Source organism: Paraburkholderia ginsengisoli NBRC 100965 (genome assembly GCF_000739735.1).
Taxonomy (GTDB): Bacteria; Pseudomonadota; Gammaproteobacteria; order Burkholderiales; family Burkholderiaceae; genus Paraburkholderia; species Paraburkholderia ginsengisoli.
Genome location: NZ_BBJF01000006.1, coordinates 171,679 through 287,021, shown reverse-complemented (window position 1 = coordinate 287,021; position 115,343 = coordinate 171,679). Strand labels below are relative to the sequence as shown.

The window sequence follows — 115,343 nt, the reverse complement described above, 5'->3', positions numbered from 1 at the left end:
ATCCACAAGGCTTTCGAGGAGCATCACGCGTCAGGTCGCCGTACCACGACATGCCTGGCCGCCGTGCGAGCGGTGGCGCACGACCGACAGCCGCCCGCATGCTGTTGGATGCCGGGCGACACTCGCGCGCCGCGTCGGCGCGCGGCGGCGCGGGCCAATCCTGGTTTGCGAAAGCGCGGACCGGGAGCTAGTATCGAAGCGGCACATGTAACCGGTTACGACAAGTCTTCTATCAGCCTGAGTGGCTTCGGTCGCGTGCGATCCGGCCCAACGGCAGCGGCGGCGCTTCGCACAAATGGCTAGCCTTGCGCATGTGATTCACGACTTCCAGAGCGGCGCACTGTCGCGTGACGAGTTCGTCGCTCAGCTCGACAGCACGTTGACGACCGAAGGACTCGGTCCCACGCAGCTGCTGGAGATGCTTGGCGCGGCGCATCGCAAGGCCCCGTTACCCGACGATCTCTACCTCGAAGTGCGGCGGCGCATCGAACAGTTGCGCGTGTCGAACGTGGCGGCGGGCGGCGATGAAACCGGCATCCAGACGACGGTGGAGATTCCGTCGGTAAGTTCGGCAAGCGCCGGCAGTGCGGGCCAGGCCAACGCGCAAAGCCCGCCGGGACACGACCAGATCAAAGGCACCGGCGACACGCTGAACAATCGCTTCGTGCTGGAGGAGTGTCTGGGCGTCGGCGGCATGGGCACGGTGTACAAGGCGCTCGATCTGCGCAAGCTCGAAGCGTCGGACCGCAAGCCGTATCTCGCGATCAAGGTGCTCAACGTCCAGTTTCGCGGCAATCCGAATTCGCTCGTCGCGTTGCAGCGCGAGGCGCGCAAGGCGCAGGTGCTCGCGCATCGCAACATCATCACGGTGTATGACTTCGACCGCGACGGGCCGATCGTTTATCTAACGATGGAGTACCTGAGCGGCAAACCGCTCAGTCAGTTGCTGCGCACGCCCGGTTATCAGGGCATGCCAGTGCGCGCGGCGGTGCCGATCGTGCGCGGCATGTGTGCCGCGCTCGCATACGCACATGAACGCGGCTTCGTCCATTGCGACTTCAAACCGGCCAACGTGTTTCTGACCACCAATGCCGAAGTGAAAGTGATCGACTTCGGCATTGCGCGCGTGTTTCAGCGGCCGGAGGAAGAGAGCGACGCGACTGTGTTCGATCCTGGCAGCCTCGGCGCGTTGACGCCCGCGTATGCGAGCCCGGAGATGATCGAGCATCGCGAGCCGGACCCGCGCGACGACATCTATGCGCTCGGCTGCATCACCTACGAGTTGCTGACCGGCCATCATCCGTTCGATCGTTTGTCGGCGACCCAGGCGCGCAATGCCGATTTCAAACCGCAGCGTCCGCCGAATCTCGACTCGCGGCAATGGCGCGCATTGCGCGCCGCGTTGTCGTTCGAGCGCGGCGCGCGCATGCCAAGTGTGGTGCGCTTCATCGGCGAGTTCGACAACGAGGCGCGCGCGGAGAAGTCGGGCACGTTGGCGAAAGTCGGGCTCGCGAGTTTCGCCGTGGTGTGCGCGACGGCGGTCGGCGTGTTCGCGCTGCGTTCGGGGCCGAGCAGGCAAGGTAGCGCGCAAACGGATGTGGAGGCTTCGCAGCCGGTGGCGGAAAGCGCGAGCGCGGCGTCGGAGGGAGCGGCGTCTGAAGCGACTGCGGGACCGGTTCTGCCGTCGACGGTGACTGCGTCCAGCGCGCCATCCTCGGCGCCTTCTGCCGCGACGAGCGCAGCGGCACCGGCATCGTCGACGCCCCTCGCCACGGCGCCGGCGCCCAGACCCGCGCTGACCCTCGCCGCGATCGCGCCCGCACTGGCGCAAGTGCCCTGCTCGGCGCTATCCGCCGCTGTGCAGGACCACTCGCTGACGGTGCGCGGTTTCGTCTCGCAACGCTACGGTGCGGGACGCCTGAAGGATACGTTGGCGGCGCTGCCGGGCGTCAATACGCTGACGCTCGATGTCCAGCCGCTCGCCGACGACAAATGCGACACAGTCGGCGCGCTCGCACCGTACTGGGTTCGCAACTGGCAGGCAGGCCGCGTGGCGGCTTTGCATGTGCGGCCACCGAGCGGTCAGTTGAGCGACGGCGACCCGCTGGTGGTCGACGTGACGACGCCGGGCTTCGACTCGTACGTGAATCTCGACTACTACCAGCTCGACGGCAGCGTCGTGCACATGGTGCCGAGTCCGCGCGCGAAGGACAATCAGGCGCCCCCGCACTATGCGGCGACGATCGGCAGCGGTGGCGACTGGATCATTTCGAAGCCGTTCGGCGCGGAGATGGTGGTGTTGCTGATTACGCCCGCGCCGCTATTCGACAAGCCGCGTCCGGAAAGCGAATCGCGCGCCGACTATCTGCGCGCGCTCGATACGCGGCTCAAGCAGCTCGGCGGCAAATACGGCCAGGACCATATCGTTGCCGACTTCGCGCCGATCACGACGAAGCCGCGTGCGCCCTGAGCGCCCTGAATGTGTGTGCAGGGCCCGCATCACTTGAGATCTTTGACGACCCGCATGCCATCCTGCGATTGACGCACGCCCGCGCTGTATTTGAAGCGCGTCGCGCTGAGCATGTAGCCGCCGCCTTCGCGCCAGGAGCCGCCGCGAATCACGCGCATGTCGCAACCGGGGCTGTCCCACGCGTGACCGTCGACGGGCGCGCTCTGGTAGTTGTTGTGCCAGCAGTCGGCGGTCCATTCCCATACGCTGCCGTTCATGTCGTAGAGGCCGAGCGGATTCGGCGCGAACGAACCGACCGGCTCCGGTCCTTCCTTGTGCCACGGATCGCCGCAGTCCTTGCAATTGGCGTTGCCCTTGCGCATCTGATCGCCCCACCAGTAGGCGGTCGTCGTGCCGCCTCGGTCCGCGTATTCCCATTCCGCTTCGGTGGGCAAACGGTAGGGCTTGCCGGTGACTTTGCTGAGCCATTTCACGTACTGCTGCGCGTCGTCCCAGCTCAGGTCGCGCGCGGGTGCGGCCTTGTTCGTATTGCTGTCGGGCGTTGCCTTCTGACACGCGTTGGCGGCGACGCACGCGTTCCATTGCTCGACCGTCACCTCGTATTTGCCGATCGCGAACGGCGCACCGATGTTCACGTGATGGACCGGCTTCTCCGACGGATCGTCGGTGCTGCTGCCCATCGCGAACGAGCCGGCCGGCACGGGGACCATGATCGGGCAGGCGGCGCAGTCGCGGCTCTCGCCGGCGACGGCTGGGCGCGAGATGGCTTTTTGTGCGGTCGCTGGCGCGGTTGGGGCAGCGGCGCTTGAGGTCGGAGCTGGCGTTGCATGCGGACGCTCCTGCGCCGGGGCGCTCGCGGGCACAGCGGGTCGCGCGGCTTGCGGGGCAGGTGCGGGTGCAACCGCCGCCGCTGCGGGCGGTGCAGCCGCCGGCGCACTCGCCGCCGCAGCGGCGCGCAAGCGATCGATGCGCGCATGAGCCAGCGTCGCGAAGCGGCCGTTCGGATAGGCCTTCAAATAGGCCTCGTAATCGGCGGGGTAGTTGCTGTCCTTGATCGAATTCCAGAACGTGATTTCGTATTGCTCGCTGCTGTCTTTCGGAAGGATGCCCCGGCTGTGCAGCGTGACGACCGGGGCGTCGTCGACGGCCCACGCGAGCGATGTGCTCGCGTCGCGCGAGCCACCGTTTGCGCTATGCACAGGTAAGGACAGCGTAAGTGTGGTGGCTGTCCACGGCCTCTGTTCATTGGCCGTTGCCTCGCGTACTTGCGCGGCCACATGTTGAAGCAGACTGCCGAGCGTTTGCGACCGAGCGCGCTTCAACTCGCGCAGCAGCGCGTTCGTGTACACGCCATGACGCGGGCCGTCCGCGGCAAAGCCGCCGGGCGCGGTGGCGTAGGCGACCACGGTGTCGGCTGGAAGCGCCGGTGCATCGCGTGCCGTGTCCGCTGCGAACGGATTGTTCAGGCACGTGTCGAGGACGACGACGTTGAGTCGACCGGCACGCGGTGCGGACATCGCGCGTAACACGCCATTCAGATCGATGCCGTCTTTCACCAGCGACGCCGGCGAGCGCGCGTCGAGTCCGGCGGGCATCAGCAGAGTCTGCCGGCCGACCTGCATGCCATGTCCCGCGAAATAGAAGAGGCCGACGCCGCCGCCTTGCAAACGCCGATGGAATTCGCCGATGGCCTGCTGCATGTCTCGCGGCGTTGCATTCGTGCGCATGATGACGTCGAAGCCGAGCGTAGCGAGCGTGTCGCGCATCGCTTCGGCGTCGCGCGGTGCGTTCGTGCGGAGAGCGTCCGCGAGATCGCCGTATGCGCCATTGCCGATTACGAGTGCAATGCGTGGCGACAGCGGAGAAAGTGGGTTTGCCCGCGATGGCGAGAAAGGCGCGATGGCCGGGACCGGCGTGGACGGCGAGAACACCGCATCGCCCATAGCCGGGATATCAATCCCCATTGCACCGGGCGCGGGAGTTGCAGTACTTGCAGAGGTCGCGGGAGCGGCATGCGCCACGCCCCACTGCGCATGGATTGCTCCGGCCATGCACACCAGCAGGAATATTCGCCACATCTTCACATCCTGTTTGTACCGGACAGAACTTAGGCATTCGAGGACCGCATTGCTCGCAGCATTCGCAGCAGTACCTCGGGCGAAGCATCGATGCCGCTCTCGACAACCATCCGTCTGCAACCTGCTAATAACGATAGCACGCGCTTTGCGCGTCACAACTGTCGTGAGTCCTCAATGCGTCATACGGTTAACGAGTGTGGCGTATCTTTTTGGCAAGTTACGACCTAAGCTAATTCACAAAGTAACGCCGCACAGTCGTTTTATCTTGGCGGCCGTCCCGTCACTCGCACCCGCGATATCCAGCCGGAACGATCGGCCTGCCTTGCGCAGCCGATGCAGCCATGTCCCCTCTTCGGGAGAGTGCGCTATGCGAAGAAGAATCCTCACCCCCGTTGTTTCCGGCAGGCGTCATCGAGTGAAAGCGTGCTTCAGCGCGTGGCGCGCGAGCGCGTGCGCGACACTGTTCGTCGCGCTCGGCAGCGTGGCGGCTTCCGGCTACGCGCTGGCCGGGCAGACGGCGTCGCCGCCGAACGCCGAGGAATACATCATCTGGCCATCGGACGGCGCGGTGATTCACGGGGGCAAGCTATGGGTGCGCATGGGCCTGCGCAACATGGGCGTGTGCCCGAAGGGCGTCACATTTCCGAACTGCGGGCATCATCATCTGCTGATCGACACCGACCTGCCGCCGCTCGATCAGGAAATTCCGTCGGATCGCAATCACCTGCACTTCGGCGCGGGCGAGACGGACGCGCGCATCGAATTGCCGCCGGGCAAGCACACGCTGCAACTGATTCTCGGCGATCAGAACCACGTGCCGCACGTGCCGCCCGTATATTCGAAGAAGATCACCATTACCGTGCAGAAAGACTAGCGCGATCCGTTCGTTCAACACACGGGTCAGTCAGGACGGAGAGACCTCATGTACAAGATCATCGCGGTCGCGGCGCTCGTGACGTCGGCGGCATTGGCCTTGCCGGATTTCGCCATCGCCGGCACGACACCGGCGCCGCCCGGCGCGTACGCGTATATCGGCTATCCGAACGATGGCCAGGTGGTGCCCGCTAACAAGCCCTTCCGTGTGTGGTTCGGCTTGCGCTTCATGGGTGTGGCACCGAAGGGCGTCAAGTATCCGAATACCGGCCACCATCATCTGTTGATCGATACCGACCTGCCGCCGATGGACCAGGAAATTCCGTCGGACCGCAACCATCTGCATTTCGGCGCGGGCGAAACGGAAACCATGATTCAACTGCCGCCGGGCAAGCACACCTTGCAGTTGCTGATGGGCGACGACATGCATGTCCCGCACAATCCGCCGGTGTACTCGAAGAAGATCACGGTCATCGCGCGCTGAATCTTCTCGCCGCCCGCGTCGCGCCGCTCTGTGTCAAGAAGCAGCCAACGACTTCGCACCGTCTGTTGGCTGCAATCCACCATCCTCAGGTCAACGTTTCCCATCGCTCACGTCGTGCCGGCTCGCGGATCAACCGTGGAGCCCTTTATCTAAGGCCTTTCTGGATATTTCTTAGGATCGGAAAGCAATCCTGGCACAGCCCCTGCATTAGTGACACCCGAGCAGACAAATTGCTCGAACCCGAACGCAACACTGTGCAGCTTCCCTTTCCAGGAGATTTACCATGAACACGCTGATGATCAAAGACCTGTCCATCACCGAACAACTCGACAGCAAAGCAATGAGCGCCGTGCGCGGCGGCTTCGGCTATGGATATCCGTCTTCGTCGTACTTCAGCTATACGCCGGTGTATGCGCCGAACAACAGCAAGACCGTCGACGCCACCCAACTGATCAGCACGACGATGAACATCCAGAGCGCGAACGGCAACAACGATGCGTTCGTCGCGGGCGCCTCGACCACGATCAACCCGCACGTGACCTCGAGCAACAACATCTTCGTGTCCTGAGCGACGCAGACCTCGCGGAGGCCTGCGGGCCTCCGCGGGCTCCGCCCCGCATTGGACGCATACTGGTCGCGTGTCGGCCGTCAGTGGGCCAGGCACTCAAAAAGATTTCCAATTCAATCGTTCTTTTTTCACGCACCCCCTCGCGCCACCGCCCGATCCCCCACCCACCTTCCTGCTCGCTTCGATGCCGAAGCCGCAACGGAGATGCTTTGACCTGAAGGGATCTTCCCGTCGTTGAGCGCATGCAGCGAAGCGGGCGTCATCGGAGACAATCGTGTCAGCGTTGCTCGATTCATCGGTCTGTCAGCGCTTCTTCTCCGCGACATCGTCGCGGCCTCGCGTTGGCGCCGCGTTGCGCGGCGCGTGTGCGGCAACGGCGTGTGCACTGTTGCTCGGCGCGTGTGTCGACTTCAGCATGCCCGACTACAAGCGCCCCGACACGCCCGCCAAAGCTTCGTGGTCGAATCAGAAGGCGGCTCCCGTGTCGGCCGCCGCGACCATCGAGCCCGACTGGTGGAAAGGCTTCCACGATCCGTATCTGGACACGTTGATCGACAAGGCGATTGCCGGCAACTTCGACATTCGCGTGCTGGCCGCGCGTATCGATGTCGCCAGCACGCAGATCGCCGAGGCCAAAGCGGGCGCATTGCCGACCATGGACCTCGGCGTCGGCGCCGATTTCGAAAAGACCACCGGGCAGACCTTCGCGAAGCAGTACAACGTGGCCGCCCAGGTGAACTGGGACATCGACATCTGGGGCAAGGTCGAGAAAGGCGTGCAGGCGCAGAAGGCTGAATTCCATGCTAGCGAAGCGGATTGGCGCGCGGGATATCTCGAACTGGTGGCGAACGTCGCCAGCACCTACTTCCAGATCCTGCAATTCGACGACCAGATCGACCAGCAGCAAAAAACGCTCGTCACGAACAAACAGATTCTCACGATCTACGACGGCCAGCGGCGCAGCGGTCTCGTGCCGCAAACCCAGGTGCTGCGCCAGCAGGCGGAAATCAACCGGCTGACCAACGAGTTGCTCGAACTGCGCCGCTCACGCGCCGTCGCCAACAATGCGCTTTGCACGCTGATCGGCGTACCGGCGGGCGAGTTTCAATTGCCCCAAGGCCATTTGCAGCAACGCGTCCAATTGCCCGCGGTGCCGGACGGCTTGCCCGCGCAACTTCTCGCGCGGCGTCCCGACGTGGTGGCGGCCGAGTTCAGAGTGCTGGAAGCCTATGACCTCGTCGGCCAGGCGAAGCTCGCTCAATTGCCGACCATCGGTCTGACAGCGCACGGCGGCACGGCGAGTGCCGCGCTGAACAACCTGCTCAAATCGTTCACGTTCGGCTTGATGCCGAGCATCAACATCCCGTTGCTCGATCCGGGTACGCGGGCTCACGTAAAGACGACGCAAGCGCAATCGACGGTGGCCGAGCAGCAGTATCGCGTGGCGGTGATGGGCGCGTTCGAGGAAGTGGAGAACGCGCTGGTCAATCTGAATTCACACAAGGCGCAACGCGAAGAGCTGCAACAGCAAGTGTCGCGCCTGCAAATCGTCGCCGATCAGATTCAGTCGCAATTGCGCCTTGGGGTGGTGTCGCAACTGGAGGTCTTCGAAACCGAACGGACTCTGCTCCAGGCGCAACAGGATCTTCTTTCCAACCATCAACTGATTCTGTCGGACACGGTGCTGCTCTACAAGGCGCTTGGCGGTGGCTGGCCGAGTGTGGATGTGCAGGCGCAAGTAGAAGCCAAGTAAAGGAACACTGAGCTAATCGCACAATGGCGCGCGGCGCGGCTATTCCGTCCGATGATGGTGCGTTGCCTCTCTTCACAACTGATGATCTGAAAATTGACACTCTCCATGCGTGACTTACAATCATTGAGGGGCCTGATTTTAAGCGGCTCATCACAACAAAATCGTTCCGCCGTTGTCCTTCGTCCCGTTTCCGTTGCGCTCTCGCCGCAACGGGTAAACGCTTAGTGATCCAGATAAAATGGCCGCCGGCGAAGCTCCGATTGCTGAAATGCGCGCGACAGTGGACGCTGCCTTCGACGTGGTGCTGTCACCGGTTGCGTCCGCGCAACGTCCCGCGCTCGACGCAATCCGGATCGTCGACAACCTGTTCGCGATTGGCCGCAGCGAAGCGCCCTTCACCGACTATCCGCCGGATCGAATCTCCCGACTCTCGCGCCGTCACGCGCGCATTTTCACCGAGCACGGCGCGGTGTATGTCGCCGATCTCGCCAGTAAAAACGGCACCACGTTAAACGGCGCCGCGGTTCGGCAGACTCCGGCGCGCGTGCGGCCGGGCGACGAATTGTGCTTTGGCGGCGAGTTGTGCTACCGGGTGGGCATCGAGCCGCGCGCACGCATCGTGGCCGCAACCGGTGCGCCGCCTGCGCCGGGTTTGCTGCTCGTGCCTCAGCGCGACGACCTCGGTTTGCAGCCGATCGAGGTGCAGGCGTTTCCGTTTCTCATCAGCAAGGCGGACGACGTGTTCGCGCGCTACAAGGAGCGCTATCCGCATCAGGTCAATTACATTTCGCGACGTCACGCGCACATCTTTCTGAAGGGTGCGGACCTCTACGTCGAGGATCTCGGCAGCACCAACGGCACCTTCGTTGGCGGAAAGCGCCTGGACGAATCCGCGCTGCCGCTCGCGGACGGCGACGTCGTTGCATTTGGCGGCGACCACTTCGTCTACAGGGTGTCGCTGCAGAAATCCCCTGACGTCGAGCCCACTGTGACCCAGCTATTCGTCAATCCAGCCGTCGACGATGCGGCCGATACCGACAAGACCACGTTCGTTGGCGCCGCGCATTCGTTCCTCGATATCTTTTGCGTCGACCCGGCGCTACAACGCGAAGACGAAGTCAACGAAGCGGCCTCTCACGCTGCGGCGCAGTCGAAGCGCGACGCGGCGGGCGGCGCGAAAGCGGCGAACGGTACGCATGGTGCCGGCAATGCCGGCGCAAACGGTGCTGGCGCCGCGCCCGCCGCAAAGGGCAAGCCGCGCCGCTGGCGCCTGATCGTGAGCGAACTCGGCAAGGCTTTCGCGGACGGCGACCGTCCGAACATCAAGCGCATCGCGGGTTGGGGCGGCGGGAGTGTAGCCGTTGTCGCGGCGATCGCTGTGGCGCTGTACCTGCATGGCTCATCGGAGCGCGAGTTGAAGAACCTGCTGGCGAGCGGCGATTACACCAGCGCGGTCACGGCGGCCAAGGGCTATCTGGCGAGTCATCCGACCGACACGAAGGTCAGCGCGCTCGCCAGCGAAGCGTTGCTGAAAGCGGAACTCCCCGGCTGGTTGAACGCGCTGCAGAAGGCGCAGTTCGAGCAGGCCGACGCGCAGCTCAAGGAGATGAGCGCATTGAGCGCGAATAACGCGGACGCCGCGTCGCTGGTCGGCGAATTGCAGTGGGTGGGCGACCTGGAGCGCTTCGTTGCGGCGCGTGGCGGCGTGGATGCGCCGATTCGCATGTACGCGGACGAGTCGACGATCAACAATCTGCTGGAACGCTGGGAAGACGACGCGAGGAGCCATCAACGCGCGCTCGACCGGATCGCGTCGTACGTGCCGGTATTCGCCGAGCCGTACGCGCTGGCAATGAGTCATCTGCGCAAACTGGAAAGCGACGATTCGGTGTATGTCGCTGCGATCGACCGGTTGAATGACGTGATCCGCACCGAGCTCGCGCGCGACAAACCCGATGCGCTGCCCCGCGTGCTCGACGATTACGCGCAGCGTTATCCGCGTCTCGCCGGCCTCGATCGGGTGCGTGAGGATTTGCGTCAGTACACGGCGTTGCTGAACGCCGCCTTGAGCCGTGAACTGACGCCATTGCTCGCGATGCTGAAATCGGTGCGCTTCAGCACGCCGCCGTTTCAGGAGCAGTTCCAGCGTCTCGCGTCGAGCCGTTTGCCGTCGACGGACGTGATTCAGCGTCACGACGCGGTGAACGCGGCGTGGCAGCGCGGCGATGCACAGCAGGCGCTGGCCGGTTTGCAGGCGATGCCTGCCGGCCCGTGGTCGGACGTGCTTGCGACCGAAGCGGCACACAAGAAGGCGTTGCTCGACCAGTACAGCGATCTACAGAAGACGCGTGGCGGCAAGGATTATGACCAGCGTCTGCTGTCGTTCTACGCGAGTCTCGATCCGCAGGCGGATGCCTGGTTCGCGCAATCGATCCAGAAGGACGTCGCCGCGCTGCACGACAAGGCGCTGGCGCGTGCGCAAGACCTCATGCTGCGCGCGCAGAGCCTGTGGAAACAGTATCGCGCGAGCGGTTCGATCGGCGGCACGCAACGGCTCGAAGCGGGCATTTCGTCGGGCTTTCGCAGCGAGGCGCGTTTGCTGTCCGACGCGCAGACGGCCGCGCAACAAGGCATGCGCATCTACACGCAACTGAATGCCGATCATCCGGCGGAGTTCGACCGCCTGCTCGCGGACATCGAAGCCGAAACGAATTTGCAGCGCCGCTCGCTCACCGAGTTGCGCATGGTGCTGGACCCCGGACTGTTGAAGGCGAAGCTGGCGTTGATCGGAGGCGAGCAGAGTGAAGCGCGACAATCACCCTAGGCCGTTGTCGGAGGCGCTGGAAGATCACAGCGTCGAAGGCATCGCGATTCTGACCGCCGAGCCGGTGCGGATCGCGCGCGCGCTGATCTGGGCGATGGTCGCGCTGGTGGTGGCCGGCTTGCTGTGGTCATTCGTTGGCCGCGCGGATGTGATCGTCAGCGCGCAAGGGACCTTGTCGCCGGAATCGGAAGTGCGCCGCATCTACGCGCCGATCGACGGCGAACTGGCGGACCTCTATATCGCCGAGGGACAGCCGGTGTCGAAGGGCGACGTGCTCGCGCGGCTGAATGCGCGCGGCGCGATCGAGGCGGCGAGCAATGCGCTGCAAGCGCAACTCAAGCTCGAAGACGCGGAGCGGGACTGGCAACAGTTTCCACAGAAGAAGGCGTTGATGGAGCGTAAGGCCGCCGCGCTGAAGACGCAGATGGAAGTGGAGTCGCGTCTTCACGAAAATCGCGTGTCGGAGGGCACGTCCAAGCTCGCCGAAGGACAGAAAGCGGAACTTGACGAAGCGCGCAGCATTCTCGACAACGCCCGCCGCACGCGCGAGGCGGCACGCCAGGAATTGGACCGCTATTCGAAGCTGTTCGCGCAGCCAGGCGGTGGCGGCATCGCCGAATTGCAGGTCGAGCAGAAGCGGACCGCCGCGATGGAGGCGGACAACGCGTACCGCGTCGCGCAATCGAAGCTCGCGGAATTGGACTTTCGCCTGAGTCATGAATACGCGCAGGCGAATGCGCAACTCGAAACCAGCGGACAGCAGACCACCGACCTGCAACTCCAGTACGATTCGGCGGTGCGCGATATCACCGACACGGAAGACAAGGTGCGTCTGCAGTTGCAAAGCGCCCGCCTCGTGTCCGAAGCCGCTGCGCGCATCCGCTTCGAGAACATCGACAAGGACAACTTCCTGCTGATTCTCGCGCCGGTCTCCGGTGTGATTACCGACGTAACCTCGACGCAGCGCGGCGACAAGATTCAGGCGAACGCGCCGCTCGGCGGCATCGCGCCGAAAGACGCGCGGCCGGTGCTGAAAATCGAAATCGCCGAACACGACCGTGCCTTTTTGCATGAAGGTTTGCCGGTCAAGCTGAAATTCAACGCGTTTCCGTATCAACGCTATGGACTGATCAGCGGCACGCTCGCCTACATTTCGCCGGCGACCAAGCCGTCGGCGCAGGACAAGCAACCGGTCTACGAAGGCCGCGTCACGCTCGACAGGAACTACTACCAGATCGCCGACACCCGTTACCCGTTGCGCTACGGCATGACCGCCAGCGCCGAGATCGTGGTGCGCGAGCGCCGCCTGATCGATCTCGGTCTCGACCCGTTCAGGCAGGTGGCGGGTTGAGCGCACTGATCACACATCCATTAAGGAGCGAATGAAATGACCGCGATAGTGCGTATCGATGACGAAGTCGTAGACGTGGCCGAGTTCATTCGTCTGCTGAAGTTGACCGGCCAGTTCGAGAGCCTGATCGAGCAGATCGTGCGCGACAAGCTCACGGTGCACGCGGCGAAGAAGCAGGGCATCACCGTGACCGCCGACGAAATCCAGCAGCGCGCCGATCAATTCCGCCGCGTGCGCGGTCTGCATCGCGCGACCGATATGAACCAGTACCTCGACGTGCTGCACGTGAGTCTCGACGAGTTCGAAGCGTTCATTACCGACGGGCTGTATCAGGAGAAGATGCTCGACCACGTCGGCAACGAAGCGGCGATCCGTGATTACTTCGCGCTGAATTCGCCGAAGTTCGACGCGATCGAGGTGAGCCATATCGTGCTCGACAGCGAGGGCAAGGCGAAGGAAATGATTTCGTATCTGCACGACGATCCCGACAGTTTCGCCGACATGGCGCGCGAGCATTCGATTGCCGACACGCGCGAGGCGGGCGGCGTGATCGGCAAGGTGCTGCGCGGTTCGTTGAAGCCGGACATCGAAGCGAAGATTTTCAACGCGGCGGTGGGCGATCTGCTGGGGCCGTTTGCATCGGCGGATCGCTCGTGCTTCGAGATTTTCGCGGTGACGGCCAAGTACCCGGCGACGCTCGACGCGGACGTCGCCGCCGAAGTGAGGCGCCTGCTACGCGAGAGCTGGCTGATCGCGCGCGCCCAGGAGCATGTGATCGAAGCGCGCTAAGCGACCCCACGCAACGAAGTCAGCCGAACAGAGGTCCGCAAGCACATGGACGCACCCCAGACCGCGCCTTCCGCCGCCGAGTTTCTCGCCTCGGTGGAAATTCTCTCGCCTTTCTCGCGCGATGAGATCGAGCGTCTTGCCGATTACGCGCAAGCACGCTTCTACTCGTTCGGCGAAACGGTCTGCTCCACGGGCGAGGTGGCCGACGGTCTCTACGTGGTGCGCTCGGGCTCGGTGCGTATCTTCACCGAGGAGCATGGCAAGGAAACCAGCATGGGCGTGCGCAAGTCGGGCGAGATCTTCGCCGACATCGCAATGCTGCGCGCGTATGTGCACGAGGCGTCGGTGCGGGCGTCGGCGAAAACCGAGTTGCTGTTCATTCCACGTGCCGCGATCGAACCGGTGATGGCCGGCAACCCCGCGGCGTTGGCGTTCGTTGCGAGTTACGTCGCGATCAATTCGGCGGGCGGCTTCGTCGCGCAGCTGTTCGACCTGCGCGGCAAACTGAACAAGCAGGAACTCGAGGAGTACGTGCGCAGCGTCGGCGTCAAACGGGTCGCGGCGGGCAAGGAGATTCTCAGGCAGGACGGACGCGACGACCGGCGGCTCTACGTGGTGCGGCAAGGGTCGGTGCGTATCGTGCGGCACGAGGAGGGCCACGACTACACGCTCGCGACGCTCGGCGAAGGCGAGATATTCGGCGAGAAAGCGTGCCTGATGCGCCAGGAGCAGATGGCGTCTGTCGTCGCGACGACCGATACGCGGCTGCTGGTGATTCCGGAGCGCACGGTTCATTTCATACTCGAACGCAATCCGAAACTGCGCGAAGTCCTCGACGAGCGCATTCGTTACGGCGACCGCGAATTGCAGCGGCAAAAGCGGGTCGAACAGCGCCGCAAATTGCCGCTAATGCTCGACTTGCAGAGCAAGCCGGAGTTCGGCGAGAAAGTCATCAAGCGTTTCGCGCTGGTCGAACAGGCCGAGGAGATGGACTGCGGCGCCGCGTGCCTCGCGATGGTGTGCCGCCACTACAGCATTCCGATGACGCTCGGCAAATTGCGCGAACTCGCCAACGTCACGACCCAGGGCGCGACGCTCGACAGCCTCGCGCGCGCCGGCGAGTCGCTCGGCTTCACGGCGCGCGGCGTGCAATGCACGTTCGATTCGCTGCGCGGTTTCGATCTACCGTTCATCGTGCACTGGGAGGGCTATCACTACGTCGTGGTGTACGGGCTCTCGAAGGATTACGTGTGGGTTGCGGACCCGGCGCTCGGCTTCCGGAAATTGACCGTCGAGGATTTCGAGCGCGGCTGGAGCGGCACCTGCCTGTTGTTCACCGGCGGTCCGCAACTGGTGCAGATCTCGGCGGCGCGTTCGCCGTGGATACGTTTTGTCGGTTATCTGAAGCCGTACAAGAAGATACTCGGCCACCTGTTTCTCGCCACCTTCGTGATTCAGGTGCTCGGCGTGATTCCGCCGCTGATCATCCAGAACATTCTCGACGGCGTGATCGTGCATCAGAACGTCAGCCTGCTGCATCTGCTGATAGCCGGGCTGATCATCGCGAACGTGTTCTCGCAATTGATGTCGACGATTCGCGCGTATCTCGCCAATTTCATGGTGCGCAACATGGACTTCGCGATGATGTCGCAATTTTTCAAGCACACCATGTCGCTGCCGTTCTCGTTCTTCGCGAAGCGCAAGACCGGCGACATCTTTGCGCGCTTCCAGGAGAACCAGACGATCCGCGCGTTCCTCACGGAATCCACCGTCACCACCACGCTGAACCTGCTGATGGTGTTCATCTACTTCACGATCATGTTCGTCTACAACGTGAAGATGACGCTCGTGCTGATCGCGTTCGTGGTTCCGATCATGGGGTTGACCATACTGGCTACGCCGAAGATCAAGGGCTACGCGCGCGAAGTGTTCACCGCGTCGACCGATTCGAAGTCGTTTCTGATGGAAGCGCTCGCCGGCGTGGAGACCATCAAGGGCATGGGCATCGAGCGGCCGGTGCGGTTGCGTTGGGAGAAGAAGTACGCGAAGGCGCTCGAAGTGCAGTATCGCGCGCACGCGTTCAGCATTCTGGTCGGACTGGGCAGTCAGTTGCTGAACGCCGCGACGACGATTGCGATTCTGTGGGTCGGCGCGAACCTGGTGCTGGCGCGCGAAATGACGATCGGTCAGCTGATCGCGTTCAATGCGTTCATGGGCAGCGTGATGGGGCCGCTGATGGGGCTGGTCGGCTTATGGAGCATGTTGAACGACGCGGGCGTCGCGATGGAGCGCCTCGGCGACGTGCTCGACATCGAGCCCGAACAGAAGCCGCAGGATTTGCCGTCGCGCGTGATGCTGCCCGAGCTGCAAGGCGAGATCAGTCTCAGCGGCGTCTATTTCCGTTATGGCGAGAACGACTCGGCCTACGTGCTCGAGAACATCAGCTTCGATATCAAGCCCGGCGAACTGGTGGCCATCGTCGGGCGCAGCGGGTCGGGCAAGACCACGCTCGCGAAGCTGCTGGTGGGTTTCTACACGCCGACCGAAGGGAAGATGAGCATCGACGGCTACGATCTCGGCGTGGTCGACAAGGCGTATTACCGCGCGCAGATCGGCTATGTGATGCAGAGCAATCTGCTGTTCTCCGGCACGATTGCGGAGAACATTGCGAGCGGCGACGATTCGCCGGACCGCCGCCGCATCGAAGAGGTCGCGAAGATGGCCGACGCGCATGCGTTCATCAGCAAGATGCCGCTCGGCTATGAGCAGATTGTCGGCGAACGCGGGATCGGTTTGTCGGGCGGGCAGATCCAGCGGCTGTGCATCGCGCGTGCGCTGTATCACGACCCGCGTCTGCTCGTATTCGACGAAGCGACCTCGGCGCTCGATTCGCAGTCGGAAAGCAATATTCTCGGCAATATGCACGACATTCTGAAGGGCCGCACGGCGGTGATCATCGCGCATCGGCTCAGCACCATCATGCGCGCGGACAAGATTCTCGTGTTGTATGAAGGCGCGATTGTCGAACAGGGCCGTCACGATGAACTGATCCAGCGCGGCGGAATGTATTACCAGCTGGTTCAGAAACAGTTGAGCGCGTGATGATGAAGATACTCGACCAGATTGAAGAGGCCAGCCCCGCGATTTCCTACGCGGGCCTGATCGAGCGGATCGAGATTTTGCGCTCGACGTTGCGCTGGTCGTCGCGCCTCGAACGCGCGGATATCGACAAGCTGCTCCGGCAGGCCACGTCGCTGCGCGACGAGGTGATGCAGCTTTCGCACAAGGAGCGCTTCGTGCAGGCGGCGGTGGCCGCCGAGCCGCAGGAACCTGTCGATCAGTCGCGCGGCGCGCGCAGAAAGGCGCTGCTCGAACGCAGCTTCATTTTCGAAGGGACGTTCGGCGACAACGCGCGTTTGCTGGAGTCGCTCGAAATCGCCGAGAAAGCCGCACCGACCGATCTGCCGGTGCTGATCGACGGCGAAAGCGGCACCGGCAAGGAACTGATGGCGAAGGTGATTCACGCCAACGGTTCGCGCGCGGACAAGCCGTTTATCTCCGTGAACTGCGGCGCGATTCCGGACAATCTGCTGGAGTCCGAATTGTTCGGGCATCGCAAGGGCGCATTCACCGGGGCGTCGAATGATCGGAAGGGGAAATTCGAAAGCGCGCATACGGGCACGATCTTTCTCGACGAGATCGGCGAGTTGCCGCTCGCCGGCCAGGTGAAACTGCTGCGCGTGCTCGAAGCACACGAGATTCAACGCGTGGGCTCCGACGAAACGATCGCGGTCGACACGCGCATCGTTGCGGCGACCAATCGCAATCTGCGGCAACTGAGCGAAGAGGGCAAGTTTCGCGAGGACCTGTTCTATCGGCTCAGCGTGATTCACGTGACGCTGCCGCCGTTGCGCGAACGCCGCGATGAAATACCGCTGTTGATCGCGTGGTTCGGCGACGAAGCGGCCGGCACGTTGAAGCGCAGGCCCGTCAGATTGACGCCGCGTTTGCGGGACTTTCTGCTGAACTACGCGTATCCCGGCAACATCCGGGAGTTGCGCAACGTGATGTATCGGGTGTCGTGTCTCGCCGGCGAGATGGCGGACATCGATCATCTGCCGCTGGATATGCGGCCCGCCGCGCCGGGATCGGCGGCTGCGTTGAACGGTGCGGGTGCGAGCGGTCAGGAGCCGATCAGCGTCGCGAACCTGATGTCGTTGAGCGACGCGAAGCGGGCCGCCAGCGACGATGCGGAGAAGGCCTTCCTTGAGCGTGGCCTGCGTGAAGTGAGCGGCACCGTCGCCGAACTCGCGCGGCGTATCGACATGAACCGCTCGCATCTGCAGATGCTGCTGAAAAAGCACGGTCTGCATTCGAAGGACTTCCGCAACCGCAATACGCAGGCTGCCGCGAGCAGGAACGGTACGGAGGACGAACGCGAGCGCGACGAAGAAGGCGGCGAAGGCTGAGTCCTCGAGCTCGTCATCGAGAAGCTGAAGAAGCTCAAGAAGCTCAAGGCGACGGATTCAGCAAGGTCTTGTCCGAAGCATTCGGATCTTCCGCCTGCACGACCACTGCGGTGATGTTGTCGCGGCCGCCTCGCGCGAGCGCCAGTTCGACCAGTTCCTCGGACGCGTTCTCGCGTTGCGCCGAGGTCAGCACCGCGACGATGTCGTCGTCGCTCAACTCGTTGCTCAGGCCGTCGCTGCAGAGCAGGAAGACGTCGCCGTCGGCGACTTCGATCGCGTCGTCATCGAGCTGCAGCAGATCCGTCGCGCCGACCGCGCGCGTGATCATGTGCTGCGCCGGATGATGGCGCGCCTCTTCGTCGGTGAGCACGCCGAGCGACTTGAGTTCTTCCACCTGGCTGTGATCGCGCGTGAGTTGCCGCAACTGTCCCGCGCGGTACAGATAGATGCGGCTGTCGCCCGCCCACAGATAGCCGCAAAAGCGATCGCACGCGAGCAGCGCGACGACGGTGCTGCCGATGCGCTGCACCTGGCGGCGCGCGGCCTCGTCGCGGAGTTGACGGTTGGCGGTTTGCAGCCGCAAGCGCGCGTCGGCGATCAGCGTTTTCATGCTGACGGGCGCGGCCAGCCGGCTCAACGCATCGATCACGAGGCGGCTTGCGAGGTCGCCGACCGCGTGCCCGCCCATGCCATCGGCGACGGCCCAGCGCCCGGGGTCGGGCTGGTCGAGGCAGGCATCTTCGTTGATCTCGCGGACACGTCCGGCGTCGGAACGCGCGGACGACGTCCAGCGAAATTGGCTCGCACAGGTCACAACGGCTACACCGTATCGTTTCTGCTGCGTGCGTCGGGAGCGACTGCGATGTTCGAGTTCGCGCCGGTGTTGTACACGTCGACCGACTGGAACTGGTTGATCATCTGGTTAGCATAGAAGTTGTTCTGCACTTCGTACAGGTTGACGACGGGCCCCATGCTCGGCGTGTTGCGCACATACGGTTGAATCCAGCCATACACCCAGGGCGCGCCGCCGCCGCCGCGAATTGCCGCCATCGCTTTACGGTCGAGCGCGAGGTTCAGCGTGAGGTCGTGAATGTTGATACAAGCCATGACGTTCTCCGGTTTGGCCGCGTGTGCAACGCGCGCGGTGTACAAGAATCTGGACGAGATGGTGCAAGTGCCATGCCACTTTGCGGTGCGGCTTGTGGTTATGTCGTAACGCGTTGATTGCGCGGCGATTCTGCGCGTTTGCGTACGCAGCGACTGGTCGTGCTCATGTCGATAGGTCGGCTGACGGCCAACAAGCCCGCGCGCGGACCGGTGCGGGACCCAACACATTAAGAAGCTTTCCTGACTTTCGTCGACGTGCGAGAAAGGCGCTCGCGAGAGCCGATTGAGCGTCGCACGCCAACACATCGCCGCGGATTCTGTCGGCTCATGGCTGACACACGCGCTGTCCAATGTCCCCATGTCGAACACGAAAGCCCTGTAAATAAAGGCTTTTCCGCGCATGGCCCGGTTGATGCAAAAGACCTCGCAACAGTGTTGGAAATCGAACGAGGCCAGCCATGAACACCTACTCTCTCCCGGCGAACAGCGAAGGCAACGCAGCGCGCGGAGCCGCCACGTCCACCATCGACCTGCCGATCGGCGCGCATCTCGTCACGCAACGGCGCGGCTACGAACATCACGGCATCTACGTCGGCAATGGCCGCGTGGTTCATTACGCCGGCTTCGCCAGTTCGGCGCAACGCGGCCCGGTCGAGGAAGTCGAGTTGGCGCGCTTCGCCGCCGGCCAGCCGCTGTCGATCCGCTCCACCCCGAGCGCCCGCTATGCCGGCGACGAAGCCGTGCGCCGCGCCCGTTCGCGTCTCGGCGAAAACCGCTACCGCCTGCTGACCAACAACTGCGAACACTTCTGCGCATGGTGCCTGCTCGGCGAAAGCCGTAGCGAACAGGTGCATGGCTGCCTGCGCCATCCGCGTGCCGGCATGCTCGCGCTGGTGTGTCTGGTGAAGGCTTTCGTCGAGAGCGGTGCGAGGGGCAACGAGGCAGCCGCGCAACTGGCGTGAACCCGCCGTCCCGCATTTCAAACGATTCAATGACGCAGCGATTCAACGATTCAAACCCGACAGGACTCAAGGAGAGCATCATGGTTGCCGCAGAAAAGACCTTGCACTGGGCCGTCGACAAATGGCTCGCCCCTACCCCGTCGATGCCCGCGCGCGTCGTGCAGTTTTGCCATCGTGCGTCGCATCAACGCTATGTGTGCGTCGAAGCGTTGCGGCCAGGCGGTCTGCTGTCGATCTTTTTCTTCCGTCACGACGACGGCTCGTGGAACGTGTTTCCGCCGCAAGCCGAACGGCCCGCGATGAACGGTCATCGCCGCACGGCCACGGCGCTGTGCTAGTCCGGCGCGCGCTGTGCCGCCTCGTCGACGATCCATTGACTGAACAGCTGCATCGCCGGCGTCATCGGCTTGCCCTTCACGCAGGTCAGCCAGTAGCTGCCCGCGTGGACCTCCACATCGAACGGGCGCACGAGGCGTCCCGTGTTGATCTCGTGATCGAACATCAGCGCGGGCGCTAGCGCGATCCCCGCGCCTTGCATCGCCGCTTCCACCATCAGCCGCGACGAATCGAACACCGGCCCGCGAACCGGTCGCGGCGGAATGCCGGCTGCGCTGAACCAGTTCATCCAGTCGTCCGCGCGGTATGAACGCAGCAGCGTCTGGTCGGCGAGATCGGCGGGCTTCGACAGATGCGCGGCGATTTCCGGCGTGCATAGCAGTGCGAGCGGCGCGTCGAGCAGCCGCGTGGCGAGCGAGCCCGGCCAGGTGCCGTCGCCGAAGCGGATCGCAAAGTCGAGCCCTTCGGTGGCGAGGTCGACGAGGTTGTTGTTCGTCAGCAGCCGCAGTTCGACGAACGGATGCGCGTCGCGAAACGATTTGAGCCGCGGCATCAGCCAGCCCACCGCGAACGTGCCGACCACGCCGACCGTCAGCACCTCGTGAAAATGCCCGCCTTCGAATTGTTTGAGCACCGCTTCGATTCGATCGAACGCGTCGCTCAGAACCGGACGCAGCGCGAGGCCTTCGTCGGTCATCGCGAGGCCGCGCGGCAGGCGTTTGAAAAGCGCGGTGCCCAGCCGCTCTTCGAGCGAGCGCACCTGCTGGCTGACGGCCGCCTGAGTGACGTTCAGTTCGAGCGCGGCGCGCGTGAAGCTCAGGTGTCGCGCGGACGATTCGAACGCGCGCAGCGCGTTCAGCGGAAGATGCGGTCTCATGGCGCAAGCATAAGATTTTCTTGTGAGTCGGCTAACTTATCATCGTTTGTCAGCGTTCGGTGGAAAACCGATAGTGGCGGCTTCACACAAGGAGCGGCGATGATCACAAGACGGAAGTTCGCGAGCGCGATGCTGGGCGTTTCGATAGCTGGCGTTGCGCTTGGCAGCGGCGGCGCGTTGGGCAAGACAACGAAGACTGGCGCGTCGGCGCGCGGGAGTGAGCGGGGCGATGCCCATGCCGATGCCGAGGCGATTCGCGCGCGACTCGCGCAGATCGAAGCGACAAGCGGCGGGCGGCTCGGCGTATCGATCATGGATACGACCTCCGGTCTGCGCGCCGGTTTGCGCGGGGACGAGCGCTTTCCGATGTGCAGCACCTTCAAGCTGCTGGCGGCGGGCGCGGTGCTGACACGGGTGGATCGCGGTCAGGAGGACCTGCAGCGGCGCATGGTGTTCTCCGCGAGCGACCTCGTGCCCAACTCGCCGGGCACCAGCCGGCATACCCGCGAGCTCACCGGCGGCGCGGGCATGAGCGTCGCCGAATTGTGCAAAGCCGCGTTGACGCTCAGCGACAACACGGCGGCCAATCTGCTGCTGGCGAGCTTCGGCGGTCCGGCGGCGGTGACCGCGTTCGCGCGCAGTCTTGGCGACGGCGTCACGCGGCTGGACCGTATCGAGCCGGAGCTGAACGAAGCGATTCCCGGCGATCCGCGCGACACGACCACGCCCAACGCGATGCTCGGCAATCTGCGCGAACTCGTGCTCGGCGACCATCTGTCGAAGGGCTCGCGCGCGCAACTGCTGGCGTGGCTCGCGGCCAACGAAACCGGCGCCGCACGCTTGCGCGCGAAGCTGCCGAAGGACTGGGGCGTCGGCGACAAAACCGGCACCGGCGAGCGCGGCACCGCGAACGACATCGCGATTCTGTGGCCGCCCGGACGCGGCCCGGTGCTGGTGACGGTCTATCTGACCGAAACGGACGGCGACGCGACGCGCAGCAATGCGGCGATCGCCAGCGTCGGTGCGCTGGTGGTGTCGTCGGTCTGAAGACCGCGCTTGACCCGGTACGCATGAATCGAAACGGACTGATGCTGGTGGCGCTGGTCGCCTGCATTGCGCCAGTCGAATTGTGCGACACTAGGGCCACACCGAAAGGGGGCAACCCCGGGGGGCAACCGCACCGGGAATTGCGGATCGCCTCGATGGATGCGGTGAGAAGTTGACTGTCCAGGTGAAATGCTCGACACATTCTGCCGACGTTCGTCCAGGTAAGCCGTCGGCTTGTCCAACGTGCATCATTGCCCTCATTCGGAGTCCACTATGTCCGTGTACGTCCTGGCCTTGCTCATCGGCATCGTCGCCGGCCTTCGGGCGATGACCGCTCCCGCCGCCGTCAGCTGGGCGGCGCATCTCGGCTGGTTGCCGCTGCAAGGCACGCCGCTCGCGTTTCTCGGCTTCACCGCCACGCCGTACATCTTCACACTGCTCGCGGTCGTCGAGCTGATTACCGATCAACTGCCCGAAACGCCGAGCCGCAAAGTGCCGCTGCAATTCGGCGCGCGCATCGTGGCGGGCGCGTTGAGCGGCGCGGCGATCAGTGGAGCGCACGGCGGCCTGGCTGGAGGCTGGATCGTCGGCGTGCTCGGCGCGGTGGTCGGTGCGGCGGGCGCGGTGATCGGCACGCTGGGCGGGGCGAAGGTGCGCAGCGCGATGGCCCGCACGTTTGGACGCGATGCGCCGGCAGCGCTGATCGAAGACGTGGTGGCGGTGGTCGGCGCGGCGTTGATCGTGGTGTCGCTGCATGGGTTCTGAGGGCGGCGCGTTGAAGCGCTGAAGCGTGAAGGCGCTCACGTCGATGTTGATGCGATACGGCGAGACGCGTGATGCGCGTCGCCGTTTGCGTCATGCTCGACCGGCCTGAGCACCACGCGAATCGGTTTGCGCCTGCGTCGCGGGCGCCACCGGTGTCGCAGCGGCGGGAAGCAACTTGCCTCGCACCAGCAAGCCCAGTGTCTTCACCACCAGAATGCCGATGATCAGATTCGCCGCGACGAACAGAACCGGCGCAGCCCATTCGACCGGACCCGTGGCGCCGCGTTCGAGCATCCGCAGAACCATCGTCGGCAGGGCGGCCACGCCGAAGCTGAAGGCCCAGTAGCCCGGCACGAACGCTTGCCGGCGAATCCACGGCAACAGGCGCAACAGCAGCAACGCCTGGTACAGCCCATAACCGAGCAGGGCCATCGCGAACAGGTCCGGTGTGCCGTTGCTCAGGCTCAGGTACGTCACGCCACCGACGACGGGCGGCGCGAGCTGCACGCCAAGGAGCGGGCGCAGCGCTTCGGGCAGAGGTTCATGGACGGCGGCGCGATGCAGGATCAGCGATTCGAGCGCGAGCCACGACAGCACCCCGGCGCCGAACAACAGCTCGCCCAGTTGATGAAACCCAAACGCGGCCGCCGCAGTGCCGGCCACGAAACTCGGCGCGACGGTCGGCAGATAAATGGCCGGCGTGATCAGTTCAGGCTTGCGGCCGCCCTGCCAGAGCCGTCCATGCAGATACACGCCGAGCGCCAGTTGCGCAAGCCCGGCCGCGCCGAACAGCGCGAGCGCCAGCGTATGCGCATACGGCTCCAGCAATTTCGCGGCAAGCAGGCTCGACACCGGCCCGAGCGCCGCAAACGACGATTGCACCGGATGCTGCATTTCCGCGCGGGCGTCGTCGGCGTGGGTCAGCCACTTATGCCCGTACGCGAGCAGCACGATGAGCCAGACGGCGAGGGCCGCGATCGTCAACAGGGTTCCGACCACGGCGGGCAGGTGCCACACCCTGATCGCCACACGCCACAGATTGGCGAACGCCAGCACGCCCACCGCGATCCCGAAGAAAGCTGCTGGTACCGCACCACGATTGCCGTTCATCACCGAGCCTCCGAAAGTTGCGTCGCGCTCCGATGTTCTGGCGTTGCGCGATCGATGACCCACTGTAAAAGGCGGCAGGCCGTTGGTGAACGCGGCAAAGGCTCGACAAATGGCGCGATCGTCTCAACGTGCGGAAGCGAGCCGTGGAGAGCGAGCGGTTCGCGCGCGGTGTTCGTCGAAGAAGAGGGTGGTGAAGAGCCGCACGCGGCGGGCATAGGCCGCCCACCGCGTGTCCGGATGACGGCCGTCAGGCCAACATGCGTTCGAGCATCGCCAGCAGCGTGTCGAAAGAAAGCGGCTTGCGCGCGTAGGCAATGGTGGGATTCGGCTGCGCCGGAATGTCCGCGGCCGCGCTGCACAGGAGGATCGGAATATCGCGCAATACGGGGTCGGCGTATAGCGCCGCGCACAATTGCAGCCCCGACATGACCGGCATCATGCAGTCCGACACGATGATGTCGGGCCGGGCCCGGCGTATCTGTTCGAGCGCGGCGGCGCCGTTCGACGCCGTCATCACGGTATAGCCGTGCCGCTCCAGCAGAAGCCCCCAGACCGTGAGGATGTCGAACTCGTCGTCCACGACCAGAATGGTTTTCATGGGCGGCTACGTGTTGCGCCGCGGGTGCAGCGTGGCCAGCAGCCCCGGCGTCGAAGACGCGCCGCCGCCATTCGGCGGACCATCGTTCACGTCGAGGCCGTCGGAGGTAATCACGAGTTCGCGCAGCGACGTGTCATGCGCGCTCTCGCGCTGCTTGACCACCGAGATCATGCGGCGCAGTCCGCTCTCCGTCTCCGCGTAGCGCAGCAGCACGAGGTTCTCTGTCAACGCGGACACCCGCACGCTCCTCGCGTAGCCGGGGTCGGCGTAAAGCGGCAGTTCTTCGGTCAATAGCGTGGTGACCGCGGATTCGCGCAGCTGATGCAGCATCGCGTTCAGGAACAGGCCGAAGCGCTCGGTGCGCAACGCCGAATCGCGGAAGCCTTCCACACCGTCGATCACGATGCGCGACGCGCCGATCCGCTTGACCGTGGCGAGCGCGTTGGCCGCGAGTTCGTCGACGGCCAGTTCGATGGCCGGTTGCCATTGGATAACGAGGCGGCCGTCTTCGTACGCGTCGGTCAATGCGATCGACACTGCCTCGGCTTTGCCGATCAGCCGTTGCGGTCCTTCGTAAAAGCCGAGGTACACACAGCGTTCTCCGCGCGCGACGCCGGCTGCGAGGAACTGCAGACAAAGCATGGTCTTGCCGACGCCCGACGGTCCGATCAACGTGGTCGTCGAGCCTTGCGCGAACCCGCCGCCGAGCAGATTGTCCAGATGGGGCAAGCCGAAGCCGAGGCGCGTCTTCAGATCCACCGGACCTTGCGGCACCGCGCTTTGCGCTTCGAGACGCGGGAACATCAGCAGCCCGCTTTCGGCGATGCGGAAGAAGTGCTTGCCCATCAGATGATTGCGCGCGCGCATCTTATGCACTTCGATTTCGCGCGCGCGGCGCATGCCGTCGTTGTAACGGTTCAGTTCGATCAGACCGTCGACCAGCGTGTGCTCCGGATGCGGCTCGTTGCCCGAGAGCGGTGCAAGCAGCAAGGTGGTGCAATCCATTGCCGCGACCAGCGCGTTCAGTTCGTGAATGAACTTCGACAGCGACAACTCGGTTTCGCTGAATTCCCGTGCGCTGCGAAAGCCGTCGATGATCATCAGGCTCGGCCGGTAGTCGTAGATGCTCGACGCAATCAGCTTGAGGAAGCCGTCGAGGCCATCCTGCATCAGCTCGTGATAGCCGGACACGAACAGCATCTGCTGCGCGACCGCGGTGTCGTCGAAGAAACTCAGGCCTCGGAGATGACCCAGCAGCTTGTCGTGCGATTCGGCGATCAAGGTCATGTACAGCACCTTCTCGCCCTGGCTTACACGATGAAAACCGATCTGGCTCGACAGGATCGTCTTGCCCGCGCCGGCCATCCCTTCGAGCAGATAGACGCCGCCGCGCACCAGACCGCCGCCCAGGATTTCGTCGAGACCCGGCACACCCGTTTCCACGTTGGAACGCGTCGGCACGGACCGGATCGCGGTGGACAGGGAAGACGTCTGAGATTCTTGGGTAGTCATTGTCGGTGTGTCATTCAGAGTGCGGAAAAGCGACGACGTGTTGATGAACGTCCACTGCTCAAACCTGGTGTGCGAGCAAGCGGCGTTCCCGCTCGCCGACGGGAACGCGCGCCGGCATTAGATGCCGGAATTCTATCCGGCCGCGAGGCGCTTGGCCAATGACCGTTCGACGGCCGTCGCAATGTGAGAGGCGGGAGGCTGAGGCGCAGTCAGGTAGCTGTTATCTGCGCCGGGCGGGCGAGTTGGTTTCGGCCCGATGTAATGAAGGGAAGTGGTGGTGCCTCGCGCATGATAAAAACACACGATGCGCGAGGCAAATGCGCTGACCGCGCGCCCGGCGACGCGCCGTGCCGAAGCCCGGCCGGTGCGGGCGCGCTGCGCTTTCGACTCAGCTACACACGAAGCTGCTGGCGGCGTTGATGTCACCGCGTTGGTAGCGGGCCACTTTCGGATACGGGCAGAGCGGCCGCGTGCGTCCCGCGCCCCAATCGGCGGGAACGTCCGCGTTCGGGATGACGTTGCTCGCGTCGCGTGCCGTCGCCACCACGCTGTCCGGCGCGTTGCCCTGTTCGACCCACGCGATCATCGGCGTGAGCATGTCGAACTGGTCGGTACTCGGGCCGCCGCTGCAATGGTTCATACCGGCGACCGTGTAGAGGCGCGCGAAGTTCGACGCGTCGCCGCCGTTGGCCGCGCTCACGCGCTGGTACCAGTCGGTCGTGTCGTTCGACGAAAATACCGGGTCGCTCGTGCCGTGATAAACGATCAGCTTGGCGCCGCGCTGTTTCAATGCGCTCAGATTGGCTTCGTCGGGCGGCGTCATGAACGACCAGGCCGACTCGCCATACACGCCGCTCGTGGCAAAGATCTTCGGCGCGTCGCTGTCCATGTTGAAGTTCAGCGCGTAAGCCGCCAACTGGCTCAACACGGAGGCACTTTGCGGCGGTGTCGTGAACGTGAAGGCGGCCGCTCCGGGATCGAGCGTAATCGAGTTGGACTGCTTCCATGCCGACCAGCCCGCGCCGAGTCCCGCGTCGTACGGGAAGCTCGCGTACAGCGCGGTGCCCGCGCTGTTGCGCGCGCCGGAGAACACGTTGCCGATAGCGTCTTTCTGCGCACTCGTCAGACAGCTTCCGTCGCGGACGTTGCTCGTGCAGGTGGGGACGTCGTTGGCCAGGCTGAAATTTGCCTGGCATGCCTTGATATCCTGGATGAGGCCGTCGGTCGCGCCGTCGAGCGCATCGCATTTGCTCAGTATCTTCGACGCGACCATCTGACGTTCGGCGGCGGTGAAGCCGGTCGTGATGTCGGGCAAGCCATTCGCGGTCGTCGCGGTCGACACCCTGGCGAACTGCTGCGCGCTCCACATTTCGCCGATCGCCGCTTTCGGCAGATGCACGCCGGGATCGCCTGCAATGATGCCGTCGTACTCGGCCGACGAGCGCGCGGCCGCCACCAGCGCATGCCGGCCGCCGTTCGAGCAGCCTTCGAAGTAGCTACGATCCGGGCCCTTGCCGTAGGCCAGTTTGATCACCCGCTTGGCCATCGGCGTGAGTGTGGCGACCGCGTTGTAACCATAATCGAGGCGCGCCTGCGGGTCCAAACCGAACAGCGGATTCTGCGTCGATGAGTGGCCGGCATCCGAGCTGATGACGGCGAAGCCCATGTTCAGCGCAGCGTTGGTGGGGGCGCCGCCGCTGATGACACCGCTGGCGGTCACAACGTTGCCGTCCAGGCCGCCGTTGGCCTGATAGAAGAAGCGCCCGTTCCACGCAATCGGCAAACGCATTTCAAAGCCGATCGCATAGGTCTTGCCGTCGACGCTGCTGACCCGCTGATTCATGTTGCCCTGGATCAGGCAGTGTTCGGCAATCGGTTTGCCGGCCACGTTCAGTGTGCCGGCCGCGACGTCCGTCACCGAGGTGAACACCGTGTTGGCGAACGTCAGCTTCGCGGCGAGCGCCGCGCAATTGCCCGCGAGCGTGCCGGGCGTCGCCGCGCCCAGTCGCGGCAGCGCGCCGGCGTCGGTGCTGCCGGCGCTGCCGACATCATTGCCGCCGCACGCGGTGAGTGCGAGCATCGCTGCCGCTGCGAGCGCGATCGAAGTGGTTTTCATGTGGTGTCTCCTAGAACGAATGACGAATGCCGACCATCACGCCGGTCTGGCCGGTGCCTGCCGTGGGCGTCGTGCCGCCGCCACCGCCGCTGACCGAGTAGCGCGCCTTCGCGCTGTTGCCGAGATACGAGCCTTGCGCGTAGACCGCCGTGCGCTTGGACAGCAGGTAGGTGGTGCGCAGCGTACCCATCGTGGCGCGCGTGTCGTGCTCGTCATTGCTGATGTGATAGATCTCGCCGTCGACGATAAACGCGGGCGTCACGAAGTACGACGCGGCGACGAAGAACAGATTTGAGCGCACGGCAGCGAGCGCAGGCGACGACGGATCGACACGACGGTTCAGCCAGCCCACGCCGAGCTTCGCCTTGCCGAGGTTGGCGTACGCGCTGACGTGCGCGCGAATGTCCTTGTCGGCGGCGTTGATGAGCGGGGTCGGCGCCACGCCGTCGAAGAAGTTCGCCGCGGCGGTGCTGCCGCCGCGCTGCTCCTCGTAGGACGCCGCGACGCCGAACAACGGTGCGTCGTATTTCAGCATCACCGACCATTCGCGGCACTCGGTCGCGTGACCGGGCACGGAACCGGTGCACGTGCCCTGGCCCGGCGAGTTGCCGGTGCCCGCCGCGTCGCGGCCGAACGAGTAGTTCGCGCCGAGCGTCACGCCCGCATAGTTGCCGAGGTAGGTCACGGAGTTGTCGGCGCGCGCGTTCGGCACGTACGCGTCGAGCGAGCCCAGTCCGTAGATGTCCGGACCGATCAGGTCCGCGCCCATGAGCGCGAGGTACGTCATCGTGTACTGGCGTCCGAACGTGAGCGTGCCGTACGGACTTTTGATGCCGACGAATGCCTGGCGCCCGAACAGCCTGCCGCCCTGGCCGAGGTCGCCCGCGCGCACGTTGAAGCCGCTTTCCAGCGTGAACACCGCGCTATAGCCGCCGCCCAGCTCTTCGTTGCCGCGCAGACCCCAGCGCGAGGGCAGTTCGCCGGTGACGGCCGGCATGCGAAACACACTCTTGCCGGTGGCATTCGCGTGCGAAACATATTCGATGCCGGTGTCGACGATGCCGTAGAGCGTGACGCTCGATTGAGCTGCTGCTGCGCCGCTGACGGCGCACAGCGCGCCGCAGAGTAGAAGGCGTGCGGATGCTTGCATGAAGGGTTTCTCCAAACCGTTGATTGGTGTGTGTTGTTGTCGTTGTTGTTGCCGAGGCTTCTTGTGTGAGTGTGCTCAGTCGTCGGCGCGCGGGCGGCGCAGCAACAGCAACGCTGCCGCCGCGGCGATCACGGTGACGGGAATGCTCGCGCCGATCACGGTCGACGAACTGCGGCCCATCGCCAGCAATTGCCCAGCGGCCAGCGGGCCGACCACCGAGCCGATGCGCCCGACGGCGACCGCAGCACCGACGCCCGTGCCGCGCATGGCCGTCGGATAGAACGCCGCCGACAGCGCATACAGCACCGATTGCCCGCCGATCACGAACATCCCCGCAAAGAACGCGGCGGCGGCGAGCGCGCCGAAGCCGGGCGCCATCGAGAGCGCCGCGAGCGACGCGATGATGCCGACGTACATGCCGGCCACCACCACCCCCGAGCGCAGACGATCCATCAACATGCCGATGCACAACGCGCCGATCCCGCCGCCCACGTTGAAAAAGATCTGAACGTAGCCGACCTGCGCGCGCGACAGACCGCTTGCGGCCATCAGCGAAGGCAGCCAGTTGAGCAGGAAGTAGAGGACGATCAGCGTGCAGAAATAGCTGACCCAGATCTGCAACGTGGAGAGACCGCGCGTGCCGCCGAACAGGACCTCACCGACCGGCGCTGGCTTGCCGCGTGCGTCGTGCGAGGCCTTGGCGAATGCCTTCGAATCCGCGAGGAACGCGATCAGCAACGGCACCAGCAACAACGGTCCCACGCCGCCGACATAGAAGATGTGACGCCAGTCGGCGTCGCCCGCGCTCATCACGCCGATCACCGACGCGATCACGCCGCCGAACGGAATGCCGCAATACATCACGCTGACGGCAGTGCTGCGCGAACGCGGCTCGACCGCTTCCGACGACATCGCGATCAGGTTCGGCAGCGCGCCGCCCAGGCCGATGCCTGTCAATATCCGCACGACCACGAGGGTGTGAAAGTCACTCACCAACGCCGTCATGATCGACAGCAGGCCGAACAGGCACGCGGAAATCACCAGCACCCGCTTGCGGCCGATCCGGTCGGCAAGCCGTCCGCCGAACATCGCGCCCGGCAGCAGGCCGAAGGTGCCGGCGCTGAACGCGAGACCCATCTGTGCGACCGACAGGCCGAACTCGCGCGCCATGCGCGGCGCGGCCACACCGACCGACTGCAGGTCGAGCCCTTCGAGCAGCGCGATCGCAAAACATAAGCCGAGGGTGACGGCGGCGTTCGTGTGGCCAGTGGCCGACGCGGCGGTGCTTTGATGCGAGGTCATTATTCCGGCTCTCTTCACGTTAGTGATCCTTATTAAAATGCGTGGCTTTCCGGTTTCGATGAAGTGCGGCAGCTGCCGGCCCGGCGCGAGCGCGCGTGCCGGCGCCGAGGTGTCCCGGGAATGCGGACGGCCTCGGGCAAAGCGGGATTCAGATCAGCATCACGGCCGTGATGAGACGCATGGCAACAGCACCGCGCACGGCGCATCGTGTCGATGTCCGCGTGTGTGAGCGTTTGCCTCGAAGCGATGCAGCGCGTCTCCTCGCACTGCATCGTGGAGTGGATTTAATATCAGGTAGGCTGATAAAACAAGCGCAAATCCTTCGGTGAAAACACCTAGCGCCCTGGCGGCGCGGAGAATTCAGCCGCGCAGGTTCCGGACAAAAGTTTCGAGGTGAGTTTGAAGCGCGCTGGCTGTTTCGTGTTCGATGCCGTTCATCATCTGCTTCTCGATGGTCTTGACGGCCAGTTCGCATTCGCGCAGCACGGCGCGGCCTTCGTCCGTCAGTTGCAGCAGCACGATGCGGCCGTGCGTCGGGTCCGGCTCGCGGCTCACCCAGTTGCGGCTCGCCATCGCGTTCATGACTTCATTGGCCGATTGCGGCGTGATGAACGAGCGCTCGGCGACTTGCGCATTGGACGCCTGCCCCTTCGCTTCGAGCACGGAAAGCGCGGTGAATTGCGCGAGCGTCAGGCCGAGCGGCGCGAGCGCTTCGCTCATGCGGCGCCGCAGGATGCGATCGAGGCTGCCGATCACATAGGTCAAGCGCAGGCTGGAACGGCGGGTGCGTGCGGCAGTGGACTCGACGGCCGGTTTTTGATTTTTGGTCATGATGGACAGGAGATTCGGTCTATCCCGCATCTTAGCGCGCCGCGCCGTCGATACCGCCGCTAGGGGTTTGCACCGAGCCCGCGAATTTTCGCTTTACATATCAGGAAGCCTGATATTAAATGCGTTCATCGGGCCGCGCTCGCGGTCGACGTTCACGGAGAAAGCAGATGAGTTATGAAGGCCGTTGGAAGACCGTCAAGGTCGATGTCGTCGAGGGAGTCGCGTGGGTCACGTTCAATCGTCCCGACAAGCGCAACGCGATGAGCCCGACGCTGAACAAGGAAATGATCGAGGTGCTCGAAGCGGTCGAGCTCGACGCCGAAGCACAGGTTCTGGTGCTGACCGGCGAAGGCGATGCGTGGACCGCCGGCATGGATCTGAAGGAATATTTCCGCGAAGTCGACGCGGGCCCGGAAATTCTGCAGGAAAAGATTCGCCGCGACGCGTCGCGCTGGCAATGGCAACTGCTGCGCATGTACGCGAAGCCGACCATCGCGATGGTCAACGGCTGGTGTTTCGGCGGCGGTTTCTCGCCGCTGGTGGCGTGCGATCTCGCGATCGCCGCGGACGAAGCGGTGTTCGGCCTCTCCGAAATCAACTGGGGCATTCCGCCGGGCAACCTCGTGAGCAAGGCGATGGCCGACACCGTCGGGCACCGTCAGGCGCTGTACTACATCATGACCGGCGAGACGTTCAACGGGCAGCAGGCGGCGCAAATGGGCCTCGTCAACCGTAGCGTGCCGCGCGCCGAACTGCGGGAAGTGACGCGTGCACTCGCCGGCAAACTCCTCGAAAAGAACCCGGTGGTGTTGCGCGCCGCGAAGCACGGCTTCAAGCGCAGCCGTGAATTGACGTGGGAGCAGAACGAAGACTATCTGTATGCGAAGCTCGACCAGGCGCAGCTTCGCGATCCCGAGCATGGTCGCGAACAGGGTCTGAAGCAGTTCCTCGACGACAAGGCGATCAAGCCGGGCCTGCAAACCTACAAGCGCTGATCGCTCGCGCACGGACGCAATCGATAGAGACAGGCGAGGAGACGACGGACATGCATGAAGTGACTTTGTTGATCGGCGGCGAGAGCCGCGGCGCGTCGGACGGCAGGACCTTCGAGCGGATCAATCCCGCAAGCGGCCACGCCGTTTCGCGCGCGGCCGCCGCGACGCTGGCCGACGCCGACGCGGCAGTCGAAGCGGCAGCGCGCGCGTTTCCGGCATGGTCGGCGCTGGCGCCGACGGAGCGCCGCAAGCGCCTGCTGGCAGCGGCCGATCTGATGGATGCGCGCACCGCGCAGTTCATCGAAACCGGCGTGGCCGAAACCGGCGCCATGCCGAACTGGTACGGCTTCAACGTGATGCTGGCGGCCAACATGCTGCGCGAGGCCGCCGCGATGACCACGCAGATCGACGGCGACGTAATTCCGTCCGACGTGCCGGGCAGTCTCGCGATGGCGGTGCGCCAGCCGTGCGGCGTGGTGCTCGGCATGGCGCCCTGGAACGCGCCGGTGATTCTCGGCACGCGGGCGCTCGCGATGCCGCTCGCTTGTGGCAACACGGTCGTGTTCAAGGCGTCCGAGGGTTGTCCGGGCGTGCATCGTCTGATCGGCAGCGTGCTGCACGAAGCCGGCCTCGGCGATGGCGTGGTGAACGTCATCACTCATAGCGCTGAAGACGCCCCGGCGATTGTCGAACGGTTGATCGCGCATCCGGCGGTACGGCGTGTCAATTTCACCGGCTCGACGCGTGTGGGACGCATCGTCGCGCAGCACGCGGCGCAGCATCTGAAACCGGCCTTGCTGGAACTCGGCGGCAAGGCGCCCGTGCTCGTGCTCGACGACGCCGATCTGGATGCGGCCGTTGCCGCGATCGCGTTCGGCGCGTTCTTCAATCAGGGGCAAATCTGCATGTCGACGGAGCGAGTGATCGTCGACCGCAAGATCGCCGACGCGCTGGTGCAAAAGCTCGCCGCCAAGGCGCGAACCCTGAAGGCGGGCGACCCCACGGCGGCGGACTCGGTGCTCGGCGTGCTCGAAAGCGAGGCGGCGGCGCAGCGCATCAGGACGCTGATCGACGACGCGCGGGAGAAGGGCGCGCAGTTGCCGGTCGGCTGCACGATCGAGGGCGCGGTGATGCAAGCGGTGATCGTCGACGGCATCACGCCTGCAATGAAACTGTATGCGGACGAATCGTTCGGCCCGGTGGTGACGGTGCAACGCGTGGACGGCGACGAAGAGGCGATTCGGATAGCTAACGATAGCGAGTACGGTCTCTCCGCCGCGGTGTTCAGCCGGGACGTGTCGCGGGCGCTGAACGTGGCGAAGCGGATCGAATCGGGCATCTGCCACATCAACGGCCCGACCGTGCACGACGAAGCGCAGATGCCGTTCGGCGGCGTGAAGAAGAGCGGCTATGGACGCTTCGGCAGCAAGGCGTCGATTGCCGAATTCACGGACCTGCGCTGGATCACGATTCAGACCGGACCGCGCCACTATCCGATCTGAGCGGCCCGCGCTTCGCACGCCAGAGCGAAGCGGTAGAGAAGGTGAGTCCGCCAGTTCGAGCGGAGCGCCCGACGCCGTCGCCAGACGGCGCGGGCACCTTTCCGGCAACTATCTTGCATGGGACCGGAGTCGGCGCTCAAGCGCCGGCTCCGATCGACAAGGAGACAGGCTTTGCATTCCGAGCCGACACAATCGAACACCCCCGCCGCGCCGACGCAGTATCGCGCGACGACGATCGGCGCTTCGTCGCTGCATGTGCGGCGACATGGCGACACGTGGTATCTGCACGCGCTTGAGGCGCTCGGCGAGCATCCGCAGCGGATGACGGAGCGGCTCGAAAGCGGCGCACACGAGCATCCCGAGCGCTGGCTCGCGGCGCGTCGCGGCAGCGACGGTCAATGGATCGGCCTGAGCTACGCGGATGCGTTGCGAAGCGCACGCGCGATTGGCCAGGCGCTGCTCGCGCGCAATCTGTCCGCCGAGCGCCCAATCGCGATTCTGTCGGGCAACGATCTCGAGCATCTGCAACTCGCGCTCGGTGCAATGTGGGCCGGCATTCCGTACGCGCCGATCTCGCCGGCCTATGCGCTCGCGTCCGGTGATTACGGCAGGCTGCGCCACACGATCGACGTGTTGACGCCGGGGCTCGTGTTCGCTAGTTGCTACGACACGTTCGCCACCGCGATCGACGCAGTCGTGCCGGCCGATGTCGAAGTCGTGTGCGCGACGTCGCCGCGTGATTCGAAAAACGCGCGCCAACTCACCGCGTTCAGCGAACTGCTGCGTACCACGCCGACCACGGTCGATGCCGTGCACGCGGCGGTGAGTCCGGACGCGATCGCCAAATTCCTGTTCACGTCGGGGTCGACCAAACTGCCGAAGGCGGTGCCGACCACGCACCGCATGCTGTGCAGCAACCAGCAGATGCTGCTCGAAACCTTCCCCGAGTTCGCGCAGGAGCCGCCGGTTCTGGTCGACTGGCTGCCCTGGAACCACACGTTCGGCGGCAGTCATAACGTGGGCATCGCGCTTTATAACGGCGGCACGCTTTATATCGACGACGGCAAACCGGTCAACGGCAAGTTCGGCACAACGCTGCACAACCTGCGCGAAATCGCGCCGACCATCTACTTCAACGTGCCGAAGGGCTGGGAAGAACTGACGATCGCGCTGGAGCAGGACGAGCAGTTGCGCGCGACGTTTTTCTCGCGTGTGAAGGTGTATTTCTTCTCGGGCGCGGGGCTTTCGCAAGCGGCGTGGGACCGGCTCGAACGCGTCACCGAACGCTACTGCGGCGAGCGCATCCGCATCATGGCCGGACTCGGGATGACGGAGACTTCGCCTTCGTGCCTCTTCACCACCGGGCCGGTCATGCGCGCGGGCTACGTGGGCTTGCCCGCGCACGGCTGCGAGGTCAAGCTCGCGCCGGTCGGCGACAAGCTCGAAGCGCGCTATCGCGGTCCGCACGTGATGGCCGGCTACTGGCGCGCAAACGCAGCGGAGTCGAACGGCGCGTTCGACGAGGAAGGCTACTTTTGCAGCGGTGACGCATTGCGCTTCGTCGACCCGTCACGGCCCGAGTTGGGGCTGCTGTTCGACGGCCGCATCGCGGAGGACTTCAAGCTGAGTTCGGGCACCTTCGTGAGCGTCGGGCCGATGCGCGCGCGCGTGATTTCCGAAGGCGCGCCTTATGTGCAGGACGTGGTGGTTGCCGGCATGAATCGCGACGACGTGAGCCTGCTGGTGTTTCCACGGCTCGACGATTGCAGGCGCCTCGCGGGCCTGTCCGCGTCGGCGAGCGCGCGCGAGGTTGTCGATGCGCCCGCCGTGAGAGCGCATTTCGCCGCGCTGCTCGACACGCTCAATCGCAGCGCGACGGGCGACGCAACCACCATCGCGCGCTTGCGGCTGATGGACGTCGCGCCTTCGCTCGACCTCGGCGAAGTCACCGACAAAGGCTCGATCAATCAGCGTGCGGTGTTGACGCATCGCACCGCGCTCGTCGAAGCGATGTACGACGTGGCGCGGCGCGATCCCGCAGTGATCGTCGCGAGCGCATGTGGCGCGCTGTAACTCGCGAGCCCGCGCTCTGTGAACACCAACAGGAAGCCGTAGATGAACCTCGACCCACTCGTCGCGATCGACACGCACGTTCACGCGGAAGTCTCGTGTTGCCAGCCACCGGATCTGTTCGGCAAGGAATTCGACGACGCCGCCGACAAGTACTTCGGCACCGTGCTGAAGCTCGGCAGACGGCCGACGATCCCCGAGACCATCGCGCACTATCGCGAGCGGAACATCGGCTTCGTGATGTTCACCGTCGACTGCGAGGCGAACCTCGGCCGCCGGCGCATTCCGAACGAGGAGATCGCTGAATTCGCGCAGAAGAACAGCGACATCATGATCGCCTTCGCCAGCATCGATCCGCACAAGGGCAAGATGGGCGTGCGCGAGGCGCGCAAACTGATCGAAGAATACGGCGTGCGCGGCTTCAAGTTTCATCCGACGATGCAGGCGTTTTTCGCCAATGACCGCCTCGCGTATCCGCTCTACGAACTGATTGCCGAATACCGGCTCACGGCCGTCTTTCATAGCGGCCATTCCGGCATGGGGTCGGGCATGCGCGGCGGCGGCGGGTTGCGGCTGAAGTACTCGGAGCCGATCCATCTCGACGATGTCGCCGCCGATTTCCCCGATATGAACATCGTGATCGCGCATCCGTCATGGCCGTGGCAGGAGCAGGCGTTGTCGATCGCATTGCATAAGCCCAATGTCTACATCGATCTGTCCGGGTGGTCGCCGAAGTACTTTTCGCCGGAGTTGATCCGTCACGCCAACACGGTGCTGAAGCGGAAAATGCTGTTCGGCTCCGACTTCCCGTTGATTCAGCCCGACCGCTGGCTGGACGATTTCAGGCAGGTCGGTTTCAGGGAGGAGGTGCAACCGCTGATCCTCAAACAGAACGCGATCGGCCTGCTGGGGCTGGGCGCTCAAGCGTGAGCGCAAGCCGCTGACCGACGCCGGTGTGGAGCGAGCGCGCAAACGCTCCCGCATGGCAAAGGCGCTTGCCGTATACAATTCGGCAGCGCCGGCTTTTTGCCCGCTTTTTGCCCCATACCGACCAGATCCCATTCATGCCGAATCCGACCCGGGCCTTCCTTCTCGGCCCGCTCCTGAAAGGCGTTTCACGCTCCTTCTATCTCACGCTGCGCGTGCTGCCCGCCGGGATGCGCGATCCGATCGGCCTCGCGTACCTGTTGGCGCGCGCCGCCGACACGATTGCCGACACGTCGCTGATTTCGCCCGAGCAACGCCTCGCGCTGCTGCTGTCGCTGCGCGAGCAGGTGAACGGCGCAACGGACGACGGCACACTGCTGCGGCGCACGGCCGATGAAGTAGCGGGTCAGCAAATCCAGTCGGATGAGAAGGTGCTGCTCGAATCGCTCGGCCCCGCGCTCGACGTGTTGCGGCAATTGAGCGAAGCGGATCGTGAGGCCGTGCGCGGCATCGTGTCGACGTTGACCGAAGGCATGGAGTTCGATCTGCGCACGTTCCCTGACGAGCGCTCCGGTCAGATCGCGGCGCTCGCCGAGTACGACGATCTCGACCGCTATACCTATCTGGTGGCGGGCTGCGTGGGCGAATTCTGGACCACGATGACCTATGCGCACATGCCGGGGACGCTGAAAGAGCGGCCCGACACGATGGCGCGCCGTGGCGTGCGGTTCGGCAAGGCGCTGCAGATGACCAACGTGCTGCGCGATTGCGGCAAGGACTTGCGGATCGGCCGCTGCTATCTGCCGCAGGGCATGCTGGATCGCCACCGGCTTGATGCGCAAGACCTGCTGCTGCCGGCTAATTCGCTGCGCGCGCGGCCGCTGCTGGTCGAGCTTCTGCGCAAGACGCTCGATCATTTCCGTGAGGCTTTGGCTTACACGCTGGCGATTCCTGCGTTTTCGGTGCGCTTGCGTCTCGCATGTTTGTGGCCGATTCTGATCGGCCTGGAGACGCTGTTGCTGCTGGTGGATAACGACGCGTGGCTCGATCCGCAGAAAGTGTCCAAGGTTCGGCGCAACACGGTGTATCGGATCATTGCGTCGTCGCTCCTGCTGGTGCCGTCGAACGCCCTCGTGCGCAACGCGGTCGAAAAGCGGATCGCGCGGATCGAAGCGCGGCTTTGAATCTTACCGGGGACGTCGCCGGCTATACGTCCGCGCGGCATACGCGCTGTTCGAGCAGAACGGCACGCGGACGCCACGCAGGCTCCAACAGTGCAGCCTCCTGCGCGCAAAAGCCGCATCGGCGTCCCACATGGCAGTACTACCCGATTTAATCTGCATCATTGAATAGCGACCAATCGGGAAACCCCTAGGACCGTGCGTCTCCGGTTCGCGTTAGTCTCTTCCAAAAGAGGAGGCGACCCATGAGACAAGCGTTCAATATTGCCGTGGTGCTGTTGCTCGGATATCTGATGGCGGATAGGGCCTTGATGCGTGCGCAAGCCGGCGAGGTCGGGACGATCACGTGTCACCAAGGTGCCCAGCTGGTCAAATCGAACGCGTTGAAGAAGGGGTTTGGAGACGTCGGGGCCAGCAGTCAGGGCGAAAATTTCCTGTCCAGCTGTCTCGTCACGGGCCGTGGTCAAGTGGGTGATCTGGTCGCGCGCGATTGATTGATGCATTCGCCCGCGTTGCCGATTGAGCGACGGCACAGAAAAAGCGCCCAGACCTTGAAGGTCCGGGCGAAGTCATCGGGAGCCGATGACGGAGGTAACGAATACAGAACTGGCCCGCGCTCGGGGACACCCGGTCGCGGGCCAGTTCATTTGAATCGGGAGCGCGTTGGATCAACGCGCTGAGCGGCGGGTCGGCGTACTGCGGCATCGTGTCCGTGGATCATGCCGCCGATAATCGAGCGCCGCTGATCGACTGCTTAGTGCCCGCTTGCGAGGCCTTATTGGCTTCTTACCAGCCTATTACTGGCCGAAGTAGATCGACTTCTGGCCGTTCGTCGTTACCGCACGACCCGATTGCGACGAGCCATTTGCCGCACCGCCGAAGCCGCTGGTTGCCGCTTGCGCGGTACCGTTTTGCGCATCGACACGAGCTTGCGCGGCTTGAATGTCAGCCGGATAGTGCGGGTCGGCGTGACCCGGGTGATAACCGGCGTTTTCGAGTTGGATCAGTTCGGCGCGCACCTGGGCGCGGGTTGCCGGCTGGTTGGACTGCGCAAACGAAGCGACAGGAGCGGCCAGCACGGCGGCGATAACAACAGCTTGAATGAGCGATTTCATGATGAACTACCTCCAGTTCGGATTTTGTCTTGCTGCGAACGTTGTTGTTCGAAGTCAGTGATTACATTGTAGTTTTGCGATCTGGAGAGAGTAATGCCCGTCTCAGCTATTGTTTGTTGTTGGATTTGAGACAAATAGCGGGAACTTCGTCGACGCATCTTCTTTAACCGGCAAGACCCAAAGCACGCAGTGAGCTGTCATCTCCCTGCGCGCTTTGCGTAAGCGACAGACGGTTTGTCAGCTGCCCGAATAGATCGGACCCTGTCCGCCAGGCGTGAACGCCTGGAGTACGTCGTGAGTCGACGGAGCCGGCGCGACTTGCCCACGTGCCGCCGATGCCGAGGCGGGTTCACGCAGCGTGAGCGAGCTATCCGGCGTGATGGGCACGCTGGGCTTGGCGAGCAGTTCGGTTTTCCGCATCGATCCAACCGATGTGCCGAAGTAGTAGCCGATGATGCTGATCCACGCGGTGCCCAGCGCGCCGACAATCACGTTGACGAGGTCCTTGTTGGGCCCCGGCAACGGCTGGAACGCCATCAGCATCAGGATGCCGAAGAAGCCCGTGGTGACCGCCATCGCGAGAACTTTGGGCACCCAGTCGCGATTGGTGGTGCCCATCGCGCGCGCGTTGGCCCGATCGTCGGCTTCGATACGCGCCATATCGGTTTCGTGCGCGAGTCGCGCTTGCGCCGCTGTCACGACCAGTTGCTGCAATTGCAGCGAGTTCGCGCTCTCGGCCTGCCGGATTTTTTCGAGCGCGCCGGGGTCGTTCAACGCCGGTTCGACGAAGGCCGGATCGCTCGGCGTGCCGAGCGCATGCGAAATGATCGACGCGGCCGCCGTCACGCCCAGTCCCACCGGGCCGCCTACGAGCCCGGCGAGAAGCGGGGCGGTGCTGCCAATGTTCGATGCTACTTTTGACCAGTCCATCATGCTGCTCCCAGAAGAAGATTGGCGGCCATCCGTTCGGTCCATCCACGGCTGAAGTGAGGCCACGTGTGAAGGTTGCGTAGATAACGCAGGCGGTAGGCAGCGAAGCGCATGACGAACTTCATCGGGTCGGCGCTCCTGACCGCGTCCAGGGTGTCCTGGCCGAACTTGCCGTCCTCTTTCGCACCGGACGCCTTTTGCATCCACAACACGACGAGGCCGCCGTTGTAGTTCGCGTCGAAGATCTGGAAGGCCACGCGCGGATCGAGGTCGTCGAGATGCAATGGGTCCCAGTACTTCTGCTTGGCAATCTGCTTCGCGGTTTCCAGTGGCAGGTCTTTCATCGCGCCGGTATAGCCCTGGCTGCGCGCGACGCGGGCCGTCACGCCCCACATCGTTTCGCCTCCCGGATCGGCGGGATTGAACGAGTAACCGCCTTCGTTTCCGATCAGAGCCTTGAATGCGTCTTCAAAGTTGTCCATCGACTTCTCCTCTTCAACTGTGTGTACGACAGGAACATGGGGTGCTTGGGCGGTTACGCTTCGGCGAGGGGTGGTACTTCACGTGATGCTTGCAACGGAACAGCGGGGCGCGGATTCGAAACAGGTCTGGCTCGGGCGTCAGGCGTGGGCGCGGGCGTTGGCGTATCCGGCTTGCCGCCGTCCTCGACGATGTTGGCAAGCCGCGCGAGTTGGCTCTCGTGCGCGGACAAGGCGCCCGCGTCGCGTTGCAGCGCCTCTGCATACTTGCGCGACGCGCCGCGCAGGTCGCCCTTGTGATCGAGTGCACGGCCCAGCTCCGCGTAGGACGGTGCAAGATCGGGCCGCAATGCGATGGCGCGCGAGAGCTTTTCGATTGCGTCGTCGTATCGGCCGACGCTGACGAGCGCTTCGCCCCAGTCGTGCAGATTGTCGACGGAGTTCGGGTTCATCCCGTTGGCCTTCTTGAACGCCTCGAGCGCTTCGTTGTTGCGATTCGCGTGCAACAACACGTCGCCGAGAAGACGCAGGTTTTCGGCGGTCTTCGACTTCTCGCTCGCGCCGGCGCGCAGTGCTTCGAGCGCATCGTCGAGGCGGTCCTGCTGTGCCAGTGCACGGCCGAGACTCGCGTGCAAAATCGCCGAATGCTGGTAGACGGTCAGCGCCTCGCGGGTTTGCTGCTCCGCCTCCTTCGCTTTCGATTTCCCTTGATCGGCGAGCAACCACGCTTTGCCTGCGAGCGCCCATTCCGCTTGCTCCGATGCGGGCTGTGCGAGTACTTCGTCGTAGATCGCGACGATCTCGTTGTAGTCGCACTGCGCGAGCGAGCATTTGGTTTTTCGGACCTGCGTATAGAGATGACTGGCGAGCACGTTCGGTTCGGCGAGCCGCATCGCCTGGCTGGCGATCTCGTGCACGAACTTGTCCATGTCATGTCCTTCGAACGACACGATGCTCTCGTGCGAATCAAACGGGCCGCCTTCTATTTCCACATGGGCAATGTAGGAGTCCACGCGGTCTTTCGCTTCCGCGACGCCGACGTGAACGATGACGTCCGTGCGCCCCGTGACGCCTTTGATGAAGCGGACCATCGACGCATACGACATCTCCTGGCCCGGAATCTGGATGTCGGGTTGCGCGCCGGTGTCGGCCACCGTGTCGTGAGGAATGGATTCGGCATCCTGAGCAATATCACGCATCGAAGACAGGATTCGCTCGGCGAGAAAGCTCGACGTGTAGCCGCGTTCCGAAAGCGATTGCGGGGTTTCGACGGGCGGCACCAGCAATTGGCGATTGAGCACGCCGCGCGCGACGAGGCACGAGAAACCGATGGTGAGCACCAGCAGCACCCACGGCAACAGATACGGCCATATCTGCTTCGGCGCACGGCCGATAAAGCCGGCGGCGCGCCCGAGCGGAGCGAATCCCGCGAAGCCGCGACGATTGCGATGCGGCGCGGCGCTGCCCGGACGGAACGACCGGCGCTGACTATGGGTACTCGACATGATCCACCTCGTTTCAAGCGTTGTTGGGCACTGCGCGACTTGACTGGGCGCAATAACGCATCGACCGTGCCATCAGGCGCCGGCCCTTGTCGGAGGGGCGTGCGGGGTTAGCGCACAGGTCGGGAACGCGAAGGGTGTTGTGCGCGGACCAACGTATTGCCGCTTGAAAGTTGGTCGGCGGGGGACATCGCGTGGAGAAGGTCCACGCAAGCAGGAGCGAGTGATAAAGGAAGCTCGGCTGTGACAGAAGTCGTCAACACTTCCTGATTTGAGAACGAAGCAGCCGCGGTGTTATTCAAGCGACGCTGCGACATAAAAAAAAGCCGCTCAGTCCCGGACTGAACGGCTTTGACCTCTGCCGCGTGTTTTACGCGGCTTTTCACGCTTCGCTCAAACCGCAGCCGGCCGCCATTTCAACAAACGGCGCTCGATAGCGGTCAACAGATAGTCGGCGGCGAGCGCGACCACGGCCAGCACGATCATCGCCGCGAACACGCCGCTTGCGTTGAACGCGCCTTGCGCCGTCGAGATCAACAGACCGATGCCTTGTTTCGAGCCGAGAAACTCGCCGACCACAGCGCCGACCAACGCAAAGCCGAAGCTCACGTGCAGGCTGGCGAGAATCCAGCTCAGCGCCGACGGAATCACCACCGACGTCGTCACCTGACGACGCGACGCGCCGAGAATCTGCGCATTCGCGATCATGTAGCGATCGGCTTCGCGCACGCCCTGGAACGCGTTGGCGAACACGACGAAGAACACCATCACCACCGCCAGCGCCACCTTCGACGCCATGCCGAGACCCAACGCAATCACGAACACCGAGCCGAGCACCACGCGCGGAATCGAGTTGGCGATCTTGATGTAGAGGCTGAACACATCGGAGAGCAGCTTGTTGCGGCCGAGCACGATGCCGCAGAAGATCCCCGCCACGGAGCCAATGATGAAGCCGAGCCCGGTTTCTTCGAGCGTGACCCACACCTGCGTAAGCAACGGACCTTGCGACGTGCCGTTCACGAACCAGTCGACGATCTGATCGAAAATCGCGGTCGGCATCGAAAAGAAGAACGGGTCGATCCACTTCAGGCGCGCGGACAGTTCCCACCCGCCGAGCACGACCACAAGCACGACAATGCGCAGCGTGATCACCAGCGCGTGACGTTGCCGGATGCGTTTCTGCGCGACGCGTTCGACCTGCGCGAGCGACGCGGCGTCGATGCCCGACGGCATCATCTGTTGAGACGTAGTAGACATGTTTGCCGTTCCTTGATTAACCGATCTGCACTTCTTCGCGCAGGTCGTGCCAGATGTCGCGCGAGATTTCGATGAAACGCGGGTCGTAACGCACTTCCGACGTGACACGCGGACGCGGTAGGTCAATCTCGTACACCTTCTTCAGCGTCGCCGGGCGCGCGGTCAAAACGAACACGCGGTCCGCAAGCGCAATCGCCTCTTCGAGATCGTGCGTGACGAACACCACCGAGCCCGCTCCTCCCCACAGTTGCAGCAGTTCATCCTGCATCAACGTGCGGGTTTGCATGTCGAGTGCCGAGAAGGGCTCGTCCATCAGCAGGATTTCCGGCTTGTTGATGAAGGTCTGCGCGAGCGCGACCCGCTTGCGCATACCGCCCGACAGTTGATGCGGATAGTGCTTGCCGAACTTGTCGAGCCCCACGCGGCGCAGCCATTCGTTGGCTTCGTCGTACGCGGCCGACTTCGAGCGGCCGCGATACAGCGGACCCGCGGCCACGTTGTCGAGCACCGAGCGCCACGGGAACACCGCGTCGGCCTGGAAAACGAAGCCGATGCGCGGGTCGATGCCATCTACCGGCGCGCCCATCACGCGCACTTCGCCGGTGGTGGGCTTCAGCAGGCCGGTAATCATGCTGAGCGTGGTGGACTTGCCGCAACCCGTCGGACCGACCACCGCGACGAATTCGCCGCGCGCCACCGACATGCTGAAGTCGCGCAACGCAATCGTCGCCTTGCCGTCCGGCGAGATGAAACGGCACGACACGTTGCGCATCTCGATCGCTGGCGTATCGCGTGACATGGGTTGATTCATCGGCTGATGCCTCGCTGTTCTCGTGATGTTGAAAAAAGCCTTATTTCGCGGCGGTTTTGACCGGCGCCGACAAGTAGTCGTTGCTATAGGTCCCGGCGAGATCGATGTGCTTGCCCTTCACCGAAGGATTGAAAGCGGACAGCACCTTCAGCACGGTATCGGGACCATCGGCAGGCATCTTGCCGTCCTTGGTGAACATCGGCAGCGACGCCTTCAGCGCGCCGACATACAGGTCCTTGTTGTTGCCGTAGTAGTCCTTCGGCATTTTCGCGGCGATCTCTTCCGCGCTGTGCGTCGAAATGAAGTTCAGCGTCTTCGCGAAGGCGTGCGAGAGCTTCGCGGCGTCGTCCTTGTGCGACTCGGCCCACGCGCGCTGTACGTAGAAGCTCGAAGCCGGATACGTACCGCCGAGCGCTGCGCGCGTGCCTTCCAGCGTGCGCATGTCGACCAGCACCTTTGCGTCGCCGGTCTTCAGCAGTTGCGAGACGGTCGGCTCCGTCGTCATGCCGGCGTCGATACGGCTTTGCTTGATCGCGGCGATAAAGCTGTTGTCCGCGCCGACCGGCAGCAGCGTGTATTGCGTGGACGGCACGCCCGCGCGTTGCGCGAGGTATTGCGTGAGGAAGCTGGTCGACGAGCCGAGGCCGGTCACGCCGAGCGTCTTGCCCTTCGAATCGGCCATGCTTTTGAACGTGCCAGCCGCTTTGGTCGAGACCATCTCGACTTCGCCCGGCACCTGGCCGAAGATCACCAGCGCCTGAACTTCCTTGCCCTTGCTTTGCAGATCGATCGTGTGATCGTAAAAGCCGACCACGCCTTGCACCGCGCCCGCGAGCAGTTCGTTTTCCGCGTCGACGCCCGCCGGTTGCGAGAGGATTTCGACGTCGAGGCCTTCGTCCTTGAAGTAACCGAGCTGTTCGGTGAGCTTGGCCGGCAGATAGATGATCTTGGTGGCGCCGCCGACCATGATCGTGAGCTTCTCGGCGTGCGCGGCAGCCGAAGCGGCCGCGAGAGTGAACGCAACACCTGACACGGCAGCAATCTGGCGCAAGGTACGCATGAAGCAGTCTCCTTAGGTTTGGTCGCCACGGACATGGCACGCGGCGCTTTCTGGATGAATGACGGCGATTATAGAAATCGGAAACCTTCGGCCAGCTTTCTGAGCCGCGGCAAAGTATGAGTGTTAACCCCGTGCTCGGTGGAAACCCCAGCGCGGTTCTGCTGCAAATGCGCAAACCCCGTGTTTTGCGGCACAATCGACGGCCTGACTTTTGCCGTTGCCGCCATGAAGCTGCTGCTCATCGAAGACAATCCCACGCTATCGCACTGGCTCGCCAAAATGCTGGAGCAGGAGTCGTTCGCACTCGACGCGGTGCAGGACGGCGACGCGGCCGATCAACTGCTGCGCACCAATCACTACGATGTGATCCTGCTCGACCTGAATCTGCCGAAGCTGTCCGGCAAGAACGTGCTGCGCCGTTTGCGTCAGCGCGGCGATGCGACGCCGGTGCTGATTCTGACCGCGAGCGGTTCGATCGACGAAAAGGTGGAGCTGCTCGGCGCCGGCGCGGACGACTATCTCGTCAAGCCCTTCGAAGTGCGCGAGCTGATTGCGCGGATCAAGGTGGCGATCCGTCGTCAGTCGCCATCGAAAGCGAGCGAGGTGGTGTGCGGCGATCTCGCGTTCGACATCGACACGCGTCAATTCACGCTGAAGGGTGCACCGCTGAACGTGACGCCGCGCGAGCGCTCGGTGCTCGAAGCATTGATTCTGCGTCTCGGCAAAACCGTGACGAAGCCGGCGCTGGTCGACGCGATCTTCACGCTCGCGGACGAGCCGAGCGAAGACGCGGTCGAAATCTACATCTCGCGGTTGCGCAAGAAACTCGATGGCAGCTCGGCGGCTATCGTCACGTTGCGCGGGCTCGGCTATCTGCTGCGCAAGAAAGACGATGACCAATAGTTTGCGGATGCGCCTGTTGTGGTGGCTGCTGGTGCCGCTCGCCTTATACGTGTTCGTCACCGGCAAGGCGGAATACGACAACGCGCGGCGTACCGCCGATCTCGTGCAGGACAATCAGTTGATCTCGTCGGCGCGCATGATCGCCGGCGAAGTGGAATGGGTGGACGGCTTTCTGCGCGTCGACGTGCCGCCGGCCGCGCTCGAAGTATTCGTGTCGCCCTATCGGGATCAGGTGTTCTACAGCGTGCGCGTCGACGACGGCCGGCTACTCGCCGGCACGCCGGATTTTCCGCCGCGTCCGCTGCAAGCGTCCGATATGCCGGACCATTACGACACCGAGTTGCATGGCCAGCCGGTGCGCGCGGTCGGCCTCGTGCGGCAGATGTACGACAATGGCGCGACGCGCCGCGTGTGGGTCACGGTCGGGAAAACGGTGCGTTCGCGCGACGCGATGGCCCAGCAATTGTGGCAGCCGCAACTCGTGCGGCAGATTGCGATGATCGCGCTCGCGGTAGCGTTGGTGTGCATTGGATTGACCTTCGAATTGCGGCCGCTGATGAAAGTGAAGGAGGACGTCGCCGATCGCGATCCGATGCAGCTCGAACCGATTCGCGTCGAGCGTCTGCACACCGAATTGCGGCCGATCGTCGAAGCGATCAACCAGTGCATCGCGCGCCTCGGCGTGCAGGTGGCGGCGCAGCGGCGTTTCATCGCCGATGCCGCGCATCAGTTGCGTACGCCGCTCACGCTGCTCGGCACGCAATTGCAATTCGCGCGGCAGCAGGATGGCATCCATCCCGCGCTCGACGAAGCGCTGGCCGCGATGCATCGTAGCAATCGTTCAATGGTGGGCCTCACCAACAAGCTGCTGTTGCTGGCGCAGGCCGAGGCCGCCGACAACACGCAGCTCGCCGCGGAAACTGTGGACCTGGTGCCGCTCGCAATGGAAGTCGTGGAAGATCTCGCGCTGCTCGCGCAGGCAAGAGAGATCGATCTGGGCGCCGAACTGAACGGCGTCGCGCCGGTGGCCGGACATCGAGGACTGCTTCAGGCGCTGATCGCCAATCTCGCCGAGAACGCGATTCGCTATACCGGCCGCGGCGGCCACGTCACGGTTGCCGTTAATGCCGACAGCGATACCGTCACCGTGAGCGTACTCGACGACGGACCCGGCATTCCGGCCGAGTCGCGCAGCCGCGTGTTCGAGCCGTTCTTTCGCGCGTCGACGGATACCGACGGTACGGGCCTGGGCCTCGCTATTGTGCGTGAAATTGCCGACGCCCATCACGGCGTAATCGCGCTGAAGCCGGGCGTGGGCGGCAAGGGCGTACACATCGGCGTGACGTTTCCGCGCGTAGTGGAAGAACTTCGCGCGGTGATTTAGGCTTGCTACGCCGCTGATAACGATGAACCCAACGAGTGGCGGAATGCGAAATTAAAACGGGAACACGCGGTGGAGAATGCACTTTCATCTCACGGCGCGCATCTCAATCGATACGGTATCCAAAGTAAATTTCATTGTTTGAATCAGGCGCTGGAACACTCCAGATCTTCTGCAGGAAGAAGCTCATTCACCTGTTCCAGCACGCCCGTCTTTTTCCACATCATGTAGCGGAGATAGCAGGTCTGCTGCGGAGGGAACGTTGCCGGCAATCTATGCCACTTCTCTTTTCTTTGTTGCAACCAGAGGATCGCATTGAGAATCTCGCGATCGCTGCGACGGGGCCGCCCTCGCGTAGAAGGAGGTTCTGGGAAAAGGCACTGGACGCGGGCCCAATCCGCGTCGGACAGAGGAAGTTGAAGCATCGGCTGCCTTGAGTGACTTGTGGGAATGCGCAGTCGTTACGTGCTGCGCTGGAGCGGATACTAGTCAAACTTTTTCGCCTGGTCAAATGCTGATAGCGCACTGCGCTTCAATGCAAAACATCTCTCCTGTCGGCCTTTCTATGATTGCCCCACACGGACTTCTGCTTCGGTCAACTTGACCGACTTTCGATTGCGCGCGCGCCCCGGTCTGCGAATTTGCGGGCAATGTTACATGGCGTTGACGCTACGTAACACGCGATCGGAAATCGAGGCGTAAAGCGGAGGCGTCGGTCTTCATTCAGTACATGAAGCATCGATTGGGGGAGCCGGTGAGTTCTCTGGCGGAGTCCGGCAAGTATGTTCTCGCTACGCCGGCAGGTGTGGTTGCTCTTCCGACCCAAGCCAAGCTCTTACCCAACCACCCGCGAGATCTTCGCAAACATCCCATTTCTTGCAATCCATTCGGCGTAAGCCCGATACTCCGGATCGTTCATCAAATGTCTTTCTTCTGTTTTGGCGCGAATGAAATAGAGTAGATTCACAACGACGAGCGACGCGCAATGCATGGTCGCCACATGGAAGCCCAGCGGTTCGATAAACGGCACGGTGATCATCCAGTACGACAGATTCTTTGCGATGTACGCGGGATGTTTGGTGAAACGATAAGGCCCGGATGTGATGATCCCGCGATTGGTCAGGTTAGAAAACCGCAAGCCGAATGAGATCGTCGCAAGCGCATAGCACAGCAGCAGCGCGACGATGACCGCACCCCAGATGATCCGCACCACAGGTAGCGAACTAAGCCAGCCGTCCCAGAACACCGAGCCTTCATAGTGGATGTACTGGCTTGAGATCAGCGACCAGAACGGCTGATAGCAGATGATCGCGACCAGCCAGCCAAGCGTCGTCGGTTCCGCACTGCGCACGTGGCTGTCGAGAATGCGCAACGTGCACAGATAGCCGACCGTACCGAACATCAAGTCCATCGCGAACGACAGGTCGTACATGAAGCGGAACGTCGCGAGCGAAAACGGCGCGTTCAGTGCGCTCGTCAGCGACGCGTTGAGATGGTCCGCGTTGGTCGACAGATAAACGATCATCAGCGGCAGGAAGAACGCCTTCACCATCCAGCCGGCCATCAGTCCACGGACGGGGCGCCAATTCGCCGGACGCTCGCCGCGAAACAGCAGCCGCGCCCAGAGAAGGTACGCGTCGTCGACTTCGCGCTGATGCCGGTCCATCCATGCAAAGTAGAATGGCGCGGCGATGAACACGCAGGGCGCGAGCGTGCGGAGCAAAGTCCAGAACGGTTTGTAGAACGCGCCGTGATATTCGGGCAGCAGCCAGTAGAGCAGACCGATGCCCGCATATACGGACGCCAGCGCGGCGAGTCGCATGGCGACGCGCGCGATGCTCAGCGGCCGCATCGCGCGGCTCGCAAGGCCGGCGCTTGGGCGCAGATAGACGCGCGCGACGAACAGTTCGTACACGGCGATGGTCGCGATGATCGCGAGACACGCGACGGTGCTGCGCGCCGCACCATCGATCGCGGTGGCGTCGCGCAACAGCCAGAGCGTGAACAGGCCGGCGGCAATGCCGAGCAACCCGATCGAAAATGGCGTCGCGGAACGCGGCCGCGGATCATGCACGCGCGCGACGGTATCGAAAGTGGAGTTCATGTCATCCTCGTTGTCATGACATAGAAGCGGCCGGGCTGTTGATTTTTTGAGGCCCGGCCGCTGAACTGAAGTAACGCTTGCGTGATGCTTTACTTGCCGGCCGCCGCTCCGCCGCCGAGCAATCCGCCGACAAGGTTCGTTACCGGCGTGAGCGGATTCTTGCTAGTCGAGCTGTTGCCCGAACCGCTGGCCGTGCCGCCGGTCAGGCCGCCGAGGAGACCCGCCAGCGGGTTGGCCGCTGCGCTGCCGCTTTGCGACGTACCGGTGCTGGTGGGGGCGCCCGCGCTGACGCCGCCGGCCACGGTGACCGTCAGCGAGCCGGCCAGGTTGGCCACCGGCGCGAGCGGGCCGCCCGTAGCGTTCGTGCCGCCCAACGAACCGACCTTGCCGAGCAGTCCAGTCAGCGGCGCAAGCGGACCGCCGACACCGCCCGTTGCGCCCGTCCCACCCGTCCCGCCGATGCCGCCGATGCCGCCCAGCGAGCCGAGATTCCCGAGCAGTCCAGTCAGCGGCGGAATCGACACGGCGCTGCCGCTCGTGCCGCCGCTCGTGCCGCCGCCAAGGCCGCCGAGCAGACCAGTGATCGGCGCAAGCGGATTGGTGGTCGCGCCGGTGAGCAAGCCGCCCGTGCTGGTGACGGTCTTGCCCAACTGGCTCACGATGCCGCCGACGTCCTTGCCGACCTGATCGCCGGTGGCGTTCGATACCTTCGTCCCGGCCGCGTTGAGTCCGTTGCCGAGCGCGCTGAGCAGGTTGTTAACCGGCGCGCCGAGCCCGGTGACGTTGCCGACCGTTTGCGTCGTGTTGGAGACGGCGAGGGTGATCGGGTTGATCGCCGAACTAAGCTGCGTTTCGATCTGCTGAACCGGCGCGCTGCTGAGTGCCTTGTTCAGGCCGGAGCCGACGGCGGTGACACCCGCGCCGACGTCGTGGACGACGCCGCCCAGCGGCGTCGTCACCGGCGCGAGCGGGGCGAGTGGTCCGCTGCCGAGACTCGACACGACGGCGCCGACCGATTTGACCGCGGAGCCTGCGTCCTTGACGAGACCCGAGGTGGACGTCAGCGTCGGGTCGAGCGGATTGGCCGAACTGCCCAAGGCGCCGAGACCGGCTGCCGCGCCATCGCCGAGCGTCTTCACGCCGTTGCCGAGGTCGGTGACAGCCGCGCCGAGGTTGCTGGTCGTCGCGCCGTTGACGCCGGGGATCGATGTGCCGGTGACCTTCGTGCCGGTATCCGCGACGGTCGTGCCGACAGCGGTGATGAGATTGCTGGCTTGGGTGACGATGTTGCCGACGGGGGTGGAAGAGGTACCGGACGTACCCGAAGTACCCGAAGTACCTGAAGTACCTGAAGTACCCGAAGTACCCGAAGTACCCGAAGTACCCGAAGTACCCGAAGTACCCGAAGTACCCGAAGTCCCTGAAGTCCCTGAAGTCCCTGAAGTCCCTGAAGTCCCTGAAGTCCCTGAAGTCCCCGAAGTCCCCGAAGTCCCCGAAGTCCCCGAAGTCCCCGAAGTCCCCGAAGTACCCGAAGTGCCCGAAGTGCCCGAAGTCCCGATCGCACCCGACAGCCCGCCTCCGCTAACCCCGGAGCCCGGGGTATTGAGTGACGATCCGCAACCGTAGAGGGCGAGTAGTGTAGACGTCGCAACAGCGATGGCTGTCCGACCGGCGAATTTCTGCATGATGTCCCCGTTGAACGACTATGGTGAGGTCATCAAAGCAAGTCGTACGCCAATATGATTTATTGCATGAAAAATGCAAATGAAAAAATATCAAACGAGTGAATCTTGAATAACGAAAACTTAACGCGGAGAAAATGGCTAGTGCCGGAGGCCCGCGCGATTGTGTTCCGGCCGCGTGCTACGTAACGCCCGAGTCACACGTAACAGCGCGAAGCCCCCGCAAAACGCGCCGCAAACTTCGCCGGGCGCGGTCCGCCTCTCTGGTTGCCTTGCTCGAAGCATCGATGCGTCGGCCTCGTTGTGGAGCACGCGTTGCTGTCTTAGCGGACCTCGGCGAGGACAGACAGCGCGGCCACTGGTCGTACCAGATTCGCATCGCTTCGCCCGCTTGGATCGCGCGCCGCGCACGCTTGCAGAGGCCTCACGACTTCCGCTCCCGCCCCCCGCGTGATTTCCCTTTGCCGCCCGTGGACGCTTGCGCCTCCAATCCCTCGATCATCTCCCGCGCCGCCGTCTGAAGCTCAGGCACGAAGCGCCGTTTGGCTTCCGCGAGCGTGACCGCGCGCGACAAAAACACGACGTTCAAACTGGCCAGCACGCGCTGCTCGGACTTGATCGCGACGGCTACCGCGCCGATCTTGCTTTGCGCGGACCAGTCGCCATGATTGGAGCCGAATCCGTCGGTGCGCACGCGCCGCACGAGACTGCGGATTAACGCGTCGTTCGACGCGAGCGCTTTCTGCTCTTCGCCGCCCGCGCCCGAGCGCAGCAGGTCGAGAATGTCCTCGCGCTCGCCGTCCGCACACATCGCGAAGTACACGCGCCCCGCCGCAGTGAGCAGAATCGGCAGACGGCGGCCGACCATCGAACGGTGAAACGACAACGTGCTGAACCGGTGCGTCGTCTCGCGGATGATCATCGCGTCGCCGTCCGGCGTCGTCAGATCCGATGGCCACGCGACGCGCTGAAGCAGCCGCCCCATGATCGGCGGCGCGATCGTCGCGATTCGTTCGTCGTCCGTAAAACCTTCGCTTAGCGCACGCACCTTCAGTGTCAGCCGGAAACTGTCGTCCGATGCGCTGCGTCGCACGAAGCCTTCTTCCATCAGCGTCTCCAGCAGCCGCCGTGCGGTGGTGCGATGCAGGCCCGTCAGCTCGCTGATCTGCTGGCTCGTGGCGCGGCCGCTGTCCATCGAGTTGAGTGCTTGCAACACCTGCAGCCCGCGCGAAAGACCTCTGACACTCGTGTATTTGGTCACCTGAAATTCCAATTAAATCAACCATGTGCATTCTATGCACAATTTGCACAATTTGTTGAGCGAGCAGGTGGGCGGTCCTAGACTGCGAACAAATCAAACGATTCATGGAGACGCAAGCAGTTGTCCGTGCGCGAGTTTCTCGCTGCGGCCCCGGGCGGTTCCCGCTCGCCGCGCTCCCTGACTATTTCGACCCGGTTCGTTATCTGAAGCGAAAGCGGTTTGCGCCGCGCGCGAGAAAGGAGACAGCATGCCCCCACCTCTTGATCCGGTGGCCGCTCAAGGTCACACCGAGACTTTGCAAACCGACGTGGCGATTGTCGGCGCCGGTCCGGTTGGTTTGATGATCGCCAACTATCTCGGCTTGCAGGGCGTGCGCGTCGTGCTGCTGGAAAAACTCGAACAGATTATCGACTATCCCCGCGCCATCGGCCTCGACGACGAAGCGCTGCGCGTGTTCCAGTCGGTCGGCCTCGCCGACGCGCTGTTGCCCCACACCACGCCCGATCACTGGATGCGTTTCGTCACGCACACAGGCCATTGCTTTGCATCGATCGAACCGCGTACCGACGAATTCGGCTGGTCGCGCCGCAACGCTTTCATTCAACCGCTCGCGGATCGCGTGCTGTTCGAAGGTCTGCGGCGCTTTCCGCACGTCCAGACGTTGTTCGGCAACAGCGTCAGCGCATTCGCGCAGGACCCGACCGGCGTCACGATCGAAACCGAAGACGAGAAGGGCGGCCGTCGCACGATCCGCGCATCGTATCTAGTCGGCGCGGACGGCGGCAACAGCTTCGTGCGACGCGTGCTCAACGTGCCGTTCGAAGGACGGACCAAACCGAATCAATGGATCGTCGTCGATGTGCGCAACGATCCGATCGGCTCGCCGCATGTCTACATGCATTGCGATCCGAAGCGGCCGTATGTGTCGGCCGCGTTGCCGCACGGCATCCGCCGCTTCGAATTCATGGTGATGCCGGGCGAGACCGAAGAAGAGTTGTCGAAGCCGGAGAACATGGCGGCGCTGATCCGCAAGGTCGTCGCCGATCCGGAGAAGGTCGACTACATCCGCAAGCGCGTCTATACGCACAATGCGCGGCTTGCCAGCCGCTTCCGCGTGGACCGCGTGCTGCTGGCCGGCGACGCCGCGCACATCATGCCGGTGTGGCAAGGGCAGGGTTACAACAGCGGCATTCGCGACGCGAGCAACCTCGGCTGGAAACTCGCGATGGTGGTCAAGGGTCTGGCCGGCGACGCGCTGCTCGACACGTACACCGCAGAGCGCCGCGCGCATGCCCGCTCGATGATCCATCTCTCCGAAGTGGCCGGCGACATCTTCGCGCCGACGAGCCGCTTCGGTATCAGGTTCCGTGACGCTTTCGTGCGCACGTTCAACCTCTTCCCCGCGGTCAAGCGCTACTTCGTCGAAATGCGTTTCAAGCCGATGCCGCGCTACGAAACGGGCGTGGTGCTGCTCGCACGCAGCGAGCGCAAGCATGGCTGGCTCGCGCGCGTGCTGGAAAGCTCGGGCCATTCGGCGCCGGGACGTCTGCTCGGGCTGATGAGCGAGAAGCGCGAGTCGCGCCTCGGCCGTCTCGCGTACGGGCGTGATCCGCACTGCCATTCGCCGGTGGGTCGCATGTTCATCCAGCCGCGCGTGCGCACGGTGGCGGGCGACGTCGTGCGTCTGGACGACGTGCTCGGCAACCGCTTCGCGATTCTCGGCTGGGGCGCCGATCCGACTTTCGGTCTGACGCCGGAAGCACGCGAAATCTGGCAGCGGCTGGGTGGCTGCTTCGTGGTCGCGAAGCCCGATACGCAACTCAGTTTCCATGACGACGTCCCCGCCGGCGTGATCGCGATCGGCGACGCGAATGGCCGCATGAAGGACTGGTTCTCGCGCGTGCCGGAGTCCGTCGTATTGCTGCGCCCCGACCGATTCGTCGCGGGCATGTGCACGCCGCAGCAGGTGTCGTCGCACATCGTCGAGCTTGCCGCGAAGCTCAACCTCAAAGCGGCCGGGCGGCAGAGCGTCGCCGCTGTCGTCAACGAACCGGCTGTGACGCGCGACAGCGTCGCAGCCGTCGCCACTGGAGCCTGATATGCCGCTGTTACTGGAATGCCTGTCGCACTCGCCGCTCACGGGCTATTACGATCCCGCGCCCGAAGTGATCGCGGAAGTCGCGCAGGTTCACGCGGCGGCGCGTGCGCGTGTGACCGAGTTCGATCCCGAACTGGTCGTCGTGTTCGCACCGGATCACTACAACGGTTTCTTCTATGACCTGATGCCGCCGTTTTGTATCGGCGCGGCGGCCAGTGCGATCGGCGACTTCAAGAGTCTGGCCGGACCGCTCGACGTGCCCGCCGACATCGCGCTCGAACTCGCGGAAGCCGTGCTGGATAGCGACGTCGACGTGGCGGTGTCGTACCGGATGCAGGTCGATCACGGTTGCGCGCAAGCGCTGGAGTTGTTGACGGGCAGCCTCGACCGTTATCCGGTCGTGCCCGTGTTCATCAACTCGGTGGCGCCGCCGATGGCTTCGTGCCGCCGTGCGCGCCTGCTCGGCGACGCGCTGGGCCGCGCGCTCGCGCGGATGGACAAGCGCGTGCTGGTGGTCGGTTCGGGCGGCATCTCGCACGAGCCGCCGGTGCCGGAACTGGCGGGCGCTAACGAAGAAGTCGCGGAGCGGTTGATCGCCGGGCGCAATCCGTCGGCCGAATCGCGCGCGGCGCGCCAGGCGCGTACGGTCGCGGCGGCGCGCGCGTTCACGGCGGGCGACAGCCGTCTGCATCCGCTCAATCTCGAATGGGACCGGGCGTTTCTGAAGCTGCTCGAAGACGGCGATCTGAAGGCGCTCGACGGCTTGACCGACAGCGCGATCACGCGTGCCGCCGGCAAGTCCGCGCACGAGATCCGCACGTGGGTCGCCGCGTTCGGTGCGCTGAACGCGGGCGGCCCGTATCGCGCGACGCTCGACTACTACCGGCCGATCCCCGAGTGGATCGCGGGCTTCGGCGCGATGCACGCGCATCCCGTCGGCACCAACGTCTAATCGAACGAGGAAATCGACATGAACAACCTCAGCAATGCCGAAGCACTGGCCCTGCGGCTGCGCGAATCCGAACGCACGCGCCGGACCATCGCGCCCTTGCGCGACGACGCGAGCTTCGCCGCTTTGGCCGATGCCGCCGACGCCACGCAACTCGCCTACGCGGTGCAACAACTCAATGTGGCCGCGCGCGTCGCGGCGGGCGAGCGGATCGTCGGCCGAAAGATCGGGCTCACGTCGCCGGCCGTGCAGCGCCAGCTCGGCGTCGACCAACCGGATTTCGGCGCGCTGTTCGCATCGATGGCGTACGGCGACAACCAGCCGATCCCGCTCAGCGAACTGATCCAGCCGAAGGTCGAGGCGGAGATCGCGCTGGTGCTCGAGCACGATCTCCTGCACGAGCGCCACACGTACGCCGATCTGATCCGCGCGACCGCCTATGCAGTCGCGGCGATCGAAGTGGTCGACAGCCGCATCGAGGGCTGGAATATCCGCTTCGTCGATACGGTCGCGGACAACGCGTCGAGCGCGCGCTTCGTGCTCGGCAGCCGCCCGGTGCCGTTGCGCGACGTCGATCTGGCGGGCTGCGCGATGACACTGTCGAACGATGCCGAAGTGTTGTCGCGCGGCACCGGCTCCGCGTGTCTCGGCAATCCGTTGAACGCGGCAGTGTGGCTCGCGGATCGCATGGTCCAGCTCGGCACACCGTTGCGCGCCGGCGATGTGTTGATGACCGGTGCGCTCGGCCCGATGGTCGCGGTCACGCAACCGGGCATTTTCAGCGCGCAGATCGGCGGGCTCGGCAGCGTCCGCGCGACTTTTTCCGCATAAGCAAGCACTCGATTGAGGACTGAAATGGCAAGCGAAAAACTCAAGGCCGCGATCATCGGCTCGGGCAATATCGGCACCGATCTGATGATCAAGATCCTGCGTCATGGCAAGCATCTCGAAGTGGCGGCGATGGTCGGTATCGACGCCGCCTCCGACGGCCTCGCGCGCGCCGCGCGCCTCGGCGTGGCGACCACGCACGAAGGCGTCGAAGGGCTGACGCGTCTGCCGGTGTTCGATGAGATCGACTTCGTGTTCGACGCGACGTCGGCGGGCGCGCATGTGAAGAACGATGCGTTCCTGCGCGCGTTGAAGCCCGGCATCCGTTTGATCGACCTGACGCCGGCGGCGATCGGCCCGTACTGCGTGCCGGTCGTCAACCTCGACGCGCAGCTCGACGCGCTCAACGTGAACATGGTCACGTGCGGCGGCCAGGCGACGATCCCGATGGTCGCGGCCGTGTCGCGCGTGGCGAAGGTGCACTACGCGGAAATCGTCGCGGCGATCAGCAGCAAGTCGGCCGGTCCGGGCACGCGCGCGAACATCGACGAATTCACCGAGACGACCTCGAAGGCGATCGAAGTGGTCGGCGGCGCGGCGAAAGGCAAGGCGATCATCGTGCTCAATCCGGCCGAGCCGCCGGTGATGATGCGCGACACCGTCTACGTGCTGTCCGAGGCTGCGGACCGCGCGAAGGTGGAAGCGTCGATCGAAGCGATGGCCGCCGCCGTGCACGCGTACGTGCCGGGCTACCGCCTCAAGCAGAAGGTGCAGTTCGACGAGATCAGCGCAAGCGCGCCGCTGAACATTCCGGGCCTCGGCAAATTCAGCGGCTTGAAAACCTCGGTGTTCATCGAGGTCGAAGGCGCCGCGCATTACCTGCCTGCATACGCGGGCAATCTCGACATCATGACTTCGGCCGCGCTCGCGACGGCGGAGCGCATGGCGCAATCGCTCGTGCAGGCATAAGGGGACTTTCGCATGGACAAGAAACTGTATATCTCCGACGTGACGCTGCGCGACGGCAGCCACGCGATCCGCCATCAGTACTCGATTCAGAACGTGCAGGACATTGCCCGCGCGCTGGACAAGGCCAAAGTCGACAGCATCGAAGTCGCGCATGGCGACGGGCTGCAAGGGTCGAGCTTCAACTACGGCTTCGGCGCGCATAGCGATCTCGAATGGATCGAGGCGGTGGCCGACGTGCTCACGCACGCGCAGATCGCCACGCTGCTGCTGCCCGGCATCGGCACGATTCACGATCTGAAGGCGGCACACCAGGCGGGTGCACGCATCGTGCGCGTCGCCACGCATTGCACCGAGGCGGATATTTCAAAGCAGCACATCGAATACGCGCGCGAACTCGGCATGGACACGGTCGGCTTCCTGATGATGAGCCACATGACCACGCCGGAAAACCTCGCGGTCGAAGCGAAGAAGATGGAAAGCTACGGCGCGACCTGCATCTACGTGGTCGACTCGGGCGGCGCGTTGACGATGAACGACGTGCGCGCACGCTTTCGCGCTCTGAAAGCTGTGCTGAAACCCGAAACGCACACTGGCATGCACGCGCATCACAACCTGTCGCTCGGCGTCGCGAATTCGATGGTCGCGGTGGAAGAGGGCTGCGACCGCATCGACGCGAGTCTCGCCGGCATGGGCGCGGGTGCGGGCAATGCACCGCTCGAAGTGTTCATCGCCGCGGCGGAACGCGCGGGCTGGAATCACGGCACCGATCTGTACACGCTGATGGACGCCGCCGACGACATCGTGCGGCCGTTGCAGGACCGGCCGGTGCGCGTCGATCGCGAGACGCTCGCGCTCGGCTATGCAGGCGTGTATTCGAGCTTCCTGCGCCATGCGGAAGTGGCCGCGAAAAAGTATGGGCTCAAGACGGTCGACATCCTCGTCGAGTTGGGGCGGCGCCGGATGGTCGGCGGCCAGGAGGACATGATCGTCGACGTCGCGCTGGATCTCGCGCGCGAATCCGCGAACGAAGCGGTTGCCTGATGACCGTGACGTTGCACGGCCGCGGCGCGTGCGAGCCGTGCATGGTCGATACCCCAGCGATATCGCCGGAGAGCGATGCTGATTTCAACATTGGAGACTTTTGTATGCGGCAATCAACGAATCCCTCGGAAAGCGGTGCCCTGACCATCGGGCTATGTCTCATCGTCGCGTTGCTGGAGGGGCTGGATTTGCAGTCGACCGGCGTCGCCGCGCCGCGCATGGCGCGTGAATTTCATCTGGCGGTCGCGCAGATGGGCTGGGCGTTCAGCATCGGCGCGCTCGGGCTTTTGCCGGGCGCGGCGATCGGCGGACGTCTCGCCGACAAGCTGGGGCGTAAGCGCGTGCTGATGTTCTCGGTCGCGATGTTCGGCATCTTCTCGATTGCGACCACTCAGGTGTGGGACCTCAACAGCCTGCTGGCGGCGCGTTTTCTCACGGGGCTCGGCCTCGGCGCCGCGATGCCGAACCTGATCGCGTTGTGCTCCGAGGCCGCGCGGCCGCATCAGCGCAACACGGCGGTGGGCGCGATGTATTGCGGCATGCCGTTCGGTGCGGCGCTCGCGGCGGTGATCGGCATCGTCAGTCCGGGCGATGAAGGCTGGCGGCATATCTTTTACGTCGGCGGGATTGGGCCTCTGTTGGTGCTGCCGCTGCTCGCGCTGTTCCTGCGCGAGTCCTCGCAGTTCGTCGCGGCGCGCTCGCCGTCGGGCGCTTCGCGTGCGCCGTCGGGCGGCATTGCGCGCGCGTTGTGGCAAGAGGGGCGCGCGGGCACGACCATCGCGTTGTGGATCAGCTATCTGGGCACGCTGATCGTGCTGTACTTCCTCATCAACTGGCTGCCTTCGCTGGTATTGAGCCGCGGGCTCACGCGCGTGCAGTCGAGTGTCGTGCAGATGATGTTCAACATCGGCGGCGGGATCGGCGCGATCGTCATTGCGAGCCTGATGGATCGCATTGGGCGTCGCCGTACGGTCGGCGGCATGTATCTGGGCATCGTCGTCGCGCTGGCGGCGTTGCTGAGCGCGAGCGGCGGCACGTCGATGGCGTGGGGCGGTTTGCTGGCAGGGCTGTTTCTTGTCGGCGGGCAGTCGGTGTTGTATGCGCTTGCCAGCAGCCTTTATCCGACAGAAGTGCGCGGCACCGGCGTGGGCGCCGCCGTCGCGGTGGGACGCATGGGCTCGATTCTCGGGCCGTTGATCGCCGGCCAGTTGCTCGCGATCGGTCAGGGCGCGACGGTGCTGTTGGCCGCGAGCATCCCGTTGATCGCCGTCGCGGCAGTCGCGGCCTGGCTCGTGGTCGGCAAGTCGGCGCCTCGTTATACCGCGGCTGCCGCGCAGTCCGCGCAATAGGGCCGCAGCCTGATCACCCGTGCGGGCTCGCCATCAACGGCGGTCCGCGCTCACTCAACTAGTGACAGAAAGGAATTCAACATGAGCTCACAAGCATCGGCATTCACCGAAGCGTCGACCAGCCAGTTCGTTCGTATCACGGAAGACGGGCGCGACATGCAACTCCACTACAACGATGTGGGACAGGGCGCGGAAACGGTGGTGATGCTGCACGGTTCCGGACCGGGCGCGACAGGCTGGGCGAACTTCAATCGCAACGTCGAGCCGCTCGTCGCGGCCGGCTACCGGGTCATCCTGATGGACTGCCTTGGTTGGGGCAAAAGCGATCCGATCGTGTGCAAGGGCTCGCGCTCCGAACTCAACGCGCGTTCGCTGAAGAGCCTGCTCGACGCGCTGAAGATCGAGCGCGTGCATATCATCGGCAACTCGATGGGCGGACATAGCGCGGTCGCGTTCGCGCTGGCCGAGCCGAAGCGCGTCGGCAAGCTCGTATTGATGGGCGGCGGCACCGGCGGCCCGAGCCAGTTCGTGCCGATGCCGACCGAAGGCATCAAGCTGCTGCAAGGCGTGTACAGGGAACCCACGATCGAGAACCTGCAGCGCATGATGAACGTCTTCGTGTTCGACACGAAAGCGCTGACCGAAGATCTGATGAAGGCGCGGCTCGACAACATTCTCGCGCGCCGCGACCACCTGGAGAATTTCGTCGCGAGTCTCGCGGCGAATCCGAAGCAGTTCAACGACTTCGGTCCGCGCCTCGGCGAAGTGTCCGCGCAAACGCTGGCGATCTGGGGGCGCGACGACCGCTTCGTGCCGATGGATGTGGGTCTGCGCCTCGTCGCCGGAATGCAGAATGCGGACATGCATATCTTCAGCCGTTGCGGTCATTGGGCGCAATGGGAGCATGCGGACAAGTTCAACCAGATGGTTGTCGAGTTTCTGGGCCGCTAAGTCCGTTGCTGTTCGACGCCGGCGGTGCCCGGCGAGTCCGTATGGCGGCTCGCCGGGCGTCGGCGGTTCAGCATGAATCGCAGCGTGCGGCGTGTTGCGCGGTAGGCGGTGCGGGTTGCAACGTGCGCGCCTTGCTCAGCCTTCGCGAAGCGCTTCCCGATATCGCGAAGCTCAACGCGGCGAGCACCCACACGCCGACTCCGCCATAAAGCATCACCCAACCAAATCCACGCATCAGCGCAGCATGCACGATGCTGCCGGATGGATCGATTCGCGTGAGCGCCGGAATGCCCGCGCGGATCGCATCGACATCTCCCGCCGCGACTTTCTCCGCCAGCCGACCGAGTTGCCCGATGTCCAGCGTGACGGGCAAGCTCGCCCTCAGATGGTAGAGAATGCCGCCGACCAGGATCGCGCCCATCAACGCAATGTTGATCGCGAGCGTGATCATCCGCGCGCTCATGTCGATGCCGGATGCCATGCCCGCTCGCTGCGTGGGCACCGCGGCGGTCGTGGTATTGGTGACGGGCGTGTTGGTGAGCCCGAGACCCGCGCCGGCGATCATGCAACCGGGCAGCATGCTCCACACGCCTGGATGCGCGACGCTGCCGCCGAGCTTCATCAGCATGAAGCCGAAGCCGATTGTCGCGAGGCCCAGGGGGATCGCGATGCCCGAACCGTAGCGCAGCGCGAGCCGTTCGCCGAGCGGCGGGAACAGCAGTGTCGGTAGCGTGTATGCGAGCAGCGCGAGACCGGCGCTGACGCTGTCGTAGCCGAGGCCGATCTGGAAGTAGATCGGCAGATAGATCATGAATGGCCAGAAGCTGAAGTTCATGCCCGCCGAGCCCATCAGTGCCCCCGAAAACTGCGGAATCCTGAAGACCGAGAAATCGAACATCGGCCGTGCGCTCAGTTTCTCCGCACAGAGAAAGGCCACGAAGGCGAGCGCGGTCGCCACGACGATGAAGAGCGCGCGCGGATTCGTGAAGCCCAGTTCCGACGCCTGCGTGATGAAGTACACGAGGCCGAAAACCGCCAGCGAAAGCGTGACGATGCCGGCGACGTCGAGCGTGTGTGCGTGCGGATCGCGCGATTCCTGCACGCCGCCGAACACCAGCGCCAACGTCACGATGGCCAGCAGCGCGTGCACCCAGAAGACCCACTGCCAACTCGACGCTGCGACGATCAGCCCGCCGATGATCGGCCCGAAGCCCAGCCCGATGCCGAAGATGATGCCCCACGCGCTGAACGCGCGGGCGCGCTCGGGGCCGTCGCTGAACTGATGCGAGAGCACGGCGACCTGGCAGATCAGCATCGCTCCGCCGCTCGCACCTTGCATCAGGCGCGCGACGATCAACATCGGCACGCTCTGCGCCAGTCCGCAGATCAACGACGTAATGCCGAATAGCGCGATGCCCGCGACGAAAATCCGGCGGCGGCCGAAGCGGTCCGCCAACGTGCCGGTCGCCATCAGCACGGTCGTCACCGCGAGCGTGTACGCGTTCATGATCCACTGCATGCCTTTGAAGTCCCCGTGCAGCACGCGTTCGAGCGTGGGCAGGATCACCGGCACGCTGGAGATTTCGAGGCCGAACATCAGCGACGCGAGACATACCGCGCCCAGCGCCAACGTGTTTTTGCGGATGTCGAGAACGCGTGTAGGACGGGTGGTGGCCCGCTTTGCGACGGTGCGTGCGCTTTGCGCGTTGCGTGTTTCTTGCCCGGCCGTTTCGCGTTCTGTCACCGCGGTTGTGGCGGGCTTTTCGCGTTCGTCATGGCGTCGCGGCGCGTGCGGATGAGTGGACATGGATCTTCACCTCGTTCTGTCGATGGGCTCGGCCCTCGTGGAATGAGTAATATAGGGGGAATTCATATCCCCATTGGCACGCGAAAATCCCATAAATGTGTCCTGGTAGGAACCAATAAGGCGAATGTATGAGCGACATCCTCGACGGTGTGACGACGTTTGTGCGGGTCGTCGAAACGGGCAGCTTCGCATTGGCGGCCGAGCGCATGAACCTGACGCGCTCCGCGGTCGGCAAGGTGATCGTGCGGCTCGAAAAGCGGCTTGGCGTACGGCTCATCAATCGCACGACGCGCAGCCAGAGTCTCACCGAGGACGGCCAGGCTTACTACGACCGCTGCGTGCGCGCGCTGGCCGAACTCGAAGCGGCCGAAGCCGATCTCGATTCAGGGCGGCGCGAGCCGAAAGGGCGTCTGCGCGTGAGCGCGCCGCAAGCCTTCGGCCATCATTGCGTGGCACCCGTGCTGTTGGGACTCGCGCGCAAGCATCCGCAATTGAAGATCGACATTTCGATCAGCGACCGCTTCGTCGATGTGGTGGAAGAGGGTTTCGATCTGGTGGTGCGGGTCGGGCCGCTCGCCGACAGCACGAGCCTCGCGGCGCGCAAGCTCGGCATGCAGCACGCGAGCATCGGTGCAGCGCCCGCGTATCTGGCGCGGCACGGCACGCCGCGCAACGTCGATGAATTGCGCGGGCACGCGGTGATCGCTTATCTGCGAGCCGGTGCTGCGCAGCCTTGGGACGTGGTCGACGTCGACGGACAAATCCGCCGCGCGCAGGTCGAGCCGCAGCTCGGCTTCGACGATATGCAGGGTATTCTCGACGCCGCGCTCGCGGGCTTCGGTCTCGCGTGGTTGCCGAGCTGGCTGCTCGCGCGATACGCGCAAAGCGGGGAGCTGGTGACGGTGATGGAGGACTGCTTCCGGCCCGCACAGGAGATCCACGTGATGTGGCCGAAGAGCCGCTATCTCGCACTGAAAACGCGTTGCGCGATCGACGCGCTGGTCGAGGAGATACCGGCGATGATCGGGGCGCCCCAGCCGGGCGCCCCTCGTTCAGGCAGTACGCGAAATACTTAGAATTGCAAAGTAGCGCTCGCTACCGCCGTGCGAGTCGGCGACGGCGACACGTAGTAGCCCCACGCGGTGGTCCAGTAGCGGCGATTGAAGAGATTGTTGATGCCCGCGCGGAACGTGACGTCCTTGCCGGCGATCTTCGTCTCGTAGCGGCCGCTCAGATCGAACGTCGTGTAGGCCGGTACGAACTGCGTGTTGGCCGCGTCGACCGCCTGATTGCCCACATACTTGCCGCCGAACGCGAGCGTCAACGGACGCAGATACGCCGGGTTGTATTCGATGCGGCCCGTCACCGTAAAGCGCGGCGCGCCATAAATGCGATTGCCCTCGATGGCCGGATCGTCGATATCGACGGCCTTCGTGTCGAGCCACATCACGCCGCCCATCACGCGCCATTCGCTGGTCAGCGCGAGCCAGCCGCTTGCGTCGATACCGGTGTAGCGCTTGGTGCCGTCCTGCACGAAGATGTTCGCGGTGTTCGTGTAGTTGTAGCCCTGGTCGACGCGGAACAGCGCGAGGTTGGCGCCCCACTTGCTGTGGTCGGACTTGAAGCCCACTTCATACTGCTTGCTGCGCAGCGGACCGAACGTCGCGGGGTAGTTGAGGTTCAGGTTCGAGGCCGCGCCGCCCTGTTCGAGCGACTCGACGTAACTCGCGTACACCGTCGAATACGGATCGGTCTTGAACATCAGTGCGAAAGTCGGCGTGACCGGGTTCGCGCTGTATTGCGACGTGACCGCGCCGCTCGGGTCATACACGTTCTGGCGGTACTGCGTATAACGCACGCCGACCAGCGCGGACAGTCGCGACGTGAGCTGCATCGTGTCGCTTGCGTACACGGCAGCCTGCGTGGTGCGCTGCTCGCGGTAAAGATCCGAGCCGATGCTGACTTCGTCGTTCGTCAGTAGCGTGGTGCTGTACAGATTGCCGTTGCCGAGGAAGTAGCCTTCGTTCCAGCCGACGCTATTGCTGTACTCGCTGGTTTGCGTCTGATAGCCCGCGCCGAGCACCACTTCATGCCTGATGCTGCCGGTGTTGAATTTGCCCTGCACCATCGCGTCGACGTTCTGATAGAAGTAGCGCGTCATCGCCGCGTAGAGCGTATTGGAATAGTTGCCCGCGTCGTCGGACACGTACAGGAAGCTGTCCGAATTCGTGCGGTTCTCCTTGGCGAAGCGGTACTTCACGCTCGCGCGCCAGTTGTCGGAGATGCGGTAGTCGAGGCCCGTGCCGAACGAGGCCATCTCGGTCATGTAGTAGTTCTGCGGCTGCGTGAGCGCACCGCTGACCTTGCTCGCATCGGGGATGCCGCCCGCGAACATCAGGCCGAATAGCGTGCCCTCGGTTCGGCGCTTCTGGTAGAACGCGTCGGCGCTCAACACGAGGTCTGGCGTGATGCGGAAGTCGAATGCGAGTGACGCGACCTGGCGGCTCACGTGGCCGTTTTCCTCGGCGGTGTTGCCGTATTCGTTGGCGAGGTTCAGACGGTAGCCGAAGCGGTTGTCGTTGCCGAAGCGGCCGCCGAGGTCGACCGCCTGGCTGAACACGCCGGCCGACTCGTAGCCGAGCGAGATGCTGCGGTACGGGTCGTCGGTGGGACGCTTCAACACATAGTTGACGATGCCGCCCGGCGAGCCGAAGCCGTACATGAAGCCGGACAGGCCCTTGAGCAATTCGACCTGCTCGAACGGTTCGAGCGACAGGTCAGTGTCCCACGACGGGAAGGTCTGGCCGTCCACCTTGATGCTGTTCAGCGTGTCGATCGGCATGCCGCGCACGTTGAACATCGAATTTTCGCTGACCGCGTTGTCGCTGCTGATCGACACGGCCGGGTCGTACTTGAAGAGGTCGTTGGCGGTGGTCGCGAACAGATCTTTGGCTTCCTCGCTCGTCACGACGCGCGTGGAGAACGGCGTGTCCACCTGCTTGCGCGAACCCAGCGCGCCAGCGCTGACGGTATCGGCCTGCGCCACGGTCGTGTCTTTCGACGCCGACACGCTCACGGCCGGCAGTGTGGCGGCGTCGCTGGCCGCGGCCTGCGCCCACCCCGGCGACGACAGCGTGGAAAGTGACAGGCCCACGCTGACCAGAAGTCCGGCGCTGAGCAGCGAAGGAGCGCGGCGTGGCGCGCGCGCAAACGCCGGACGGCCGGCGATAAACGATTTCTGCATGTTTGTTTGAGTTAGGCAGGGTGGCGCCGCCGCGCACCGAAAAGGTCGGCGCGGCGACGTTGGTCCGAGCGCGTGGTTGTTAAACAGATGATCCGAACCTTGAATGCGATCGAATGTTAATGCATCTGATTCGCATTTACAAACAATTTGACATATTGAGTCATCTATAAGACATCTGTCTTGAGAGAGGGGGTATTCGCCTGCAGGCCTTATCTGGCGGGGCTCGACCCTGTTGGGCAGGGTGCCGCGGCATGTTTGTTTAGCAGCGAATAGAGGAAAACACGCATATACTCACGGTCTGGCCGTAAAAGTAGTGCCATGGGTTGCGCTGCGTTTTGCCGCTTCGTCGCAACTTTCGCTGGCAGCGCTACCAAAACGCTCTGTCTATCACTTCATCTAGCAAGCACCGAACATGTCCACACCGCCGAAGATCATCTACACCCTGACCGACGAAGCGCCTGCTCTGGCGACTTACTCGCTGCTGCCGATCGTCAAGGCGTTCACGCGCTCGTCCGACGTGATCGTTGAAACGCGCGACATCTCGCTCGCCGGCCGGATCATTGCCGCATTTCCGGACTACCTGACCGCGGAACAGAAGGGTTCCGACGATCTGGCGGAACTGGGTGGACTCACCACGCGTCCGGAAGCGAACATCATCAAGCTGCCGAACATCAGCGCGTCGGTGCCGCAACTGAAGGCCGCGATCACGGAACTGCGCGATCAGGGCTACAAGCTGCCGCCTTATCCGGACGTCGCGACCACCGACACCGAAAAGGACGTCAAGGCCCGCTACGACAAGATCAAGGGCAGCGCCGTGAACCCGGTGTTGCGCGAAGGCAATTCGGACCGTCGTGCGCCGTTGTCGGTCAAGAACTACGCACGCAAGCACCCGCACAAGATGGGCGCGTGGAGCGCGGACTCGAAGTCGCACGTCGCGCACATGAGCGGTGGCGATTTCTACGGTAGCGAGAAGTCGGCGCTTATCGCGGCGGCTGGCGCGGTGAAGATCGAACTGACGGCCGCCGACGGCACGAAGACGGTCCTGAAGGAAAAGACGGCCGTGCAGGCGGGCGAGATCATCGACGCATCGGTGCTCAGCAAGAACGCGCTGCGCAGCTTCATCGAAGCGGAAATCGCCGATGCGAAGAGCAAGGGCGTGCTGTTCTCGGTGCACCTGAAGGCCACGATGATGAAGGTCTCGGACCCGATCATCTTCGGTCACGTGGTGTCGGTGTTTTACAAGGACGTGCTGACGAAGCACGCCGACGCGCTGGCGAAAGCGGGCTTCAACCCGAACAACGGTATCGGCGATCTGTACGCGCGCCTGAAAGATCTGCCGGCTGAAACGGCCGCGGAGATCGAAGCCGACATCAAGGCGCAATACGCACAGCGCCCGCCACTGGCGATGGTCAATTCGGACAAGGGCATCACCAGCCTGCACGTGCCGAGCGACGTGATCGTCGACGCGTCGATGCCGGCGATGATTCGCGAGTCGGGCAAGATGTGGGGCGCCGACGGCGCACTGCACGACGCGAAGGCCGTGATTCCGGACCGTTGCTACGCGGACGTTTATCAGGCGGTAATCGAAGACTGCAAGAAGCACGGCGCGTTCGATCCGGTCACGATGGGCACGGTGCCGAACGTCGGCCTGATGGCGCAAGCCGCCGAAGAATACGGCTCACACGACAAGACGTTCCAGATTCCGGCGAACGGCGTGGTCCGCGTGACCGACGCAGCCGGCACGGTGCTGATCGAGCAGCCGGTCGAAGCGGGCGACATCTGGCGCATGTGCCAGACCAAGGACGCGCCGGTGCAGGACTGGGTCAAGCTGGCGGTCAACCGGGCCCGCGCGACCAACACGCCGGCCGTGTTCTGGCTGGACGCCGCTCGTGCGCACGACGCGCAGATCATCAAGAAGGTCGAGCAGTACCTGAAGGATCACGACACCACCGGTCTCGACATCCGCGTGATGACGCCGGTCGAAGCGACGAAGTTCTCGATCGAGCGTATTCGCGCCGGCAAGGACACGATTTCGGTCACCGGCAACGTGCTGCGCGACTACCTGACCGACCTGTTCCCGATCATGGAACTGGGCACCAGCGCGAAGATGCTGTCGATCGTCCCGCTGATGGCAGGTGGCGGCATGTTCGAAACGGGCGCCGGCGGTTCGGCTCCGAAGCACGTTCAGCAACTGGTCGAAGAAGGCTTCCTGCGTTGGGATTCGCTGGGTGAATTCCTGGCGTTGGCCGCGTCGCTCGAACACCTGAGCACCGCGTATCACAACCCGAAGGCGCAGGTTCTGGCGAAGACGCTCGATCAGGCCACCGGCAAGTTCCTCGACAACGACAAGTCGCCGGCGCGCAAGGTCGGCGGTATCGACAATCGCGGCAGCCACTTCTACCTCGCGATGTACTGGGCCGAAGCATTGGCCGCGCAAACCGACGACGCGGCGCTGCAGGCGCAGTTCGCCGGCGTGGCGAAGGCCATGGCCGACAACGAAGCGAAGATCGTCGAAGAACTGGGTGCGGCCCAGGGCAAGCCGGTGAACATCGGCGGTTACTATCGTCCGAATGCCGAGCTCACGAGCAATGCGATGCGCCCGAGCGCGACGCTGAACAGGATCGTGGACTCGGTTGCATAAAAGGCTCGCGCCGGTACCCGCCCAGGTACCCACGCAGGTTGCGAAGTTCGCACTGAAGTAAGCTGCAAAAACGGCGATGGCGCTCATGAGCGCCATCGCCGTTTCTACTTCCACGTGGCCAGCGGTCATGCCCGCCCTCACACGTGAACGATTTCCCAATCGGCCAGTTTCTCTGGAATTTCCAGCGTCGACGTGTCGTCGCTCTCGGACAGATGCGGGCAGGTCAGGCCGCGCGCGAGATCGTCGGCAGCCTGTTGCGGGGTGGAAAATTCACCGAGCGTATCGTTGCCGTAGGTTGCCTCCCAGCCATCCTGGCCCGGCAGAATGTAGAACGCTCCCTGGGTCGAACTAAAGCGAAAGCCTTTCATTTTGTCTCTCCCAAATGCCAATTAACGCCAATTAGAAAATCGCGGTACCCGAGCGGCTTCATGCGTCGATTTGACTAGTGGGCAGATTGCGTCTTTTCTGACCCATCCAAACCTGACTGCCTGAACCCGCTGCTCTTGTAAAAGAGTCTACGTCAGCGAACCGCGCCGCAAGTGGCGGGGAGGGACTTCGTTTTTATAAAAAATATCCTTTAAAAATAATGATTTACGCGTCACATTTTGCGATGTGCAATGCGGGGCGACATTGCGAAATGCCGGATTTGTGCCACGCAGCACGATTTTTTACGAAGCAACGCATCGTTCCGCATCGTGAAATTTCGGCGTCCAGCGCGATTCATCGAGAAATGGCCAAGCGGCAAGCGGACCGGCCACGCGTATCGATCCGCTCAGGAAAGCACACGGCGCAGAAATCCGAGCATCACGCGATTGAATAGCGCCGGTCTTTGCAGCGGCGCGAAGTGGCTGACGCCGGGCAGCAAAATCAGCTCCGCGCCGGGAATGTGGCGGGCGAGATAATCGGCGTGCTCGGGCTTGATGAACTCGTCGTGTTCGCTCTGCACGATCGCGACCGGCACGCCGATCCCGGCCAGATCGTGCGCCGAGTAGTTGGGCTGCGTTCTCATCATTTCGCTCACGGCGGCGACAAACGCGTCGAAGTCGTCCGGCGTCGCCGACAGTCGTGCGTAGTCTTTGCGATGCCGGCTGAAGCAACGGTCGATCACCGGTGTCGGCACAAACGGCTTCGTGCCGCTCGGGTCCATGTTGCAGCCGAAGAAGAACACGCCCGCCACGCGCTCCGGCACCATGCCGGCCATGACCAGCGCGACGCACGCGCCGTCGCTCCAGCCGACCATCGCGGCCCGGTCGAGTTGCAAGGCGTCCATCACGGCCAGCACGTCGGAGGCCATCAGCTCGTAACGGTAGGGCCGTGCGTCGCGTGTGCTGCGGCCGTGGCCGCGGCTGTCGATCACGACCACGCGATGCCCCGCCTCGACCAGGGGGCCAACCTGACGGCCCCAGTTGCCGCTGTGCCCCAGGCCGCCGTGCAGCAGAATCACCGGTGCACCGTCGCCAAACGACTCGTACCAGATGCGGGCACCGTCATGCTCGACATGGCCGCTTTCGTTCGACGGCGGCAGCGGCGGCGCGCCATGCGCTTCGAAGCGTTCGAGGCTGTCGTCGTGTTGATCTGTTGGTCGTTCCATCGTTGTCTCCCGTCCTTGACACGTTTCACAGCCACCCAAGCCAACGCCACCAGGTTGCCGCAAACAGAAGAAGCAGCAGATACCCGAAGATTGTCAGCACGATTCCGACGCGCGCGAACTGGCGCGCGTTGAACGTGTCGGTGGCGAGGCACACCATGTTTTGCGGCGCGTTGATCGGCAGCACGAAGCCGAAGCTGACCACGTAGCCCAGCAGCATCGTCATGCCGAGCCGGCTGAAGTCTCCTTGCATCGACTGCAACACGGCGATCAGGATCGGCAGCATCGCCGAGGTCAACGCGGTGGCGCTGGCGAAACCCAGATGAATGACGATCAGGAACGCCGACAGAATCGCAAACGCGGTGAACGCGCTCGCGTGATCGAGGCCGGTGTGATGCGCGACGAGGTCGCCGAGCCACTGGCCTGCGGTGGTCGTGAGCAACGCCGTGCCGAGACTGATGCCGACCCCGAAGACGATCACCGTCCCCCATGGGATGCGGCTCTGCACGGTCTTCCAGTCCATCACGCCGACGCGCGGCAGCATCAGGATCACGAGGCCCACATAGGTGACGGAGGTGGTATCGAACGGATGCAGCTTGCCCTCCGTCGCCCAGAAGAACAGCAGGCCGATCGCGACGCCGAGCAGCCGTTTTTGCGGCCCCGTCATCGGACCGAGTTCGCGCAGCGAGCGCGCCACGGCTTCCTTGCCGCCGGCGATGCTGTCGGTTTCGGGCGGCAGCATCTTCAGCACGATGAACAACAGCGCGGCCGACATGATGATCGCCCAAGGCGCGCCGGCGATCAGCCAGTCGAGCCACGTGACGCGCGCGCCGAGCATCTTGTCCATGAAGCCGACCGTCAGTAGATTCTGCGCGGCGGCGGTCAGGATGCCGACGTTCCAGATACTGGTAGCCTGCGCGACCACGATCATGATGCCCGCCGCGATATTGGAGCGCTTGTCCACGCCGAATGCCGAGATCACGCCGACCATGATCGGCACGACGCAGGCGCTGCGCGCCGTGGCGCTCGGCACCACCAGCGACAGCACGATTGTCACGGCGATCGAACCGATCAGAATGCGCCGCGTCGTGGTGCCGATCAACGACAGGGTGACCAACGCGATGCGTTTGTCGAGCCCGGTGATCGTCATGGCCGCGGAGATGAACAGAGCGCCGGTCACGAGCGCGAGCGCCGAGTTCGAGAATCCCGCGAGTCCCATGCTGATGCCCGCCGACGTGCCGTAGATCACGCTCGGGTCTTTGATGGTCGGCGCGGTGCCGATGAGAAACGCGATCAGCGACGTGATGATGATCGCACTGGCTTCGTACGACACGGCCTCGGTCAGCCACACCACCACGGCGAACGCGAGGATGGCGAGCATGCGATGCCCGGCGGGCGGCAGCGTAGCGGGTAGAGGCAGCAGCAGAACGACGATCAGTGCGACGACGCTCGCGATCAAACCGATCGGCACGCCGCCTTTGGCCGGAGCAGAGCCTGCGCCGGGTTGAGCTTCGGGTTTCGATACGCTCATGCTTGTCGCTCCTTAGGTGGCGTGCTGCGTGCCTTTATCCCTCGTTTCAAGCGGTGGCATTGGTGATCATGGATGATTCAGAGCCGATGTCCTCGACAGTCTCGATCGAAAAATCGCATGACGGCAGCGGTCCCTGCGCGCCCCGCTGATTGAATCACCGAACCCTCGCAGGGGTCAATCGCGTCCGACGCCCTCGCGCGGGCATTGCGTTTATGAATCCGATCCGCATGATTGCGCGCACGGCGCAACCGTCGCAAACCTCAGGGGCGTGCGCGGCAAGGAGCGTGACGCCGCGGCTGAAACAGTGTAGCCGCGCCGTGGCAACAATCGACGGGCCCGGCGCACGCCCGTCCAGGCAAGGGTTGCCGCGCATTGCGGACCGCCCGGTCCGAAGTCTTCGGAGGCGCGGCCCATTTTTCCCAACGGGCCGCGACTATAGATTGTGATCCAACGCCAGACAACGCATCGAGCGGTTGGCGGCAGTCATTCACGGATCACTTTCGAGAGAACATCATGAGCAAGCTTTTCACGTCAGTCAAAGTGGGACCTTATGAATTCGCGCACCGCGTCGTGCTCGCACCGTTGACGCGCATGCGCGCCGAAGAAGGCGCGCGGCCCGGCCGCCTGATGGCAGAGTATTGCGCGCAGCGCGCGTCGGCCGGCGCGTTGCTGATCGGCGAGGCGACCATCGCCGCGCCTGAAGGCAACGGCTATCTCGGCGCCCCGGGCCTTTACGACGACAGCCAGATCGCCGGCTGGCGCGAAGTCACCGACGCGGTCCACGCGAAGGGCGGCAGAATTTTCCTGCAGCTCTACCACGCAGGACGTCAGTCGAATGCCGAGTTGCAACCCGATGGACGTCGACCCGTGGGACCGTCCGAAGTCCCGCATGGCGGCGTCGCTTATACGCAGGCCGGCTGGGTGCCGAACACGCCGAACCGCGCACTCGCGATCGACGAAATCGCTGCGATCGTCGAGAGCTTCCGCACGGCGGCCGAACGCGGAATGAAGGCGGGCTTCGACGGCGTCGAGTTGCACGGTGCGAACGGCTACCTGTTCGACCAGTTCCTTCAGGACGGCAGCAACAGGCGCACCGATGCATACGGCGGCTCCTTCGAGAATCGCGCCCGGCTACTGATGGAAGCGACCCGTGCGGTGATTTCCGTGTGGGGCAGCGCGCGGGTCGCCGTGCGCCTCGGACCCAGCGGTTCGTGGGGCGATATGTCGGATAGCGATCCGGTCGGCCTGTTCACCTACGTCGCGGCGCAGCTCGCGAAACTCGATCTCGCTTATCTGCATCTGATCGAGCCGCGCATTGCCGGCAACGTCGAAGATGAAAGCCGCGATCCGAACCCGGTCGCCGCACAGACGATCCGCAAGCACTATCCAGGGACGATCATCGCGGCGGGCGGTTTCAAGGGCGTGTCGGCAGAAGCGATTCTGGCCGATGGCGATGCCGACCTCGTGGCGTTCGGCCGCGACTTCATCGCTAACCCGGATCTGCCGGAACGCTTGCGCCGCAATCTGCCGCTCAACCGTTATGACCGGCCCACGTTCTTCGGCGGCACCGAAGTGGGCTACACCGACTATCCGTTTTATGACGAAGAGACCGTGGAGGCGTAAGCGAGCGGGTCGTTGAAGCGAGGATGGACGAAATGGAAATGGCCGCCGTGTTCAACTCGATGTTGAGCACGCCGGCTTTTTCTTATGCGGAGTAAACGATGGAAGAGTTTGAAAGCGCGCGGGAGCATTCACGCAACGCCCGCCCCTCAATTGCGCTCACCCACACCCTCGCGCGCGGCCGCAGCGGAAACCGGAAACAGATGCTGGCCCAGATAATCGACGAAGACCCGCGCCTTCGGCGAGATCTGCCGCCCCGATGGCCACAGTGCCCGGAACACGCTGGGGCTATCCAGATACGGTTGCAGCACGGCAACCAGCGAGCCGTCGGCGCACTGCGCGCGCACCATGAAGTCGGGCGTACACGCCAGCCCCAGCCCCTGTTCGGCGAGCGAGATCAACGGCTCGACGGCGGTGGCGATGGCCACGGTCGGCAACTCGATATCCAGCGTCTCGCCGTCGCGGCTCAACGGCCAGCGGCGCAATTTGCCGGTAGTCAGAAAACGATGCTGCAGACACGCATGCTCGCGCAGTTGCTCCGGCTCTGCGGGCACGCCGCGTCGCGCGAAGTAGGCGGGCGAGCCGACGATCACTTGCCGGAACGTGCCCATCGTGCGCGTGACGAGCGTCGAGTCGGCGGCGTCGCCGGTACGCGTGACGACGTCGAAGCCCTCTTCGATCACGTCGACCATCCGGTCCGAGAAATCGATATCGAGCGTAATGTCCGGATACGCCTTCATGAACGCGCCGATCACCGGCATCATCAGCGTGCTGACCAACGGCATGCTGACGCGCAGCCGTCCGCGCGGCGCGGCGGTGGCGAGCGCGAGTTCGGCTTCGGCGGCCTCGATCTCTTCGATGATGCGCTGGCAGCGCGTCAGGAACGTCGCGCCCTCGGGCGTCAACGCGATGCTGCGCGTGCTGCGATGAAAGAGGCGCACACCGAGCCGTCCTTCGAGCCGTGAAATCGCCTTGCCGACCGCCGACGACGAAATACCCAACTGTCGTCCCGCTTCGGTGAAGCTGCGCGTTTCGGCGGCGCGCACGAACACGTTGAGCGAGCCGAAGCGGTCCATCGCGCTCGCGGATACCCCGTTCTCGCCGGGGGCAAGCGCCGCCGGAGCCGGCGTGGCGATAGCGGAACGGCCGGTTGGATTGGGCGGCGTCATGGGAGGCTCCTTGTCAGGCCTGCTGCAAAACTTCGAAACCGCACGTTCTTCCGATCGATGCGAACGGCTCCGCTTCGCGCAACGCGTCACGAGCAGCGCAACCCCGTTGCGCCTCTACCTTCACCCGCCCGCTTTACTCAACTCATGCGCGCGCCGCAGCCGTTCGCGGCTATTGCTCAAATGCATGCGCATCGCCGCGCGCGCGTCGTCGGCGTCCTGCCGTTCGATCGCGCGATAGATCATCTGGTGTTCGCTGAGCACGTTGCGCAGATGCTCGATATGGTCGAGTTCCGCGATCTCGGCGGACCCGAGCCGCGTGCGCGGACTCACCGCGCGGCCGAGCTGGCTGAGCACGTCGAAGAAATAACGGTTGCCGCTCGCACGCGCGATCTGCAGATGGAACTCGATGTCGTGCGCCACCGTATCCGTGCTGCCTCGTTCGAGTTCGGACTCGAAGCGCGCCAGCGCCGCGCGAATCTGCTTGAGGTTCTGCTCGGTGCGGCGCGCGGCGGCGAGCGCGGCCGACGCCGCTTCGACGTCGATACGGAATTCGATGATCGCCATCACGTCGAGCATGCTCGACAGATCGGCGGCGGGCAATTGCATCGGCTTTTCGGAAGCAGGGGCGAGCACGAAGGTGCCGATGCCGTGACGCGTCTCGACGATCTTGGCCGCCTGCAGGCGCGAGATGGCTTCGCGCACCACGGAGCGGCTCACGGAGAGCTGCTTCATCATCGCGACTTCGGTGGGGATACGATCGCCCGGCCGCAGCGTGCCGCGTCGGATTTCATCGGAAAGGGTGGCCACCACTTTCTCAGTTAGGCTGCTCATTTTTGTGGCTTTTTGACTAATCGGCTGGAATGCAGACGCTCGCGAAAACGCGTGACCGTGTCGGACGGTTTGCTGACCCGGCCTTCATCGGGCGGGCCCGCGTGGCAAGCACGCTATGGCTGGATTTCCTGCGAAGTATCGCACAGGACTTAACTTGATTCCCGCGCGCTCGACGGCGCTTTGGTACGTATCTCTAAAATCGGGATCAGTGATAAGACCAAGTCATCAGACGTCTTTATTTGCCGCTGGCTGGGCCCAGGTCGCTAGCTAAAATGGCCAAAAACATCGCTGAAACCCTAGTATATATTGGCTGATAGGGTAAACACTCAATTCTGGAGTAGCGATAGCAAGATAGACTGTCATCAGACAACATATCACGCGGATTCGTCATTTCGCCCTGCGTAAAACGGCACGGGCAGCGGCGGAGCCGGTGCGTCGTCCGGCAAAGCACATTGACTGCACTGACGACACCACTTCCACTCACGAATTACGAGCCTCCCGCACCTTTCCACATCTATTCACATGTCCACGAAACTCTCTGAATCGAACGCCACGCCGATCGTCACCGAGCTACGCGTCGTTCCGGTCGCCGGCCGCGACAGTATGCTGTTGAATCTGAGCGGCGCGCACGGTCCGTTCTTCACGCGCAACATCGTGATTCTGCGCGACAGCGCGGGACATACCGGCGTCGGCGAAGTGCCGGGCGGCGAGAGCATTCGCAAGACGATCGACGATGCGAGGCCGCTTGTTGTCGGCCAGTCGATCGGGAATCTGCAAGCGATCCTGAACCGGGCACGCACGCAGTTCGCCGACCGCGACGCGGGCGGGCGCGGCTTGCAGACCTTCGATCTGCGCACCACCATTCACGCGGTGACCGCGCTCGAAGCCGCGCTGCTCGATTTGCTTGGCCAGCATCTGAACGTGCCGGTCGCGGCGTTGCTTGGCGAAGGCCAGCAACGCGACGAAGTGGAGATGCTTGGTTATCTGTTCTATATCGGCGATCGCAACAAGACCGATCTGCCCTATGCGAGTGGCGCCGATGGCCGCGACGACTGGGACCGCGTGCGCACCGAAGAAGCCATGACCCCGGAAGCCGTGGTCCGGCTCGCCGAAGCCGCGCAGGCGCGTTACGGTTTCAACGACTTCAAGCTCAAGGGCGGCGTGCTGGCCGGCGACGCCGAAATCGAAGCGGTCACCGCACTCGCGGAACGCTTCCCCAACGCCCGCGTGACGCTCGATCCGAACGGTGCATGGTCGCTCGCCGAAGCAGTGCGCCTGTGCCGCGATCAGCACGACGTGCTCGCGTATGCGGAAGATCCGTGCGGCGCGGAAAACGGCTATTCGGGCCGCGAGGTGATGGCCGAATTCCGTCGCGCGACCGGTCTGCCGACGGCGACCAACATGATCGCCACCGACTGGCGTCAGATGGGTCACGCGATCCAGTTGCAGTCGGTGGACATTCCGTTGGCCGATCCGCACTTCTGGACCATGCAGGGTTCGGTGCGCGTCGCGCAGATGTGCAACGACTGGGGCCTCACGTGGGGCTCGCATTCGAACAATCACTTCGACATTTCGCTGGCGATGTTCACGCACGTGGCCGCCGCGGCACCGGGCAAGATCACCGCGATCGACACGCACTGGATCTGGCAGGACGGTCAACGTCTGACGCGTGACCCGTTGCAGATCGTCGGCGGCAAGGTGAAGGTGCCGCAGGCGCCAGGGCTGGGTGTCGAACTGGATATGGACGAGATCGAGAAGGCGCACGCGCTGTATGAGCAGCATGGCCTGGGCGCGCGTGATGACGGCGTGGCGATGCAGTACCTGATCCCGAACTGGAAGTTCGACAACAAGCGTCCATGCCTCGTGCGGTGATGCGTGAGTGAGATGGACGGCGAGCGCGGAAAGAACGCGCTCGCCAACGATCCCAACGTGAGGTCAGCTGCGCCGAAACACCACGTGCGAGATCCGCTGCACGAGCAACGCCGCCGCGAGCGACGCCACCGCCGTCAGCCACACGCCGATATGAATCGACTGCACCAGCGCATCGCGCGCCGTATCGATCAACGCGAGCGTATTGAGTCCTGACGATTTCATATCCGCGATCAGCGCGGTCCTCGACGCCTCATCGATCAGAATGCGCAGGTCGACGAAGCGCGGCTGCCATTGCGACGCCGCCGGTTCGCCGAGCACGCTCATCGTGCGCGTGACGACATCGCGATAGTGATGCTGCACCACGGTCGCGACGATGCTCGTGCCGAGCATGCCGCCCACCATTCGCGTGGACTGCAGCAGCGCAGTCGTGATGCCGAAGCGTTCACGCCCGGCGATCTCCTGCCCGAACACATTCAGATTGTTGAGGATGAAGCCGAGGCCGACGCCGACCGCCGCCATCGGCAGGACGATGCGCAAATGCGGCGTACCGGGATTCGCGAACGCCAGCGAGATCGACGCGAACATCAGCAGCGTGAAGCCGATGGTCAGAATACGCGTCGGCTTCTTCATGTGAATCACGATGCGCGTATTCAGCAAGCTGCCGAGCGCGATGCAGGCGGCGATCGGCGTGGCGAGCAGGCCGGCCTGTTGCGGCGACAGGCCGAAACCGCCTTGCAGCAATAGCGGCGCGAAGAAGATCAGCGAGAACATCACGAAGCCGGACAGCATGCCGAGCGTGAACAGCGTCACGAGTTGCGCGTCCTTGAACAGGTCGAGCGGAATGATCGGATGCGTGGCGCGCTTTTCGCAGATGAACAACGCGATCGCGCCGACGATCACGCACACCGCGAGAATCACGTTGCCGGTGGTCAGCCCGCTCTTCGGCACCGCTTCGATGAAAGTCTGCAAACCGGCGAGCACCGCCGCGACCAGCGCCGCGCCGAGCCAGTCGATCTTGACCTCGCCCTCTTGCGGACGACGGAAGCTCGGCAGATGCGCCCAGATGAAATACAGTGCGGCCGCGCCGACCGGCAGGTTGATCAGGAAGGTCGAGCGCCAGCCCCAGTGCTCGCTCATCCAGCCGCCCAGCGACGGCCCCGCCGCCGTGCCGATGCCGTATGCGGCGGCGAGCACCACCTGCCAGCGCACGCGCGTGCGGGCATCGGGAAACAGATCCGGTATCGACGCGAACGCGGTGCCGACCATCATCCCTCCGCCGACGCCTTGCAGACCGCGCGCGATCACGAGAAACAGCATGTCGTTGGCGAGGCCGCACAACACCGACGCCACCGTGAAGGTGATCACCGCGGCGATCACGAAACGCTTGCGGCCAAAGTAGTCGCCGAGCCGACCGAACACCGGCACCGTCACCACCGACGCCAGCAGGTACGCGCTGGCAATCCACGCAAAGTATTCGAAGCCGTGCAGTTCGGCGACGATTGACGGCAATGCCGTGCTGACGACCGTCTGGTCGAGCGCGACCAGCATGTTGACGAGGCCGATGCCGAGCATCGCGAAGAGGGCGTTTCGGAAGGGCAGTGCAGTGGCAGTCGGGTTCACGGAGCTGGCAAAGGGCTGTTCAGGGTGGGCGCCGCGCGGCGGAGCGCGAGCCAGGGTCTTGACGACTATAAGCGAAAGTTGTCTGACCTCTTGCCGAGAATTATACGGGTTTTCCCTTATCAGAAACTATTTTGCGCGAATTTCATGCAAAAAAATGCCGTGCCACGCGGGCACGGCAGGCATGGAGCGGCAGAGATACGATCTCTTTTGCCCTCCCACGTGTTTTGGATCAGCCGAAATGTGGGTTCTTGCCGAGTGCCATCGCCATCGCCTGCAAAGCGACCAGGTAGCCGTTCGCGCCGAGTCCGCAAATCACGCCGGTCGCCGCGCGCGAGACCAACGAATGACGGTAGGTTTCATCGCGCTTGTGAATGTTGGTGATGTGCAGCTCGATCAGCGGACGCTCGATCAGCTTGACCGCGTCGAACACCGGCACCGACGCGAACGAAAACCCCGCCGGATTGATGATCACCGCGGCGTCCCGCTCGAATGCTTCCTGCAGCCAGTCGACCATGGTCGCCTCGCTGTTGGTCTGGCGGAACTCGCAGGTGAGTTCGAGCTTCGTCGCTAGCGCTTCGACCTGCTGCTGGATCTGCGCAAGCGTGGTCGTGCCATACAGATGCGGCTCGCGCTTGCCGAGCATGTTGAGATTCGAGCCATTCAATACATAAACGAGTTCAGTCATTGTTCAGTCGCCTGTTGCTGGTTGCGTGTTTGCAAATTCAATTCGTCGCCGGCACGGACGTGCGATGGCCGCTGCTCACGCCGGCTGCCGCGAGTCTGCTTCGCCGCTCACGGCCGCGGCCGAGTCGGTGCGATTCATGTCGATGCCGCGCGTTTCGCGTGCGGTCAGAATCATCACGAGCGAGATCACGTTGAAGACCACGCACACCGCGACGACACCCCACGGCGAGCCGTTGCATACCGAGAACAGCCACACCGCCAGCACCGGCATCGGGCCGCCCGCCACCAGGTTCGCGCCGGTATAGGCAAGCGCCGAGCCGGAGTAGCGGACGTTGGTCGGAAAGGCCTCGGCGAACGCGACCGGCTGAATGCCGCTTTGAAACTGCGTGAAGCCGAGGAAGAAGCCCATCGCGGCCAGCATCGGCAGGAAGCTTTTGGTGTCAAGAATCTGGAAGTAGAAGAACAGCATCAGCAGCGTCGCGGTCGAGCCGATCGCGAGCGCCTTCTTGCGGCCGATGCGGTCGCTCAGCATGCCGCCCGCCAGTGCGCCGACGATTGCGCAGACGTTCGCGCCCATCAGCAGCAGAAAGCCGGTCTGCTTAGGAATCGCGAGCGTCTTCGTGATGTAGCTGAGCGAGAATACGACGATCAGATAGAAGATCGCAGCGGGTCCGCAGAAGAACAGCATCCAGCGCAGCACGGTGCGCCAGTGCAGACGCAGCGCATCGCGCAGCGGGCTGCTCACGTGGACGACTTCCGTTTTACGCAGCGCGACGAACGCGGGCGTTTCGCTGACGCGCAAGCGGATGTACACGCCCACGATCACGAGGACGAAGCTCAGCACGAACGGGATGCGCCAGCCATAAGAATCGAATGCTTGAGCCGACATCGTCGACGACAGCAGAAGCAGCACGCCGTTGGCCATGATCTGACTGAGCGGCGAGCACAGGCCGAGCAGCCCCGAGTATTTGCCGCGCTTGTCGGCGCTCGCGTGTTCGATCGCCATCAGTTGCGCGCCGGTCGATTCGCCGCCGAGCGCGAAGCCTTGCAGAATGCGCAGCAGCACGAGCAGGATTGGCGCCCATACGCCGATGCTCGCATAGGTCGGCAACACGCCCATCGCCATCGACGCAAGGCCCATCACGGTGACGGTGCCCAGCATCAGATTGCGGCGCCCGAGCTTGTCGCCCAGATGTCCGCAGATGATCGCGCCGAGCGGCCGTGCGGCGAGGCCCACGCCGAAGGTCGCGAGCGACGCGAGCAGCGCGGAGGTCGGGTCCATCGACGGGAAAAACAGTCGCGGCAAAATCGTCGCGGCAAGTGCGCCGTATAGCGTGAAATCGAACCACTCGAGCGCCGTGCCGATGGCGGCGGCGGTGACCGCTCGCGTGCGCATCGCGGCGTGCGAGCCTGGCTGTGCATCCTGAATCATGTCGTCTCCTTTGTCGACCGGAGTGCGCGCTTCGGCGCGTTACTCTGGTCCCATGCAACGTCGTTGTTGTGGGTCTGCTATGCGGAGGCGGGTGTGAACGCGGGGGCGATAACACCCGCCGTGCTCCTGCTTCCGCTCTATTGTCTGATCGGGTCACTCGGCGTTTGCGATGTCCGTACGCCGGAATCGCCGCCTTGAAAACAGCTTAGCATCGGTGGGTGGTACGCCATTCCAGGGTGGAATTCGATCTCACGATGTGCAAAACTGCGGCTACGGCCGGTAAGCAGCGGTACGACAAAAACAGCTTTGCATGGGGCTCGAATAAGCCCCTGCATGGAGACAGATATGCCCGGCGTCACCGAACGCACTCTCGCAGTACTCGAATTTCTCGCTACGCAAATGGAAGGCACGCCGCTCGCGATGATCGCCGACGAGCTCGATATTCCGCGCAGCGCGTGTCATAGGCTGCTGGTCGATCTGAAGCAATGCGGTTACGTGCGGCAGTTGCGCGAGCATGGCGACTACGTGCTCACCACCAAACTCGTCGGCCTGGGTCTCGGCTTTCTCGCGACGTCAGGCATCGTCGACATCGCGCAGACAATGCTCGACCGCCTCGCCGAGAAGTCGGGCGAACTGGTGCGGCTCGCGATCGTGGATGGCGACCGGCTCACGTGGGTCGCGAAATCGCAAGGCGCGTTGAAGGGACTGCGCTACGACCCGGACATGGGTATGGACACGATCCTCTCGTGCAGCGCGACCGGCCATGCATGGATGATGACCATGACCGACGAACGCGCGCTCGAACTCGTCTCGCGCCAGGGCTTCGGCCAGCCGAAACAATACGGGCCGAACGCGCCGACCACGATCAGCGGCTTGCTCAAGTTCGTGCACGCCGCACGCGAGCGGGGCTACGCGACCATCAACGAAGTCTTCGCCCCCGGCATGACGGCGATGGCCGCGCCGGTGCAGCGACGCGGCTATGCGGCGATGGGCGTGATCAGTATCGCCGGGCCGCTCGTGCGGCTCGACGAAAAGCGCATGGAGAATCTCGGCTCGACGCTGCTCGCGGCGGCCGCGGAACTTGCCGCCGCGAGTCACGCGTCGCCGTTGTTCAGTCGGCGGTAGGCGGGCGTCGTTCGCTCATTGCGGAATGACCCGCTCGGCCTTCAAACGATCGAACAGCGCGAAGAACGCGTCGGGCGTGCTTTGATAATCGAGGAAGCCGGCCTTGCGGCTCTTCGTCATGTCCGTCAGCACTTCCATTGGACGGCCGAGGTCGGCGTCGGTGTGCCACCACGATGCGAGCTTGCCGACGTCCGCTTCCTTCAGATTGAAGCGCGCCGCAATCTCCGACCATTTGTTGCCGGCGTCCTGCATGCGCCCTTCCAATGGACGCACCTCGCCATCGAACGGCGCGGCTTCGATACCGAAGTAATCGGCGAGGCGCGACCACATCCACTTCCAGCGGAACACGTCGCCGTTCACTACGTTGAAGTCCTCATTGCGCGCATTCGGTGACGTCGCGGCCCATTCGAGGTGGCGCGCGAGCAGCGTAGCGTCGGTCATGTCGGTGAGGCTGTTCCATTGCGCCGCCGAGCCGGGGAAGACGAACGGCTCACCGGTCTGTTTGCAGAGCGTCGCGTAGACCGCGAGCGTCACGCCCATGTTCATCGCATTGCCGAGCGCATAACCGATGATCGTGTGCGGACGATGCACGCTCCAACTGAACCCATGGCGCTTTGCCGCTTCGAACAGGCGGTCTTCCTGTTCATAGTAGAAATTGTCGACCGGCTGGCGGCCTTGCTCCTCGCGAAACGGTGTGATCGGCACCGCGCCGGTCGCGTACGCTTCAAATGGACCGAGGTAATGCTTCAGCCCGGTCACGAGCGCGGCATGCGTGAGCGAGCCCGCGGGCCCCACGGCGTCCATCACGTGACGAACCATCGCGCCGTTCACGCGGATGTTCTCCTGCTCGGTGGCCTGACGCGACCACGCGGTGAAGAACACGTGGCTGAACGATTTGCCGGCCAGCGCGTCGCTGACCGAGTCGGCCGAAGCGAGGTCGGCGGTGATCGATTCGATCGCCGGTGAGACCGGTGTGCGGCCGCGCGATAGTCCCGCCACCTGCCAGCCACTCGACAGTAAGCGGTCCGCGAGATTGCTGCCGACAATGCCGCTTGCGCCGACGATGAGTGCACGTTTTTTCATGAGAGTGAAGTCGTAGAGTGAATGGGTATGGACCGTGTAGGGCAGCGACCGGCCTTCGGCCTTTCAGCCGCGCGTTAGCGTTGCACGGTGCCGTTGTGTCACGCCGATCGGTTCAGCATGAAGTCAGATCGACCTCGCGGGCAAACGCATGCAGATGCCGCACGAGACTCGTGACGATGGTCTTCAATCGTTCGTTATCGGCGTGCGCGTGGCGCGCCAGAACTGCGTCGGTGATCGTGTTCTCGTCGAGGTTGCGCATGACCGTGCTGTCTCCCCTGCAACATGGTTGCTGTCGGTCCTGCGATTATCGGCCTGTTTGCAGACCGGCGTTCGACCACGGCTCGCCTGTCGAATCGCGACGATGTCCGCTTTGCGTTGTACGGCGTGAACGGTATGAACGCAACTCTGCGCGGGCAAGCAATATTTCCGCCAAACAAGTCAACTAATCTTTCTCGTAATTCGAATTGCCTGACGAGCCAGTTGATTTAGCGGTTTCGAACGGAAATCATGAATCGGCCCAGGCTCGCGCTGTACCTATTAATTGGGATTTGACGCATGATTTTGTCGCCTGACGCCGCAAAGTTTCTTGTAAGGCTTCGGCAATAAAAAAGGCCGACACGATGTGTCGGCCTAAAGATTCTGGCGTCCGAGGATTGCTTGCCAGAACCTGAGAGACTTTTAGCCTGCCAATCTTGCGATTAGCCCACGGCATAACGGACCTCGCGTTTGATACCGGCTTGAACGGTTATCGGGCAATACGGCGTTCTAAACAACGACGGCACGCGGCAAGCTTGACTGGCTGCCTTTGCAGTCGTGAGTTTAAACTAGAAAGCATGTTATTGAGCATAACCGGATTCATAAATTTTGTCACTCGGTCAACTCTGAGTTAATTATCCGAAAGTTCCGATGTCTTAATGTTAATTGCATGACTTCGATCAATCCCTATTTAAAAGAGACGGCGTTCGATTGACGTGCGAATCATCTTTGGGGTGCGCTGGATTGTTTTTTTGCCGCGTCCGGTTCCGGATACTATCAATGCACGCTGCTCCCGTGTGATGCCTGACTTTTCAAAAGGACTGAATGATGGACCGTAATGAAGTCACGAAGAAAATCGTCGCCGCCAAGGTCGCCGGCAAGCTGACGTGGGCCGAGATTGCCGCGAAGATCGGCAAAAGCAAGGAGTGGACGACCGCCGCGCTGCTCGGCCAGATGACGCTCGACGCGAAGCAGGCCGGCGTCGCGCGCGAGCTGTTCGACTTGACCGACGAAGAAACCGCATGGCTGCAAATCGTCCCGTACAAGGGCTCGCTGCCGAGCGCCGTGCCGACCGATCCGCTGATCTATCGCTGGTACGAGATCGTCAACGTGTACGGGACGACGATCAAGGAGTTGATCCATGAAGAGTTCGGCGACGGCATCATGAGCGCGATCGATTTTTCGATGGACATCCAGCGCGAGCCGAATGCGAACGGCGACCGCGTGCAGGTGGTGCTCAGCGGCAAGTTCCTGCCGTACAAGTCGTACTGAGCGCGCGCCGGCCTTCGGCAAGACCTGCCACTCTGGCGCTATGCTAGCGGCTTCGTCCAACCGAGGAGCAAGCGATGAAACAGCGAGCAGGATCGATGGTCACTTTTAGCCGCCCCGACGGCAAGCAGCTTCAGGGCTATCTGGCCAAGCCGCAGAAGCTGGAGGGCGCGCCCGCCATCGTCGTGATTCAGGAATGGTGGGGCTTGAACGAGCAGATTCTGGGCGTCGCGGACCGCCTCGCGCAGGCCGGTTATCTGGCGCTCGTGCCCGATCTGTATCGCGGCAAGACGACGGTCGAAGAGGACGAGGCGCACCACCTGATGGACGGCCTCGACTTCGGCGACGCCGCGACCCAGGACGTGCACGGCGCCGTCCAGTATCTGAAGCAGCACGCGGCGAAGGTCGCGGTGACCGGCTATTGCATGGGCGGCGCGCTCACGTGGCTCGCGCTGTGCAACGTCCCTGACGTGGCGGCCGGCGTGGTGTGGTATGGCTTCCCGCCGCTGGAGTACATCGACGCGTCGAAGATCAGGGTGCCGGTGATTGGCCACTGGGCGACGCAGGACGAATTCTTCCCCGCCGAAACCGTCGACGCACTGGAGAAGAAGCTGAACGAAGCCAACGTCGACGTCGAGTTCCATCGCTATCTGGCGCATCACGCGTTCGCCAATGAAACGGCGGTCGGGCCGGGCCGCATCGCGAAGACGCAGTTCGATCCGGTCTGGTCGCAACTCGCGTGGGACCGCACGCTGACGTTCTTCGGCCGCACGCTGTGGAAGTAAGCGGCGCGCCGATCGGGTCCACGCGCGGCACCGCGTTAGCGCGATAACCAGCCGCGCCCGATGGGCGCGGCCAGCAGCTTGCGATACACCACGACCAGGGCGCGCGTGACGCTCCCGCCGAACCACGGCCAGAACGGCGCGAGCAGGAACACGGCTACGCCTGCCACGCCGATTGCGCCGACCATGTCGAGCGGAAAATGGACGCCGACGAACACACGCGCCCACGCCACCGCGAGACCCGTTAGCAGGATCGCGACGCCATAGCGCGTCGCGCCGTCCAGCAGCAACGTCAGCGCGATGCACGCGAAGATCGTGCCGTGGTCGCTCGGGAAAGACGGGTCTGATGTGTGCTCGAGAAAGCTGTGACCAACGCCCATCACGAACGGCCGTGGATGCGGCCAGAGCATGCCGATCACCTGATTGATGACGAGCGCGAGCAGCGTCGCGCAGCACGCGTGCAGCGCGGTTTCGCGGCGGCGCGCGTCGCCGGACAGCCACATCGCGAGCAACGACAGCGGCACGAGATAGATCGCGTAGTCGGCGATGAAACGCGCGACGCCGATCAGCGCCGACGGTGTCGACGGCGTGGCGTCGATCATCAGGAAGAGCGTCTGATTGAACGCTTCGAGTGTATTCATACCGGACATTCTTATAGTGGACGCGGCTCGCAGAGGACGGCCATCACGGTCCGAGCGGAGCGATGCTTCAATTGGACTTGCGTTGACCGATAGTAACGAGCCAAGCTTATGGCTTGCTTAGCCGCCGCATGGTGGGCCATCAATCAAAGGAGATGAAAACGTGGTGAAGATCGATCCGGACCGGTTGCTGACGGACCTCAAGCAGCTGCGCAGTTTCGGCGCGACCGGGCCCGGCGTGGTTCGCCTGGCGTTGTCGCCGGTGGACCTCGCGGCGCGCGAGTGGCTCGTCACGCGGATGACGGAAGCGGGGCTCGACGCGGGCATCGACGGCGTGGGCACCGTGTTCGGTCGCTCGCGCAATAGCGGTCCCGCGCTCGTGATCGGCTCCCATACCGACACGCAGCCGACCGGCGGCTGGCTCGACGGCGCGATGGGCGTGATCTACGGTCTGGAGATTGCTCGCGCGCTGGCCGAACACGACGACACGAAGCATCTCGCGGTGGACGTCGCGTCGTGGATCGACGAAGAGGGCACGTTCTCGGGTCTGCTCGGGAGCCGCAGTTTCGTCGGCGATCCCGTCGACGAAGCGATTCGCGGCGCCACGAACCGGCAAGGCGAGCGCCTCGCCGACGTGCTCGACGCCGCGGGTTTGGCCGCGCGGCCGCGCGCGCGTTTCGAACCCGGCCGCCAGGTCGCGTATCTGGAGCCGCATATCGAACAGGGCGGCCGGCTGGAAGCGGCGGGACAAGCAATCGGCGTGGTCACGACGATCGTCGGGCTGCGCGAGTTGCGCCTGCGTTTCACGGGTCAGCGCAACCATGCCGGCACCACGCCGATGGCGATTCGCCGCGACGCCGGCGCGGCGCTGGTCGCTTTTATCGCAACGATGAACGACGCGTTCGCCCAACTCGCGGATGCCGACACCGTGTGGACCGTGGGCCGCATCGAGCTCGACCCGGGCTCATTGAGCGTCGTGCCGGGCGCGGCCGACATGTACCTGCAATTCCGCGACGCGAATGCCGCACGCTTGCGGGCGATGGAACAGCGGCTCGCCGACCTGGTGCGTGACTTCAACGCGCGCAACGGCGTGCGCGTCGAGCTGACGACCATCGATGAGCCGATGGAACCGGTCAGCATGTCCGCGGCGCTCGCGGAGCATTTGGCCCAGGCAGCCGACACGGTCGCGCCGGGGCAATGGCTGCGCATGCCGAGCGGCGCGGCGCACGACGCGCAGGTGATCGCGCGCTGCATGCCGGCCTGCATGATGTTCGTGCCAAGTATCGGCGGCGTCAGTCACGACTTCATCGAGGATACGGCCGAGGAGCATATCGTCCTCGGCTGCCAGGTCGCGGCGACGGCGGCGGCCGCGATCCTGCGGGAGGAATGGGCGAAGCGGGCGTGAGGTGCATCAGGTGTCGTGGCGGCTTGAACGATGAACCGCCACGATGCCCGCGCATTGCCCGCTCCGTATGCGCTATTTCCATTGCGCGCCTCAGGAATCAGGGCTCCGCGAGCGAAGAAGCCGCTGACGCATCGTTGACGTTCACGGCGCTCACCGCGCCGCACTTCACTCGCGCTCAGTTGCCGAACAGCGACGCCTGCGTCCCCTGGCTCGGCGCATGACGTGTCGGCTTCGCTGCAACCTTGCCTTCGGTTGCTCGCGTGGAAGTGTCCATCCGCATCGGCATCGGCATTTGCGCCTGTGCCCGGGTAGGCGTCGCCGCTTCCAGCGAAGTCTGCCCTGCCTCCAGCGACAACAGCAGCATCTTGTTTGCAAGTCCGCCGGCAAATCCGGTCAGCTCGCCGGACGCGCCGATCACGCGATGACACGGCGCGACGATCGAGATCGGATTCCTGCCGTTCGCCGCGCCGACTGCCCGCACCGCGTTGACGTTGCCGATCTGCCGCGCGATCTCCGCGTAGCTGCGCGTCTGGCCGAACGGGATCGTCAATAGCGCTTGCCAGACTTTCTTCTGGAACTCGGTGCCCTGAAAGTCGAGCGCGAGGTCGAACCGGTCGCGCGTGCCGGCGAAATACTCGTTCAGCTGCCGCTCGGTTTCGATCAGCACGGCGCGATCATTCGCTTCGACCAGTTCGCCGAGACGGACCCGGTTCGGCTTGTCGTTTTCCCACAGAATCGCGGCCAGGCGCTCGCCGTTGGCGACGAGCTTCAACTGACCGACGGGCGACTCCATCAACTTGTATGCGTACGTCACTTTGCTTGCTCCTGACTGGTTGGAGGCACAGAGGCGGACGAGGCCGGTCTGCGAATCCGCGCCGACAGCGCGCCGATATTCGACAGTGTGAGCCCCGTGCTCTCTGTAGACGCTCCAGATCTTGCTATTTCATTCGTGCCCGTAAGCCGGCCTGTCACTGTACCGCCCTTTGCGCTTGCATTCATAGGATGTTCCTGCAAAGAGCCGCGAGCGCATCCGGCTCGCGACTCAGTAGAATTGATACCTTCGACACGACGCGCACCGCTCTCCCACCACTGTGACGACAACACTAGAACAACTGCGGGCCGGACGATTGACCGGCGCGCGCCAGCTGAAACTGGCGTGCGGCCTGAGCGAATTCCCGCGCGAGATTTTCGATCTTGCCGACACGCTGGAAGTACTCGACCTGTCGGGCAATGCGCTTACCGCGCTGCCCGACGATCTGCCGCGACTGCGCAATCTGCGCATTCTGTTCGCGTCCGACAATCCGTTCACCGAGTTGCCGGAAGTGCTGGGCGAGTGCTCGCAATTGAGCATGGTCGGCTTCAAGGCGAACCGCATTCGCACGGTGTCGGGTCGCGCGCTTGCTCCGTCATTGCGCTGGCTGATCCTGACCGACAACGAGATCGACGCATTGCCGGCTGAGATCGGCGGCTGTACGCAATTGCAGAAGCTGATGCTGGCCGGCAACCGGTTGAGCACGCTGCCCGATGAACTCGCCGCGTGCTCGCGGCTCGAACTGCTGCGTCTCGCGGCGAACCGGCTCGACGCGTTGCCCGGTTGGCTGTTGCGCATGCCACGGCTCTCATGGCTCGCGTATGCGGGTAATCCGTTCAGCGAAGCGCTGGAGACGGCCGCGTTGCGCGACACGCCGATCGCCGGGATTCGCTGGGACCGGTTGACGCTCGAGCAGCCGCTAGGCGAGGGCGCGTCCGGCGTCATCTATCGCGCGCGGCTTCTGGACGATCAGGAGCATGCGTCACACGAATCGCGTGCCGTCGCCGTCAAACTGTTCAAGGGCGCCGTAACCAGCGATGGTTTGCCCGACTGCGAAATGGCCGCTTGCATTCGAGGCGGCGACCATGCGAACCTGATTCCGGTAGCGGGAAAAGTGCAGGACCATCCGGCCGACACGCACGGTCTCGTGATGGAACTGATCGATCCGCAATTCACGAACCTCGCCGGTCCGCCGAGCCTCGCGTCCTGCACGCGCGACATCTACGACGCCGGCACGCGCTTCGATCCGCGCTCGGCGTTGGGCATCGCGCACGGGATCGCGGCGGCGGCGAGTCATTTGCATCGGCGAGGCGTGATGCACGGCGATCTGTATGCACACAATATTCTGCATGGCGGCGCGGGGCGCGCGTTGTTGGGCGACTTCGGCGCGGCGTCGTTCTATGCCGCCGACGATCGCGATACCGGCGTCGCGCTGCAGCGCCTGGAAGTCAGGGCGTACGGTTGTCTGCTCGAAGAGTTGATCGAGCGCTGCGATGGACTGGACGCGCACGCGGACGTGGCGGTGAAGCTCGTCGCGTTGAAGGACGCCTGCCTGAGCGAAGCGATCGACAGCCGGCCGCTGTTCGACGACATCGTCGCCAGTGTGCTCGCGCTGAACGGGCAACTGACGTGTGAACCGCCGAGCCAACTGGAGAGTCAACCGAAGGGCGCGCGATGAACGGCATGCACGGGCTTATGTGTGATCGGCGGCTCGCTTCGTATTCGTGCGAACGCGGTACGGAGAGTCGCCAGCCAGGTCCGCAAGGAGAGAACCCATGAAGCAGAACATGCGCCGCCGCGTGCTGCTTGCCGGCGCGCTGAGCGCCGTCGGCCTCGGCGGCGCGACACGCGTCGACGCGCAAGGCAGCATGGCGAATATCGCGCTCGTGCTGAAGTCGCTCGCCGATCCGTTCACGGTGGCCATGGCCGACGCCGCGCGGAATTACCAGCGGCATTACGCATCGCAATTCGGCCTGACGATTCGGGGCACCGCGCGCGAGACCGACACGGCCGCGCAGATCCGCATGGTCGACGAGATGATCAAGGCGAAGATGAACGCGATCGTGATTGCGCCCACCGACTCGAAGGCGCTCACCGCAGTGGTCGCGCGCGGCATCAAGGCCGGCATCATCATGATCGCGATCGATAACCCGCTCGACGACGCGTCGCAGGTGGCGGCCGGTATCTCGGTGCCGTTTGTCGGACCGAACAATCGCAAGGGAGCGGCGCAGGTCGGCCAGTATCTCGCCGCGCGGCTGAAGGCAGGCGATCAGGTGGGCATCATCGAGGGCATTGCCGTGGATCGCAACGCGCAGCAACGCACGGCCGGCAGCAAGGACGCGATGGACACCGCCGGCATGAAGGTCGTCGCGATCCAGGCGGGCAACTGGGAGTATGGCAAGGGCCGCGACGTGGCGTCGAGGATGCTCGCCGAGCACCCGCAGATTCGCGCGCTGCTATGCGGCAACGACAACATGGCGATGGGCGCGGTCGACGCGATTCGCGACGCGGGCCGCAGCGGCGGGGTGTATGTCACCGGATATAACGCGGTCGACGCGATCAAGCCGTTGCTCGCCGACGGCCGCGTGCTCGCGACGATCAATCAGTTCGCCGATCGGCAAGCCATCTTCGGCATCGATGTGGCGTTGAAGGCGGTGACCGAACACAAGAAGCAGAGAGACCTGTCGAGAACGATCGAAACGCCGCTGCAACTGGTCACGGCCACGGGTCATTGACCACCGGCCGCGCCCCGGAATCGGCTACTCCGCGCTGACCTTGCGCGGCTTGGTCGCCTTTTCGAGCTTGTTGTACTCGAAGCTCGGCACCGACTTCAGCGCTTCCTTCGTCGCGCCCGCGAGGAACAGGTTGCCGTCGCGAATCTCGAAGTGGTCGACCGGAATCGCCACGTAGTGCTTGCCCATGCCGAGGAAGCCGCCCACCGACACGACCGCGTACGTCGCCTTGCGGTCCGGCGCAATGATCACGTCGTAGATGCTGCCGATCTTGTCGTTGAGGTCGTTGTAGACCGGCTCGTCGACAAGCGCGCGACGCACGCTCCAGCCCTTGAGTAACGCATTGGTCTGCTCGACCGTGCCGCCGAGCGGTTGCAGGCCGGCGACCTGTGCGACCGCGCCTTGCGACGCGCAGAGGGCGGCCAGCGCCGCCGTGCAAATGAGTGTTCTAGCCTTCATCGTCTGGCTCCTGTTGGTTCTACGGGTCTATTGATATGGGCTGTCGGATCGTGGTGGCTCAGCCGGAAATTCGGTAGCACGCGACATGCCCGATTGCGAGCGCCTCCTTCGCGATCCTTCGATGCAAGCTCGATCCCGCTCACCACTTGATGCGATTTCGGAATGACCTGTTGCCGAATTGTCAATGGCGACGGTTCTTTTCGTGACTTAATATCGCGCCAACGTGGATGGGCCGGAAGCGGGTTTCCCAAGGCGGCCGGCACGAAAAACAAACACCAGGAGACACGCAATATGGCTACGACCGTTTTGAACCGCCTGCTCGGATTCACTATTGGCGCAAGCATCGCGCTGAGCGCTTTCAGCGCCCATGCGGGCGCCACGCTCGACCGCGTCACGAAGAACGGCAACATGGTGGTCGCCACGAGCGGCAAATGGCCTCCGCAAGCGTTCCTGAACGATAAGCATGAATTCGACGGCTTCGATATCGACGTCGCGAAAGAGATTGCCCGACGCCTGGGTGTGAAGGTGTCGTTCGATACGCCGCAATTCAGTCTGATGACGGGCGGGCATTGGCACGGTCGCTGGGACCTGTCGGTGCTCTCGGTGACGCCCACCAAACCGCGCGCCGAATTGCTCGATTTCCCCGCCGTCTATTACTACAGCCCTTATGTGTTCGTCGTGAACAAGGACTCGAAAGCCACCACGCGTAACGACCTGAACGGCAAGGTGATTGGCGTGGAAGCGGGCACCACGTCGGAAGACTACGTGCGCAATCACCTCGACATCGCGGGCCCGGACGTGCCGGCGTTCAAATACATGTCGCAGAAGCCGAAGGAAATCAAGACCTATACGGACTCGATGCTGCCGTATGACGATCTGCGCATCGGCGACGGCAAGCGGCTGGACGGCATCGTCACGCCCGAGCAAACGGCGCTCGCCGCGATCAAGAGCGGCTATCCGGTGAAGATCATCCCGGCCGACTACGCGTATCGCGAGCCGCTCGCGATCGTGGCCGACAAGGGCGATCCGGAGTGGAACAAGAAAGTCGGCGACGTGGTCCAGCAGATGAAGCAGGACGGCACGCTCACGAAGATCAGCATGAAGTGGTTCAGCCACGACTACACGAAGTAAGCATCCTGAAGTATGTGACGCGGCGGCGGCCTGTGCCGCCGCCTGCCTGTCTGCTCGACAAGAACAACAACCGGCACGAATCGGAAGATGGCTTCTTACCTCGATACCTATTACACCCGGACACTTCGAACGGTCGAGCCGAGAGCGTCGCTCAGCGGCGCTGTGCAGGCTGACGTATGCATCGTCGGTGCGGGGATGGCCGGTATCACGACGGCGCTGGAGTTGCTGCGCCGTGGCCGCTCCGTAATTCTGCTCGAAGCGCAGCGTGTGTCGTGGGGCGCGTCGGGGCGCAACGGCGGCGTGGTGAGTCCCGGCTATTCGACCAGTTTCGAACGGATCGCGCAGCGCGTGGGCGTCGACGACGCGAAGTCGATTTATCGGATGTCGATAGAGGGCGTCGACATCGTCGCCGAGAACATCCGGCAACTCGATATTCGGGAAGCGCAGCCGGTGAACGGTGTGCTGCGCGTGTCGCGTCACGAGAACACGGCGGAAATGCAGGCGTATCAGGCGTGGCTCGCTCGCGAGTTTCAGTACGACGTCAGCTTCAAATCTCATGAAGAAGTTCGCGAACTGCTGGTGTCGGACAAATATCGGCACGCCATTTATAACGAACGAGGCTTCCATTTCCATCCGCTGAACTACGCGCGGGCACTGGTTGCGGAAATCGAGCGGCTCGGCGGGCAGGTATTCGAAGATTCTGAAGTACTGTCGATGGATACCTCGTCCGCCGTCAAGCGTCTGAAGACCGCGCACGGCAGCGTGTCCGCTCGCGACGTGGTGTTCACCTGCGGCGGCTACACCGGCACCGTCGTGCCGCAACTCGCGCGCAGCTATCTGCCGATTTCCACATACATGCTCGTCACCGAACCGGCGCGCGACATGATCGCTTCGGCGATTCGCACCCGCGCGTCGGTGGGCGACAGCCGCCGCGCGAGCGACTACTACCGCGTCGTCGACGACGGCGAGCGCATTCTCTGGGGCGGCATGATCACGACGCGCCTCTCCGAACCGGACCGGCTCGCCGAAGTGCTGCGTCAGCGCATGGTCGATACCTATCCGCAATTGGCCGCGTTGAAGGTGGAACTCGCGTGGTCGGGACGCATGTCGTATGCGAGGCATCTGATGCCGCTGATCGGCAGCTTGCAGACGGGTGTGTGGTACTGCATGGGTTTCGGCGGTCACGGCATGAATACGACAGCAATCGGCGGCCGTTTGATCGCGCAGGGCATCACCGGCGAAACCGACCGCTATCGACTGTTCGCACCGTTCGGCCTCGAATGGAACGGCGGTCCCGCCGGCACGGCGGCCGTTCAGCTCACTTACTGGTACTACCAGCTGATGGATTTCATGCGCGAACGCGCGGCTTGACGCAGCGCGCGGCGCACAGGAGGAACACATGTTTGCAGAAGATGCCACCGGCGTCGAAAAGCGCAACCCGGGACCGGTCCTCGTTTTGCTGGGCGCGTTGCTGATCGGCGGATATTACGCGGTGCAGTTTGCGCCCGACTGGATCGCCGGTGTCACGCACGGGCTGCCCGCACTCGGCGTCGACGCGGGCTTGCTGAAAAAGCTGTTGGGCGGCGCGGTGGCGATCGCCGCGCTGGTCGCCAATTGCTATCTGCTGTTGCGTCTGTCGTTGCGGTTGCAGGTGATCGTCGTATGGTGCGAACTGGCTTTGCTGGTCGTGCTCTTCTTCTCGACGTTCAATCTTTCCTTCGAATTCATCGAAAGAAAGATCGGCTACCTGATCCTGCAAGGCGCCACGACGACGTTGTATATTTCGGCGATTTCGATCGCGATTGCGTTTGCGCTCGCACTGATCGGCGCGCTGGCCAAGTTGTCGTCGAATGGCATTGCGATCGGCGTTGCGACGTTTTATACGTCGCTGTTTCGCGGGCTGCCGTTGCTGATGCAGATTTTCATTCTGTATCTCGGCCTGCCGCAACTGGGTTATATCGTGAACCCGATTCCGGCCGGCGTCGCGGCGCTGTCATTGTGCTACGGCGCGTACATGACGGAAATCTTCCGCGCCGGCATTCAAAGCATTCCGAAAGGACAGTGGGACGCGGCCCGCGCGCTGGGTCTCAGTCACAGCATGATGATGCGGCTCGTGATTCTTCCGCAGGCCTTGCGGGTCATCATTCCGCCGACCGGCAACCAGTTCATCGCGATGCTGAAAGACAGCTCGCTGGTGTCGGTGGTCGGTGTCTGGGAGCTGACTTATGTCGCCACCACGGAAGGCCAGCGCGAATTCCGTCACATGGAGATGCTGATTTCCGCAGCGGTGATCTACTGGTTGCTGTCGATGGTGCTCGAAGTGATCCAGTCGCGGATCGAACGCAGATTCAGGAAGTCGGTGCGATGACACGACTCGCGGACACTTACGAGGAAAGCGCAATGGAAGCGACGTTGAGCGTTGCAGAGCAGGGCCGGACAGCGAGCGTGCCGGCGGTCGAACTTGACCGTGTGAGCAAGTGGTACGGCGCGATTCACGTGCTGCGCGACGTCAGCATGAACGTCGCGCCGGGCGAGCGGGTCGTGATTCTCGGGCCGTCGGGTTCGGGCAAGTCCACGTTGATCCGGTGTATCAACCGGCTCGAACGTCATCAGCAGGGACGCATTCTCGTGGATAACGTCGAACTCACTGACGATGTCCGCACGCTGCACACGATTCGCCGCAAGGTCGGGATGGTGTTTCAGTCGTTCAACCTGTTTCCTCACCTGACTGTGCTCGAGAACTGCATGCTGGCGTCGACCCACGTGCGGCGGATGTCCAAAACCGACGCGCAGGCGCTGGCGATGCACTACATCGAGCGCGTGCGCATCCCCGAGCAGGCGCACAAATATCCGGGGCAACTGTCCGGCGGGCAGCAACAGCGGGTCGCGATTGCACGCGCGCTGTGCATGGAGCCGCAGATCATGCTGTTCGATGAACCGACTTCGGCACTCGATCCCGAGATGATCAAGGAAGTGCTGGAAACCATGATCGGACTCGCGGACTCCGGCATGACGATGATCTGCGTGACCCACGAGATGGGATTCGCGCGGCAGGTCGCGGATCGCGTCGTGTTCATGGATCAGGGCGAGATCATTGAAACCGGAACGCCACAGGAGGTTTTCGATCATCCTCGCAGCGCGCGGTTGAAGCAGTTCCTTTGTCAGGTGGTGCGAGCCGATTAGAAAGGCGGGGCTGCTTTCGCGTCCAGTGGCAGGGAGGAAAGCGGCCCATCGTTGCGATGGTTTGTCACACGCCATGTTGGCCGCTAGACGGTGGCACCGGGCGTTGCTAAAGAAGATGCGTGGCCATCCACCGGGCAATCGCAATGGCGCGGTCCGGTCCTCGGCATTGGGGTCCTGTACCGTAGTCCTGCGAGCCGTGAACGTGGTTGTATATCTCGCCGCTGCCGATCGCGCAGTGGCCCATCAGTAGAAGTCGTAGTCGTCCGACCTCAGGTTGTATCCCTCTCCTCCGCTATAAGTCCGCCCGGCGTTGCAACGCAACGCTATCCCGTCGATTCCCTTTGAATTGAACTGGTAGTTCTCCGGACCCGTGACGATATGGTCCGCGCGCTGCTGTTCCGATACATGAAGCGCGATTGCTTGTCCACACCGGCGGCGCGATTCCGGAGCGAAATCCGGAGTTTCGAACTTGTTCGATATCCCGACGTAGTACTAGTCAATAGGATGCACCCCGCCAGCCTCGTTGCAATTCTCTGCAAAGACGCTGAAGTTCGGACATCGCTGGAGTCCGTTTCCAACGCCAAATCAGATTTTTCCCGTTCCCACCGGATCTCACGTCAGTCGATCCGGTGCAGAGATTTTGCAATCGAGCCTGCTCAGCATGGGTTTTGTCGAAGACCCGTTTTTATGTTTTGTATTTCTATTATCAGGACCTCGCATGAAGTTTAATCGCACTGGAATGATCACCGCCGCAGCGCTGGCCGCAGCCCTGCCGATGGCCGCCCACGCTGCCGACGGCACGATCACCTTTACCGGCACGATCGTGTCGCAGACCTGCACGATCAACGGCAACGGCAGCGGTTCGAAGGACTTCACCGTGGCGCTGCCGACCGTGTCGGCCTCGGCGCTGAACGGCGCGGGTCAGACGGCGGGACGCACGCCATTCAACATCCAGCTGACCGGCTGCTCGGGTACCGGCAACGTTCACGCGTACTTTGAATCGGGTGCGACGACCGACGCCGGCACGGGCCACCTGAAGCTGAACGCGGGCGGTGCCGACCAGGTCCAGATCGGTCTGCTGAACGACGATCTCTCGCCGATCGCAATGGGCGCCGCCGACGCGTCGCAGAACTCGCATGCGGTGGCGATCGCCACCGGCGCGGCCACGCTGCCGTATTTCGCCGAGTACGTGGCGACGGGCGTGGCCACCGCCGGCGCGGCCAATTCGAGCGTGATGTACACGCTCGTGTACCCGTAAGCGCCTGGCTGTAACGCAGCATCCTGGAGCGGTCGCGAGATCGCTCCACCCTGATTTCTTCCTCGACATCCTTCCGGTTTTCATCATGAAACAAGCGTTCAAGAGTCTCCTGACGACTGGCGTACTCGCATTCGGAATCGCGGGTGCGATGCAGGCGCACGCGTCGGTTGTCATCGCCGGTACACGGGTCATCTACAACGCGAAGGATGCCGAACAAACCATCAAGCTGACCAATGAGGGGAAGTCCCCCGCATTGACCCAGGTGTGGCTCGACAGGGGCGATCCGAAGGCGTCGCCCTCCACCATCCAGGTGCCCTTCACGGTGACGCCGCCGGTTACGCGCGTCGATCCCGGCAAGGGCCAGACGTTGCGCATTCTCTACACCGGCGAGCCGTTGCCGAAGGACCGCGAATCGGTGTTCTGGCTCAACGTGCTCGAAGTGCCGCCCAAACCGGCCGCCGACGAAGCCGGGGCTAACCGGCTGCAAATGGCATTCCGCTCGCGTATCAAGCTGTTTTTCCGTCCGGCAGGCCTGAAGGGAACTCAGGACGAAGCGTCCGCGCAGATCAGCTGGCGCGTGGTCCAGAGCGGCAATCGCGCCCTGCTCGAAGCGCACAATCCGACGCCTTACTACGTGTCGTTCGCGTCGCTCGAACTGAGCGGCGGCGGCAAGAAGGCGACGTTCGACGATGGCGGCATGGTGGGTCCTGGTGAAACCCAGACGTTCCCGCTAACCGGCGAAGTGGCCCGCGGCGCCGACGCGCGCCTGCGCTATCAGGCGATCAATGACTACGGCGGACCGGCCGCGGGCGAAGCCGCACTGAATGCGAGTGCGCCGCCAGCGAAGTGATCCGCGCGCCGCTGTGTCCCGCTGATTGTCCCGCTTCATATTCCCACTCCGATGCTGCGCTCGCGGCAGGGAGGGGTCTGTCTGAACATCCGGAGTTTGCAGTCATGCAGCAAAGAGCGTTTCGACCTTTCTCCTTACCGCTGAGCCCTGCGGGCACGGCGGTATCGTTGCTGTTCGCGAGTGCGGCAGCGTGGGGGACCGATGCGGCCGCTGCGTCTACGCAACTGGCGAGCGTCGAGTTCGACAGTCTCTTCCTGCAGCAGTCCGACGACGGCGCGCGTATCGACACCAGCCGTTTCAGCAAGGGCAACGTCGCGTTGCCGGGCGGCTACCGGGCCGATCTGTTCGTCAACGACTCGTGGCTCGGCCGCGCCGAAGTGCAACTGCGTCAGGCGGAGTCAGGCGGCGACGCGCATGTGTGTTTCGACCGTGCGTTGCTGGAGCGCGTCGGCGTGGACCTGATGAAGCTGTCGCCGGAGGCAACAGCGCGTCTGGAGCAGGGCGCCGAGGCGTGCGTCACGCTGCCGTCGTTGATCGCGGATGCAACGGCCACATTCGACAACGGCGAGCAGCGGCTCGACATCAGCGTGCCGCAGATTGCGCTCGCGCGCGCCGCTCGCGGCTACGTCGCGCCGCGCTACTGGGACGAAGGCGTGACTGCTGCGCGCCTGCAGTACAGCGCCAATGCGTATCACGCGAATTCAGCCGACGTGAGCTCGACCCAGAGCTACGTGGGGCTGAACGCCGGCATCAACGTCGGCGCGTGGCGCTTTCGCCATAACGGCAGCCTGACCGCCGGCACCCAGACGGGCACTCACTACCAGAGTGTGCAGACCAACCTGCAACGCTCGATCGCGCCGCTCAAAGGCCAGTTGACCGTCGGCGACGCGTTCACCGATGGCGCGCTGTTCGACAGCGTCGGCTTTCGCGGCGTGCAGGTCGCCAGCGACGATCGCATGTATCCGGAATCGCAGCGCGGCTATGCGCCGGTCGTACGCGGCATCGCCAACAGCAATGCACGCGTGCAGGTTCGCCAGAACGGCAACCTGCTCTATGAAACGACGGTGGCGCCCGGCGCGTTCGAGATCGACGATCTTTACCCCACGGGCTACGGCGGCAATCTCGATGTCGTCATCACCGAGGCAGACGGTAGCGTGCGTACGTCGACGGTACCCTTTGCTGCCGCGGTGAATGCGCTGCGCCCCGGCGTCACGCGCTTCAGCACGACCATCGGCCAGTATCGGAATCCGTCGGTGGAAAGCCACCCGGTGCTGTTCCAGGGCACGCTCCAGCATGGTTTCACGAATCTGATCACGGGCTACGGCGGCTTTGTCATGAGCGCGGGTTATATGGCCGCCCAGGTGGGCGCCGCGCTCAATACGCGTTTCGGCGCGTTCGGCCTCGACGTCACGCATGCGTCCACGCATCTGGATCACGAACCCGATCGCCGTGGCCAAAGCCTGCGCCTGAGCTACAGCAAGCTGGTCGAACCGACCAATACGAATCTGTCGGTCGCCGCCTATCGCTATTCGAGCCGCGGTTATCTGGGGCTGGCCGACGCGATGGCGTTGCGCGATTTCGACGAACGCAACATGTCCTACGCGGCGAGCGGCATCCAGCGCGGCCGGCTGCAGGTCACGGTGAACCAGAGTCTGCCAGCACGCTACGGTTCTTTCTACGTGACCGGGTCGACGCAGAACTACTGGGACCGCGACGGCACCGATACGCAATTGCAGGCGGGCTACAACAACAGCTATAAGCGGCTGAACTACAACCTCGCGATCTCGCGACAACTCGATACGGGGACCGGCAGGTGGGACAACCGGGTGATGCTCACGCTCGGCATTCCGCTCGGCGCGGGAGCGCACGCGCCGTATTCGAGCACCACGCTGCAGGGCGGCGGAAGCTCGTCACCGACCACGGCGACGCAAACCCTATCCGGCACGCTCGGCGTGGACAACGCATTCTCCTATGGCATGAATGCGAGCTACAGCCACGGCGGTGGCGCGAGCAACAACGGGTCGGTGGGTGCGAATGCGGCATATACGTCGCCACTCGCGGCGGTGAGCGGCAGCGTAAGCAGAAGCGCCCACTACACCCAGGGCAGCGTGGGCATCAGCGGCGGGGTGGTCGCGTACTCGGGTGGCGTGGCGTTCACGCCGACGATGGGCGACACGCTGGCGATCGTCGAAGCAAAAGATGCCGCCGGCGCGCGGATTGCCAACGGCAGCGGTCTGCGTGTGGACCCGTGGGGTCACGCGATCGTGTCGAGCCTGAGTCCGTTCGCGAGCAATCAGGTCGAAATCGACCCGAAGGGTCTGCCGATCAACGTGGAGTTGAAGTCGACGCAACAGTCGGTGGCGCCGACGGCGGGCGCGGTAGTGCGGCTCAGGTTCGACACGGAGAATGCGGGACGCGCCGCGATCCTCGGCATCAGCCGGGCGGACGGACAGCCGGTGCCGTTCGGCGCGGAGGTAGCGGACGCACAGGGGCAGGGTATCGGCACGGTCGCCCAGGCGGGGCGGATCATCGCTCGCGGCCTGAAGTCCGATACCGGCAGGCTTGTCGTGAGTTGGGGCGAGGGCGCGGGCGAGCAGTGCGCGGCGGAATACGCGCTGCCGAAGATGGACAGGAAAAGTACTGCGTATAGCGTAGTTGAGACGGTATGCAGGTAATGGGCAGTGTGAATGTCGTGGATGAGGTATGCGATGCCGCGCCGTATCCGCGCCGTTCTGTCTGCAGACAGCGTCACACCCAGGCACATCGCCGGGGCTACATCATTCTGGAGTCGATCTCGATGAGATACTTGAAGCGATTGCACGCGTCGGCGAGGTTCTGGCTCGCGAGCCTCTTCGCGGGGATTGCGCTGATGACGGTGTCGTCCGGTGCATCGGCGTTGACCACCTGCACGGGTGCCGCTCGAGCGGTGACGGTGTCGATGCCGGCGACCATATCAGTGCCGCGCGACGCGACCGTGGGCACTCCGCTGAGCGCGTGGGTGAGCACGCCCGCCACGACCGACTGGTGGACCTGTTCGGCTAATGTGCAGGAGTTTATCGGTACTTATTTTGCACCTCTGCTGGCGGCTTCCGCAGCCACGTTTACCGATGGTAGCGTGGTCTACAACGTCTTCGACACCAGCGTGCCGGGCGTAGGTATCGCTATCGGCGTCAGGGTGTATATCAACGGTTGCGGATGGCAACCATGGAACGCCTTGTCGCTATCCGGGTGGACCGGTAGTGCCTGCAATTCCGCCCTTCTTTACGGCAACGGCGGGCAGTTGCAGGCCCGCCTGGTGAAGACAGGACCGATCACGGCAGGGACGGTCGGCGCCACCGCGTTCGTGAAAGCGCAACTCTATGCCAATGCAACTTATAACGCGACGTGGCCTGTCACCTTCTCGATCACGGCCACGCAGGTCAAGGTGCAAAGCTGCGTTACACCCGATGTGCAGGTTCCTCTCGGTCAGCACAAAGTATCGGAAATGAAGGGGGTGGGCACGTTCACGTCGTCGACCAGCTTCAAGATCGCGCTGAACAGTTGTCCCACCGGCATGACTTCCGTCAGCTATCAGATCGACGCGCTAACCCCTATCCTCAACAGCAGTGCGTCGGTGGTCGCCCTGGATTCGAGATCGAGCGCGGCGGGCACCGGCATGCAACTGCTCGACGGTTCCGGCAACGTTTTTCCACTCGGCACGCCCAAAGTATTCAGCGGCTATAGCAGCGCGACTGGCGGCAATCTCACGATTCCGTTCCAGGCCCGCTATTACCAGACCGGTTCCACCGTGACGGGCGGCATTGCCAACACGGCGATGACTTTCACGATGACGTATCAGTGAGAGGCATCTGCACGAAAAGAACGGGTGGCACCGTGCAATGCGTGTAGCACATGCCCGAGTGTATTCGTTGGAGAAAGCACCGTCGGCACCGCCGCGACTGACAATGCCGAGTCGGGCTACACTCGCTGTTCATCCAGGGTGCCCGACAAAATGACTCGAATGCAAAGCGTGGTCGACGTACATGTTCTGTTCCTGAACGATCAGAACGAGTGCCTGTTCATCCAGCGAGCCAATACCGGGCACAGGGACGGACAGTACTCGCTGGTCGCCGGCCATCTTGAGCCGGGGGAATCCATCGAGGCGTGCGCGATCCGCGAATCGATGGAAGAGGCGGGCGTCACGATCGCACCGGGAACGCTCGACTTCGCGCTGGTGATGAGACGCGATTCGGAACAGAACCGCATCAGCTTCTTTCTGTCCTGCCGTTCATGGGAAGGCGTTCTGACGAATATGGAGCCGCACAAATGCTCCGGCTTCGTGTGGGCGAAACTGGACTACCCTCCCGCGCCGACCGTCGACTACGTGGCGAATGCGCTCGAACGCATTCGCGAGGGCGTCCAGCTCGCGGATTTCAAACCTTAGGCGCCGTCGCCCAGGTATCTTTCGCTCGCAGGCCGTATTGAGCCGCCCACATCGCTTCCAACACCCAATACGCCCTACACCCTCCGCCACTCATTGCATCAAAGCCACGCATCCTTCGGCAACTGCGCCTGCGCAAACGCACGCACGTGCTGCACGAATTTCTTCACCAGCAAGGAGGGCGGCCGTTGCGACGGCAGCAGCACCGAGAAATCCGTGCCGATGGCGGGCTCGAAACGGCGAAACACCACATCCGTCCCGCGATATTCGAGCGCGGCGACCGGATCGATGATCGCGATGCCCATGCCCGCGGCGACGAATGAACAGATGCCCGCCGACGTCTGCGTCTCCACCATCAGCTTGCGCTCGATGCCATGCGATGCGAACAACGCGTCGATTTCATAACGCGACTGCAGCCCGCGCCAATGCGACACGAACGGCTCATTGCGCAAATCCTCGGGGACTAGCGTGCTTTTTGCGGCCAGCGGATGCGCGGCCGGGACCGCGCACACCATCCGCGTCGACATCAGCAATTCGCCGTGCGCGCTCGGCGTGGTCAGCGCCAGAATCACGAACCCCACATCGCAGCGATGTTCGACCACCATGTCGAGCACGGTCCGCGACGCGTGCGAGGCCAGCGATATTTCCACCCCCGTATGCACCGTGCTGAACTCGGCAATTGCTCGCGGCAGAAACGACAGCGCTAGCGCCGGCGCACTCGCGATCTGCAACATGCCGCGCTGCGACGCGCGAATCTCCAGCGCCGCCCGCTCGATTCGCTCGACACCAACCAGCGAGCGCTGCACTTCCTCATGCAGCGCGAACGCCTCGGGCGTCGGTTGAAGACGGCCCTGCGTACGGTCGAACAGCGCGAAGCCGGTGTTCTCTTCGAGGTCGTTGATGAGCCGCGTCACCGCCGGCTGCGAGATGTGCAGCATCTCGGCCGCACGCGTGACGGTACGGCACACCATCACCGCGTTGAATGCTTCGAGCTGACGGATCTTCATGGCACGCACCCGAATTTGTATAAGCGAATGTTATATGACACACAAAAAATTCAATTATCCGCTGCATTTTTTTCCAAATAAGCTGGCTTTACGGCGGGATACATAGCGTATTTGGCGCGACGCACGGCGATAACCGGGTGATATCCCTCATTGACTCAACTGCGCTGCGGGGCGCTTCTCGAGGAGAGACGAAGATGGCTGGACGTTTGGGGTGGTTACTGGGTGCTGCGGGCGTGCTTGGCGCCGGCTGCGCGTTGCCGGCACTGGCGGCGCCGACGCTATATCTCGGGTCATACGGCGGTTCGACGCAGGAGCTGTTTCAGAAGAAGATCATTCCAGCGTTCGAAGCGAATCATGACGTGAAGATCGTCTACGTGCCGGGCAATTCAACGGACACGCTCGCGAAGCTGCAAGCGCAGAAGGCGAAGGAAGAACTCGACGTGGTACTGCTCGACGACGGCCCGATGTATCAGGCGACCCAGTTCGGCTTCTGCGACAAGCTGCAGGACGGACCCGTCTACAAGGACGTATACGACATCGGCAAGATGAATGCGAACGCGACCTCGGTGGGCGTGGTGGCGACGGGTCTGGTCTACAACACGGAGGCGTTCAGGAAAGCCGGCCTGCCGAAGCCCGATTCGTGGGAAGTGCTGACCGACAAACGCCTGCGCCAGAAGATCGCGATTCCGCCGATCAACAACACGTACGGCCTGCAAACGTTGCTGACCTACGCGCGGCTGCGCAACGGCAGCGATCACAACATCGATCCCGGCATGACGGCGCTCGCGAAAGAAGTCGGCCCCAACGTGCTGGCGTGGGAACCGTCGCCGGGCAAGATGACGGAGATGTTCCAGAACGGCGACGTGACGCTCGCCGTGTGGGGCAGCGGCCGCGTCGCCGCGCTGAAGGCGACCGGCTTCCCGGTCGAATTCATCTATCCGAAAGAGGGCGCCCCGGCGATGTTCACCGCCGCGTGTCCGGTCGTGCATAGCGACGTCGCCGCGCTGTCGCAACAGTTCGTGCAGTTCCTGCTGTCTCCGCAAGTGCAGGCATGGCTCGCCGAAGGGCAGGGCTGGGGACCGGTCAACAAGAACACGAAGCTCTCGCCTGCGGTCGCCGCGACCGTGCCGTACACGCCGGATCAGATCAACCGGCTCGTGAAGACCGATTGGACCTTCGTCAACGACAAGCGCTCCGATTGGACCAACCGCTGGAATCGCACCGTCGAACGTTGATCGACGCGCGCGTCGATGCCGTCGCTGTGCTGCAAGGCGGCCGGCGTCGGCATGTTGCTACTGGTCGTGCATCAGGACATAAAACATGAGCTTCCTCACACTGGACGGCCTCGGCAAGGCCTACGGCGAATTCAACGCGGTCGAGAGCATCAACCTGTCGATCGAACGCGGAGAATTCGTCTCGCTGCTCGGCCCGTCGGGTTGCGGCAAAACCACCACGTTGCAGATGGTCGCGGGTTTTGTCGAACCGACGCGCGGGCGCATCCTGCTCAACGGCGTGGACATCACACGCGAGCGGCCCGAAAAACGCGGCATGGGCATCGTGTTCCAGAGCTACGCACTGTTCCCGCACATGACGGTCGGCAATAACGTCGGCTTCGGCCTCGATATGCGCAACGTGACGCGCGGCGAACGCGCCGCGCGCATCGCCGAGGTGCTGGAGATGGTTCGGCTTACCGGCCTCGACAAGCGCTACCCGCGCGAACTGTCCGGCGGTCAGCGGCAGCGCGTGGCGATTGCGCGTGCGCTCGCCATCCGTCCGCAAGTGCTGCTGCTCGACGAACCGATGTCGAATCTCGACGCGAAGCTGCGCGAGGACATGCACGTCGAATTGCGCGCGATCCAGAAGAAGCTCGGCATCACGACGATCCTCGTCACGCACGATCAGGTCGAGGCGATGACGATGAGCGACCGCATCGCGGTGATGCACGGCGGTCATATCGTGCAGACCGGTTCGCCGTTCGATGCGTACGAAAAACCCGAGTCGGTGTTCGCGTCGGGCTTTCTCGGCAAGACCAATGCGTTGCGCGGCACCGTCGAACGGTTGAACGAGCGTTGCGCGGAGGTGCGGGTCGGCGCGAGCGTGATGAAGGTGCCGCACGGCGGCCGCCGTTTCGACGGCGACGTGCAGCTCTACGTGCGGCCCGAACGCGTCTCGCTGACGGATTCGTCCGCCGCCGACGCAACGCTGCAAGGGCGCGTCTCGACGTGTCTCTTTCTCGGCAATCACTGGATGCTGCAGATCGATACGCCGCTCGGCACGGTCCGCGCGAGCCTGCCCAATCTCGGCACGACGCCGCCGCGCGAAGGCGAGACGGTCGGCGTGCATTGGTCCGACGACGCGGTACGGATTCTCGCGGAGAACGCGCATGGCTGACTCTTCTCCTTCGCCGCTGCCGGTGCCGGCACACGCGGCGCCCCGCACGGGCGAAGCGCGCGCGAGCGCCGCTCCGTGGCTGCTCGCCGGTCCCGCGCTGCTGCTGTTTTGCGGGCTGTTGCTGGTGCCGTTGCTGCTGACGGCGGTGCTGTCGTTTCATGCCTTCGACGGCACGCAAGGTGTGTTGCCGATCTTCACGCTGTCGAACTACGTCGAAGTGTTGAGCGACGGCTACTACCACGAGATCTTTCTACGCACGGCCGGTATGGCGCTCGCGGTCACGCTGCTGTGCGTGCTGCTCGGCGTGCCGGAGACGATCATCCTCGCGCGAATGAAAAGCCCGTGGCGCTCGATCTTCCTGATCGTGATTCTCGGGCCGCTGTTGATTTCGGTGGTGGTGCGCACGCTCGGCTGGGCGATTCTGCTCGGCAACAACGGCTTGCTGAACGACGCGTTGCAGACGCTCGGCATCACCAGCGAGCCGATCAAACTCGTGTTCACGATGACCGGCGTGATCATCGGTCTCACGCATGTGCTGGTGCCGTTCATGGTGATCTCGGTGTGGGCCACGTTGCAAAAGCTCGACCTGCAAGTGGAAAACGCCGCGCGGTCGCTGGGCGCGCCGTCGTTCTCGGTGTTCCGCCGTGTAGTGCTGCCGCAATTGCTGCCGGGCGTTCTGTCCGGTTCGATCATCGTGTTCGCGCTGGCCGCGTCCGCGTTCGCAACGCCCGCGCTGCTCGGCGGCCGGCGTCTGAAAGTGGCCGCCACCGCCGCGTACGACGAGTTTCTGAACACGCTGAACTGGCCGCTCGGCGCGACCATCGCGATGCTGCTGTTGATCGCGAACATCGCGATCATTCTCGGCTGCAACCGTTGGATCGAACGGCGCTTCCGCGCGGTCTTCGAGGGCTGACGTCATGCGAAAAAACAATTGGCTCGCGTTGTGTTATCACGCGCTGTTCGTGCTCTTCATCGTCGCGCCGCTGCTGGTCGTGATCGCCGTGTCGTTCACCGACAAAGGCTACATCTCGATGCCGACCAACGGCCTGTCGCTGCGCTGGTTCCGCGCGATTGCCGACGCGCCGGACATCATCGACGCGTTCTGGCTGTCGCTGCGCCTCGGCGTCGCATCGGCGAGCATCGCGGTGCTGTTCGCGGTGCCGGGTGCGCTGGCGCTCACGCGCTATCGCTTTCCGGGTCGTGGCGCGGTGTCGGCGTTCTTCCTGTCGCCGCTGATGATTCCGAACGTGGTGCTCGGCGTCGCGTTCCTGCGCTTCTTCACGACCGCTGGCATGTCGGGCTCGTTCTTCTGGCTGACGCTCACGCACGTCACCGTGATTTTCCCGTACGCGCTGCGTCTGACGCTGGCGGCGGCCACCGGCCTCGATCGCGATGCCGAGCGCGCGGCGTTGTCGCTCGGCGCGAAACGCTTTACCACTTTTCGCCGCGTGATACTGCCGATGATCCTCCCCGGCGTCGCCGCCGGCTGGATGCTCGCGTTCATTCAAAGCTTCGACGAACTAACGATGACCGTGTTCGTCGCGACTCCGGGCACCACCACACTGCCGGTGGCGATGTACAACCAGATTGCGCAAACCATCGATCCGCTCGTCGCGTCGGTGTCGACGGTGTTGATCGTCGGCACGGCGATTCTGATGGTGGTGATGGACCGCATCGTCGGACTCGATCGCGTATTGATCGGCAAAAACTGAACCAGATGATGAACTCTTCCGATGTACTCGTGATAGGCGGAGGCCTGGTCGGCACCGCTGTCGCCTATGGACTCGCCCGCGAAGGGCTGAAGGTCGGCGTGCTCGACGAAGGCGACGATGCGTTCCGCGCGTCGCGCGGCAACTTCGGTCTCGTGTGGGTGCAAGGCAAGGGCTACGGCAAGACACCGTACGCGACGTGGACGCGCGGCTCCGCCACGCGCTGGCCGATGCTGCGCGACCACCTGCTAAGCGAGACCGATATCGACGTGCAGTTGACCCAGCCCGGCGGCTTCCATTTCTGTTTCAGCGAAACGGAGTGGCACGAACGCGCCGCGCGTTTGCAGGCGATCCGCGACGATCTGAACGGCGACTATCCGTTCGAGATGATCGATCACGCCGAAGTGAAGCGGCGTTTGCCGGGCGTGGGACGGCAGGTGATCGGCGCGAGCTATTCGCCGATGGACGGCCACGCCAATCCGCTCAAGCTGTTGCGCGCGCTGCACACCGCGTGCGGCAAACGCGGCGTGCAAATGAGCGCGGGCATGCGCGCGCAGCGCATCGAACGCAGCGGCAACGGCTTCGTGGTCGACGCGGGCGGGCAGCGTTTTCACGCGGGACGTGTGGTGCTGGCGGCGGGTCTCGGCAATCGGGCGCTCGCCGAACAGGTCGGCATTCATGCGCCAGTCGCGCCGAATCGCGGACAGGTGCTGATTGCCGAACGCGTCGCGCATTTCCTCGATTACCCGACCACGTACGTCAGGCAGACCGACGAAGGCACGGTGCAGATCGGCGATTCGATGGAAGACGTCGGCTTCGACGACGGTGTGACTTCCGATGTCATGAGCCACATCGCGTGGCGCGGCGTGCGCAGCTTTCCCGCGCTCGGCGACGTGAAGCTGGTGCGCGCGTGGGGCGCATTGCGCGTGATGAGCCCGGACGGCTTTCCGATCTATCAGCAATCCACTACCTGTCCCGGCGCGTATGTCGTGACCTGCCATAGCGGCGTGACGCTCGCGGCCGCGCACGCGTTGCGCGTGGCGCCGTGGATCGCGAAGAATCTCGCGCCCGCCGGCATCGAACATTTTTCCGGCGAGCGCTTCTTGCAGACCGACAAGGTATTTACGCATGGCCACTGACAGTCTTTTCAAGGTATTGCCGCCGGACGGCGCGCAAGGGAACGCAGCGACCGTCGCCATCACGTTCGATGGACAGGCGCTGCGCGTGCCGCGCGGCGCGAGCGTCGCCGCCGCGTTGCTCGCCGCAGGCGTGCAGCGGTTTCGCACTACGCCGGTAAGCGGTGCGTCACGCGCGCCGTTCTGCATGATGGGCGTGTGCTTCGAATGCCTCGTCGAGATCGACGGTGTGGCGAATCGCCAAAGCTGTCTCGTCGCAGTTGCCGAAGGCATGACGATCCGCTCGCAACTCGGCATGCGCGAGTTGCACGAGCCCGCTACGGTTGCAGGAGAAACGCGCGATGAACGCTGATCGGGTGGATGTGGTGATTATCGGCGCGGGGCCTGCGGGAATGGCCGCCGCGACGGTCGCGGCGCAACGCGGCTTGAGCGTGACGGTGCTCGATGAGCAGGCCGCGCCGGGCGGACAGATTTATCGCGCGATCACGCAGACCAGCGCGCGGCGTCTGCAGATTCTCGGCCCCGACTACGCGGCGGGCGGCGAACTGGCGCGCGCGTTTGCGGCGAGCGGTGCGAAGCACGAACGCGGCGCATCGGTATGGCAGGTGACGGCGGAACGCAGTGTCGATTATGTTCAGGATGGCGTAGTCAAGTCGCTGCAAGCGAGTTCGATCATTCTGTGCAGCGGCGCGATGGAACGGCCGTTTCCGATTCCGGGCTGGACGCTGCCCGGCGTGCTGACCGCCGGCGCCGCGCAGATTCTGTTGAAGAGTGCCGAGGTGGTGCCGTCGCAGCCGGTCGTGCTCGCGGGCTGCGGACCGCTGCTGTACCTGCTCGGCTGGCAGTATTTGCGAGCGGGTGTGCCGATTCGCGCGATCGTCGACACGACGGATAGCGCCGACTATCGCCGTGCGCTCGCGCATCTGGGCGGCGCGCTCAAAGGTTGGCGGCAACTCGCGAAAGGACTGAAGCTGATGCGCGCGTTGAAGCGCGCGGGCGTGCCATTTCATCAGGGCGCGACGGATCTCGCGCTCGAAGGAACAGACGCGCTCGAAGCGATCCGCTTCAGCGTCGATGGCCGCGTGCAGCGTCTGCCGACCAGGCTCGTGCTTTTACACCAGGGCGTGGTGCCGAATACGCAGATCAGCTGGTCGTTGCGTGCGCAGCATCGCTGGGACGACGCGCAGTTGTGCTGGCTGCCCGTGACCGATGCCTGGGGCGAACTCGACGTGGCGGACATTTACGTCGCGGGCGATGGTCGCGGTATCGGCGGTGCACAGGCCGCAGCCGAGCAGGGCCGGCTCGCGGCGTTGGAGATCGTGCATCGCGCGGGACGTATCGATCGGACGATGCGTGACTCGCTGGCCGCGCCGGTGCATCGCGCGTTGCGCGAAACGCTGCACATCCGGCCGTTTCTCGATGCGCTGTATCGACCGAAAGACGTCAACCGCATTCCGGCGGACGACGTCACCGTGTGCCGCTGCGAAGAAGTCAGCGCAGGGCAACTGCGCGAGTTCGTGAAGCTCGGTTGCCTTGGGCCGAATCAGGCGAAGTCGTTCGGGCGCTGCGGGATGGGCCCGTGCCAGGGACGCCTGTGCGGATTGACGGTCACCGAGGTGATCGCCGATGCGCGCGGTGTGCCCCCTGGCGAAGTCGGTTACTACCGCGTGCGTCCGCCGATCAAGCCTGTGACGCTGGCCGAACTCGCGGCCGCGCACGAAGCGGCATTGCAGCGCGACGCGCTGCAACCGACGCAAGCCGAGATCGAAGCGCACGATACGTCCGCGCGATGAGCCAATCCAGCGAAGCGGCGGGCGCCGATGTCGTCGTGATCGGCGGCGGCTTGCACGGCTTGTCGAGCGCGCTGCATCTCGCACGGCGCGGCGCGCGCGTGGCCGTGCTGGAACGTGACGTGTGCGGACGACACGCATCGGGCGTCAATGCCGGCGGCGTCCGCACGTTGGGCCGGCACGATGCGGAGATCGCGTTGTCGCTTGCGTCGCGCGAACTGTGGTTCAGGCTGGGCGAACTCGTCGACGACGATGCAGGCTTCGTCCCCTCCGGTCAGTTGAAAATCGCGGAGAACGAAGCGGAACTCGACGCGTGCCGTGAGCGCGTCGCGTATCTGAACACGCTCGGCTTCACGCACGAAGTGATGATCGATGCGGGCGCCGTGCGCGAACTCGTGCCGAGTCTCGCGCGGCACGTCACCGGCGGCGTGTGGGTCGAACATGACGGTCACGCATTGCCGTTTCGCGCGGTGACCGCGTTCCGCCGCGCGGCGCAACGCGCGGGCGTCGAGATTCACGAGCAATGCGCGGTCCGCAACGTCGTGCGCCGTGAAGCGCAGTGGGACATCGAGACCGCCGTGCGCCGCTGGCGCGCGCCTCACGTGGTGAATGCGGCAGGCGCGTGGGGTGGCGAGTTCGCGCGGCAAGTCGGCGAGCCCGTGCCGGTCGAGCCGCGCGGCTTGATGCTGATGGTCACGCAGGCCGTGCCCGCGTTCGTGAGACCGGTGCTCGGTGCAACGGGCCGGCCGCTGTCGTTCAAGCAGTTCAGCAATGGCACGGTGGTGATCGGCGGCGCGCTCGAATGTGCCGCCGACATGCAGGCGCGGCAATGCCGGCTCGACTTCGCGCAATTGGGTCGAAGCGCTCGCACGGTCACCGACCTGTTTCCGCATTTGCAGCATGTAGTGGTCAATCGTGCATGGGCCGGTATCGAAGGCTTCATGCCGGATGGCATTCCGGTTATTTCCCGCAGCGGCGCGCACGAAGGTTTCGTGCACGCCTTCGGTTTTTCGGCGCATGGCTTCGAGTTGGGACCCATGGTCGGCAGCGTGGTCGCCGAACTGGTTTGCGACGGCCGTAGCACGCATGACATCGACGCATTTCGGATTGGGCGCTTCGCGGCCGCGACTCGTATGCAACGCAACGCCCACTGACTCGTTAGCCACTTCTTTTACTCACCCACTCAATAAACTATCCATGAGCGATATTCAACGTTTCGAAACCAACCCGCGCCTCTCGCGCATCGTCATTCACAACGGTACGGTGTACGTCGCCGGCCTGACCGCAACTTTGCGCGACGGCGATGCGAAGGCGCAAACCGAGGAAATCCTGAGCAAGCTGGACGGGCATCTGAAAACCGCCGGCACCGATAAAACGCGCTTGTTGTCCGTGCAGATCTGGGTGGCCGACATGGCACGCGACTTCGGTCCGATGAACGCCGCATGGGAAGCATGGGTTCCGGCCGATGCAACACCGGCTCGTGCGACCTGCGAAGCTGCGTTGGCTTCGCCGGAGATTCGCGTCGAGATTATCGTGACGGCGGCGGTTTGAGTATTGGGTTGTCAGGTACGGCAGGCGGTCTGCGAGGGTGCGGGGCGCTTGCCGGTTGCCGGTTGCCTCGGTAAGCGTGGCTAACGAACGCTGAGCGGGTCGGTATAGGCCGCTCCAGCAAACTCTTTCTGTCACCCCAACGGAATATAGATGTCCGTTTGCCACTGGTCCTGAGGGGATTCCGAAAAGACGCTCTGGTAGTGAAAAAACAGCGGCTGGTCCCGCAGTTCCTCTCCGCTCTCAGGAAGCCATTCGCGCTAGATCGGGTCGGTCGATCCTGTATGGCGCAGGAGATCGCCACAGAGAATATCGGCGATCCCATCACGGGTTGTGAACGACCGTGATGCTTATCCAGTTCGGCACAAACCAGCAGCTCCCCTCAACCCGCATAGCGCGCCAGAAACATATCCGCCGCCGAATCCGCAACCTGCTTCTGTTCGTCCGCGCTAAGCGCCGGTTGTCCCATCGTCACCTGCGGCCAGAAAGCGAACGCCTTCACGAGACCGTGCAACTGCTGCGCGGCGAACACGGGGTCGGTCGTAGCGAGACGTCCATCGGCGGCCGCCGCGCGGACCCACACCGTGAGGTCTTCCTCGCGTTCGCCGAGGCGCGCCACCATGTCCCTCGCGCGCTCGGGCGAGTGAATGCCCGCCGCGATCGCCACGCGCGCGAGCGACAGGAATGCGTCGTCGTTCATCAGCCGCAGCTTGCGCGACAGCAGTTCGAGCAACTGCGGGCGCAACGGCTGGTCGGCGCGATAGGCCGGCGCTTCTCCCATATGACTCGCATCCCACAACTGCCGCAGGATCGCCGCGAATAACGCTTCCTTGCTGGGGAAATGGTTGTAGACCGTGCGCTTGGAGACGCCCGCGCGAGCGGCGATGCGGTCCATGCTGGTGGCGTCGAAGCCGGCCGCGAGAAATTCTTCGATGGCCGCGCCGATGACGGCGTGCCGCTTGCGATCGGTTAAACGTTGGGGAGTGACATTCGGGTCCATCGCGGAATTTTACACCGGGCAGTTTACTTTTTTTGATAATAAACTACACTACCCAGTCTACTTTCCGCAGAGGCGTTCCACATGACATCGCTCATCGGTTCCATCAGCCGTGCTTTGGGTCTTACCGCGGCGAGACGCGGACGCGAGTTGTCGCGCTCGTCGGCGCAGCATGACGGCGAGCGCTTTCGCAACGTCAAGCCGCGCCCGGCGGAAGGCCTGGGCAAGACCTTGCGCATCGTGTGGAACGTGCTGCTCAACAAGCCCGCGGACACGGTGCCTGGCGGCGCGCTGCCCGTCGATACGCTGACCCGCGAGCAACTCGACGCCGCGCCCGACCGCAGTCTGTACCGGCTCGGGCATTCGACCTTGCTGCTCAAGCTGCGCGGGCAGTTCTGGCTGACCGACCCCGTGTTCGCCGAACGCGCGTCGCCGTTCCGGCGCTTCGGCCCGAAACGTTTCCATGCGCCGCCCATCGCGCTCGCCGATTTGCCGCCGTTGCGCGGCGTGATTCTCTCGCACGATCACTATGACCACCTGGACCGCGAGACGGTGCTCGCGCTCGCCGCGACGACCGGGGTGTTTCTCACGCCGCTGGGTGTCGGCGACCGGTTGATCGAATGGGGTATCGACGCGAACAAAGTGCGTCAGTTCGATTGGTGGCAGGGCGTGCAGATCGACGGCGTGGCGTTCACGGCGACACCCGGACAGCATTTCTCGGGGCGCAGTCTATTCGATGGCAACAGTACGCTGTGGGCGTCGTGGGTGATCGTCGATGACGACCTGCGCGTGTTTTTCAGCGGCGACACCGGCTACTTCGACGGCTTCAGGACCATCGGCGAGCGCCTCGGTCCGTTCGACGTGACGCTCATCGAGACGGGCGCCTACGACGCGCAGTGGCCGTACGTGCACATGCAGCCCGAAGAGACCGTGCAGGCGCACGTCGATTTGCGCGGCGCACGGCTGATACCGATTCATAACGGCACGTTCGATCTCGCGCTGCATCGGTGGCACGAGCCGTTCGAGCGCGTGATCGGGCTGGCGGCGGCGCGTGGCATCGCGCTGTCGACGCCGCGTATGGGCGAGCGGCTGGCGCTCGACGCGCCGCATCGCGGCGAGCACTGGTGGCGCAGCGTCGTCGAAGCAGCCGCTACGCCGAAGCCGGCCCGGCGCTGGTTGCCGTGTCGCGATGCGGGCCAGGCTAATTCGTGACGCCGGGCGCCGCGACGCAAGGTGAGGGCAGCGTGAGATCAACGTGAGCCAGCGTGACAGGCGAGCTCAGGTCAACGCACGCCGTCATCGCCGGCTGCGGCGCGCGCCGGATGCACCGCCAGCATGTGGCTCGAAAACCCCTCGTCCTGTTCGAGCCGCCAGGTCGCCCACAGTCGTGCGGACGGCTCGTCGAGTTCGATCGCGAGCCAGTTGCGGCGCGGCGCGAGACGCATGCCCGCGCCGGGCAATTCCATCATCTGCAGCCGATACTCGGTGTCGATCGTTTCGCCGGCCTTGGCGTTGTGCTCCATGTACGACAGAAAGAAGAAATCCGCCACGCCCGACGGCGCAGGATGGACGACCGCCGAACTCGTCAGCTGATTGAGCCGGCGGGCGTTGTTGGTGGCGGCGTCGTTCGCTTCGATGATCCCCCACGTCGCCACGTGCACGTCGCCGGAAACCATCGTCACGCGACGCTTGCGCGAGCCGTCCGCGAAATCGACGAGGTTGCGAACGAGGCGTTTGCGCTGGCCTTCGTGATCGTCGTTGGACCAGTGATCATGGATGTCGTCGGACAGACTCTTGGTAACGTGCTCGCGCAGTAGTCCGAAACTATAGATCGCCTCGGCGACACGGATCTTCGGATGCGCAACCGGCACGCTGCTGACGAACAGCAGATGCTCGACGCCGGCCGGCAGTGTTGCTAGCCATTGGGTCATCGCGTCCCAGGTCGCCTCGCCGATCACCTGCAATTCCGAGCGTTCGGTGCGCAAGTCCGGTATGAGAATGGCGAGCGACCCGAATACGCCCGCATGCGAAAAGCCAGGCTGACGTGGCAAAAACGCCGGCGCAAGCGGGTCCTGCTTCGCCAACGCGTTCCAGTCGACCGGAGCGAGGCGTGGCAAACGGGTCGGCTGATCGGGCAGCGTTTGCGGCGGCAGCAGTTCATCGGGCATCTGCAACTGGTACACCCAGAAGTTCCGGCGTGCCGCGGCGAACAGCGCGCGAAACACGGGACTCGCCTGCAACTCGGGACTGTAGGAACCCCAGCCGTCGAAGATGTCGTGGTCGTCCCACATGATCAGCGCGGGGATCGTCGCGAACGCACAGGCGGCGTCGAGCGTGCCGTCGTATGCATTGTCGGGCCACGGTGCGTTTCCGCGCGCATAGCGCCAGCGTTTGATGTACAGGTCGAAGTAGTAGCGCTCGATGTCGGCCGCGAGTTGCGCGTTTACCGCGACGCCCGGCTGGTCCGCCACCGGCAGATCGCTCCAAGTCTTGAGCGTTTCGATGTCGTCCCAGATCGAATCCATGTAGATCTGGTCGCCGCCCATCAGCATCGCGTGAAAGCGCAACGGGACGCCTTGCTGAAAGAGCGTGGAGTCGACCCACGCCT

The 115,343-nt window shown here is 63.8% G+C and carries 98 protein-coding genes and 3 pseudogenes (1 of these 101 running past the window's edge); 58 read left to right on the top strand and 43 right to left on the bottom strand.

All coding sequences use genetic code 11. From position 1 onward, the window contains the following. Positions 1-295: 295 nt before the first annotated feature. A complete protein-coding gene (locus BGI01S_RS14225; RefSeq protein ID WP_042326400.1) occupies positions 296-2,470 on the top strand; it encodes a serine/threonine protein kinase in 2,175 nt (724 codons plus the stop codon). Positions 2,471-2,499: 29 nt separating this feature from the next. On the opposite strand, the gene BGI01S_RS31390 is transcribed toward BGI01S_RS14225, so the two are convergent. Beyond that, a complete protein-coding gene (locus BGI01S_RS31390; RefSeq protein ID WP_408638641.1) occupies positions 2,500-3,747 on the bottom strand; it encodes a formylglycine-generating enzyme family protein in 1,248 nt (415 codons plus the stop codon). Continuing rightward, positions 3,742-4,413: pseudogene (locus BGI01S_RS31385) on the bottom strand (caspase family protein); the annotation flags it as partial. The gene BGI01S_RS31390 and the pseudogene BGI01S_RS31385, both read right to left, overlap by 6 nt. 502 nt (positions 4,414-4,915) lie before the next feature. On the opposite strand from BGI01S_RS31385, the gene BGI01S_RS14215 reads away from it, so the two are divergent. The 9 genes from BGI01S_RS14215 to BGI01S_RS14175 all read left to right on the top strand — a co-directional run bounded on the left by BGI01S_RS14215 (position 4,916) and on the right by BGI01S_RS14175 (position 17,659). Continuing rightward, a complete protein-coding gene (locus BGI01S_RS14215) occupies positions 4,916-5,422 on the top strand; it encodes a DUF4399 domain-containing protein (protein ID WP_042326398.1) in 507 nt (168 codons plus the stop codon). Between the two features lie 48 nt (positions 5,423-5,470). Beyond that, positions 5,471-5,905 (top strand): DUF4399 domain-containing protein, encoded by a 435-nt coding sequence (locus BGI01S_RS14210; protein WP_042326397.1) that lies wholly within the window; start codon positions 5,471-5,473, stop codon positions 5,903-5,905. 283 nt (positions 5,906-6,188) lie between these two features. Continuing rightward, on the top strand, positions 6,189-6,473 hold the full coding sequence (locus BGI01S_RS14205; protein ID WP_042326396.1) for a hypothetical protein: 285 nt from the start codon (positions 6,189-6,191) through the stop codon (positions 6,471-6,473). 283 nt (positions 6,474-6,756) lie between these two features. Further along, a complete protein-coding gene (locus BGI01S_RS14200) occupies positions 6,757-8,226 on the top strand; it encodes an efflux transporter outer membrane subunit (protein ID WP_042326819.1) in 1,470 nt (489 codons plus the stop codon). 238 nt (positions 8,227-8,464) lie between these two features. Then, complete coding sequence (locus tag BGI01S_RS14195; RefSeq protein ID WP_042326395.1) at positions 8,465-11,050, top strand: FHA domain-containing protein; 2,586 nt, start codon at positions 8,465-8,467, stop codon at positions 11,048-11,050. Next, the gene (locus BGI01S_RS14190; RefSeq protein WP_042326394.1) at positions 11,028-12,401 is read left to right on the top strand and encodes an HlyD family efflux transporter periplasmic adaptor subunit; all 1,374 of its coding nucleotides are present in this window, start codon (positions 11,028-11,030) and stop codon (positions 12,399-12,401) included. Before BGI01S_RS14195 ends, BGI01S_RS14190 begins: the two co-directional genes overlap by 23 nt. 36 nt (positions 12,402-12,437) lie before the next feature. Beyond that, positions 12,438-13,190, top strand: a complete 753-nt coding sequence (locus tag BGI01S_RS14185) for a peptidylprolyl isomerase (RefSeq protein ID WP_042326393.1) — start codon at positions 12,438-12,440, stop codon at positions 13,188-13,190. Between the two features lie 45 nt (positions 13,191-13,235). Beyond that, entirely contained in the window at positions 13,236-16,292 is a 3,057-nt protein-coding gene (locus BGI01S_RS14180) for a peptidase domain-containing ABC transporter (RefSeq protein WP_042326392.1), read from the top strand. Beyond that, positions 16,292-17,659, top strand: a complete 1,368-nt coding sequence (locus BGI01S_RS14175; RefSeq protein ID WP_042326391.1) for a sigma-54 interaction domain-containing protein — start codon at positions 16,292-16,294, stop codon at positions 17,657-17,659. Before BGI01S_RS14180 ends, BGI01S_RS14175 begins: the two co-directional genes overlap by 1 nt. A gap of 43 nt (positions 17,660-17,702) precedes the next feature. Here BGI01S_RS14175 and BGI01S_RS14170 read toward each other — a convergent pair whose 3' ends face one another. Next, positions 17,703-18,473, bottom strand: coding sequence for a PP2C family protein-serine/threonine phosphatase (locus BGI01S_RS14170; RefSeq protein WP_042326390.1), 771 nt, complete (start codon positions 18,471-18,473; stop codon positions 17,703-17,705). 5 nt (positions 18,474-18,478) lie between these two features. Continuing rightward, positions 18,479-18,766 (bottom strand): hypothetical protein, encoded by a 288-nt coding sequence (locus tag BGI01S_RS14165; RefSeq protein WP_042326389.1) that lies wholly within the window; start codon positions 18,764-18,766, stop codon positions 18,479-18,481. A 458-nt stretch (positions 18,767-19,224) separates the two neighbouring features. On the opposite strand from BGI01S_RS14165, the gene BGI01S_RS14160 reads away from it, so the two are divergent. Together BGI01S_RS14160 and BGI01S_RS14155 are read left to right on the top strand one after the other, a co-directional pair. After that, on the top strand, positions 19,225-19,728 hold the full coding sequence (locus BGI01S_RS14160; RefSeq protein WP_042326388.1) for a lecithin retinol acyltransferase family protein: 504 nt from the start codon (positions 19,225-19,227) through the stop codon (positions 19,726-19,728). Between the two features lie 80 nt (positions 19,729-19,808). Continuing rightward, positions 19,809-20,066: a hypothetical protein gene (locus BGI01S_RS14155; protein WP_042326387.1), complete on the top strand. Its 258-nt coding sequence runs from the start codon at positions 19,809-19,811 to the stop codon at positions 20,064-20,066. Here the strand turns inward: BGI01S_RS14155 and BGI01S_RS14150 are convergent. Then, positions 20,063-20,941, bottom strand: a complete 879-nt coding sequence (locus BGI01S_RS14150) for a LysR family transcriptional regulator (protein ID WP_042326386.1) — start codon at positions 20,939-20,941, stop codon at positions 20,063-20,065. The two genes, BGI01S_RS14155 and BGI01S_RS14150, sit on opposite strands and share 4 nt — an antisense overlap. Before the next feature lie 99 nt (positions 20,942-21,040). On the opposite strand from BGI01S_RS14150, the gene bla reads away from it, so the two are divergent. Both bla and BGI01S_RS14140 read left to right on the top strand, forming a co-directional pair. Continuing rightward, positions 21,041-21,988, top strand: coding sequence for a class A beta-lactamase (bla, locus tag BGI01S_RS14145; RefSeq protein WP_042326385.1), 948 nt, complete (start codon positions 21,041-21,043; stop codon positions 21,986-21,988). Positions 21,989-22,261: 273 nt separating this feature from the next. After that, positions 22,262-22,753, top strand: a complete 492-nt coding sequence (locus BGI01S_RS14140) for a DUF4126 family protein (protein ID WP_042326384.1) — start codon at positions 22,262-22,264, stop codon at positions 22,751-22,753. 90 nt (positions 22,754-22,843) lie between these two features. Here BGI01S_RS14140 and tehA read toward each other — a convergent pair whose 3' ends face one another. From tehA to BGI01S_RS14105, 7 genes are all read right to left on the bottom strand, one after another. After that, positions 22,844-23,863, bottom strand: coding sequence for a dicarboxylate transporter/tellurite-resistance protein TehA (tehA, locus tag BGI01S_RS14135; RefSeq protein WP_042326383.1), 1,020 nt, complete (start codon positions 23,861-23,863; stop codon positions 22,844-22,846). A gap of 247 nt (positions 23,864-24,110) precedes the next feature. Next, on the bottom strand, positions 24,111-24,461 hold the full coding sequence (locus BGI01S_RS14130) for a response regulator (protein ID WP_042326382.1): 351 nt from the start codon (positions 24,459-24,461) through the stop codon (positions 24,111-24,113). A 6-nt stretch (positions 24,462-24,467) separates the two neighbouring features. After that, positions 24,468-25,973 (bottom strand): ATPase domain-containing protein, encoded by a 1,506-nt coding sequence (locus BGI01S_RS14125; protein WP_042326381.1) that lies wholly within the window; start codon positions 25,971-25,973, stop codon positions 24,468-24,470. 388 nt (positions 25,974-26,361) lie between these two features. Continuing rightward, a complete protein-coding gene (locus BGI01S_RS14120; RefSeq protein WP_042326380.1) occupies positions 26,362-28,089 on the bottom strand; it encodes a tannase/feruloyl esterase family alpha/beta hydrolase in 1,728 nt (575 codons plus the stop codon). A 10-nt stretch (positions 28,090-28,099) separates the two neighbouring features. Beyond that, complete coding sequence (locus BGI01S_RS14115) at positions 28,100-29,239, bottom strand: porin (protein ID WP_042326379.1); 1,140 nt, start codon at positions 29,237-29,239, stop codon at positions 28,100-28,102. A gap of 75 nt (positions 29,240-29,314) precedes the next feature. Then, positions 29,315-30,541 (bottom strand): 3-(3-hydroxy-phenyl)propionate transporter MhpT, encoded by a 1,227-nt coding sequence (mhpT, locus tag BGI01S_RS14110; RefSeq protein WP_042326378.1) that lies wholly within the window; start codon positions 30,539-30,541, stop codon positions 29,315-29,317. Positions 30,542-30,901: 360 nt separating this feature from the next. After that, positions 30,902-31,372: a MarR family winged helix-turn-helix transcriptional regulator gene (locus BGI01S_RS14105; protein WP_408638626.1), complete on the bottom strand. Its 471-nt coding sequence runs from the start codon at positions 31,370-31,372 to the stop codon at positions 30,902-30,904. A 167-nt stretch (positions 31,373-31,539) separates the two neighbouring features. Between BGI01S_RS14105 and BGI01S_RS14100 the strand changes: the two genes are divergently transcribed. From BGI01S_RS14100 to BGI01S_RS14075, 6 genes are all read left to right on the top strand, one after another. Then, on the top strand, positions 31,540-32,367 hold the full coding sequence (locus BGI01S_RS14100; RefSeq protein ID WP_042326376.1) for a p-hydroxycinnamoyl CoA hydratase/lyase: 828 nt from the start codon (positions 31,540-31,542) through the stop codon (positions 32,365-32,367). Positions 32,368-32,417: 50 nt separating this feature from the next. Continuing rightward, positions 32,418-33,869 carry an aldehyde dehydrogenase gene (locus tag BGI01S_RS14095; RefSeq protein WP_042326375.1) on the top strand — a complete coding sequence of 484 codons (1,452 nt, stop codon included), beginning with the start codon at positions 32,418-32,420 and terminating at the stop codon, positions 33,867-33,869. 171 nt (positions 33,870-34,040) lie between these two features. Further along, the gene (locus BGI01S_RS14090) at positions 34,041-35,942 is read left to right on the top strand and encodes a feruloyl-CoA synthase (protein ID WP_042326374.1); all 1,902 of its coding nucleotides are present in this window, start codon (positions 34,041-34,043) and stop codon (positions 35,940-35,942) included. 42 nt (positions 35,943-35,984) lie between these two features. Next, positions 35,985-36,869: an amidohydrolase family protein gene (locus tag BGI01S_RS14085; RefSeq protein ID WP_042326373.1), complete on the top strand. Its 885-nt coding sequence runs from the start codon at positions 35,985-35,987 to the stop codon at positions 36,867-36,869. A 134-nt stretch (positions 36,870-37,003) separates the two neighbouring features. Then, the gene (locus BGI01S_RS14080; RefSeq protein WP_042326372.1) at positions 37,004-38,050 is read left to right on the top strand and encodes a phytoene/squalene synthase family protein; all 1,047 of its coding nucleotides are present in this window, start codon (positions 37,004-37,006) and stop codon (positions 38,048-38,050) included. Positions 38,051-38,292: 242 nt separating this feature from the next. After that, a complete protein-coding gene (locus tag BGI01S_RS14075; protein ID WP_042326371.1) occupies positions 38,293-38,541 on the top strand; it encodes a hypothetical protein in 249 nt (82 codons plus the stop codon). Between the two features lie 303 nt (positions 38,542-38,844). On the opposite strand, the gene BGI01S_RS14070 is transcribed toward BGI01S_RS14075, so the two are convergent. From BGI01S_RS14070 to BGI01S_RS14040, 7 genes are all read right to left on the bottom strand, one after another. After that, on the bottom strand, positions 38,845-39,162 hold the full coding sequence (locus tag BGI01S_RS14070; protein ID WP_042326370.1) for a DUF4148 domain-containing protein: 318 nt from the start codon (positions 39,160-39,162) through the stop codon (positions 38,845-38,847). A gap of 237 nt (positions 39,163-39,399) precedes the next feature. After that, positions 39,400-40,092 (bottom strand): hypothetical protein, encoded by a 693-nt coding sequence (locus tag BGI01S_RS14065; RefSeq protein WP_042326369.1) that lies wholly within the window; start codon positions 40,090-40,092, stop codon positions 39,400-39,402. Beyond that, complete coding sequence (locus tag BGI01S_RS14060) at positions 40,092-40,574, bottom strand: glycoside hydrolase family 108 protein (RefSeq protein ID WP_042326368.1); 483 nt, start codon at positions 40,572-40,574, stop codon at positions 40,092-40,094. The genes BGI01S_RS14065 and BGI01S_RS14060 overlap by 1 nt, the downstream gene beginning before the upstream one ends. 53 nt (positions 40,575-40,627) lie before the next feature. Next, the gene (locus BGI01S_RS14055; protein ID WP_042326367.1) at positions 40,628-42,076 is read right to left on the bottom strand and encodes a tetratricopeptide repeat protein; all 1,449 of its coding nucleotides are present in this window, start codon (positions 42,074-42,076) and stop codon (positions 40,628-40,630) included. A 390-nt stretch (positions 42,077-42,466) separates the two neighbouring features. Continuing rightward, entirely contained in the window at positions 42,467-43,330 is an 864-nt protein-coding gene (locus BGI01S_RS14050) for an ABC transporter permease (protein WP_042326366.1), read from the bottom strand. 16 nt (positions 43,331-43,346) lie between these two features. After that, positions 43,347-44,141, bottom strand: a complete 795-nt coding sequence (locus BGI01S_RS14045) for an ABC transporter ATP-binding protein (RefSeq protein ID WP_007178237.1) — start codon at positions 44,139-44,141, stop codon at positions 43,347-43,349. 40 nt (positions 44,142-44,181) lie between these two features. Then, positions 44,182-45,201 (bottom strand): ABC transporter substrate-binding protein, encoded by a 1,020-nt coding sequence (locus BGI01S_RS14040; protein ID WP_042326365.1) that lies wholly within the window; start codon positions 45,199-45,201, stop codon positions 44,182-44,184. Between the two features lie 225 nt (positions 45,202-45,426). On the opposite strand from BGI01S_RS14040, the gene BGI01S_RS14035 reads away from it, so the two are divergent. Then, positions 45,427-46,104 (top strand): response regulator, encoded by a 678-nt coding sequence (locus BGI01S_RS14035; protein WP_042326817.1) that lies wholly within the window; start codon positions 45,427-45,429, stop codon positions 46,102-46,104. After that, positions 46,094-47,488 carry a sensor histidine kinase gene (locus BGI01S_RS14030; RefSeq protein ID WP_042326364.1) on the top strand — a complete coding sequence of 465 codons (1,395 nt, stop codon included), beginning with the start codon at positions 46,094-46,096 and terminating at the stop codon, positions 47,486-47,488. The genes BGI01S_RS14035 and BGI01S_RS14030 overlap by 11 nt, the downstream gene beginning before the upstream one ends. Before the next feature lie 143 nt (positions 47,489-47,631). Here BGI01S_RS14030 and BGI01S_RS29575 read toward each other — a convergent pair whose 3' ends face one another. The 4 genes from BGI01S_RS29575 to BGI01S_RS14015 form a co-directional block, all read right to left on the bottom strand. Next, positions 47,632-47,910: a transposase gene (locus BGI01S_RS29575; protein ID WP_157004171.1), complete on the bottom strand. Its 279-nt coding sequence runs from the start codon at positions 47,908-47,910 to the stop codon at positions 47,632-47,634. A 410-nt stretch (positions 47,911-48,320) separates the two neighbouring features. Further along, positions 48,321-49,589: an isoprenylcysteine carboxylmethyltransferase family protein gene (locus BGI01S_RS14025; RefSeq protein ID WP_042326363.1), complete on the bottom strand. Its 1,269-nt coding sequence runs from the start codon at positions 49,587-49,589 to the stop codon at positions 48,321-48,323. Between the two features lie 89 nt (positions 49,590-49,678). Continuing rightward, positions 49,679-51,274 carry a collagen-like triple helix repeat-containing protein gene (locus tag BGI01S_RS14020; protein ID WP_084585368.1) on the bottom strand — a complete coding sequence of 532 codons (1,596 nt, stop codon included), beginning with the start codon at positions 51,272-51,274 and terminating at the stop codon, positions 49,679-49,681. Positions 51,275-51,695: 421 nt separating this feature from the next. Then, the gene (locus BGI01S_RS14015) at positions 51,696-52,532 is read right to left on the bottom strand and encodes a DNA-binding transcriptional regulator (protein ID WP_042326813.1); all 837 of its coding nucleotides are present in this window, start codon (positions 52,530-52,532) and stop codon (positions 51,696-51,698) included. A gap of 247 nt (positions 52,533-52,779) precedes the next feature. Here BGI01S_RS14015 and BGI01S_RS14010 point away from each other — a divergent pair, with 247 nt between their 5' ends. From BGI01S_RS14010 to BGI01S_RS13980, 7 genes are all read left to right on the top strand, one after another. Further along, entirely contained in the window at positions 52,780-54,630 is a 1,851-nt protein-coding gene (locus BGI01S_RS14010; protein ID WP_042326362.1) for a bifunctional 3-(3-hydroxy-phenyl)propionate/3-hydroxycinnamic acid hydroxylase, read from the top strand. 1 nt (position 54,631) lies between these two features. Next, complete coding sequence (locus tag BGI01S_RS14005; protein ID WP_042326361.1) at positions 54,632-55,582, top strand: 3-carboxyethylcatechol 2,3-dioxygenase; 951 nt, start codon at positions 54,632-54,634, stop codon at positions 55,580-55,582. Between the two features lie 18 nt (positions 55,583-55,600). Beyond that, positions 55,601-56,410 carry a 2-keto-4-pentenoate hydratase gene (locus tag BGI01S_RS14000; protein WP_042326360.1) on the top strand — a complete coding sequence of 270 codons (810 nt, stop codon included), beginning with the start codon at positions 55,601-55,603 and terminating at the stop codon, positions 56,408-56,410. Between the two features lie 24 nt (positions 56,411-56,434). Next, on the top strand, positions 56,435-57,376 hold the full coding sequence (locus BGI01S_RS13995) for an acetaldehyde dehydrogenase (acetylating) (RefSeq protein WP_042326359.1): 942 nt from the start codon (positions 56,435-56,437) through the stop codon (positions 57,374-57,376). Between the two features lie 12 nt (positions 57,377-57,388). Continuing rightward, positions 57,389-58,417: a 4-hydroxy-2-oxovalerate aldolase gene (gene dmpG / locus BGI01S_RS13990; RefSeq protein ID WP_042326358.1), complete on the top strand. Its 1,029-nt coding sequence runs from the start codon at positions 57,389-57,391 to the stop codon at positions 58,415-58,417. Positions 58,418-58,521: 104 nt separating this feature from the next. Beyond that, positions 58,522-59,766: a 3-(3-hydroxy-phenyl)propionate transporter MhpT gene (mhpT, locus tag BGI01S_RS13985; protein WP_042326812.1), complete on the top strand. Its 1,245-nt coding sequence runs from the start codon at positions 58,522-58,524 to the stop codon at positions 59,764-59,766. Between the two features lie 81 nt (positions 59,767-59,847). Next, complete coding sequence (locus BGI01S_RS13980; RefSeq protein ID WP_042326357.1) at positions 59,848-60,717, top strand: alpha/beta fold hydrolase; 870 nt, start codon at positions 59,848-59,850, stop codon at positions 60,715-60,717. Between the two features lie 67 nt (positions 60,718-60,784). Here the strand turns inward: BGI01S_RS13980 and BGI01S_RS13975 are convergent, their stop codons facing one another. Continuing rightward, positions 60,785-62,524 (bottom strand): MFS transporter, encoded by a 1,740-nt coding sequence (locus tag BGI01S_RS13975; protein WP_084585367.1) that lies wholly within the window; start codon positions 62,522-62,524, stop codon positions 60,785-60,787. Between the two features lie 128 nt (positions 62,525-62,652). Here BGI01S_RS13975 and BGI01S_RS13970 point away from each other — a divergent pair, with 128 nt between their 5' ends. Further along, positions 62,653-63,600, top strand: a complete 948-nt coding sequence (locus BGI01S_RS13970) for a LysR family transcriptional regulator (RefSeq protein WP_042326356.1) — start codon at positions 62,653-62,655, stop codon at positions 63,598-63,600. Here BGI01S_RS13970 and BGI01S_RS13965 read toward each other — a convergent pair. Then, the gene (locus BGI01S_RS13965; protein WP_042326355.1) at positions 63,597-65,768 is read right to left on the bottom strand and encodes a TonB-dependent siderophore receptor; all 2,172 of its coding nucleotides are present in this window, start codon (positions 65,766-65,768) and stop codon (positions 63,597-63,599) included. The two genes, BGI01S_RS13970 and BGI01S_RS13965, sit on opposite strands and share 4 nt — an antisense overlap. A gap of 412 nt (positions 65,769-66,180) precedes the next feature. Here BGI01S_RS13965 and BGI01S_RS13960 point away from each other — a divergent pair, with 412 nt between their 5' ends. Continuing rightward, entirely contained in the window at positions 66,181-68,409 is a 2,229-nt protein-coding gene (locus BGI01S_RS13960) for an NADP-dependent isocitrate dehydrogenase (protein ID WP_042326354.1), read from the top strand. A gap of 137 nt (positions 68,410-68,546) precedes the next feature. Here BGI01S_RS13960 and BGI01S_RS13955 read toward each other — a convergent pair whose 3' ends face one another. From BGI01S_RS13955 to BGI01S_RS13945, 3 genes are all read right to left on the bottom strand, one after another. Further along, a complete protein-coding gene (locus BGI01S_RS13955) occupies positions 68,547-68,777 on the bottom strand; it encodes a hypothetical protein (RefSeq protein ID WP_042326353.1) in 231 nt (76 codons plus the stop codon). Positions 68,778-69,181: 404 nt separating this feature from the next. Further along, positions 69,182-70,000: an alpha/beta fold hydrolase gene (locus tag BGI01S_RS13950; protein WP_042326352.1), complete on the bottom strand. Its 819-nt coding sequence runs from the start codon at positions 69,998-70,000 to the stop codon at positions 69,182-69,184. Positions 70,001-70,025: 25 nt separating this feature from the next. Next, a complete protein-coding gene (locus BGI01S_RS13945) occupies positions 70,026-71,528 on the bottom strand; it encodes a DASS family sodium-coupled anion symporter (protein ID WP_042326351.1) in 1,503 nt (500 codons plus the stop codon). Between the two features lie 513 nt (positions 71,529-72,041). Here BGI01S_RS13945 and BGI01S_RS13940 point away from each other — a divergent pair. Then, complete coding sequence (locus tag BGI01S_RS13940) at positions 72,042-73,151, top strand: alkene reductase (protein ID WP_042326350.1); 1,110 nt, start codon at positions 72,042-72,044, stop codon at positions 73,149-73,151. Positions 73,152-73,297: 146 nt separating this feature from the next. On the opposite strand, the gene BGI01S_RS13935 is transcribed toward BGI01S_RS13940, so the two are convergent. Beyond that, positions 73,298-74,224, bottom strand: coding sequence for a LysR family transcriptional regulator (locus BGI01S_RS13935; protein ID WP_174447413.1), 927 nt, complete (start codon positions 74,222-74,224; stop codon positions 73,298-73,300). A gap of 213 nt (positions 74,225-74,437) precedes the next feature. Beyond that, entirely contained in the window at positions 74,438-75,148 is a 711-nt protein-coding gene (locus BGI01S_RS13930; RefSeq protein ID WP_042326349.1) for a FadR/GntR family transcriptional regulator, read from the bottom strand. Positions 75,149-75,670: 522 nt separating this feature from the next. Between BGI01S_RS13930 and gudD the strand changes: the two genes are divergently transcribed. Continuing rightward, positions 75,671-77,020 carry a glucarate dehydratase gene (gene gudD, locus BGI01S_RS13925; protein WP_042326348.1) on the top strand — a complete coding sequence of 450 codons (1,350 nt, stop codon included), beginning with the start codon at positions 75,671-75,673 and terminating at the stop codon, positions 77,018-77,020. A gap of 63 nt (positions 77,021-77,083) precedes the next feature. On the opposite strand, the gene BGI01S_RS13920 is transcribed toward gudD, so the two are convergent. The 3 genes from BGI01S_RS13920 to BGI01S_RS13910 form a co-directional block, all read right to left on the bottom strand. Continuing rightward, positions 77,084-78,592 (bottom strand): MFS transporter, encoded by a 1,509-nt coding sequence (locus BGI01S_RS13920; protein WP_042326347.1) that lies wholly within the window; start codon positions 78,590-78,592, stop codon positions 77,084-77,086. A gap of 277 nt (positions 78,593-78,869) precedes the next feature. After that, positions 78,870-79,325 (bottom strand): type II 3-dehydroquinate dehydratase, encoded by a 456-nt coding sequence (locus tag BGI01S_RS13915; RefSeq protein WP_042326346.1) that lies wholly within the window; start codon positions 79,323-79,325, stop codon positions 78,870-78,872. A 75-nt stretch (positions 79,326-79,400) separates the two neighbouring features. After that, positions 79,401-80,756 (bottom strand): MFS transporter, encoded by a 1,356-nt coding sequence (locus tag BGI01S_RS13910; protein ID WP_042326345.1) that lies wholly within the window; start codon positions 80,754-80,756, stop codon positions 79,401-79,403. A gap of 345 nt (positions 80,757-81,101) precedes the next feature. Between BGI01S_RS13910 and BGI01S_RS13905 the strand changes: the two genes are divergently transcribed. After that, entirely contained in the window at positions 81,102-81,881 is a 780-nt protein-coding gene (locus tag BGI01S_RS13905) for an IclR family transcriptional regulator (protein ID WP_042326344.1), read from the top strand. 15 nt (positions 81,882-81,896) lie between these two features. Here the strand turns inward: BGI01S_RS13905 and BGI01S_RS13900 are convergent, their stop codons facing one another. Both BGI01S_RS13900 and BGI01S_RS29570 read right to left on the bottom strand, forming a co-directional pair. Further along, a complete protein-coding gene (locus tag BGI01S_RS13900; RefSeq protein WP_042326343.1) occupies positions 81,897-82,964 on the bottom strand; it encodes an SDR family oxidoreductase in 1,068 nt (355 codons plus the stop codon). Positions 82,965-83,085: 121 nt separating this feature from the next. Continuing rightward, positions 83,086-83,223: pseudogene (locus BGI01S_RS29570) on the bottom strand (dioxygenase); the annotation flags it as partial. 824 nt (positions 83,224-84,047) lie between these two features. Here BGI01S_RS29570 and cynS point away from each other — a divergent pair. Both cynS and BGI01S_RS13890 read left to right on the top strand, forming a co-directional pair. Further along, a complete protein-coding gene (gene cynS, locus BGI01S_RS13895) occupies positions 84,048-84,491 on the top strand; it encodes a cyanase (RefSeq protein WP_042326342.1) in 444 nt (147 codons plus the stop codon). A 74-nt stretch (positions 84,492-84,565) separates the two neighbouring features. After that, on the top strand, positions 84,566-85,273 hold the full coding sequence (locus BGI01S_RS13890) for a dienelactone hydrolase family protein (protein ID WP_042326341.1): 708 nt from the start codon (positions 84,566-84,568) through the stop codon (positions 85,271-85,273). Positions 85,274-85,308: 35 nt separating this feature from the next. Here the strand turns inward: BGI01S_RS13890 and BGI01S_RS13885 are convergent, their stop codons facing one another. Continuing rightward, positions 85,309-85,911: a phosphatase PAP2 family protein gene (locus BGI01S_RS13885; RefSeq protein ID WP_042326340.1), complete on the bottom strand. Its 603-nt coding sequence runs from the start codon at positions 85,909-85,911 to the stop codon at positions 85,309-85,311. A gap of 160 nt (positions 85,912-86,071) precedes the next feature. Between BGI01S_RS13885 and BGI01S_RS13880 the strand changes: the two genes are divergently transcribed. Next, positions 86,072-87,313, top strand: a complete 1,242-nt coding sequence (locus tag BGI01S_RS13880) for a Zn-dependent hydrolase (RefSeq protein WP_042326339.1) — start codon at positions 86,072-86,074, stop codon at positions 87,311-87,313. A gap of 175 nt (positions 87,314-87,488) precedes the next feature. On the opposite strand, the gene BGI01S_RS13875 is transcribed toward BGI01S_RS13880, so the two are convergent. Further along, positions 87,489-88,127 carry a methylated-DNA--[protein]-cysteine S-methyltransferase gene (locus BGI01S_RS13875; RefSeq protein WP_042326338.1) on the bottom strand — a complete coding sequence of 213 codons (639 nt, stop codon included), beginning with the start codon at positions 88,125-88,127 and terminating at the stop codon, positions 87,489-87,491. A gap of 277 nt (positions 88,128-88,404) precedes the next feature. Here BGI01S_RS13875 and BGI01S_RS13870 point away from each other — a divergent pair, with 277 nt between their 5' ends. Together BGI01S_RS13870 and BGI01S_RS13865 are read left to right on the top strand one after the other, a co-directional pair. Continuing rightward, a complete protein-coding gene (locus BGI01S_RS13870) occupies positions 88,405-89,802 on the top strand; it encodes a leucine-rich repeat-containing protein kinase family protein (RefSeq protein WP_042326337.1) in 1,398 nt (465 codons plus the stop codon). A 97-nt stretch (positions 89,803-89,899) separates the two neighbouring features. Beyond that, on the top strand, positions 89,900-90,859 hold the full coding sequence (locus tag BGI01S_RS13865; RefSeq protein WP_042326336.1) for a substrate-binding domain-containing protein: 960 nt from the start codon (positions 89,900-89,902) through the stop codon (positions 90,857-90,859). Positions 90,860-90,883: 24 nt separating this feature from the next. On the opposite strand, the gene BGI01S_RS13860 is transcribed toward BGI01S_RS13865, so the two are convergent. Further along, a complete protein-coding gene (locus tag BGI01S_RS13860; RefSeq protein ID WP_042326335.1) occupies positions 90,884-91,315 on the bottom strand; it encodes a PRC-barrel domain-containing protein in 432 nt (143 codons plus the stop codon). Between the two features lie 291 nt (positions 91,316-91,606). On the opposite strand from BGI01S_RS13860, the gene BGI01S_RS13855 reads away from it, so the two are divergent. The 7 genes from BGI01S_RS13855 (at position 91,607) to BGI01S_RS13825 (ending at position 100,412) form a co-directional block, all read left to right on the top strand. Further along, positions 91,607-92,446 (top strand): transporter substrate-binding domain-containing protein, encoded by an 840-nt coding sequence (locus BGI01S_RS13855; protein WP_157004170.1) that lies wholly within the window; start codon positions 91,607-91,609, stop codon positions 92,444-92,446. Between the two features lie 87 nt (positions 92,447-92,533). Continuing rightward, a complete protein-coding gene (locus BGI01S_RS13850) occupies positions 92,534-93,817 on the top strand; it encodes an NAD(P)/FAD-dependent oxidoreductase (protein ID WP_042326334.1) in 1,284 nt (427 codons plus the stop codon). A 28-nt stretch (positions 93,818-93,845) separates the two neighbouring features. After that, complete coding sequence (locus BGI01S_RS13845) at positions 93,846-94,814, top strand: amino acid ABC transporter permease (protein WP_042326333.1); 969 nt, start codon at positions 93,846-93,848, stop codon at positions 94,812-94,814. Between the two features lie 32 nt (positions 94,815-94,846). After that, on the top strand, positions 94,847-95,629 hold the full coding sequence (locus tag BGI01S_RS13840; RefSeq protein ID WP_042326804.1) for an amino acid ABC transporter ATP-binding protein: 783 nt from the start codon (positions 94,847-94,849) through the stop codon (positions 95,627-95,629). Positions 95,630-96,347: 718 nt separating this feature from the next. Then, a complete protein-coding gene (locus BGI01S_RS13835) occupies positions 96,348-96,887 on the top strand; it encodes a fimbrial protein (protein ID WP_042326332.1) in 540 nt (179 codons plus the stop codon). A gap of 85 nt (positions 96,888-96,972) precedes the next feature. Then, entirely contained in the window at positions 96,973-97,737 is a 765-nt protein-coding gene (locus BGI01S_RS13830) for a fimbria/pilus periplasmic chaperone (RefSeq protein WP_042326331.1), read from the top strand. Between the two features lie 104 nt (positions 97,738-97,841). Further along, a complete protein-coding gene (locus BGI01S_RS13825; protein ID WP_042326330.1) occupies positions 97,842-100,412 on the top strand; it encodes a fimbria/pilus outer membrane usher protein in 2,571 nt (856 codons plus the stop codon). 97 nt (positions 100,413-100,509) lie between these two features. Here BGI01S_RS13825 and BGI01S_RS30560 read toward each other — a convergent pair whose 3' ends face one another. Then, the gene (locus BGI01S_RS30560; RefSeq protein ID WP_052400471.1) at positions 100,510-100,752 is read right to left on the bottom strand and encodes a hypothetical protein; all 243 of its coding nucleotides are present in this window, start codon (positions 100,750-100,752) and stop codon (positions 100,510-100,512) included. On the opposite strand from BGI01S_RS30560, the gene BGI01S_RS30830 reads away from it, so the two are divergent. Continuing rightward, positions 100,736-101,578: a fimbrial protein gene (locus BGI01S_RS30830; protein ID WP_198488124.1), complete on the top strand. Its 843-nt coding sequence runs from the start codon at positions 100,736-100,738 to the stop codon at positions 101,576-101,578. The two genes, BGI01S_RS30560 and BGI01S_RS30830, sit on opposite strands and share 17 nt — an antisense overlap. Before the next feature lie 150 nt (positions 101,579-101,728). Next, positions 101,729-102,160 carry an NUDIX hydrolase gene (locus tag BGI01S_RS13815; RefSeq protein WP_052400469.1) on the top strand — a complete coding sequence of 144 codons (432 nt, stop codon included), beginning with the start codon at positions 101,729-101,731 and terminating at the stop codon, positions 102,158-102,160. A gap of 98 nt (positions 102,161-102,258) precedes the next feature. Here the strand turns inward: BGI01S_RS13815 and BGI01S_RS13810 are convergent, their stop codons facing one another. Next, positions 102,259-103,164 (bottom strand): LysR substrate-binding domain-containing protein, encoded by a 906-nt coding sequence (locus BGI01S_RS13810; RefSeq protein WP_042326328.1) that lies wholly within the window; start codon positions 103,162-103,164, stop codon positions 102,259-102,261. Between the two features lie 194 nt (positions 103,165-103,358). On the opposite strand from BGI01S_RS13810, the gene BGI01S_RS13805 reads away from it, so the two are divergent. The 9 genes from BGI01S_RS13805 (at position 103,359) to BGI01S_RS13765 (ending at position 111,741) form a co-directional block, all read left to right on the top strand. After that, entirely contained in the window at positions 103,359-104,399 is a 1,041-nt protein-coding gene (locus BGI01S_RS13805) for an ABC transporter substrate-binding protein (RefSeq protein ID WP_042326327.1), read from the top strand. A gap of 85 nt (positions 104,400-104,484) precedes the next feature. After that, positions 104,485-105,555, top strand: coding sequence for an ABC transporter ATP-binding protein (locus BGI01S_RS13800; protein ID WP_042326325.1), 1,071 nt, complete (start codon positions 104,485-104,487; stop codon positions 105,553-105,555). Beyond that, a complete protein-coding gene (locus BGI01S_RS13795; RefSeq protein WP_042326324.1) occupies positions 105,548-106,468 on the top strand; it encodes an ABC transporter permease in 921 nt (306 codons plus the stop codon). Before BGI01S_RS13800 ends, BGI01S_RS13795 begins: the two co-directional genes overlap by 8 nt. Before the next feature lie 4 nt (positions 106,469-106,472). Further along, positions 106,473-107,267 (top strand): ABC transporter permease, encoded by a 795-nt coding sequence (locus BGI01S_RS13790; RefSeq protein ID WP_042326323.1) that lies wholly within the window; start codon positions 106,473-106,475, stop codon positions 107,265-107,267. An 8-nt stretch (positions 107,268-107,275) separates the two neighbouring features. Beyond that, the gene (locus BGI01S_RS13785; RefSeq protein ID WP_042326321.1) at positions 107,276-108,403 is read left to right on the top strand and encodes an NAD(P)/FAD-dependent oxidoreductase; all 1,128 of its coding nucleotides are present in this window, start codon (positions 107,276-107,278) and stop codon (positions 108,401-108,403) included. Continuing rightward, positions 108,393-108,752 carry a (2Fe-2S)-binding protein gene (locus BGI01S_RS13780; RefSeq protein WP_042326320.1) on the top strand — a complete coding sequence of 120 codons (360 nt, stop codon included), beginning with the start codon at positions 108,393-108,395 and terminating at the stop codon, positions 108,750-108,752. The genes BGI01S_RS13785 and BGI01S_RS13780 overlap by 11 nt, the downstream gene beginning before the upstream one ends. Further along, the gene (locus BGI01S_RS13775) at positions 108,742-110,193 is read left to right on the top strand and encodes an FAD/NAD(P)-dependent oxidoreductase (RefSeq protein WP_084585365.1); all 1,452 of its coding nucleotides are present in this window, start codon (positions 108,742-108,744) and stop codon (positions 110,191-110,193) included. The genes BGI01S_RS13780 and BGI01S_RS13775 overlap by 11 nt, the downstream gene beginning before the upstream one ends. Beyond that, positions 110,190-111,344 (top strand): NAD(P)/FAD-dependent oxidoreductase, encoded by a 1,155-nt coding sequence (locus BGI01S_RS13770; protein ID WP_042326319.1) that lies wholly within the window; start codon positions 110,190-110,192, stop codon positions 111,342-111,344. The genes BGI01S_RS13775 and BGI01S_RS13770 overlap by 4 nt, the downstream gene beginning before the upstream one ends. 43 nt (positions 111,345-111,387) lie before the next feature. Further along, a complete protein-coding gene (locus BGI01S_RS13765) occupies positions 111,388-111,741 on the top strand; it encodes a RidA family protein (protein ID WP_042326318.1) in 354 nt (117 codons plus the stop codon). A 131-nt stretch (positions 111,742-111,872) separates the two neighbouring features. Here the strand turns inward: BGI01S_RS13765 and BGI01S_RS29565 are convergent. Together BGI01S_RS29565 and BGI01S_RS13760 are read right to left on the bottom strand one after the other, a co-directional pair. Beyond that, positions 111,873-112,034 (bottom strand): annotated as a pseudogene (locus BGI01S_RS29565) (GyrI-like domain-containing protein); the annotation flags it as partial. 86 nt (positions 112,035-112,120) lie between these two features. Further along, positions 112,121-112,738 carry a TetR/AcrR family transcriptional regulator gene (locus BGI01S_RS13760; RefSeq protein ID WP_042326317.1) on the bottom strand — a complete coding sequence of 206 codons (618 nt, stop codon included), beginning with the start codon at positions 112,736-112,738 and terminating at the stop codon, positions 112,121-112,123. 81 nt (positions 112,739-112,819) lie between these two features. On the opposite strand from BGI01S_RS13760, the gene BGI01S_RS13755 reads away from it, so the two are divergent. Beyond that, entirely contained in the window at positions 112,820-113,947 is a 1,128-nt protein-coding gene (locus tag BGI01S_RS13755; protein ID WP_042326316.1) for an MBL fold metallo-hydrolase, read from the top strand. A gap of 71 nt (positions 113,948-114,018) precedes the next feature. On the opposite strand, the gene BGI01S_RS13750 is transcribed toward BGI01S_RS13755, so the two are convergent. Continuing rightward, positions 114,019-115,343, bottom strand: partial view of an alkaline phosphatase D family protein gene (locus BGI01S_RS13750; protein WP_052400468.1) — the 3' portion only. It continues 472 nt past the right edge of the window; the window shows 1,325 of its 1,797 coding nt (coding positions 473-1,797); its start codon lies off the right edge, out of view — the gene reads right to left on this strand; its stop codon occupies positions 114,019-114,021.

What these genes read in the sequence shown, in the direction of transcription:
- BGI01S_RS14225 (WP_042326400.1), top strand. Translation starts at nt 296, where the DNA reads ATGGCTAGCCTTGCGCATGTGATTCACGACTTCCAGAGCGGCGCACTG.
- BGI01S_RS14215 (WP_042326398.1), top strand. Translation starts at nt 4,916, where the DNA reads ATGCGAAGAAGAATCCTCACCCCCGTTGTTTCCGGCAGGCGTCATCGA.
- BGI01S_RS14210 (WP_042326397.1), top strand. Translation starts at nt 5,471, where the DNA reads ATGTACAAGATCATCGCGGTCGCGGCGCTCGTGACGTCGGCGGCATTG.
- BGI01S_RS14205 (WP_042326396.1), top strand. Translation starts at nt 6,189, where the DNA reads ATGAACACGCTGATGATCAAAGACCTGTCCATCACCGAACAACTCGAC.
- BGI01S_RS14195 (WP_042326395.1), top strand. Translation starts at nt 8,465, where the DNA reads ATGGCCGCCGGCGAAGCTCCGATTGCTGAAATGCGCGCGACAGTGGAC.
- BGI01S_RS14185 (WP_042326393.1), top strand. Translation starts at nt 12,438, where the DNA reads ATGACCGCGATAGTGCGTATCGATGACGAAGTCGTAGACGTGGCCGAG.
- BGI01S_RS14180 (WP_042326392.1), top strand. Translation starts at nt 13,236, where the DNA reads ATGGACGCACCCCAGACCGCGCCTTCCGCCGCCGAGTTTCTCGCCTCG.
- BGI01S_RS14175 (WP_042326391.1), top strand. Translation starts at nt 16,292, where the DNA reads ATGATGAAGATACTCGACCAGATTGAAGAGGCCAGCCCCGCGATTTCC.
- BGI01S_RS14165 (WP_042326389.1), bottom strand. Translation starts at nt 18,766, where the DNA reads ATGGCTTGTATCAACATTCACGACCTCACGCTGAACCTCGCGCTCGAC.
- BGI01S_RS14160 (WP_042326388.1), top strand. Translation starts at nt 19,225, where the DNA reads ATGAACACCTACTCTCTCCCGGCGAACAGCGAAGGCAACGCAGCGCGC.
- BGI01S_RS14155 (WP_042326387.1), top strand. Translation starts at nt 19,809, where the DNA reads ATGGTTGCCGCAGAAAAGACCTTGCACTGGGCCGTCGACAAATGGCTC.
- BGI01S_RS14150 (WP_042326386.1), bottom strand. Translation starts at nt 20,941, where the DNA reads ATGAGACCGCATCTTCCGCTGAACGCGCTGCGCGCGTTCGAATCGTCC.
- bla (WP_042326385.1), top strand. Translation starts at nt 21,041, where the DNA reads ATGATCACAAGACGGAAGTTCGCGAGCGCGATGCTGGGCGTTTCGATA.
- BGI01S_RS14140 (WP_042326384.1), top strand. Translation starts at nt 22,262, where the DNA reads ATGTCCGTGTACGTCCTGGCCTTGCTCATCGGCATCGTCGCCGGCCTT.
- tehA (WP_042326383.1), bottom strand. Translation starts at nt 23,863, where the DNA reads ATGAACGGCAATCGTGGTGCGGTACCAGCAGCTTTCTTCGGGATCGCG.
- BGI01S_RS14130 (WP_042326382.1), bottom strand. Translation starts at nt 24,461, where the DNA reads ATGAAAACCATTCTGGTCGTGGACGACGAGTTCGACATCCTCACGGTC.
- BGI01S_RS14125 (WP_042326381.1), bottom strand. Translation starts at nt 25,973, where the DNA reads ATGACTACCCAAGAATCTCAGACGTCTTCCCTGTCCACCGCGATCCGG.
- BGI01S_RS14120 (WP_042326380.1), bottom strand. Translation starts at nt 28,089, where the DNA reads ATGAAAACCACTTCGATCGCGCTCGCAGCGGCAGCGATGCTCGCACTC.
- BGI01S_RS14115 (WP_042326379.1), bottom strand. Translation starts at nt 29,239, where the DNA reads ATGCAAGCATCCGCACGCCTTCTACTCTGCGGCGCGCTGTGCGCCGTC.
- mhpT (WP_042326378.1), bottom strand. Translation starts at nt 30,541, where the DNA reads ATGACCTCGCATCAAAGCACCGCCGCGTCGGCCACTGGCCACACGAAC.
- BGI01S_RS14105 (WP_408638626.1), bottom strand. Translation starts at nt 31,372, where the DNA reads ATGACCAAAAATCAAAAACCGGCCGTCGAGTCCACTGCCGCACGCACC.
- BGI01S_RS14100 (WP_042326376.1), top strand. Translation starts at nt 31,540, where the DNA reads ATGAGTTATGAAGGCCGTTGGAAGACCGTCAAGGTCGATGTCGTCGAG.
- BGI01S_RS14095 (WP_042326375.1), top strand. Translation starts at nt 32,418, where the DNA reads ATGCATGAAGTGACTTTGTTGATCGGCGGCGAGAGCCGCGGCGCGTCG.
- BGI01S_RS14085 (WP_042326373.1), top strand. Translation starts at nt 35,985, where the DNA reads ATGAACCTCGACCCACTCGTCGCGATCGACACGCACGTTCACGCGGAA.
- BGI01S_RS14080 (WP_042326372.1), top strand. Translation starts at nt 37,004, where the DNA reads ATGCCGAATCCGACCCGGGCCTTCCTTCTCGGCCCGCTCCTGAAAGGC.
- BGI01S_RS14075 (WP_042326371.1), top strand. Translation starts at nt 38,293, where the DNA reads ATGAGACAAGCGTTCAATATTGCCGTGGTGCTGTTGCTCGGATATCTG.
- BGI01S_RS14070 (WP_042326370.1), bottom strand. Translation starts at nt 39,162, where the DNA reads ATGAAATCGCTCATTCAAGCTGTTGTTATCGCCGCCGTGCTGGCCGCT.
- BGI01S_RS14065 (WP_042326369.1), bottom strand. Translation starts at nt 40,092, where the DNA reads ATGGACTGGTCAAAAGTAGCATCGAACATTGGCAGCACCGCCCCGCTT.
- BGI01S_RS14060 (WP_042326368.1), bottom strand. Translation starts at nt 40,574, where the DNA reads ATGGACAACTTTGAAGACGCATTCAAGGCTCTGATCGGAAACGAAGGC.
- BGI01S_RS14055 (WP_042326367.1), bottom strand. Translation starts at nt 42,076, where the DNA reads ATGTCGAGTACCCATAGTCAGCGCCGGTCGTTCCGTCCGGGCAGCGCC.
- BGI01S_RS14050 (WP_042326366.1), bottom strand. Translation starts at nt 43,330, where the DNA reads ATGTCTACTACGTCTCAACAGATGATGCCGTCGGGCATCGACGCCGCG.
- BGI01S_RS14045 (WP_007178237.1), bottom strand. Translation starts at nt 44,141, where the DNA reads ATGAATCAACCCATGTCACGCGATACGCCAGCGATCGAGATGCGCAAC.
- BGI01S_RS14040 (WP_042326365.1), bottom strand. Translation starts at nt 45,201, where the DNA reads ATGCGTACCTTGCGCCAGATTGCTGCCGTGTCAGGTGTTGCGTTCACT.
- BGI01S_RS14035 (WP_042326817.1), top strand. Translation starts at nt 45,427, where the DNA reads ATGAAGCTGCTGCTCATCGAAGACAATCCCACGCTATCGCACTGGCTC.
- BGI01S_RS14030 (WP_042326364.1), top strand. Translation starts at nt 46,094, where the DNA reads ATGACCAATAGTTTGCGGATGCGCCTGTTGTGGTGGCTGCTGGTGCCG.
- BGI01S_RS29575 (WP_157004171.1), bottom strand. Translation starts at nt 47,910, where the DNA reads ATGCTTCAACTTCCTCTGTCCGACGCGGATTGGGCCCGCGTCCAGTGC.
- BGI01S_RS14025 (WP_042326363.1), bottom strand. Translation starts at nt 49,589, where the DNA reads ATGAACTCCACTTTCGATACCGTCGCGCGCGTGCATGATCCGCGGCCG.
- BGI01S_RS14020 (WP_084585368.1), bottom strand. Translation starts at nt 51,274, where the DNA reads ATGCAGAAATTCGCCGGTCGGACAGCCATCGCTGTTGCGACGTCTACA.
- BGI01S_RS14010 (WP_042326362.1), top strand. Translation starts at nt 52,780, where the DNA reads ATGCCCCCACCTCTTGATCCGGTGGCCGCTCAAGGTCACACCGAGACT.
- BGI01S_RS14005 (WP_042326361.1), top strand. Translation starts at nt 54,632, where the DNA reads ATGCCGCTGTTACTGGAATGCCTGTCGCACTCGCCGCTCACGGGCTAT.
- BGI01S_RS14000 (WP_042326360.1), top strand. Translation starts at nt 55,601, where the DNA reads ATGAACAACCTCAGCAATGCCGAAGCACTGGCCCTGCGGCTGCGCGAA.
- BGI01S_RS13995 (WP_042326359.1), top strand. Translation starts at nt 56,435, where the DNA reads ATGGCAAGCGAAAAACTCAAGGCCGCGATCATCGGCTCGGGCAATATC.
- dmpG (WP_042326358.1), top strand. Translation starts at nt 57,389, where the DNA reads ATGGACAAGAAACTGTATATCTCCGACGTGACGCTGCGCGACGGCAGC.
- mhpT (WP_042326812.1), top strand. Translation starts at nt 58,522, where the DNA reads ATGCGGCAATCAACGAATCCCTCGGAAAGCGGTGCCCTGACCATCGGG.
- BGI01S_RS13980 (WP_042326357.1), top strand. Translation starts at nt 59,848, where the DNA reads ATGAGCTCACAAGCATCGGCATTCACCGAAGCGTCGACCAGCCAGTTC.
- BGI01S_RS13975 (WP_084585367.1), bottom strand. Translation starts at nt 62,524, where the DNA reads ATGTCCACTCATCCGCACGCGCCGCGACGCCATGACGAACGCGAAAAG.
- BGI01S_RS13970 (WP_042326356.1), top strand. Translation starts at nt 62,653, where the DNA reads ATGAGCGACATCCTCGACGGTGTGACGACGTTTGTGCGGGTCGTCGAA.
- BGI01S_RS13965 (WP_042326355.1), bottom strand. Translation starts at nt 65,768, where the DNA reads ATGCAGAAATCGTTTATCGCCGGCCGTCCGGCGTTTGCGCGCGCGCCA.
- BGI01S_RS13960 (WP_042326354.1), top strand. Translation starts at nt 66,181, where the DNA reads ATGTCCACACCGCCGAAGATCATCTACACCCTGACCGACGAAGCGCCT.
- BGI01S_RS13955 (WP_042326353.1), bottom strand. Translation starts at nt 68,777, where the DNA reads ATGAAAGGCTTTCGCTTTAGTTCGACCCAGGGAGCGTTCTACATTCTG.
- BGI01S_RS13950 (WP_042326352.1), bottom strand. Translation starts at nt 70,000, where the DNA reads ATGGAACGACCAACAGATCAACACGACGACAGCCTCGAACGCTTCGAA.
- BGI01S_RS13945 (WP_042326351.1), bottom strand. Translation starts at nt 71,528, where the DNA reads ATGAGCGTATCGAAACCCGAAGCTCAACCCGGCGCAGGCTCTGCTCCG.
- BGI01S_RS13940 (WP_042326350.1), top strand. Translation starts at nt 72,042, where the DNA reads ATGAGCAAGCTTTTCACGTCAGTCAAAGTGGGACCTTATGAATTCGCG.
- BGI01S_RS13935 (WP_174447413.1), bottom strand. Translation starts at nt 74,224, where the DNA reads ATGGACCGCTTCGGCTCGCTCAACGTGTTCGTGCGCGCCGCCGAAACG.
- BGI01S_RS13930 (WP_042326349.1), bottom strand. Translation starts at nt 75,148, where the DNA reads ATGAGCAGCCTAACTGAGAAAGTGGTGGCCACCCTTTCCGATGAAATC.
- gudD (WP_042326348.1), top strand. Translation starts at nt 75,671, where the DNA reads ATGTCCACGAAACTCTCTGAATCGAACGCCACGCCGATCGTCACCGAG.
- BGI01S_RS13920 (WP_042326347.1), bottom strand. Translation starts at nt 78,592, where the DNA reads ATGCTCGGCATCGGCCTCGTCAACATGCTGGTCGCGCTCGACCAGACG.
- BGI01S_RS13915 (WP_042326346.1), bottom strand. Translation starts at nt 79,325, where the DNA reads ATGACTGAACTCGTTTATGTATTGAATGGCTCGAATCTCAACATGCTC.
- BGI01S_RS13910 (WP_042326345.1), bottom strand. Translation starts at nt 80,756, where the DNA reads ATGATTCAGGATGCACAGCCAGGCTCGCACGCCGCGATGCGCACGCGA.
- BGI01S_RS13905 (WP_042326344.1), top strand. Translation starts at nt 81,102, where the DNA reads ATGCCCGGCGTCACCGAACGCACTCTCGCAGTACTCGAATTTCTCGCT.
- BGI01S_RS13900 (WP_042326343.1), bottom strand. Translation starts at nt 82,964, where the DNA reads ATGAAAAAACGTGCACTCATCGTCGGCGCAAGCGGCATTGTCGGCAGC.
- cynS (WP_042326342.1), top strand. Translation starts at nt 84,048, where the DNA reads ATGGACCGTAATGAAGTCACGAAGAAAATCGTCGCCGCCAAGGTCGCC.
- BGI01S_RS13890 (WP_042326341.1), top strand. Translation starts at nt 84,566, where the DNA reads ATGAAACAGCGAGCAGGATCGATGGTCACTTTTAGCCGCCCCGACGGC.
- BGI01S_RS13885 (WP_042326340.1), bottom strand. Translation starts at nt 85,911, where the DNA reads ATGAATACACTCGAAGCGTTCAATCAGACGCTCTTCCTGATGATCGAC.
- BGI01S_RS13865 (WP_042326336.1), top strand. Translation starts at nt 89,900, where the DNA reads ATGAAGCAGAACATGCGCCGCCGCGTGCTGCTTGCCGGCGCGCTGAGC.
- BGI01S_RS13860 (WP_042326335.1), bottom strand. Translation starts at nt 91,315, where the DNA reads ATGAAGGCTAGAACACTCATTTGCACGGCGGCGCTGGCCGCCCTCTGC.
- BGI01S_RS13855 (WP_157004170.1), top strand. Translation starts at nt 91,607, where the DNA reads ATGGCTACGACCGTTTTGAACCGCCTGCTCGGATTCACTATTGGCGCA.
- BGI01S_RS13850 (WP_042326334.1), top strand. Translation starts at nt 92,534, where the DNA reads ATGGCTTCTTACCTCGATACCTATTACACCCGGACACTTCGAACGGTC.
- BGI01S_RS13845 (WP_042326333.1), top strand. Translation starts at nt 93,846, where the DNA reads ATGTTTGCAGAAGATGCCACCGGCGTCGAAAAGCGCAACCCGGGACCG.
- BGI01S_RS13840 (WP_042326804.1), top strand. Translation starts at nt 94,847, where the DNA reads ATGGAAGCGACGTTGAGCGTTGCAGAGCAGGGCCGGACAGCGAGCGTG.
- BGI01S_RS13835 (WP_042326332.1), top strand. Translation starts at nt 96,348, where the DNA reads ATGAAGTTTAATCGCACTGGAATGATCACCGCCGCAGCGCTGGCCGCA.
- BGI01S_RS13830 (WP_042326331.1), top strand. Translation starts at nt 96,973, where the DNA reads ATGAAACAAGCGTTCAAGAGTCTCCTGACGACTGGCGTACTCGCATTC.
- BGI01S_RS13825 (WP_042326330.1), top strand. Translation starts at nt 97,842, where the DNA reads ATGCAGCAAAGAGCGTTTCGACCTTTCTCCTTACCGCTGAGCCCTGCG.
- BGI01S_RS13815 (WP_052400469.1), top strand. Translation starts at nt 101,729, where the DNA reads ATGACTCGAATGCAAAGCGTGGTCGACGTACATGTTCTGTTCCTGAAC.
- BGI01S_RS13810 (WP_042326328.1), bottom strand. Translation starts at nt 103,164, where the DNA reads ATGAAGATCCGTCAGCTCGAAGCATTCAACGCGGTGATGGTGTGCCGT.
- BGI01S_RS13805 (WP_042326327.1), top strand. Translation starts at nt 103,359, where the DNA reads ATGGCTGGACGTTTGGGGTGGTTACTGGGTGCTGCGGGCGTGCTTGGC.
- BGI01S_RS13800 (WP_042326325.1), top strand. Translation starts at nt 104,485, where the DNA reads ATGAGCTTCCTCACACTGGACGGCCTCGGCAAGGCCTACGGCGAATTC.
- BGI01S_RS13795 (WP_042326324.1), top strand. Translation starts at nt 105,548, where the DNA reads ATGGCTGACTCTTCTCCTTCGCCGCTGCCGGTGCCGGCACACGCGGCG.
- BGI01S_RS13790 (WP_042326323.1), top strand. Translation starts at nt 106,473, where the DNA reads ATGCGAAAAAACAATTGGCTCGCGTTGTGTTATCACGCGCTGTTCGTG.
- BGI01S_RS13785 (WP_042326321.1), top strand. Translation starts at nt 107,276, where the DNA reads ATGAACTCTTCCGATGTACTCGTGATAGGCGGAGGCCTGGTCGGCACC.
- BGI01S_RS13780 (WP_042326320.1), top strand. Translation starts at nt 108,393, where the DNA reads ATGGCCACTGACAGTCTTTTCAAGGTATTGCCGCCGGACGGCGCGCAA.
- BGI01S_RS13775 (WP_084585365.1), top strand. Translation starts at nt 108,742, where the DNA reads ATGAACGCTGATCGGGTGGATGTGGTGATTATCGGCGCGGGGCCTGCG.
- BGI01S_RS13770 (WP_042326319.1), top strand. Translation starts at nt 110,190, where the DNA reads ATGAGCCAATCCAGCGAAGCGGCGGGCGCCGATGTCGTCGTGATCGGC.
- BGI01S_RS13765 (WP_042326318.1), top strand. Translation starts at nt 111,388, where the DNA reads ATGAGCGATATTCAACGTTTCGAAACCAACCCGCGCCTCTCGCGCATC.
- BGI01S_RS13760 (WP_042326317.1), bottom strand. Translation starts at nt 112,738, where the DNA reads ATGGACCCGAATGTCACTCCCCAACGTTTAACCGATCGCAAGCGGCAC.
- BGI01S_RS13755 (WP_042326316.1), top strand. Translation starts at nt 112,820, where the DNA reads ATGACATCGCTCATCGGTTCCATCAGCCGTGCTTTGGGTCTTACCGCG.